Source organism: Kitasatospora sp. MAP12-44 (assembly GCF_029892095.1).
Lineage (GTDB): Bacteria > Actinomycetota > Actinomycetes > Streptomycetales > Streptomycetaceae > Kitasatospora.
This window is the reverse complement of the sequence record NZ_JARZAE010000004.1, coordinates 3,092,471-3,205,100: the sequence shown is the minus strand read 5'-3', so window position 1 is coordinate 3,205,100 and position 112,630 is coordinate 3,092,471. Positions and strand designations below refer to the sequence as shown.

Below are 112,630 nucleotides of genomic sequence, written 5' to 3'. Positions count from 1 at the left end.
GCTGCTGGGCCGCGTCCGCGGGGGCGGCGGCCGGGCCGCCGAGGCCCAGCGTGCGGGAGAGCAGCGAGCGGGCGCGGCCCGGGCTGCCGGCGGGGGGCGGCTCGGGGACGTCCGGTGGCGGGTCGGCGGGGTGCGAGGCGCGGGGCGGGGCGGCGACCTGGAGGTGGCCGAGGCCGTCCGGGGTGGTGCCGCGGGCGTCCTCGGGGCGGGGCGGGGCCAGCACCAGGGTGGACTCGCCCAGTCGGAGCAGGGCGCCCTCGGGCAGCGGCAGCTCGTCGCCGGTCAGCGGCCTGCCGTCGAGCGTCGTGCCGTTGGTGGAGCCGAGGTCGCGCACGGTGACCTCGCCGTCGGTGCCCAGGTGCAGGGCGAGGTGCAGGCGGGAGACGTCCGGGTCGTCGAGCGGGACGTCGGCCTCGCTGGAGCGGCCGACCCGGATCTGCCGGCCGTGCAGGTGGTGGACGCCGCCCGCGTCGGGGCCGCCGACCACCCGCAGCTCGGCGGCGGCGTCGGAGCGGCGCCCGCCGTGGTCGTCCCCGACGGCCTCCGGGTCGGGCTCGTTCAGGGCCAGCACCGCGCCGTCCAGCAGCGGGGGGTGGCCGAGCAGGGTGCGTTCGTCGATCCGCTGGGCACCGGCGTAGAGGTGCACATGGGTGGCGCTGCGCGGCCCGCGCACGCCGGCCGCGCCGGCCAGCGCCCCGGCGACCAGGCCGAGGGCGGTGCCCACCGGTGCGGTGACCAGCACGTCGGTGGCGGGCGCGGCGCCGACCGAGCCGCCGCGGGGCCGGAGGACCGTCAGCCGGATCTGCATCTCGCCCGGGGTTCCCCTCTGCTCGTGATGACGGCCTGATGGCTTCGGAACCCCGCTCCACGGAACAGGACAACCGCCGGACCACAGGAGTGCGTTCTCATCCTGCCACCAGCCGCTGACAGTCCGCGCACGGTACCGGATTTGACGATCTTGTGATCATCGCCATGGTGAAGCCGACGGGCACTCAGGTCAACCCGCAATTCCCCCGATCCCGCCAGGTCGGACCAACCGGACGGCCCTCTCCTGCGTCCGTCCCCATGAGGAGTGATACGGACACCGTTAGAGTTGCCGCACATACGGGCTGAGACGGTTGATCCCAAGCTCGCGGCGTCGGCAGGGCGAGGAGTGCACCAGGTGCGGCCGGTAGGCAGCAAGTATCTGCTCGAGGAGACCCTCGGGCGCGGTGCCACGGGCACCGTCTGGCGCGCCAGGGTGCGCGAGGACGTCGTACTGCCGGACCTGAGCCCAGGGCAGCAGGTCGCGATCAAGGTGCTCAAGGAGGAGCTGGCCGCCGATCCGGACATCGTGCTGCGCTTCCTGCGCGAGCGCTCGGTGCTGCTGCGGCTCAACCACCCCAACATCGTCCGGGTGCGTGACCTGGTCGTCGAGGGCGAGCTGCTCGCCCTGGTGATGGACCTGGTCGAGGGCCCCGACCTCTACCGCTACCTGCGCAGCAACGGCCCGCTCAGCCCGATCGCCGGGTCGCTGCTGATGGCCCAGGTCGCCGACGCGCTCGCGGTCAGCCACGCCGACGGCATCGTGCACCGCGACCTCAAGCCCGCCAACGTGCTGCTGGCGACCGTGTTCGTGGACGGCGTCCACGGGGGCACCTCCCGGCCGGAGGCTGGGGGCGAGCAGATGCACCCGATGCTCACCGACTTCGGCATCGCGCGGCTCGCGGACTCCCCGGGGATCACCAGGACCAGCGAGTTCGTCGGCACCCCGACCTATGTGGCGCCGGAGTCGGCGAGCGGGCAGCCGCAGACCTCCGCGGTGGACGTCTACGGCGCCGGCATCATGCTCTACGAGCTGGTCACCGGCCGACCGCCGTTCCAGGGCGACGGGCCGATCCAGGTGCTGCACGCGCACCTCGCCCAGGAGCCGCAGCGCCCGCCCGGGATGCCCGAGCCGCTGTGGACGGTGGTCGAGCGCTGCCTGCGCAAGGACCCGGCGCAGCGGCCGAGCGCCACCTCGCTGGCCCAGGCGCTGCGGGTGGTGGCGGCCGGGGTGGGCGTGCACGCCTCCCCGGCGGCGGTGGACGCGGCGATCGCGGTGGGCGAGCTGCTGCTGCCCGAGGAGCAGCCGGCCGAGGTGCCGGGCACCGGGCCCGGCTACACGCTGCCGGGGGAGCCGGCCGTGCCGCCGGCCGGACGCTTCGACCCGTCGGCCGCCACGCAGGTGATGGCCTCCGGTGCCGCGGTGTCCGCCGAGGAGCGGACCAGGCTGATGCCCGCGGGCATGCCGGCGCCGACCGGCCCGGGCGGGCCCGTGCAGGCCCCGCAGGCCGCTCAGGCCCCGCAGCCCGAGGGCCCGCACCCGTGGCAGACCCAGCTGCGGGCCGCTCGGGACCGGAACCAGCAGACCCAGGTCTTCGCCGCCGAGGAGTACGGCGAGCCCCAGGTGGCGCCGCGCCCGTACCAGGCCGGCCAGGGCGGCTACCCGCCCCCGGGCTACCCGCAGGACCCGGGCTACCGCGGCCAGGGCTACCCGCAGCCGCCGCAGCCGGGCTACGGCTACCAGCAGCAGCCCGGTCCCGGGCCCGACCCGCGTTACGCAGACCCGCGCTACGCAGACCCGCGCCAGGGCGGCGGCGACCAGGGCCGGCCCGGCTACGGCCGCCAGGAGCGCCCACCGGTCGCGCCGGCCCCCTACCAAGCAGGCCGGCCGGCCGGTCCCGGCGGTCCGGGGGGTCCGGGCCGTCCGGGTGCGCCGCAGGGCTACCGGGAGCAGCAGGCGCCGCCGTCCGGGCAGCCGTACCAGCAGGCGCCGGTGCCCGCCGGGATGTCCGCGCGCCGCCCGGAGCCGCCGCTGCCGCGCGAACGGGAGCGCGAGCGCGAGCGGGAGGCCGAGCCCGTCCGCGAGCCGGAGCCGCGGCAGCGTCGCGAGCCCCGCCAGCGCAGCCGCAACCGGATGTACATCCCGGGCCTCGGCTGCCTCAAGGGCTGCCTGATGGTGCTGCTGATCCTCGCGGTGGCCGCCGTCGCGCTGTGGAACTTCACACCGCTGCCGCACTACTGGGCCAACATCCAGCACTGGTACTCCGCGAGCAGCGGCTGGATCTCCAGCACCTGGCACTCCGTCACGGGGAACTGACGCCACGGGGAACTGACGCCGCACCCGACGGCCGGCTTTGCAGCTTTGTCGATATTTCACAAGATTTGTCGCCAAGTGCCGCCCGGCGAAGGCCCCGGGAGGTGCCTCGGAGGGCGCCGGGACGCGTAGGTTGGTCGGTGACGCACCGACCTACCGAGCGCTCCCGGAACCCCGACGGGGGATCGGGAACACTCCCGCCGCCCACGGAGCAGCATTGGCACGCAAGATCGGCAGCCGGTACACCGTGCACCAGGTGATCGGCAGGGGGTCCGCCGGCACCGTGTGGCTGGGCGAGGGCCCCGACGGGCCGGTGGCCGTGAAACTGCTGCGCGAGGACCTCGCCTCCGACCAGGTGCTGGTGGGCCGCTTCGTCCAGGAGCGGGCCGCGCTGACCGGTCTCGACCACCCCCGGGTGGTCGGCGTGCACGACATGGTGGTGGACGGCGACGACCTGGCGCTGGTGATGGAGTTGGTGCACGGCAGCGACCTGCGCTCCCGGCTGGAGCGCGAGGGCGTGCTGGCACCGCAGGCCGCCGTCTCGGTGATCGCGGACGTCGCCGACGGCCTGGCCGCCGCGCACGCCGCCGGGATCGTGCACCGCGACGTCAAGCCGGAGAACGTGATGCTCGACCTGGCCGAACCGCCGGGGCCGGGCGGGGCTCCGCGCGCCAAGCTCACCGACTTCGGCATCGCCCGCCTGGTGGACGCCCCGCGCCGGACCCGGGCCACCCGGATCATCGGCACTCCCGACTACCTGGCCCCCGAGATCATCGAGGGCCTGGAGCCGCGCGCCGCCGTCGACATCTACGCGCTGGCCACCGTGCTCTACGAGCTGCTGGCCGGCTTCACGCCGTTCGGCGGTGGGCACACCGGTGCGGTGCTGCGCCGGCACGTCACCGAGAGCGTGCCGCCCGTCCCCGGGCTGCCGGACGGCCTGTGGCGGATCATCGCCGAGTGCCTGGCCAAGGCGCCGGCCTCCCGGCTGCGCGCGGCCGAGCTCGCCGACCGGCTGCGCGAGCAGCTGCCGGCGCTGGCCGGTCTGCCGCCGCTGGTGCTGCCGGCCCAGGGCCGGCCGCCGGTCGAGGAGGCGCCGACCGCCCTGGAGGCGGTCTACGCCGAGGCGGACACCGGCACGGGGGCCCACCGCCGCCGGCGCGGTCCGGCCGTCCCGCTGGTCCCGGCGCCCGCGCCGGACTCCACCCGGGACACCCACACCAGCCTGCGCCGCCCCAGCGCTCAGGAGCTGGCGGCGTACGCCGCCGAGTCGCGCGCCCAGCGGGCGGCGCCCGCGGCGGCGCACCGCAGGGGGCGCCGGGCCCTGGTGCGCCGGCGGCGGCTGCTCGCCGTGCTGCTGGCCGTCGTGCTGCTGCTGGCCGGGGCCGCAGCGGCGTACACGGCCTTTGCGGCGGGCCCGTCGGAGGGCCCCGGCAGGGCGGCCCCGGCGGTCACCTCCTACCGGCCGGTCCCAACGCCCCCCGCGAGCCATTAGGCTGGAGGCGTGGCAGCCGTCGATCCTTCCGAAGCGCTCAAGTCCCTCGAAACGACCATGGGGTCCATCGAGGCCGTCCTCGACCTGGACAAGATCCGGGCCGACCTGGCACGTCTGGAGGAGGAGGCAGGGGCCCCCGACCTCTGGGACGACCTCGCGAATGCGCAGAAGGTCACCAGTCGGCTCTCCTTCCTCCAGGGCGAACTGCGCCGGGTCCAGACCCTGCGCAGCCGGATCGAGGACCTGGCCGTGATGTACGAGCTCGCCGAGGCCGAGAACGACGCGGACACCCGCACCGAGGCCGACGCCGAGCTGGTCTCGCTGCAGAAGGCGATCGAGGAGCTGGAGGTCCGCACGCTGCTCTCCGGTGAGTACGACGCCCGCGAGGCCCTGGTCAACATCCGGGCCGAGGCCGGTGGCGTGGACGCCGCCGACTTCGCCGAGCAGCTGATGCGGATGTACCTGCGCTGGGCCGAGCGGCACGGCTACCCGACCGAGGTCTACGACACCTCGTACGCGGAGGAGGCCGGCATCAAGTCCGCCACCTTCAGCGTCAAGGTCCCGTACGCCTACGGCACGCTCTCCGTCGAGCAGGGCACCCACCGCCTGGTGCGGATCTCGCCGTTCGACAACCAGGGCCGCCGGCAGACCTCGTTCGCGGGCGTCGAGGTGCTCCCGGTCGTCCAGCAGAGCGACCACGTGGACATCGACGAGACCGAGCTGCGGATCGACGTGTACCGCGCCTCCGGCCCCGGCGGCCAGGGCGTCAACACCACCGACTCGGCGGTCCGGATCACCCACCTGCCGACCGGCGTGGTGGTCTCCTGCCAGAACGAGCGCTCGCAGATCCAGAACAAGGCGTCCGCGATGAACGTCCTGCAGGCCAAGCTGCTGGAGCGGCGACGCCAGGAGGAGCGGGCCCTGATGGACTCGCTCAAGGGCGAGGGCAGCTCCTGGGGCAACCAGATGCGCTCCTACGTGCTGCACCCGTACCAGATGGTCAAGGACCTGCGGACCGAGCACGAGGTCAACAACCCGCAGGCCGTGCTCGACGGCGACATCGACGGCTTCATCGAGGCCGGCATCCGCTGGCGCAAGCAGAGCGAGGCCGCCGAGTAGAGCGGCATGGCGAGAGGGCCCCGGAAGCGTGCTTCCGGGGCCCTCTGGCTTGTCTACGGTGCTTCGGGGCCGCCTCAGGCCAGCGCCTGCCGGGCGATCATCGCCACGGCCAGCAGGGCTGCGATCAGCGCCAGCAGGGCAACCGGGGAGATCGAGGCGAACGGGTTGTGCTGCTCCTCGTGCCGGGCCCGGTAGGCACGGCAGACGTGGCAGCGGCCCTCGCTCACGCGGCCGGCGCAGTTGGCGCACACCAGATGGTCGCACGTCATGCGATCTCCTCCTTGCTGCTACTGCCCACGCAATACTGCCAACGCTTCGGGCGGGCTCTTGGTTCCGCTGCCCGCAGCTATCCCCTCTACTCTGCCAGGTTCCGGAGCATCCGGCTCCCGGGGTCGGGGAAGCAGAGTGGCGAATCCGGGGAGAAATGTGCACATAAGCCAACAAACCGCGCATTGACCTCGCAGGCTGTGAGGTGGCTCCTAATTTTCCGGTCATTCCTCCCCAAGAGCGGACAATTCATCAGCTTTTCGATGGGCGAGGTATGCGCGGGCCTCCGCGGGTCGCGTATGGTCCCAAGCCGGGGGAGGCGCGCAGAGGTGCTTCCGCCTCCGTCCCCGGTCGGATGTGGGGGGACGGGACCGACCGAGGAACGGCGCTGCCGGCACTGCCTCCGGGCCTGAAGTAACGATCAGGTCACGGTGGTTCGCCCGAGCTGTCAGCCATTCCACCTAGGATGGCCTCCGTGATGCAGCCGTGATCAGATTCGACAACGTTTCCAAGACCTATCCCAAGCAGAACCGGCCGGCCCTGTCGGACGTCTCGCTGGAGATCGAAAAGGGCGAGTTCGTCTTCCTGGTCGGTTCCTCCGGCTCGGGGAAGTCCACCTTCCTGCGCCTGACCCTGCGCGAGGAGCGCCCCAGCACGGGCGAGGTCCACGTGATGGGCAAGGACCTGGGCAAGCTCTCCAACTGGAAGGTCCCGCACATGCGGCGCCAGTTGGGCTGCGTCTTCCAGGACTTCCGCCTGCTGCCGAACAAGACCGTGGCGCAGAACGTGGCGTTCGCGCTGGAGGTCATCGGCAAGCCCAAGTCCGCCATCAACAAGGTGGTCCCCGAGGTGCTCGACCTCGTCGGCCTCGGCGGCAAGGAGGACCGGATGCCCGGCGAGCTCTCCGGTGGTGAGCAGCAGCGCGTCGCGATCGCCCGGGCCTTCGTGAACCGCCCGATGCTGCTGATCGCGGACGAGCCGACCGGCAACCTGGACCCGCAGAACTCGGTCGGCATCATGAAGCTGCTGGACCGCATCAACCGCACCGGGACCACCGTCCTGATGGCCACGCACGACCAGGCCATCGTCGACCAGATGCGCAAGCGCGTGATCGAGCTCGACAAGGGGCTGCTGGTCCGCGACCAGGCCCGCGGCGTCTACGGCTACCAGCACTAGCAGCCGTCCAGCCGTCGCCTCCGGACCGCCAGCACCGACCTTGGAGTAGGAAAACCAATGCGCGCCCAGTTCGTTCTGTCGGAGATCGGTGTGGGTCTCCGCCGCAACCTGACGATGACCATCGCGGTCGTGGTCAGTGTCGCGCTCTCGCTCGCACTCGCCGGCGCCAGCCTCCTGGTCCGCGACCAGGTCAACTCCATGAAGGGGTACTGGTACGACAAGGTCGAGGTGAGCATCTACTTCTGCACCAAGGCCGATGCCAAGACCGCGCCGCAGTGCGCCCCCGGGGCGGCCACCGACGACCAGATCGCGGCCGTCAAGGCCACGCTGGACAAGATGCCGCTGGTGAAGAGCGCCACCTTCGAGACCCAGGCGGAGGCGTACAAGAACTGGAAGAGCATGAACCCGGACCCCGCTCTGGTGTCCGTGCTCGGGGCCGACGCGATCCCGTCCTCCTGGCGGGTGAAGCTGAACGACCCGACGCGCTTCGACGTGATCCAGAGCGCCACCGCCGGTCTACCGGGCGTCCGCTCGGTGGAGGACCAGCGGCAGATCCTGGAGAACCTCTTCGGGCTGCTCAACGGTCTGCAGACGGCAGCCTTCGTGATCATGGTGCTGATGCTCTCGGTTGCGCTCCTGCTGATCGTCAACACCGTCCGGGTGTCGGCCTTCAGCAGACGACGGGAGACCGGCATCATGCGCCTGGTCGGCGCCTCCAACTTCTATGTGCAGATGCCGTTCATCGCCGAGGCGGCGTTCGCCGCCCTGCTGGGAGCGGTGATGGCCTCCGGTCTGCTGCTGATCGGCAACTACGGCGTGCAGCACTGGCTGGCCAACAAGGTGAAGTTCATCCACTTCATCGGGCTCTCCTCGGTGCTGGCGGTGATCCCGCTGCTGATCGTGGCGGGTATGGCGATGGCGGCTGTCGCGGCCTTCCTGACGCTGCGCAAGTACCTGAAGGTCTGACCGATCGATCCGCGGTGGCCCGGGTGAAACAGCTCTGCTGTTCCACCTTGGCCACTTTCGTCACTCCCGGTGATATTCGGCCGATTCCCGACCACGCAGTGCAGTTGGCGCCTACACTCCCGTCCCATGGCGGCAACAGTGCGGCGGGCGCGGCAGGGGGCCGTGCTCTCGCTGGTGTTCGGCGCGGTGCTGTTCAGCGGGGCGGCGGCGGGAGCCTGGGGTGGCGGGGCTCCGGTGGCGGTGCGGCGGGCCTCCTCGGCCTCCTCGGCCGCCACCAGCCGCTCGGCCTCCTCGGCGGACGGTGCGCCGGCCGACGGCGTTGCGACGCTCACGCCGCAGCAGGCCGAGCGGCTGGTGGCGGCCGGTGGTGACCGCTGGGCCGCGTACTACAGCCCGCAGGACTACGCCGAGTTCACCCAGGGCCTGGACGGCGAGTACCTGGGTGTCGGGCTCTCGGTGGACCGCGACGAGGACGGCGCCACGCTGGTCTCCCGGGTGCGGCCGGCCGGGCCGGCCGACGGTGCGGGCGTCGGGGTCGGCGACCGGCTGCTCACGGTGGACGGCGCGGCCGTCGACCGGCTGCCGGTCACCGAGGTGGTGGCGCGGCTGCGCGGCCGGGCCGACACGCCGTCAGCGGGGGGCCTGCCGGCGCTCCCGGGCTCGGCCGTCCGGCTGGGCCTGCGCTCGCCGGGCGGGCAGGCACGGACGGTGACGCTGTGTCGGACGCTGCTGGCCACCCAGGACGTCACCGTGGACCACCCCGCCGCCGGGGTGCTGCAGATCGCCGTGCGGGCGTTCACCAGCGGGGTCGGCGCGCAGGTCCGCGACGCCCTGCGGGACGCCGCGCCGGCGGCCCGGCGGACCGGTGTGGTGCTGGATCTGCGGGGCAACTCGGGCGGCCTGGTCGAGGAGGCGGTGGCCGTCGCGTCGGTCTTCCTGGACGGCGGCCCGGTCGCCTCCTACCAGTCCGGCGGTGAGCGCAGGGAGTTGACCGCCGAGCCGGGCGGGGACACCCTGACCCCGCTGGTGGTGCTGGTGGACGGCGGCACGATGAGCGCCGCCGAACTGCTCACCGGCGCCCTGCAGGACCGCTGCCGGGCGGTGGTGGTGGGCGCCAGGACCTTCGGCAAGGGCACCGTGCAGCAGCCCAGCCGGCTGGCCGACGGATCGGTGCTCGAACTGACCGTGGGCCGCTACTACACCCCCGCCGGCCGCTCCCCGGACGGCACCGGCCTGACCCCCGACGTACCCGCCGCGGATCCGGCCGAGGCCTGCCCGCTGGCGCTGCGGGTGCTGGCCGGCCTCGGCGGCACCCGAAAACCTGCTGCCGACCACCCGTCTGAGATGCGAGAATAAGCGGCGCTATGGCAAAGGAAACGGGACAGAAGCTGATCGCGCAGAACAAGAAGGCGCGCCACGAGTACACCATCCTGGACACCTACGAGTGCGGGATGGTCCTCACCGGTACCGAGGTGAAGTCGCTGCGCGAGGGCCGGGCCAACCTGGTCGACGGCTACGCCTACACCCAGGGCCACGAGGTGTGGATCGACAACGTCTTCATCCCCGAGTACACCCAGGGGACGTGGACCAACCACTCGGCGCGGCGCAAGCGCAAGCTGCTGCTGCACCGGTCGGAGATCAACAAGCTCGAGGTGAAGACCAAGGAGGGCGGCCACACGCTCATCCCGCTGTCGCTGTACTTCAAGGACGGCCGGGTCAAGCTGGAGCTGGCGCTCGCGATCGGCAAGAAGCTCTACGACAAGCGGCAGACGCTGCGCGAGAAGCAGGACACCCGGGAGACGGCGCGCGCCGTCGCGGCCGCCCGCAAGCGCCAGCGCTGATCACTTCTGATCGGACGAAAGCCGCACTTGTCTCAGGCTTCTCCCAGCATGACCACCAGATGATCGAAGAGCCGGTCGCCCGCGAGTGATCAGTACGCTCGGGGGATGAACATCTCGTTGCTGGACGGCTGGTTCCCGTGGGGAGTCCAGCTCGCGGCCGCAGCCGTCCTGCTGGTGGCCGTCGGTTGGCGCGACCGCCGCTGGCGGCTGCGCCGGCTGCCGGTCGCGCTGGCGGGCGCGGCGCTGCTCACGGTGCTCGCCGAGCTGGCCGTGGTGGAGCTGGCCGGGGTCACCGACCCGCTGCCGGTCGGCCTCTGGCTCTGGGTAGGTTCGGCGCTGGCCGGGCTCACCGTCCTGGTGGTCGGCTGGCGCGGGGCGCGCTGGTGGCGCCGCGCGCTGGCACCGCTCGCCGCGCTGCTGGCCCTGCTGGCCGGCGCCAACGCGCTGAACGCCTTCACCGGGTACTTCCCGACCATGGCCGACGCGGTCGGCGAGCTGACCGGTGCCCCGCTGCCGCAGCAGGTGTCGCTCGACCGGCTCGGCTCGCTCACCGGTCGGACCAGCACCGGGCGCATCGTCGAGGTGGACATTCCGGACACCGCCGGCGGCTTCGTCCACCGCGAGGAGCTGGTCTACCTGCCGCCGGTGTGGTTCCGCAGCACGGCGCGCCCCAGGCTGCCGGTGCTGGAGATGATCGGCGGGGCCTTCTCGGCCCCCGACAACTGGGTGCGGGCCGGCAGCGCCGTGCAGACCGTCGACGCCTATGCCGCCCAGCACGGCGGCTACGCCCCGGTGCTGGTCTTCGCGGATGCGACCGGCGGTTTCAAATCGGACACCGAATGCGTCGACGGCCCGGACGGAATGGCCGAGGACCATCTGGTCAGGGATATTCCGCCGTTTGTCGAGAAGACGTTCAACACGGCCACCGATCCCCGCAAGTGGGGAGTGGCCGGCTGGTCGATGGGCGGCACCTGCGCGGTCGACCTCTCGGTCGAGCACCCGAATGTCTTCACGCATTTCGAGGACATCTCCGGTGACCTCGGACCGAATCTCGGGGACAAGCAGCAGACCATCGACCAGCTCTACGGCGGCAACGCGGCGGCCTGGGCGGCGCATGACCCGATGACCGTACTGTCCCACCACGCGAAGTACCGCGACGTCTCCGGCTGGTTCGAGAGCGGCGACCAGGAGGCGGCCCAGATCGGCCAGGCCAGGGAGTTGGGGCAGGCCGCCGGCAAGGACGGCATCAGCAGCAGTGTCACGGTCGAACCGGGCAGGCACGACTGGCAGTTCGCCACCACCGCGTTCGCCCAGGCGCTGCCCTGGCTGGCCCAGCAGCTCGGCACCCCCGGGCCGCATCAGCCCCCGGCACCCGCCCGGGTCTAATGCGCTGGACCGCTCCGTCACGGAGCGCGTACCATGGGCACAGCACCACCGGCCGGGGAGTCCTCGGCCGGGTTGTTTGTCAAAAAAACATGGGGATGATCGGTTTCGACAGGGGAAGTCGAAACAGGAGAAGCGAGCCGAGGAACGCGGCAATGATCTCGTTAACCATATGCCGCAAAAAAATAATCGCCAATTCTAAGCGCGAGTCCTTCGCGCTCGCTGCCTAAGCAGCGAGTAGCAAGGTGTCAGACCGAGGAGTTCCCGACTCGGATCCTGGCATAATTTAGGGAACTCAACCGTCCACCCGGGCTGCGGGGGTGGGCGGGAAACCAAACAGCAGCTGGGCCCGTTGGCAGCTTGTCCGCGTGACTGCCAGGGCCGAGAAAAGCACAGCGGACTGCGCTCGGAGAAGTCCTGAATCCACTCCACTGGACCCGGGTTCGATTCCCGGCATCTCCACCATCCCATGTGCATGCAGGCCGCCCTCCGTTCGCGGAGAGGCGGCCTTCGTGTTGTCCGGGGCAGCGCAGCCGGGCGCGGCGCGCCCGATGTGACGTGTGCCTCCGAGGGGGACGGGCGTACGCCGGAGGACGTAGGATCTTCCGTCCGCCGCTTTCCGACGGCGGACCGCTTCCACCTCTCCACCGCGGGACGTACGACAGGGGGCTCCTTGGGCGCGCACGGCACAGCCCAGCAGCACGCAGCCGCAATCACCGGAGCCGGCACGCCGCCGGCAGCTACCAGCGACACCAACGCGGACACTCTGCGTGATCGGGAGATCGCCGGGGAGCAACGCCACCTCGACACCGTCTACCAACGGCTCGAGGAGAAGCTCGCCGAGGCCGAGTACGTCCTGGAGGACGCCGCCAAGCGTGTCCAGGTCGGCACGCCCGGCGCGCTCGCCGAGCGGGACGCGCAGGTCTACCGGGCCGGCGCGCACCTGCACCGGCTGAACAGCGAGTTCGAGGACTTCCTGTTCGGCCGGATCGACCTCCAGGCGCCCGACGCCCCGGAGGAGCACGGCATCCCCTCCTTCACCCCGCTGGATCCGGGCGACCCGACCGTCGCGCAGAGCCTGCACATCGGCCGGCTCGGCGTGCTCGACGCCGAGTACGGCCCGCTGGTGATCGACTGGCGGGCGCCCGCCGCGGCGCCGTTCTACCGCTCCACTCCGCTGGAGCCCGGCCGGGTGCTGCGCCGCCGGGTGATCCGCTCCAAGGGCCGCCAGGTGCTCGGCGTCGAGGACGACCTGCTGCGTCCCGACCTGACGCCGACGCTGAACGGCGAGGAGCTCGCGGTGGTCGGCGACGGCGCCCTGATGGCCTCGCTCGGCCGGGCCCGCAGCCACACCATGCGCGACATCGTCTCCTCCATCCAGAAGGAGCAGGACGAGGTCATCCGGGCGCCCGCCGCGGGCGCCACACTGGTCACCGGCGGCCCGGGCACCGGCAAGACCGCCGTCGCGCTGCACCGCGCCGCGTTCCTGCTCTACCAGGACCGCCGCCGCTACGCCGGCGGCATCCTGGTGGTCAGCCCGACCGCGCTGCTGGTCTCGTACACCGAAGGCGTGCTGCCCTCGCTCGGCGAGGAGGGCCAGGTCGCCATCCGCGCGGTCGGCAGCCTGGTGGACGGCATCGAGGCGGGCCGCTACGACACCCCCGAGACGGCGCGGATCAAGGGCTCGGACCGGATGCTCCAGCTGCTGCGCCGGGCCGTCCGGGAGGCGCTGGAGATCGGCGCGCCGACCGAGCTGAAGGTGGTCGCCCGCGGCGAGGTGCTGCGGCTGGACGCCGGCCGGCTGCGGGCGGTGCGCGGCAACGTGCTGGGCAGCGGCGGCACGCCGCTCAACCTGCTGCGCCCGCGGGCCCGCCGGCTGCTCCTTGACGCCCTGTGGGTGGAGGCCACCCGGCACCTGCCGCGGCCCACCGACCACTACGGCCGTGAGCAGCGCCAGGAGGAGAAGGAGTCCTTCGACGACTACGTCAGCGACGAGGCGCCGTTCCTGGACTTCCTGGACGCCTGGTGGCCCCCGCTCTCCCCGCGCCGGGTGCTCGCGACGCTGCGCCAGTCCCGGCACACCAACCGGATCGCCCGACGCTGCGTCAGCCCCGAGGAGGCCAAGCTGCTGGCGGCCTCCTGGCGACACCTCACCGACCGCGGCGAGGGCGCGCTCTCCGCGCACGACGTCGCGCTGATCGACGAGCTGCAGCTGCTGCTCGGGGAGCCGGCCAGGCCCAAGCACCGCGAGGTGGACGCCGTCGACCTGCTCACCGGGCTGGACGAGGTGACCACCGCGGCGGACCGCAACTCCCGCCAGCGCGAGCGCCTTCCGGTCGAGCGGACCGAGTACGCGCACATCATCGTGGACGAGGCCCAGGACCTCACCCCGATGCAGTGGCGGATGATCGGCCGGCGGGCCCGGATGGCCACCTGGACGATCGTCGGCGACCCGGCGCAGTCCTCCTGGCCGTTCCCGCAGGAGGCGCAGGCCGCGCTGGACGAGGTGCTGTCCGGCAAGCCGCGTCGGCGCTACACACTGACCGTCAACTACCGCAACCCGGCCGAGATCGCCGACGTCGCGGCCAGGGTGCTGGCGCTGGCGGCGCCGGGCACGCCCTCGCCGAGCGCGGTGCGCTCGACCGGGATCGAGCCGCGGTTCGCCGCGGTCCTCTCCCCGGAGCCGACGGCCTTCGCGGCCGCCGCCCGGGCCGAGGTGGCCCGACTGCTGGACGAGGTGGACGGCACGGTGGCGATCGTGGTGCCGATGGAGCGCCGGACCGAGGCCGCCGACTGGATCGCCGGGCTCGGCGAGCGCGCGGTGGCGCTGGGCAGCCTGGAGGCCAAGGGCCTTGAGTACGACGCGACGGTGGTCGCCGACCCGACCGGCATCGCCGGCGAGTCGGAGGCCGGCCTGCGGGTGCTGTACGTCGCGCTGACCCGCGCGACGCAGCGGCTGACCGTGCTCTGCGGCCCGGACGACCTGCCCGACGCGGACGGCGTCCCGGCGCTGCTGCGGTAGCGCGGGGGCCGCGCCGACGGCCCGTCAACGACCGAGGCCCCCACCAGTGGTGGGGGCCTCGGCCTTACGTTGGTGACACCGACCCGCCATGCTCGCCTCGCGGCAAGTGGTCGCTCGAAGCGACTAAGGTTGGGCCCGGGGGCTTGGATCGAGCCGGTGTCCCGTCCAATGTAACCCATCGGCCCCGCGAGGCAATCCCGTGCGGCAGATTCTTCGGGTGAACAACCAGCGCGCGGGAACCTGTGTTGTCGGTTCCCTGCAAACGCCGAAAGATATTTCTGGGTACTGGCTGGTAGGTGCGACGATCGAGGCCTACGATGCGCAAGGCGCAGCATCAACACTTTGTTGATTTCCGTGTTGAAGGCGGCCTGGCCTGCACACACCCCAGTGGACGGAAGAAGGACGTCGATGGCGACGGTGCCCAGTGTCTCCAACTCGATCACGGTGCGGCTGGAGGTCCCGGCCACCGGCAACGCGGTCAGCTCCATCACCACTGCCGTGGAGTCCTCCGGCGGCTCGGTGACCGGTCTGGACGTCACCGCCTCGGGCCTGGAGGCCCTGCGGATCGACGTGACCGTCGCGGCCGCCTCGGTCGCGCACGGGGAGGAGATCGTCGAGAAGCTGCGCGCGATCGACGGCGTGGTGATCGGCAAGGTCTCCGACCGGACCTTCCTGATGCACCTCGGCGGCAAGATCGAGATGTCCTCGAAGCTGCCGATCCGCAACCGTGACGACCTGTCAATGATCTACACCCCGGGTGTCGCGCGGGTCTGCATGGCGATCGCCGAGAACCCCGAGGACGCCCGCCGACTGACCATCAAGCGCAACAGTGTCGCGGTGGTCACCGACGGCTCGGCCGTCCTGGGCCTCGGCAACATCGGCCCGATGGCCGCACTGCCGGTGATGGAGGGCAAGGCCGCGCTGTTCAAGCGCTTCGCCAACATCGACGCCTGGCCGATCTGCCTGGACACCCAGGACAGCGACGAGATCGTCGCCATCGTCAAGGCGATCGCCCCCGGCTTCGCGGGCATCAACCTGGAGGACATCTCCGCGCCGCGCTGCTTCGAGATCGAGGCCCGGCTGCGCGAGGCGCTGGACATCCCGGTCTTCCACGACGACCAGCACGGCACCGCGATCGTCGTGCTGGCCGCGCTGACCAACGCGCTGCGGGTGGTCGGCAAGTCCATCGCCGACATCCGCGTGGTGATGTCCGGGGCCGGCGCGGCCGGCACCGCCATCCTGAAGCTGCTGCTGGACGCCGGCGTCGAGCACGCCACCGTCGCGGACGTGCACGGGGTGGTCCACAGCGGCCGTGAGGACCTCAACGACTCGCTGCGCTGGATCGCCGAGCACACCAACCGCTCGGGCCGCACCGGCAGCCTCAAGGAGGCCGTCTGCGACGCCGACGTCTTCATCGGCGTCTCGGCCCCGAACGTCCTGGACGGCGACGACATCGCGTCGATGGCCGACAACGCGATCGTCTTCGCGCTGGCCAACCCGGACCCCGAGGTCGACCCCGCGGTGGCCCGGCAGACCGCCGCGGTGGTGGCCACCGGCCGCAGCGACTTCCCGAACCAGATCAACAACGTGCTGGTCTTCCCCGGCGTCTTCCGCGGCCTGCTGGACGCGCAGAGCAAGACCGTCAACAGCGAGATGATGATCGCCGCCGCCCGCGCGCTGGCCGCCACTGTGCTGGACGACCAGCTGAACCCGAACTACATCATCCCCAGCGTCTTCCACCCGGACGTGGCCAAGACCGTGGCCGCCGCCGTCCGGGAGGCCGCGCTGGCGGCCGCGGGATCGGGCGAGAAGGCCCCGGATCGGCCGACCCCGGGCATCGTCGGCACGCTCGACACGGCGTCCTTTCCGGTCGTCAAGTTCTGACGCTGCGCGGGTTTCCGGGGCGGTATCAGGTCGATCACTTGGCCGAATACCGCCCCCACCCGTGCCGACCTGCTCCGAACCCTTGCGACACAAGGGGAAGGGGCGTGTTTGGGCTTGTCACCGTCAGGGCGTACGGTAGCCCTGCACGGGGCAGGCGTGTCCGACAAGTACGGAACGTCCCCCAACCACTCGGCGAGTCGTTCCCGGTCGCCGCCCGAGCCGGTCCGCCGGCGCCGACGGAGCGTCACGGCTGCGTCGGGAGGGCGCTGTTCGGGGCGAACGGCCGAGGCCCGATTGGCTTTCTCAGGGCCGATAAGGGCAGGATTCGTACCCAGGCGGGCATGTGGCAGGACTGACACAGTGCGAGGCTCGGGACACGAGCCCGGCTCCTACCGCCAGCCGCCTGAATGAGCACAGTGTGCGGACCAGCGGCCCAGCCGGGTGCCTCCGGTCGGGACGACCCGATGGGGCCCCGCACACCGCAACGAACAGACCACAGGAGTACACATGAACCGCAGTGAGCTGGTGGCCGCTCTGTCCGAGCGCGCCGAGGTGACCCGCAAGGACGCCGACGCCGTGCTGGCGGCCTTTGCCGAGGTCGTCGGCGAGGTCGTTGCGAAGGGCGACGAGAAGGTCACCATCCCCGGTTTCCTCACCTTCGAGCGCACCCACCGCGCGGCCCGCACCGCCCGCAACCCGCAGACCGGTGAGCCGATCCAGATCGCGGCCGGCTTCAGCGCCAAGGTGAGCGCCGGTTCGAAGCTCAAGGAAGCTGCCAAGGGCAACTGATACGAGTGAGCGGGGGCGGTCCTTTCGGGGACCGCCCCCGCTCTTTCGTTGTGCGGCCCGTGCGGCCCCCGGGAGAGTGACAGCGGTCACCTCGATCGGGTGGGGCCGCCCTGGCGGAGGCGGCCCCGTGACGTCTTCCGTCCCGCGTCAGACCGCGACGGCGGCGAGTTCCTCGGCCGGTAGGTCGACGTGGGCGCCCAGTGCGCGCAGCTTCTCCATGAAGTTCTCGTAGCCGCGGTTGATCAGCGAGATGCCGTGCACCGTGGAGGTGCCCTCGGCCGCCAGCGCCGCGATCAGGTACGAGAAGCCGCCGCGCAGGTCGGGGATGACCAGCTCGCCGCCGAGCAGCTTGGACGGGCCGGAGACCACCGCGGAGTGCAGGAAGTTGCGCTGCCCGAAGCGGCAGGGCGAGCCGCCCAGGCACTCGCGGAAGAGCTGGATGTGCGCGCCCATCTGGTTCAGCGCGGAGGTGAAGCCGAGCCGCGACTCGTACACCGTCTCGTGCACGATGGACAGGCCGGCGGCCTGGGTCAGCGCGACCACCAGCGGCTGCTGCCAGTCGGTCTGGAAGCCGGGGTGCACGTCGGTCTCCAGCGCGATGGCGCTCAACTCGCCGCCCGGGTGCCAGAAGCGGATGCCCTCGTCGTCCACGGCAAAGGCGCCGCCGACCTTCCGGAAGGTGTTGAGGAAGGTCATCATCTCCAGCTGGCGGGCGCCGCGGACGTAGATGTCGCCCTTGGTGGCCAGCGCGGCGCAGGCCCAGGAGGCGGCCTCGAGGCGGTCCGGCAGCGCGCGGTGGTTGTAGCCGCCGAGCTCGTCCACCCCGGTGATCAGGATGGTGCGGTCGGTGCCCATCGAGATGATCGCGCCCATCTTCTGCAGCACGCAGATCAGGTCGACGATCTCCGGCTCGATGGCGGCGTTGCGCAGCTCGGTGTCGCCCTCGGCCAGCACGGCGGTGAGCAGGACCTGCTCGGTGGCGCCGACCGACGGGTAGGGCAGCTCGATCCGGGTGCCGCGCAGGCGCTGAGCGGCCACCAGGTAGGTGCCCTGCGGGTGCTTCTCGATGGTGGCGCCGAACTGGCGCAGCACCTCGAAGTGGAAGTCGACCGGACGGCCGCCGATGTCGCAGCCGCCCAGGCCCGGGATGAACGCGTGGCCGAGGCGGTGCAGCAGCGGGCCGCAGAAGAGGATCGGGATCCGCGAGGAGCCGGCGTGCGCGTCGATGTCCGCGACGTTGGCGCTCTCCACGTGCGAGGGGTCGAGGATCAGCTCGCCCTCCTCCTCGCCGCTGCGCACGGTGACGCCGTGCAGCTGGAGCAGGCCGCGCACCACCTTGACGTCGCGGATGTCCGGGACGTTGCGCAGTCTGCTGGGGCCCGTCCCGAGCAGGGCGGCGACCATGGCCTTGGGGACCAGGTTCTTCGCACCTCGGACTCGGATCTCGCCTTCGAGCGGATTTCCGCCGTGGACCAGCAGGACGTCGTCGGTCATCGTTCTCGCAATCGGGGGATTCGCAGCCGAAGTGGCAGGGGGGGAGAGGCGCCTGGCGCGGGACGCACGGGCGCCACCTTCGGTAGATGGTAGTAGGAGGTTCTTTGGTTCCCGTGAGAACCAGTGGTGATCATGCTCTCTCCGGGTGGAAGGTCAGCCGACAGGCCGCCATTCGGGTGAGTTCCACGGTGTCCGAGGTTTGTCTGCGGAGCGTGCTCGATCTGCCTCGACCGGACCGGGTTTCGTGTTGGGTACCCGCCCGGGCCGCCGCTGCGGGATCATGTGAGACATGACCGCGGCCCCTTCCCACACCGGCCGACTGCTCGTCGCGACTCCGATGCTCACCGATCCCAACTTCGCCGGATCGGTGGTGCTGCTGCTGGACCACGACGTGCAGGGCGCGCTGGGCGTCGTCCTGAACCGTCCGACCCCGGTCGGCGTCGTGGACGTACTGGACGGCTGGGCCGATCTGGCGGGCGCGCCGCCGGTGGTCTTCCAGGGCGGCCCGGTCGGGCTGGACTCCGCGCTCGCCGTCGCCGTGGTGCCCGGTGAGCCCGGACCGGCCGACCCGCTGGGCTGGCGGCGGGTGCACGGGGCGATCGGGCTGGTCGACCTGGAGGCGCCGCCGCAGATCCTGGCCGGGGAGCTGGGCGGGCTGCGGGTCTTCGCCGGCTACTCGGGCTGGACGCCGGGCCAGCTGGAGCTGGAGATCGACGAGGGCGCCTGGTACCTGGTGGACTCCGAGCCGGGGGACATCTCCTGCCCCGACCCCGAGCGGCTGTGGCGCTCGGTGCTGCGCCGCCAGCGCAGCCCGCTGGCGATACTGGCGACCTACCCCGAGGACCCGACGCTCAACTGACCCGGGGCGCGGGCGCGGTCGGGCCGTTCGTTTCGCGATGGTCCGTTTCCCGCACGGCCCCCATAGACTTGACCCTCATGAGCACTCTTGAGCCCGAGCGCGGCCTCGGCACCGGCACCCTGGTCGAGCCCGTCCCCCAGGTGTCCCACGGGGACGGCGACCACGAGCGCTTCGCGCACTATGTCCAGAAGGACAAGATCATGGAGAGCGCGCTCTCCGGCTCCCCGGTGGTCGCACTCTGCGGCAAGGTCTGGGTGCCCGGGCGCGACCCGAAGAAGTACCCGGTCTGCCCGATGTGCAAGGAGATCTTCGAGGGCATCGAGCCGGGCGGCGGCGACAAGTCGGGCGACAAGAAGAAGTAGCCGCGGGCAGTCCGATCGGCATCGGCCACTGGCCCTTCAGTGGTCTATGCCAATCGGTGTCGGCGGGGCAGGATGAGCGGCATGGACCTCATCCCCGCTCCGCTGCGCTGCAGCTTCCCCGCCGCACGGGGGCTGCTGCTGGGACCGCGGACCACGCTGGGCGGCGCCCCCGGCACCGAGGCCGCCGAGCGGTGGCTGCGTACGGTGCTCGGCGCCGCCACCGGGCTGCCGCTGGCGCCCGCGCCGGCCCCGGACGTCGAACTGCGGCTGGACGCCGGGCTCGGCCCGGAGGAGTACCGGATCGCCGTCGACGAGCGGCGCGCGCTGCTCACCGCCGGGGGAGCGGGCGGCCTGCACTGGGCGGCCCAGACGCTGCGTCAGCTGCTCGGCCCCGACGCCTACCGGCGCGCGCCGCTGCGCCGCACCGGCTGGACGCTGCCGGCCTGCGAGCTCGCCGACGCCCCGCGGTTCGGCTGGCGCGGCGTGCTGCTGGACGTCTCGCGGCACTTCCTGCCGCGGGCCGACCTGCTGCGCTACGTCGACCTGCTGGCCGCGCACCGGCTCAATGTGCTGCACCTGCACCTGACCGACGACCAGGGCTGGCGGTTCGAGGTCAAGCGCTACCCCGGGCTCACCGAGCGGGGCTCCTGGCGGGAGCGCTCGATGGTCGGCTTCCGGGACGCCGGCCGGCGCGACGACCGCCCGCACGGCGGCTTCTACACCCAGGACGACCTGCGCGAGCTGGTCGCCTACGCGGCCGAGCGGGGCATCACGGTGGTTCCCGAGATCGACCTGCCGGGCCACACCCAGGCCGCCATCGCGGCCTACCCCGAGCTGGGCAACACCGACGTGGTGGACACGGCCGAGCTCGGGGTGTGGACCGACTGGGGTGTCACCCCCAACGTGCTGAACGTCTCGGATGCCACGCTCGCCTTCTTCGAGGGCGTCCTGGAGGAGCTGCTGGACGTCTTCCCGTCCGAGTTCATCCATCTCGGCGGGGACGAGTGCCCCAAGGAGCAGTGGCGGGCCAGCCCGGCCGCGCAGGAGCGGATCAAGCAGCAGGGGCTGGCGGACGAGGACGAGCTGCAGGCGTGGTTCATCCGGCACTTCGACGGCTGGCTGAGCGCGCGCGGCCGGCGGCTGATCGGCTGGGACGAAATCCTGGGGAGAGGACTCCCTGCGGGGGCCGCGGTGTCCTCCTGGCGCGGGTACGCGGGCGGGGTGGCGGCCGCGCGGGCCGGGCACGACGTGGTGATGTGCCCCGAGCAGCAGGTCTACCTGGACCACCGGCAGGCGGTCGGCCCCGACGAGCCGATCCCGGTCGGCTGGGTGCGCACGCTGGAGGACGTGTACCGCTTCGAGCCGGTACCGGCGTCACTCGACCCGGTGAGTGCCGCTCACGTGATCGGCGCTCAGGCGAACCTGTGGACCGAGTTCACGGACGACGCCCGGGATCTCGACTACCGGGCGTTTCCGCGCCTGGCGGCCTTCGCCGAGGTCGCCTGGTCGGCGCTGCCCACGGACCCGGCGGCCCGCGACTGGCCCGGCTTCGAGCGCCGGATGCGCACCCACTACGCCCGGCTGGACGCCCTGGGTGTGGAGTACCGCCCGCCCGGCGGCCCGCACCCCTGGCAGCGCCGCCCCGGTGTGCTGGGGCGGCCGCTGGAGGGCCCGCCACCTGCGGTCTGATCATCATTTCGGCGTTTGGGAACCTTCGAGGGTGGCTCCTGCGTCAAGAAAAGATGAACTTCCGGTCCGATTCGTTCCGGAACTACCCGAAAGATGACGGGAACGTCGGCTACCCCGGGGGTGATCATCGCGCGTGATGTGCCAGAGTTGCCCAACCCCGACCGGCTGCTTCTGTTCGGCAGCCGGGGCCCGTACTCTACGGGCGGTACCGCAGACCCGCGGTGCGGGACGAACCGGCCGGCCCTCGCGCCGGCCGCCGAGAGGCCGAGCTCCAGTCGAGTGAGCCCAGCCTGAGTGAGTGGAGCACGGTGGGATCCTGGTGAACCGGACGATCATGCTGCCGACCTCCCTCGACGAGGCCGTCGAGGCGCTGGCCGCCAGTCCCGCCGCGGTACCGGTGGCCGGTGGCACCGACCTGATGGAGGCGGTCAACGCCGGACGGTTGCGACCGGCCGCGCTGATCGGCCTGGGCCGGATCACCGAACTGCGCGGCTGGCGCTACGAGGACGGCGGAACCGCGGTGCTCGGCGCCGGGCTGACGCTGGCTCGGATGGACCGACCCGACTTCGCCGCCCTCATCCCCGCACTGGCCGATGCCGCGCGGACCGCGGGCCCGCCGCAGACCCGCAATGTCGGAACGCTCGGCGGCAACATCGTCACCGCGGCCCCCGCCGGCGACACCCTGCCGGTGCTGGCCGCGCTGGAGGCCAGCGTCACGCTGACCCGGCCCGGCGCCACCCGCGAGGTCCCGGTCAGCCACCTGCTCACCGGCCTGGACCCGATGCGCCCGGGTGAACTGCTCACCTGGGTCCGGGTCCCGCTGCTGCACGCCCCGCAGGTCTTCCTCAAGGCCACCGGACGCAGCGGACCCTCCCGGGCCACCGCCTCCGTCGCCCTGGTGCTCGACCCGGCCCGGCGAGCCGTGCGCTGCGCGGTCGGCGCCGTCGCGCCGGTGCCGCTGCGGCCGCTGGAGGCCGAGGCCTGGGTGGCCGGCTGCATCAACTGGGACGCGCGTGGCGAGGAGGGCGTGCCGGCCATCGACCCGGCCGCCTCGGCCGCGTTCGGCGAGTACGTGGCCACCGCCTGCGTGCCGGACGGCTACGGCGCCGACGCCGCATCGGCGCTCACGGGCGAGGGGCCGACGGCTGCGGCGGTGCAGCTGCGGCGTACCGTGGCGGTGCTGGCCCGCCGGGCACTGGGAAGGGCGCTGAAGTGACGGCTGACGTGACGGCTGATGTGACGAACCACCAGGTCCACCCGGTCGACGACCGCCCCTGCGCGTCCTACACGCTGCGGGTCAACGGCTTCGAGAGACCCGTCGCGGACGCCTGGATCGGCGAGAGCCTGCTCTATGTGCTGCGCGAGCGCCTGGGCCTGGCGGGTGCCAAGAACGGCTGCGAGCAGGGCGAGTGCGGCGCCTGCTCGGTGCAGGTGGACGGCCAGCTGGTGGCCGGCTGCCTGGTGCCGGCCGCGCTGGCCGCGGACAGCGAGATCAACACGGTGGAGGGCCTGTCGGCGGGCGGCGCGGCCAGCGACGTCCAGCAGGCGCTGGCCGACTCCGGCGCCGTGCAGTGCGGCTACTGCACGCCGGGCATGGCGATGGCGGTGCACGACCTGCTGCAGCGCAACCACCGGCCGAGTGAGGTCGAGGCGCGTCAGGCGCTCTGCGGCAACCTGTGCCGGTGCACGGGCTACCGCAGCGCGCTGGCGGCCGTCCAGACGGTGGCGGACGCGCGCGGCGCGGCGCTGCTGGAGGCGGAGGAGGCCGCCGCCGAGCCGGCGGCCGAGACCGCGGAGCCGGTCGCGGAGCAGTCGGCGCAGGCCGACTCCCCGGCGCCCGCAGAGCCGTCGCAGCTCCCGGCGCCTTCGGCGCCCGCAGTGCCTTCGGCGCCCGCAGTGCCTTCGGCGCCCGCAGTGCCTTCGGCGCCCGCCGAACCCGAGTTCGCCGACCTGCCGGTGTACCAGGACGCCTGGACCGAGACCGCGGCGGCCGGCGAGGTGCCGGTCTTCGGGAGCGACGACAGCGGCTGGATCACCGCCCAGCCCTTCGTGCCCGCCCCGGCGGCGGAGGCGGGCTATGAGCCGCATCCCACCGCGGCCGGCACCGGCGTCGGCGTCGGCGTGATCCCGCCGCAGGGCTACCCGGGCTACGAGGCGACGGCGTACGGACCCGGCACGGTGTACGCGGCCGGCGCGGGCTACGAGCCCACGCCCGCGCACGGCACCAGCGCGCCGGGTGCGCCGTTCGAGGGCACTCCGGCGCACGGGACGCCGTACGAGCCCACCCCGGCCCACGGCACGCCGTACGGGACGCCCCCGCAGGGCACGCCGCAGGACACCCCGTACCCGGCGGCCTACCAGGACCCGCAGTACGCCGGCGCCCCCTACCAGGGCGCCCCGTACGAGGGCGCGCCCTACCAGGGCACCCCGTACGACGGCACGCCCTACGACGGTGCCGGCTACGACGGGACCGTCTACGAACCCGCGCCCGGCGCCTCCTACGACGCCACCCCCGCGCATGGCCTCCGCCTCCCCGAGGACGACCACGCATGACCTCCCCGACCGACACCGTCCTCGCCCCGCCGGACGCCCCCGAGGACCCCGCCGGGACCGAGGACACGGCAGCGGCGGACCAGCCGTTCGGCCTCGGCAGCTCCCCGCTGCGTACCGACGCGCTCCCCAAGGCGCTCGGCATCTACCCCTTTGCCGCCGACCTCTGGGCCGAGGGCCTGCTCTGGGGCGCGGTGCTGCGCTCGCCGCACCCGCACGCCCGGATCGTCTCGATCGACACCGCGGCCGCCCTCGCCGTCCCCGGCGTGCACGCCGTGATCACCGCCGCAGACCTGCCGCCCGCCCGGGGCGGCGGCCTGGAGGGCGGCAGTGAGGACGGTCCCACCGGCTCCGACCGGCCGGTGCTGGCCACCGACGTGGTCCGCCACCACGGCGAGCCGATCGCCGCCGTCGCCGCCGACCACCCCGACACCGCGCGGCTGGCCGCCGCCTCGATCGTGGTCGAGTACGAGCTCCTCGACGCGCTCACCGACCCCGAGCAGGCCTTTCACGCGCCCCCGCTGCACCCGGACGGCAACCTCTTCCGGCACATCCCGCTGCGCAGCGGCGACCCGGAGGTGGTCGGCGAGGTGATCGTCGAGGGCCTCTACCAGGTCGGCCGCCAGGACCCGGCGCCGATCGGTGCCGAGGCCGGGCTCGCGGTGCCCCGCCCCGACGGCGGCGTCGAGCTGCACCTGTCCTCCACCGACCCGCACGGCGACCGCGAGCGCACCGCCGCCTGCCTGGGCCTGGAGCCGGACCGGGTGCGCCTGGTCGTCACCGGCGTGCCCGGCGCGACCGCAGACCGCGAGGACCTCTCCTTCCAGGTCACCCTCGCCCTGCTGGCGCTGCGCACCGGCCGTCCGGTGAAGATGACCCTGACCCGCGAGGAGTCCTTCCAGGCCCACGCCACCCGCCACCCCGCCCTGCTGCGCTACCGCCACCACGCGGACGCGCAGGGCACGTTGCTGAAGGTGGAGGCGCAGATCCTGCTGGACGGCGGCGCCTACGCAGACGTCTCCGCGGAGGCACTGGCCGCCGCGACGGCGTTCTCGGTCGGCCCGTACGTGTGCCCGAACGTCTTCGTCGACGCCTGGGCGGTGCGCACCAACAACCCGCCGGCCGGTCGGATGCGCGGCGAGGGCGCCCTGCAGACCTGCTTCGCCTACGAGTCGCAGCTCGACCAGCTGGCCGCCCGCCTCGGCATCGAGCCGCTGGAGATCCGCCGCCGCAACGTGCTCGCCACCGGCGGCGCGATGCCCACCGGACAGGCCGTCACCTGCCCGGCCCCGGTGGCCGCGCTGATCGACGCGGTCGCCGCTTCCCCGCTGCCCGCCCTCCCGGTCGACGAGCCCGACACCGACTGGCTGCTGCCCGGCGGCCCCGGCGGCGCGGGTGACCCGGCGGCGGTACGGCGCGGCATCGGTTACGCGGTGGGCATGGTGCACATGCTCGGCGCCGAGGGCGAGGACGAGGTCTCCACCGCGACCGTCCGGGTCAGCGGCGACCACGCCACCGTGATCTGCGCGGCCGTCGACTCCGGCCAGGGCTTCGCCACGCTGGCCCGGCAGATCGTCCAGTCGGTGCTCGGCGTCAGCGAGGTCTACGTTGCGCCGGTCGACAGCGACCAGTCGATCGCCGGCCCCTCGGCCCGCGGCCGGCACACCTGGGTCTCCGGCGGAGCCGTCGAGCGGGCCGCACTGATGGTCCGCCACCAGCTGCTGCAGCCGATCGCCGCCAACTTCGGGATGTCCGTCGAGCTGCTCTCGATCTCCGACGGCAAGATCACTTCCTACGACGGCGTGCTCGGCATGCCGGTCACCGAGGCGCTGGAGGGCAAGGAGCTCTGGGCCACCGCCCAGTGCCGCCCGCACCCGACCGAGCCGCTGGACGAGGCCGGGCAGGGCGACGCCTTCGTCTCGATCGCCTTCTGCGCGATGCGCGCGGTGGTCGACGTGGACATCGAGCTCGGCGCCGTCCGGGTGGTCGACGTGACGGTCGCCCAGGACGTCGGCCGGGCGCTGAACCCCGGCCAGATCGAGGACCGGATCGAGGCCGGCGTGGCCCAGGGCGTGGGCCTGGCCCTGTTGGAGGACCTGCGCACCTCCGGCGGCCTGCTCGCCAACCCCTCGCTCACCGGCTACCGCCTGCCCACCGCCCTGGACACCCCCGACGTCCGGATCGCGGCCCTGCTGGAGGAGCGCGACGTCGTCGCCACCTTCGGCGCCAAGGCCGTCAGCGCGGCCCCCGCCGTGGTGGCCCCCGCCGCCATCGCCGCCGCCGTCCGCGCCGCCACCGGCCTCCCGGTCGGCCGCCTCCCGATCCAACCCGAAGACGCCATCGTGGCCTGAGCGCTGGAGTTCAGGCCGCGTGTGGCCTGAACTCCAGGCGTGTCTCGTCTCCGTCAATCGTCGCGTCCAGCCGGGCATCCAGAGCGGCGGCGAGGCGGCGCAGCAACTGGAGCGTCGGGGCGCTGCCACCGCCTTCGATGCGCTCCACCTCGGCCGTGGACAGACCAGTCCGGGCGGCGACCTCCTGCTCACTCAGTCCGAGGGCCGTCCTGCGGTCGTAGACGGCCTGCCCCAGAGCCACCGCCGCCGCGGCCTCCACGTAGGCGGGGTCCGCCCGATGCTCGGCGGAGATCCGCCATTGGGTGTGGTAGCCGCGGCTCATGACTGCTCCTCGAAGGTCCGGTGGTAGTCGACATCAGCAGGGCCGTGCGCTTGTTCGCACTCCTTCTGGGCCCAACGAGCGCGCTGCACCTGTGCCTCCTCCCGCATCCGGGTTTTGCGGAAGACCGTGAGCAACACGATACGGCGGCCAGGGGCCAGCCAGTAGGTGACTCTCACGGCAGCACTTCCGAGGTGGAACCGTAGCTCGCGCAATGGGCCGCCCAGATGACGGGAGTAGGGCTCGCCGAGGATCTCCGGACGGTCGGCCAGCCGATCCACATGGAATTCGACGGTCCGGTAGTGCTCCCGGGGTAGGACGTCGAGCCAGCTCTCGACCTCGGGCTCCAGCTCGATGCTGTATCGCTCACACATGAGCGTGACGCTAGACGCGAGGTGATCATGCTGTTGATGGTTCGGGCTGTACCTCACCGGAACGAGTGAACACCTGAATGGAAATCCGGCCTGGAATTCTGGCAGGCAATTCTGTGCAGCGGCACGCGGAATGACCGAGCGGCTTATTGTCGCCGACCGGTCATTTCTTCTGCGTGGAGACATGGAGGCCATGGCGGGAATCGAACCCGCGTAAACCGATTTGCAGTCGGTCCCCTGGAGCCACTCGGGCACACGGCCGTGCGGAGCGCTCTGCTGAGCTCTCGGGTCAGGCGAGGCGACAGGCGGGACAACACGCCTGCGAGTGGCGACAGGAGTGAGCGGTCAGGCCGTGGGAATTGGTGTTCATGGCGTGGGCTCCTCTCCGTCCGGGGTTCTGCGCTGCTTTCTTGTTCTTTATCTTGACGGTCCGTCCGATGGCCCGTCAATAGCCGACTGTTAAGGGCGTATGAAGTCCACCGGGAAGTCCGCTGGGAAGTCCTAGGACCAGCGACTGAGTGATCATGGGTCGCGGGTCAGGAGTCAACCCGTGCGACGGCACTTACGATGTTCGGCATGACCGCTACCTCCACCACCTCCGTCGACCCCGCCCCCACGGCCCTGCCGGACCCGGACGACGGGCTCGGCGGAGTGCTCGGACCGCGGCACCGGGCGCTCACGCTCGGGATGGTCTCGGTCGTGCTGCTGCTCGCCTTCGAGGCCACCGCGGTGAACACCGCGATGCCGGTAGCGGCGCGGCAGTTGCACGGGTTGGCGCTCTACGCGTTCGCGTTCTCCGGGTACTTCACCAGCACGCTGTTCGCGATGGCGCTCTCGGGGGAGTGGTGCGACCGGCGCGGGCCGATGCTGCCGCTGTTCGCGGGGATCGGGATCTTCGGCGTCGGGCTGGTGGTGGCCGGGACGGCGGCGGACATGTGGATCTTCGTCGGGGGACGGGCGATCCAGGGGCTGGGCGGCGGACTGGTGATCGTCGCGCTGTACGTGGTGGTCGGCCGGGCGTTTCCGGAGCGGTTGCGCCCGGCGGTCTTCGCGGCCTTCTCGTCCGCGTGGGTGCTGCCGTCGATCGTCGGTCCTGTGGTGTCCGGGGCGGTCACCCAGCACCTGGGGTGGCGCTGGGTCTTCCTGTCGGTGCCGGTGCTGGTGGTGCTGCCGCTCGCGGTGATGGGCCCGGCGCTGCGGCGTTCGGAGCGCGAGCGGGCGGCGCGGGAGGGGCAGCGGCATGACCACGGGCGACTCGACCGGCGCCGGATCGCGCTCGCCGCGATGGCCGCGCTGGGCGCCGGCCTGCTGCAGTACGCCGGTGGGCGCCTCGACCTGCTCGCGCTGCTCCCGGCGGCCGCCGGGGCCGGGCTGCTGGTGCCCGCCGTCCTCCGGCTGCTCCCGCCCGGCACGCTGCGGGCCGCGCGCGGGCTGCCCACGCTGATCCTGCTGCGCGGGGTCGCGGCGGGGGCGTTCTTCGCGGCGGAGGCGTTCATCCCGCTGATGATGGTCATGCAGCGCCATCTCTCGCCGACCCTGGCCGGCCTGACCCTCACCAGCGGTGGCCTGACCTGGGCGTTCGGCTCCTGGCTGCAGGGCCGGCCGGGCGCCGACCGGCACCGCGAGGGGCTGATCCGACTGGGCTTCGCGCTCACCGCGCTGGCCATCGCCGGTGCCGGTCTGGTGCTGCTCCCGGCCGCTCCGACCTGGACGGCGGCGGCGGCCTGGGCGATCGGCGGCACCGGCATGGGCCTGTCGGTCACCAGCATCAGCGTCCTGATGATGAAGCTCTCGCCCCCGGAGGCCGCCGGCGCCAACTCGGCCTCCCTGCAGATGTCCGACGCGCTGGGCAACGTCCTGCTGGTCGGCCTGGCGGGCGTGCTCTTCTCGGCCCTCGGCGGCGGCGCGATCGCCGCCGCCACTGCCGGTTCGTCCGGCAGTGGCGCGCGTGGGGCGTTCGCGATGATCTTCCTGGTGATGGCGGCGGTGGCTCTGCTCGGGGCCGTCCTCGCGGCCCGCGTCCGCCCGCGCGCCTGACGGTCGCCGCCCTCCATTTGCCGGTCGGCCTCAGGAGGCCGAGCCGCGGCGGTGGCGCAGGTGCAGGACGGTGGCCGCGGCGGCGGTGGTGAGCAGCGTGGCGCCGGCCAGCGTCTCGGGGAGGTTGGGCCCGGTGCTGCCGCCGAGGCCGGCGTGCGTCGGTCCCTTCGGCTCACCGAACTCGCCCGACTGCGCGCCGCCGGAACTGCCGGAGCTGCCGGAGCCGCCGGGGAGTTCCGGCCTGCCATCGGACGTGCCGTCGGGCTTGCCGTCCGACTTGCTATCGGACTTGCCGTCGGGCTTGCCGCTCGGACTGACCGTGAAGGTGGCGGTCAGCTGGCTCTCGGTCACCGTCTTGCACTGGATGGAGACCTGGTACACCCCGGGCCTGGCCTGCTCGGGGACGGTGGCCACGGCGCCGACCAGCCCGCGCAGCGAGCCGAGCTGCACCGCCGGGATGTCCTCGCCCGCGTGCTCGCGCGAGCTGAAGCGGGCGGTGCCGCCGGAGCTGTCGCAGTTGCCCCCGTCGAAGACCGTGAACTGGCTGCCGGGGGTGACCGCGTTCGGCTGGATGACGACCGGGTTGCCGGCGGCGGAGGCGGCGGTGGCGGCGCCGAGGGCGGCAGCCACGGCCAGCACCCCTCCGCCGACGAAGTGACGAGCGCGCATGGTGGTTCTCCCGGGACGCGGTCACGGGGTCGTCCCCGAGTGGAAATAGGCGAAACCGCGTCCTGGAATCAAGAGGTAAGCGCCGACGAGGCGGGCCGCATGCGCAGCCGGCCGCCGGAACACCCCGGAAAGGGGCGGCTACCTGGGGTGATGGCTGGTGCCGCGGGGTAGCGCCAACCGGGTTACCGGCCGGAGCCCAGGAAGCTGGACCAGCCCTCGCTGGGCGCCTGGCCGACCGGCAGGCTCTGCAGCTTGCGCAGCACCGCCGGGTCCTGCACCTCCAGCCACTGGATCAGCTGGCGGAACGAGACCAGCCGTACCTCGGGCTTGTCCGCGATGGTCTTCAGCACCTCCTCCACGGCGTCCATGTAGATGCCGCCGTTCCACTCCTCGAAGTGGTTGCCGATGATCATCGGTGCCCGGTTGCCGTGGTAGGCGCGGTCGAAGCCGGCCAGGTAGGCGTCCCGGGCCTGGACCTGCCAGCCGGGGCGCTTCTTCGGGTCGCCCTTGGTGTTGTCGCCGCACTGGTTGAACATGATGTTGTAGTCCATCGAGAGGACCTGGAAGGTGTGCCCGGGGAACGGGATGGACTGCAGCGGCATGTCCCACAGCGCGCCGCCCTGGATCTTCTGCGGCCAGACCTGGAGTCCGCCAGCCCCGCTGCTGTCGTACTTCCACTCGCGCAGCGTGGCCGTCGGCAGCAGGCCGCGCTGGCCCTCCAGGCACGGGGTGCGGCTGCCGATCAGCTCCCGGTGGTAGTCGAAGGGCAGCGGCGGCAGGTCGGTGAAGCCGGTGTTGGTCTTCCAGTTGTTCACAAAGCTGATGGCCTGGTCGATCTCGCTGTTCCACTCCTCCGGCGACCACTTCCCGACGCCGTTGCTGCCGCAGAAGTGGCCGTTGAAGTGGGTGCCGATCTCGTGGCCGTCCAGCCAGGCGGCGCCGACCTGGACCAGCGTGTCGTGGATGTGCTGGTCGCTCAGATAGCCGATCTCGGAGGCGCCGACGTGGTGCTGCGGCGGGTGGTACAGCTCCTTCTTGGACTCCGGCAGCAGGTAGAGGCCGCTGAGGAAGAAGGTCATCCCGGCGTTGTGGTCCTTGGCCAGCTGGCGGAACCGGGAGAACAGCTGGTTGTCCAGCTCCCCGGCGCCGTCCCAGGAGAAGACCACGAACTGCGGTGGCCGCTCGCCGAGCTCGAGCGGGACGGCGTGCGGCTGGTTGGGCTGCGGGCCGGTGTCGGAGGTCGATCCGTCGCCGATCAGGCTGGCGGGGGGACGACCGGGAGCGCCGGACGGGCTCGGCGCGTCGGAGCCGGCGGGCTTGCTGGGATCGGCGGGCACCGGGACGGGCGCGTTGACGGCGTCGGACTTCGCGACCGTGCCGCGCGGTGCGACCCGGCTTCCGCACCCGGTCGCGGCCGCGGCGGCGGTCGCCGCACCGGCCGCCAGCAGAGTTCGGCGGGAGAGAGCGTCCATGGTCACTCCGTTTCGAGACGTCGGAGCCCTACGGCTGATCAACGGGTGTGGCCGGCCGGCGCGAGGAGGCGGGTGGGGGCGCCGGGCGGGCGGAACGCGGAAGCCGGCGCGGGCGAAGGGGGCCGATCGGGGATCGGCGCTGTCCTGAGTCAACGACAGGCGGCGGTGGCTTTTTGGCGTTATGTCCGTTGATGTACCGTTATAGGCTATTTGTTCCACAGCATGGCACGAGAACGGTGCCGGAACGGGCTGGGGGAGCGGAGGGCCTGACGCGATCCCTCGTCCGGCGCAGTGCGGTGGCGCGTCGAGTCGCGGCCGGGGGTGAGGCATCATCACATGAACCGAGGGCCGCGGTGGGGCCGCGCCGGGAGGAGAGTGCGGAGCCATGTGGGACGCGCTGCTGCACGCCTACCACTCGCGCATCGTCGTCTCGGGCCGGGAGCCGCTCTTCCTGCTCCTGGTGGGGCTGATCGCCTCCTTCCTCTTCATCCGGTTCAGCGTCCGGATGATCCGGCGCGGCACCAAGTGGTGGCCGGGCAACGTCACGCCGGGCGGCCTGCACATCCACCACGTGGTCTTCGGGCAGACGCTGATGCTGATCGCCGGTGTCGGCTCGTTCACCGTGCGGGGCAACGGCGGGGACCTGTGGAACATCCTGGGCCTGGCCTTCGGCATCGGCTGCGGGCTGGTGCTCGACGAGTTCGCGCTGGTGCTGCACCTGGAGGACGTCTACTGGAGCGACCAGGGGCGCAAGTCGGTCGACGCGGTGATCCTCGCCGTGGCGATCATCGGACTGCTGCTGCTCGGCAATCTGCCGTTCGGCGGCTTCAGCCGGCGGATCTCGCCCAGCCAGCTGATCGTGGCGGCCATCCTTCTGGCGCTGGTGACGGTCAGTCTGCTCAAGGGCAAGCTCTGGACCGGCCTGCTGGGCGTGATGATCCCGGTGCTCGCCGTGGTCGGCGCGATCCGGCTGGGCCGGCCGCAGAGCCCGTGGGCCCGCTGGCGCTACCGCAGCCGTCCCAAGCGGATGGCCCGGGCGGAGCGCCGGGATGCCCGGGTGCACCAGCGGATGCACCGGATGAAACTCTCGGTCTACAACCTGCTGGCAGGCACCCCGCTGGCCCTGCCGCCGCCGGCCGCGGAGGCCGGGGCGGCGCCCGCACCGCCGCCCGTCGCACCCGCTGCGGCGCCCCCGCTCGCGCCGGTCCCCCCGCCCCCGCCCCCGCCGCCGGGGCCCCGCCCGCCGCTGCCGCGCTGGCGGACCCGCTGTGCGACCTTCGCCGAGTGGTACATCCGGATCGCCGCCCTGCTCAACCTGTTGGCCGGCCTGATCACCCCGTTCCGCGAGCGGGTCCACCGCGCCAACAGCGGCGAGTTCTTCACGCCCGTCCTGGTGACCGCGGGCTTCACCGCCGCGCTCTTCGCCGCGCTGCTCGCGGTGATGCTGCGCCGCCGCAAGCGGGCCGCCTGGATCGTCGCCACCACCGTGGTCGCCGCCTACGCGACGGTCTTCCTGATCGCGCTGACCGTGCTGCCGGAGGACCGCGGACACCCGTTCAACTGGATCTCCGCCGTCCTCACCGCGCTGGTGCTGCTCGCCCTGGTGTTCAGCCGGCGGGCCTTCCACGCGCGCGGCGAGCGCGGCAACGCCGTCCTCGGCCTGTGGACCCTGGTGGTCGGCGGGATCATCGTGATCGGCCTGGGGACCCTGCTGGTGCACGCCGGCACGGCGCCGCAGGCCAGTTGGGGCGAGTGCCTGAAGTACACCGTGCTGCGGCTGTTCACCCTCTCCGGCCTCGGCGACGTGACGCCGACCGTGCGGGTCACCCGGCTGGCCGACCTGACGATCAACGTGCTGGGCGCGGCGCTCTTCCTGCTGGTGCTGCGGGTCTTCTTCCGCTCCCCGATCGGCCGCTTGCACATGCAGGAGGCCGATGAGCAGCGGCTGCGCGCGCTGCTGGAACGCCACGGCGGCCGCGACTCGCTCGGCTACTTCGCGCTGCGCCGCGACAAGTCGGTCTGCTGGTCGCCGTCCGGCAAGGCCGCGGTGCTCTACCGCGTGGTCAACGGGGTCGCGCTCGCCTCGGGCGATCCGATCGGCGACCCGGAGGCCTGGCCGCAGGCGATCGAGGTCTGGCGGGAGACCGCCCGGACCAACGCCTGGGTGCCGGCGGTCACCGGTGCCAGCGAGCAGGCCGGCACGGTGTACGAGCGGGCCGGGCTGAAGGCGCTGGAGTTCGGCGACGAGGCGATCGTCGAGGTGGACGGCTTCAGCCTGGAGGGCCGCTCGATGCGCACCCTGCGTCAGACGTACAACCGGGTGCGCAAGGCCGGCTACCACGCCGTACTGCGCCGCCACCGGGACATCCCGGAGGAGGAGCTGAACGCCCTGGTGCACCTCGCCGACGCCTGGCGGCACGGCCGTACCGAGCGCGGCTTCTCGATGGCGCTGGGCCGGCTCGGCGATCCGACGGACGGAGACTGCCTGATGATCGAGTGCCGGGACGACAACGACCGCACCTGCGCCCTGCTCAGCTTCGTCCCCTGGGGCTCGCACGGGCTCTCGCTGGACCTGATGCGCCGTGACCGGGAGTCGGACAACGGGCTGGTGGAGTTCATGATCACCGAGCTGCTGACCCGGGCGGCCAGGGGCGAGCAGCCCGTCACCCGGGTCTCGCTCAACTTCGCGATGTTCCGCTACGTCTTCGAGCAGGGCGGCAAACTCGGCGCCGGACCGGTGCTGCGGCTCTGGCGCGGGGTGCTGCGCTTCCTGTCGCGCTGGTGGCAGCTGGAGTCGCTGTACCGGGCCAACGCCAAGTACCAGCCCGCCTGGGAACCGCGCTTCCTGCTCTATGAGAAGTCCTCCGAGCTGCCCACCATCGCGGTCGCCAACGGCATGGCCGAGGGGTTCCTGGTCCGTCCGCGACTGCCCAGCGTGCGCTCGCTGCGCCGGTCCGGCGCTCACCCGGACGGCGGCGCTGCCGATGCGCAGCGGGTGCGGCCCGGCTTGGCTGGAGGCCCTGAGCAGCGAGCGTGAGCGCGCGGTGGCGGCGCCGAGGAGGGGAGTCCGGGTGGGCGGGCACAGGAGTCCCTGGTCGGGCGCGATAGCGCTGGGCGCGACGATGGTGGTCGGCGCCTGGCTGGTGCAGGACGGCAGCGGGCCGGGCCTGCCGCCGGCCCCCTCGGCGGCCGAGGCGCTGGCCGCCGGCCCGGCCCGCGCGGTGCTCAGCGGCACCCCGATGCCGGCCTCCGGGCCGACCAGGATCAGCATCCCGGCGATCGGCGTGGACGCCCCGGTGACCGCCCTCGGCCTGGACGCCGAGGGGCACCTCGCCACCCCGCCCGACCATGACCGCAATCTGGCCGGCTGGTACCGGGGCGGTGTGACGCCGGGGCAGAGCGGCACCGCGCTGATGGCCGGCCATGTCGACACCGCGAGCGGACCGGCCGTCTTCTACGGCCTGGGCGCGCTGCACCGCGGCGACCGGATCGATGTGTCGCGCCAGGACGGCAGCACCGCCTGGTTCGTGACCGACGCGGTCGAGGTGTACCCCAAGAGCGCCTTCCCCGACCGGCAGGTCTACGGCCGGGCCGCCGACCCGCAGCTGCGGCTGATCACCTGCGGCGGTCCGTTCACCAAGGGCGCCGGTTACCAGGGCAACCTGGTGGTCTTCGCCCACTTGGCCGGCAGTCGACGGTCCTGACCCCGCGCGACCCCGCGCGTCGCTCAGCCGAGCAGCTCGGCGAGTGCGCCGTCGGCGTCCAGGAAAGGGATGACACGCCTTCCGTGCGGCGAACGGGTGATCCGGCTCACAGTCCGACACCGGCCGCAGAGGGTCCGATGGGCTTCGTGTCGGGCGTCGATCAACAGCTGCGCCCGGTAGGCTAGGCGGGTTGTCCGATCGCCGTCCGACTGCGCGGCGGGCCCTACAAGCGGCCCTGACCTGCGACGATCCCCCTCGGAGACCGTGAGTACTGCGCCCGCATCTGCTGCCATGTCCCCCTTGTTCTCCGACGCCGCCGATCCGCATGCCCCGGTCCGTCCGGCCGCGGCGGGCGGCGGTTCGCACCACCTGTCGCCGGCCTTCCCGGGCCGTGCGCCGTGGGGTACCGCGGGCAAGCTGCGTGCCTGGCAGCAGGGGGCGCTGGACCGGTACATCGAGAAGCAGCCGCGGGACTTCCTGGCCGTCGCGACCCCGGGCGCAGGCAAGACCACGTTCGCGCTCACGCTGGCCTCGTACCTGCTGCACAACCACCTGGTCCAGCAGATCACCGTCGTCGCGCCGACCGAGCACCTGAAGAAGCAGTGGGCGGAGGCTGCGGCCCGGATAGGCATCAAGCTGGATCCGGCGTACTCCTCGGGTCCACTCTCCCGCGAGTACCACGGCATCGTGGTCACCTACGCGGGTGTCGGCGTCAACCCGATGCTGCACCGCAACCGGACCGAGGCGCGCAAGACGCTGGTCGTCATGGACGAGATCCACCACGCCGGTGACTCCAAGTCCTGGGGCGAGGCCTGCTTCGAGGCCTTCGAGCCGGCCGCCCGGCGTCTCGCGCTGACCGGTACCCCGTTCCGCTCGGACACCAACCCGATCCCGTTCGTCCAGTACGCCGAGGACACCGACGGGCTGCGCAAGTCGGTCGCCGACTACACCTACGGCTACGGCCACGCGCTCGCCGACCACGTCGTGCGTCCGGTGATCTTCCTCTCCTACAGCGGCAACATGCGCTGGCGCACCAAGTCGGGCGACGAGCTGGAGGCCCGGCTCGGCGAGCCGATGACCAAGGACCTGATCGCGCAGGCCTGGCGCACCGCGCTGGCGCCGCAGGGCGAGTGGATCCCCAACGTGCTGCGGGCCGCCGACAAGCGGCTCACCGAGGTCCGCAAGGCCATCCCGGACGCCGGCGGCCTGGTCATCGCCACCGACCAGAACGCGGCCCGGGCCTACGCCAAGATGATCCGCGAGATCACCGGCGAGGGCGCCACGATCGTGCTGTCGGACGAGACCGAGGCGTCCCAGCGGATCTCCGACTTCTCGGACGGCGACTCGCGCTGGATGGTCGCGGTCCGCATGGTGTCCGAGGGCGTCGACGTGCCGCGCCTGGCCGTCGGGGTGTACGCCACCTCGATCTCCACCCCGCTCTTCTTCGCGCAGGCCGTCGGCCGCTTCGTGCGCGCCCGCAAGCGCGGCGAGACGGCGTCCGTCTTCCTGCCCTCGGTACCCGCGCTGCTCGGCTTCGCCAACGAGATGGAGCTGCAGCGCGACCATGTGCTCGACCGGCCGAAGAAGGAGGGCGACGGTCTCTTCGACGAGGAGGACCGGCTGCTCGCCGAGGCCGAGCGGGCCGACGACGGTCCGGACGGCGCCGGCGGCGACGAGTTCTCCTACGAGGCGATCGGCTCCGACGCGGTCTTCGACCGGGTGCTCTACAACGCCATGGAATTCGGCATGCAGGCGCACCCGGGCAGCGACGAGGAGGAGGAGTACCTCGGCATCCCCGGCCTGCTCGAACCGGACCAGGTGCAGATGCTGCTGCAGAAGCGCCAGCACCGGCAGATCCAGCGCAGCAGGGCCAAGCCGGCCGAGGAGGCCGACCTGCTCGAACTCCCGGCCGACCAGCGCCCGGTGGTGACCCACCAGGAGCTGCGCGAGCTGCGCAAGGAGCTCAACGGCCTGGTCGCCTCCTGGCACCACCGGACCAACCAGCCGCACGGCACGATCCACAACGAGCTGCGCCGGGTCTGCGGCGGTCCGCTCACCGCGCAGGCGACGGTCAACCAGCTGAAGGCCCGGATCGCCAAGGTCAAGGAGTGGGCCCGCTAGTCAGGCCGCCGCTCTCAACTCGGGCCGGGCGGCAGCAGGATGTCGAGTTCGCGCTCCAGGGCGCCCGGCACGAACTCGGCGCCGAGCGGCACCAGCAGCAGCGTGCGCAGCAGCAGGGACTCCAGCGCGGCGGCCGGGGCGTACAGCCGGGCGGTGCCGGAGGGGGTGCGCAGCACGATCAGCAACTCCCCGTCGTCCGCCGGGCGGACGTGCACATCGCCGAGGCCGCTGGGCCGGCTGAGCCCCTCGAGCAGCAGATCGCGGGAGATCGCCCAGTTGATCGGGAGCTCGCCGGTGCCGTCGAAGATCAGCGAGACCACCAGCGCGTCGGTGTCGTCGTAGTGCACCCCGACGTCGAGCCGGTGGCACACCCCCGGGACGTCGGTGTCCAGGTCCATGGGAAGGCTGGTGCGCAGCTGCCCTCCCGCCCGGTCGTGATTCCCGGGAAGGTCGAAGTAGTGCACAAGGCCCCCGATGTGCTGATCGCTTTCAGACGTGCGTGACCAGGTTCTCGGCTTGATCAAACGGTTACATCCTACGAATGTGCAGGACTGATTTACGCCCATAAGGTAGGTGGAAATAGGTGATTCGGCGGTGGACAGCGCCGAACCCCAGTGCTAGGCGGTCACGTTGCGCGGTGCGAAGTCCTCGACGGCAGCCGTGGCTCTGCTGGGGGGTGCCGGGCTGTGGCAGTTGGCGTGCGGGCGCGCCGGGCTGCGGCGGGCCCGGCGGGAGGCGCGGGAGCGGCTGGTGACGCTCCGTCGGGAGACCGGCGAGCGGGCGGCGGCGGAGCGTGAGGCCGGCCGGCTGGAGGAGCGCGAGCGGATCGGCCGGGAGGTGCACGACGGCCTGGCGCAGAACCTGGCCGCCACCGCCATGCTGCTGCGCTCGGTGACCCGGGACCCGACCCGCGCCGGGGAGGCCGGCCCGGCGGAGCGCCTGGCGGTCGCGTACGACACCCTGCTGCTGGGCCTGGACCAGGCCCACGACCTGACCCGCGGGGTGGCCTTCGCCCAACTGTCCGGCGGTGGGCTGGTCGCGGCGGTCGGACAGTACGTGACCCTGGTCAACCGCGGCCTGGCCTGCCTGGCCGAGCTGGGTCCGGCCTGCGGCCCCGCGCAGCCCCCGCAGGTCCGGCTGCGTACCAGCGGCGCGCACTGGTCGCTGCCGCTGCCGACCGAGAGCGCGGTGCTGCGGGTGGTCGGCGAGGCGCTGGGCAACGCGGTGCGGCACGCGCGGGCGGGCGTGGTCACGGTGGACCTCGACTACCGGGGCGACCACCTGGCGGCCGCGGTCCGGGACGACGGCTGCGGGCTGCCCGCCGGGGCCGGGACCTGGCCGGCGGCCCGTCCGGCCGACTCGGGCGGGCTGGGGCTGGCCGGTGCCGCCCGGCTGGTCCGGTTGGCGGGCGGCAGCCTGCGGGTGGAGTCCGTCCCCGGCGCGGGCGTCGCCGTGCTGGCGGAGGTGCCGTACCCGCCGCTGAGCCCGACTGCGCCCGATTAAGACCGGTCGGTCCAAGCCGGACCTAGCCCGATGGGTGCCGATGGCATACTGAGCACCCCCGCGCCCGGACCGCTTCCGACGGTCCGCGAGCGGGTGCGGAGCTGACGGGGAGAGGCAATGACTGAGCCGGGCGGACCGACCCGGGTCATGGTGGTCGACGACCATCCGGCGATGCGGCTGGGCGTCCGGGCGATGCTGGACGGCTGCGCGGACCTGCGGGTGGTGGCCGAGGCGGCGCAGGACGGCGAGGCGCTGCGCCTGTTGCGCGAGCTGCCGGGAGCCGAGCGGCCCGCGGTGGTGCTGCTGGACCTCGACCTGGGCGGCGGGGTCTTCCAGGGCGTCGCCCTGCTGCGCGCGCTGCTCGCGGAGCCCGACCCGCCGGCCGTCCTGGTGCTCAGCGCGTACGGCTCGGAGCCGGACATCCTGGCCGTGATCGACGCCGGAGCGGCCGGCTACCTCGGCAAGGAGGCCGCCGCCGAGGAGCTGGTGGCGGCCGTCCGGACGGTCGCGCAGGGCGGGTCGGTGCTCAGCCCCTGGGCGGCCGGCCGCCTGATGCGCCGCATGCGCGGCGGTTCGCCGAGCCTCTCCAAACGGGAGATCGAGGTGCTGCAACTGCTCGCCGACGGTTTGTCGAATCGTCAGATATCGGCGCGGCTCTTCATCAGCGAGGCGACCGCCAAGAGCCATCTGACCAATATCTACGGAAAGCTGGGAGTGGAGAGTCGCGGCGCCGCGGTGGCCGTCGCTCTGCGTCAAGGACTGCTCCGGATGGGATGACTTCCGCGAGTGCGGGTATCAGGGCTTGTCCGGACTCCGGAGTCCGGAGGGTTCCGAGTCGGAAAATCACCGGGTAAATAGCGCTGATTGCCCGGAAAAGTCCGAATCAAAGATATCGATCATGCCCGAATTTTGGACAACCACTTCCGTAGCGGCGAAACACTTACTACTTTTCCCCCACGCTCTCTCGTAGGCACGACCTCCGATCCGAGTGCAGATGGGCCGGGTGTGCCGACGATGACGCGGCCGGTCCCCGCGTCCACCACCCCTGCGCGCGACACCTCCGTCCCGGTCCGGCGCTGTGCCGGTACCGGGACCGCCGCGGAAAGGAAAGCGTGTCGTGACCGCCGAGACCTCTCAGACCCTGGACCGTGGAGTACGCGTCCTCAAGCTGCTGGCCGACTCCGAACGCGGTCTGACCGTGACCGAGTTGGCCGCCCGCCTCGCCGTCAACCGCACCGTCGTCTACCGCCTGCTGGCGACCCTGGAGCAGCACGGGTTGGTCCGCCGCGACATCGGCGGCCGGGCCCGGGTGGGCCTGGGCGTGCTGCGCCTGGCGCACCGGGTGCACCCGCTGCTGCGCGAGGCCGCGCTGCCCGCACTGCGCAGCCTGGCCGAGGATCTCGGCGCGACCGCCCATCTGACCCTGGTGGACGGCACCGAGGCGCTGGCGGTGGCCGTCGTCGAGCCCAGCTGGACCGACTTCCACGTCGCCTACCGCACCGGGCTGCGCCACCCGCTGGACGAGAGCGCGGCCGGCCGGGCGATCCTGGAGGCCCGCAACTTCCCGCAGCAGCGCAGACCCGAGCAGGGTTTCGTGATCACTCGCGCGGAGGAGCAGTCCGGAGCCAGCGGCGCGGCGGCCGCGCTGCTCGGGCTGAGCGGTATCGAGGGCAGCGTCGGCGTGGTGATGCTCAACGGCCTGGTGCCCGAGCGGGTCGGCCCGCGGGTGGTCGAGGCGGCCACCGAAGTGGCGGACGCCTTGCGCTGACGGAGCCCTGCGCTGACGGAGCCCGGCTGCTGCGGGTGGCCCGGAGTGGGGAGGGCGGAGTGGGCGGCGCGGAGTGGGCGGGGCGGCCGGTGTGTTTGGATGCCCTTGTGTCTGTCGCTCCCAAGCCGCCCGCCGCCCCGCATCCGTCCGACGCGCCGCGGCGGTCCGCCGTGCTCACCCCCAGACGCCGAGCCCTCGCGCTGTGCTCCGGCGTGGTCGCCGCGCTGGTGGCGGTGGCGGTGTTCGTGCCGCTGCCGTTCACGCTGACCTTTCCCGGTGTCACGGCCGACGCGCTCTCCGACTACGACGGCCACCAAGTGGTCACCATCACCGGCGCGCCCGTCCGGCAGACCTCCGGCGCGCTGCGGGTCCTCACCATCACCGCCACAGACCCCAATGTGTCGATCAGCCTGAACCAGGCGATCAGGGGCTGGCTCAACCCCAGGGTGGCCGTGCTGCCACGGGACTCGGTCTACCCGCAGAGCAATGCGACCAAGGCGGAGCAGGTCACCACCCAGGAGATGACCCAGGCGCAGGACAGCGCGACCACGGTGGCGCTGAACTATCTGCACCTCTCACCCGACCAGGTGAAGGTCAAGGTCGACCTGGGTTCGATCGGCGGCCCCAGCGGCGGGCAGATGATCAGCCTGGCGATCATCGACAAGCTGGCCGGCGACGGCAAGGGCGGCGACCTCACCCACGGCCTCAACGTCGCGGGCACCGGGACCATCGACGACAGCGGCAACATCGGCGCGGTGGGCGGAGTTTCGCTGAAGACCCTGGCCGCGGCGCGGGACGGCGCGACCGTCTTCCTGGTGCCGCGCGGCGAGTGCTCGGACGCCCGGGTCAACACCCCCAGGGGCCTGCGGCTGATCCCGGTCACCACCCTGAGCGACTCGCTCAACGCGCTGGCCGCGCTGGGCAACGGCGCGCCCGTCCCGAGCTGCTAGGGCCACTCCGACTCTAGCGCTGCGCGGAACCCTCGGCGGCGGCCTGCTCGACCAGGGGCAGCACGCGGTAGGGCACCGGGTTCTCCAGGGCGATCGCGGTGGCCGCCCGGACGATCCCGTCGAAGCCGATCACCCGGTCGATCACCCGCTGCAGGTCGGCGTTGGAGCGGGCCACGATCCGGCAGAGCATGTCGCCCTGCCCGGTGATGGTGTGCAGCTCCAGCACCTCGGGGACGGACGCCAGGTGGGTCCGGACGTCGCTGCCCTGGCCCTGGGAGATCTCCAGTGTGGCGAAGGCGGTGACCGGGTACCCCAGGGCCGTCGGGTCCACCTCGGGGCCGAAGCCGCCGATCACCCCCCGGGCCTGCAGCCGGTCGAGACGGGCCTGCACGGTGCCCCTGGCCACCTGGAGGCGGCGCGAGCACTCCAGGACGCCGATCCGGGGCTCCTCGGTCAGCAGCGCGATCAGTCGGCCGTCCAGGGCGTCGATGGGCGAGCGCAGCGGGGAGCGCGTCGCCGGGTGTGTGGCGGAGTGCATGGCGGAGTCTTCTTCCACTGGACAAGCTGTACAGCCGACGTCGGTATTGTCCGGCCGGACGACACACCTTGACCAGGGCAATCCGGAACAGTTGCGCAGGGCTGTGATCGGCGCCACGCTCCCCCCACAACCCCGTGGGGAGGGCCCCACACCGAACCGCGGGGATTGCTCAGCCCCACAACCCTCGGGGCACGAGGTCCTACGCCCTACAGGGAGGCCGTCATGACCGACACCGCCGCACAGTCCGCTCCCGCGCACGCGGGTCACGCCGATCCCTTCCCCGTGCGCGGGATGGACGCCGTCGAGTTCGCGGTCGGCAACGCCAAGCAGGCCGCGCACTACTACTCCTCCGCCTTCGGCATGCGCTGCGTGGCCTACGCGGGCCCGGAGACCGGCTCGCGCGAGACCGCCTCGTACGTCATGGAGTCCGGCGGCGCGCGCTTCGTGCTGACCTCGGTCGTCAAGGCGACCACCGAGCGCGGGCGCTTCCTCGACCAGCACGTCGCCGAGCACGGCGACGGCGTGGTCGACCTGGCCATCGAGGTCCCGGACGTGTACGCCGCGCACTCCTACGCGGTGAGCCACGGCGCGACCTCGCTCGCCGAGCCGTACGAGGTCAAGGACGAGCACGGCACCGTGGTGCTGGCCGCCATCGCGACCTACGGCCAGACCCGGCACACCCTGGTGGACCGCTCCGGCTACGCCGGCCCGTACCTGCCCGGCTACGTCGCCCGCGAGCCGATCGTCGAGCCGGTCAAGAAGCGCAACTTCCAGGCGATCGACCACTGCGTCGGCAACGTCGAGCTCGGCAAGATGAACGAGTGGGTGGCCTTCTACAACCAGGTGATGGGCTTCACCAACATGAAGGAGTTCGTGGGCGACGACATCGCCACCGAGTACTCCGCGCTGATGTCCAAGGTGGTCGCGGACGGGACCCGCAAGGTCAAGTTCCCGCTCAACGAGCCGGCCATCGCCAAGAAGAAGTCCCAGATCGACGAGTACCTGGAGTTCTACGGCGGCCCCGGCGTCCAGCACATCGCGCTGGCCACCAACGACATCGTCCACACCGTGCGCCAGATGCGGGCGGCGGGCGTGGAGTTCCTGGACACCCCCGACAGCTACTACGACACGCTGGGCGAGTGGGTCGGCGACACCCGGGTGCCGATCGAGCAGCTGCGCGAGCTGAAGATCCTGGCCGACCGCGACGAGGACGGCTACCTGCTGCAGATCTTCACCAAGCCGGTGCAGGACCGCCCGACGGTCTTCTTCGAGATGATCGAGCGGCACGGCTCGATGGGCTTCGGAAAGGGCAACTTCAAGGCGCTCTTCGAGGCGATCGAGCGCGAGCAGGAGCGCCGCGGCAACCTCTGATCACCGCGCGGATAGCGCAGCCGAGCCCCGGGTCCCGTCCGACCCGGGGCTCGGCGTGCGTGGCCGTCTTCAACGCACGCTTCAACGCACGACGGTCTGGACGTCCGGCGGGTGGCCGTTCCAGGTCACGAAGACGGAGTTGGTGGAGCTGCCGAGGGTGAAGTCGATCCGCAGCCACTGGTCGCCGTGCCAGACCTGCATCTGCCAGCCGGTGTCCGGAGTGGCGGAGACCAGGTCGGCCGAGTCCGGGTGCATGTCCAGGGCGACCCGGCCGCCGGGCACCAGGTAGCTCTGTACCGTGCCGGGGGTGGCGGCGGCGCTGTCGGTCGAGGTCGCGGCCGGCGTCGGCGGCCGGTGCGAGGGTGCGGCGGAGGCGGTCGCCGACGGGTGCTGGGTGGCCGAGACGTCCGTAGCGCCGCTCTGCGCCGAGGGGGACGGCGAGGCGCTCGCGGCCACCGGTGCGGGCAGCGCGGGCGGAGCCGAGGCGGGGACCGGCAGTGGCAGCGGCGGCGCGAACGCGGAGTCGGACAGCACGCTGCTGACACCGAGCCAGGAGAGCAGCACCGCCACCCCGGTGGCCGCCGCCCAGGCGCCCGTCTGAACCAGTCCGCTTCGCATCGTCCGCCCATCCTGCCCCATCCGGGGGATCTGGGGAGAGCCGGCCGCCGATGGCGTACCGTCCTGGGCCATGGCAACAGTGCTCGTGGTCGAGGACGACCCCTTCGTACGCTCCGCCCTGATCCGGCACCTGTCCGAGTCCGGGCACGCGGTCCGCAGCGTCGGCACCGCGCTGGAGGCGCTGCGCGAGGTCGCGCAGGTCGGCTGCGACCTGGTCATCCTCGACCTCGGCCTGCCCGACCTGGACGGCAGCGAGGTGCTCAAGATGATCCGCGGCCTGACCAACGTCCCGGTGATCATCTCCACCGCCCGGGACGACGAGGCCGAGATCGTCCGGCTGCTCAACGACGGCGCCGACGACTACCTGGTCAAGCCCTTCTCCGGCGAGCACCTGACGGCCCGGATGACCGCCGTGCTGCGCCGGTTGGGCGGCGGCATGGCGCCGGTCGTCAAGATCCTGCGGGTCGGCGGCCTGGCGATCGACGCGCAGCGGCGCGAGGCGGTGCTGGACGGGCAGCCGCTGGACCTGACCCGGCGCGAGTTCGACCTGCTGGCCTTCCTGGCCGCCCGGCCCGGCGTGGTGGTGCCGCGCAAGGAGATCCTGGCCGAGGTCTGGCGGCAGACCTACGGCGGCGACCAGACCATCGACGTGCACCTGTCCTGGCTGCGCCGCAAGCTCGGCGAGACCGCCTCCAACCCGCGCTACCTGCACACCGTGCGCGGAGTCGGCGTCCGACTGGAGGCCCCGGCCGATCCGGACCGACAGACGTGAGTCGGGTCGGGGGCGGCCGCGCCGCCGCCGGCCAGTCGCTGCGGTGGGCGCTGGTCAAGGCGGCGGTGGCCGGCACCACGATGGTCGCGCTGGCCTTCCTGATCCCGCTCGGCCTGATGGTGCAGAAGACCGCGCGCGACCGCGCCTTCACCGCCGCCGACCGGCAGGCCGCCGCACTCGGCCCCGCGCTGGCCATCACCACCGACCAGGACGCGCTGGCCCGCGCGATGGCCAGTACGGACGCCGGCGCGCAGGGCCTGATCGCCGTCCACCTGCCGCCGCCGGTCGGCAGCACGGCAGCCCGGGGAGTGACCATCGGCGCGCCCCGGGCGGCCGACCCCGACGTCTCCACCGCGAGCGGCGAGGGCCGCTCGATGACCGTGCACGTCCCCGGCGGCTTCGCGCTGCTCCAGCCGGTGGCCGTGGGCACCTCGCGGGTCGCCGTCGTCGAGGTGTACGTCGCCGACGGCGACCTCACCCGGGGCGTGCGCACCGCCTGGCTGGTGCTGTCGCTGGTCGCCCTGTCGCTGGTGGCCATCGCGGTGCTGGTGGCCGATCGGATGGGCTCGCGGATCGTCGGCTCGGCCCGCCGACTGGCGGGCGCCGCGCGCTCGTTGGGCGCCGGGGACCTGGCCGTCCGGGTGCCCGTGGAGGGCCCGCAGGTCGACGGCAGTCCGGCCGAACTGCGGGAGGCCGCCGCCGCGTTCAACGCGATGGCCGACCGGGTCGTGCATCTGCTGGCCGCCGAACGGGAGTTGGCCGCCGACCTGTCGCACCGGCTGCGCACCCCGCTCACCGTGCTGCGGCTCAACGCCGCCTTGCTGGGCGACGGGGACGCGGCCGACGCGACCCGGCACGCGGTCAGCCAACTGGAGCGCGAGGTGGACCAGATCATCCGCTCCTCGCGCCGGCCGGCCGAGGACGCGCCGGCCGTCACGGTGGGCTGCGACGCCGCCGAGGTGCTGCGCGAGCGGGTCGGCTTCTGGTCGGCGCTCGCCGAGGACGAGGGCCGCCGCTGGCAACTGGCCGGCGCCGACGCCCCGGCGCCCGTCCCGGTGCAGCGCGGCGACCTGGCGGCCGCCGTAGACGCGCTGCTGGGCAACGTCTTCCGGCACACCGCGATGGGCACCGCGTTCTCGGTGGACGTGCTGGCCACCGGGAGCTCGGTGATCGTGCTGGTCGGCGACGCGGGTGCGGGGTTCGGCGACCCGACGGCCGCTCTGCGGCGCGGCGAGGGCGACGGCGGGGACGGCTCCACCGGGCTCGGCCTGGACATCGTGCGCAAGCTCGCCGAGGCCACCGGCGGCGACCTGGCGCTCGGGCGCTCGGCCGGCCTCGGCGGCGCGGAGATCCGGCTGCGGCTGGAGACCGGCGACGCACCGGCGCAGCGCACCGCCCGCCGGCGGCGCCGGGGGCGGCGGGTTCCTTAACGGGTCCCTAAGAGACCTCTACCCGTCTCTGAGCGGCGGTTTTCGGCCTCGCGGGGGCGCTAGCGTCGGCGGCGCCGGGGTGGGACACGCCTCCGGCTCACTCCCTTCCCCGCTCTCCCTCGCACTGCGCCCGCCCGCGGAGGTACCACCAGCATGACGAACCAGCCCACCCGCCGTATCCGCCACCGCCGCCGCAGCCGCAAGGGCGTCGTCCTCAGCGCGAGCGCGGTCGCCGCGGCCGTCCTCGCGGGCGGCGCGGTGGTCCTGGCCTCCTCGGCCAGCGCCGCCTCGGTCGGCGCCGTCTACACCAGGACCAGCAGCTGGGACAGCGGCTACACCGGCCAGTACCTGGTCAGCAACACCACTGGCAGCGCGATCGACGACTGGACGCTGGCCTTCGACCTGCCGGCCGGCGCGAAGATCGACTCGCTCTGGAACGCGGGCTTCACGCTCTCCGGGCAGCACGTCACGGTGAAGCCGCAGGCCTGGAGCAAGCACCTCGACCCGGGGCAGAGCGTGGACGTGGGCTTCGTGGTGGAGGGCTCGGGTGCGGCGCAGGACGAGCCGGGCAACTGCCTGATCAACGACGTCTCGTGCAAGGCGGGGGACGGGCCCACGCCGGTGCCGTCGGGGCGGCCTACCTCCACCTCCACCCCGACGCCTACGCCGACCCCGACCCCGACCCCTACGCCGACCCCGACCCCTACGCCGACCCCGACCCCGACGCCCACCCCGACGCCGGTGCCCGTGCCGGTGGCGGGCGGCGCCGGCTTCGCCCCGTACGTCGACACCTCGCTCTACCCGCCCTACGACCTGGTCGCGACGGCCAAGGCGACCGGGGTGAAGAACTTCAACCTCGCCTTCATTGTGTCGGGCGGCGGCTGCACCCCGAAGTGGGGCGGCGTCAGCGACCTCACCGCCGACCCCGTCGCCGCGCAGATCGGCGCGCTGCGGGCGATCGGCGGCGACGTCCGGGTCTCCTTCGGCGGCGCCAACGGCAGCGAGCTGGCCCAGGCCTGCGGCTCGGCGGCCGACCTGGCCGGCGCGTACCAGCAGGCCATCGACGCGTACGGCCTGACCCGGATCGACTTCGACGTCGAGGGCGGCGCGCTGGCCGACACCGCCGCCAACACCCGCCGGGACCAGGCCATCGCCCAGCTCCAGCAGACCGCCGCGAGCAAGGGCAGGAGCCTGGACGTCTCCTTCACCCTCCCCGCGCTGCCCACCGGCCTGACCCAGGACGGCATCAACCTGCTCACCGACGCGCAGAGCCACGGCGTGCGGATCGGCGCGGTCGACATCATGGCGATGGACTTCGGCGACGGCGTCGCGCCCAACCCCGGCGGCCAGATGGGCACGTACGCCATCGACGCGGCCACCGCCACCCAGGCCCAGGTCAAGAGCGTGCTCGGCCTGAGCGACGCGGCCGCCTGGGCGAAGGTCGCGGTGACCCCGATGATCGGCGTCAACGACGTCGCCTCCGAGGTCTTCACGGTGGCCGACGCCGACCAGCTCGCCGCCTTCGCCAAGACCAAGCACCTGGCCTGGCTGGCGATGTGGTCCGGCACCCGCGACAAGCCCTGCGACGGCGGCGCCAAGTCGTACGCGGACGCCAGCTGCAGCAGCATCGCGCAGCAGCCGCTCGACTTCACCCGGGCACTCGGTGCGTACACCGGCTGAATAAAATGATCAAGGGCTGAGTTCAAGGCTCTCCGGTATGGTCGTTTGTTGGTCGACCGACCGGCGGATGGAGCAGGTAGTGACAGCGGTGCAGCAGGACCAACGGACGGCAGGTGCCGGACCGAGGCCCGTCCCCGCTCCTTCCCGCACGTGGCGGCAGCGGGTGACCGAGCCGCTACGTGCGGTGCGGGAGGCCCCGCAGCGGCCGTTGCGCATGGCGCTGCTGGTGGCAGCGGTGTCGCTGCTCGGCTACGCCGTCGTCCGGCACTTCATCGGCACCTCGATGGTCGACATGATGGTGTACCGGGCCGAGGGCGCCGCCGTCGCCAACGGGCGCGACCTGTACGCGCTGCGGGTCACCCAGTGGAACCTCCCCGCCACCTACCCGCCCTTCGCCGCGATGCTCTTCGTGCCGACCACCTGGTTCGCCGTGAGCTTCCTGCGGGTGGCGATCACGATCGGCAATGTCGCGCTGCTGGGGCTGACCGCGCTGCTGGCGTTCCGGCTGGTCGGCTGGCCGCGCCGGGAGGTCCGTCCGGTCGGGGTGGTGCTGGTCGCCGGGCTCGGCGTCTGGCTGGAGCCGGTGTTCACGACGCTGCGGTACGGCCAGATCAACCTGATCCTGGTCTGCCTGGTGCTCTGGGACCTGACCCGCTCCGACGGCCACCGCTGGAAGGGCGTCGGGATCGGCATCGCGGCCGGGATGAAGCTCACGCCGGGCCTCTTCGCGGTCTACCTGCTGATCACCGGCCGGGTCCGGGCCGCCTTCGTGGCCGGCTTCACCTTCCTCGTCACCTTCGCCATCGGCGGCGCGGTGCTGCCCAGCGCCACGTACGGGTTCTGGACCAAGTACCTCTACGACTCCTCGCGGGTCGGCAAGACCTACATCGTCGACAACCAGTCGCTGCGCGGGGTCGCCGCCCGCTTCCTGCACCTAGCGGACCCGGGGACGGCCGCCACGCTGCTGGCCGCGCTCGTCGCGGTGGGCGGGCTGGCCACCGCCGCCTGGGCCTACCGCAGCGCGCGCTGGCTGCCGCGGGCGGAGGCGTGGGGCGTCTGCTGCGCGGCGATCACCGCGGTGCTGATCTCGCCGATCAGCTGGACCCACCACTGGGTGTGGTGCGTGCCGGTGCTCGTGCTGCTGGCGGCGGAGGCCGCGCACGAGCGCTCGCGGCCGGCCGCGGTGCGGCGGGCGCGCTGGCGGGTGATCTTCGGTGCGACGGCGCTGGCGTTCTGCTCCTTCTCGATGTGGCTGGTGCCGCACAAGGGCCTGACCAACCTGCAGATGGGGCTGCTCAAGCAGATCCCGGCGGGCATGTACCCGCTGGTCGGGATCTGCTTCATCGTGCTCACCGCGCTGCGGGTCCGGGCGCGGCGGCTGGCCGCGGGCGAGCCGCTGGGACGCCTGCCGCGCCAGAGCGAGCGGGTGGAGGCTCAGCGCACCCCCGCGGCGCGCTGACGCTCCCTGCCCGTACCGGACCGCTGCCGTCGCCGCTCGCGTCACGCCAGCAGCTCGGCGAGCGAGCTGTCGAGGTCCAGCACACCCAGCTCGCTGCCCGGGGGCACCAGCCGGTGCGCCCGCTCCAGCCATGCGGCGACCGCCGGCAGCGGCGCCTCCAGCAGTGCGTCACCGGCCGGCGAGGTCAGCGCGAGGCACAGCACGCTGCGCCGGCCGGCCCGGGTCGGCCAGACCCGCACGTCGCCCTGCCCGCACGGGCGGAACGTTCCCTCGACCAGCAGTTCCCGTGAGAACACCCAGGTCACCGGGGTCCCGGTGTCGAGGTGGAAGGTGATGTGGACGGCGTACGGGTCGTGACTCCCGTACGAGAGTCGGGCCGGGACGGGCACGCTGCGCTCGGGGGAGAGCACCAGGTTCAGTTCGAGCTCGTGCTCGACCACGCTCAGCCGGCGGTCCATGATCGGGTTCCTCTCTGTCCTGCTCGGGCCTTTCCGAAGGCCTTGTCACCATGGAGAGTGCGGGGAGGGGTGGTTCTTACACACCTTCTCGGGCCGGATTTCACGGCGCGGTTCCACAGCGCGGGACGCGGACAGCCGTCAGCAGACAGCCAAGCGTGCCGAGCGCTCGGGCGTCCCGTGAATCGACAACTTCCGTCCGGGCGAGCCCGGAGGCACTACCCTTTGTGACTGTCCGGCGACGTGGCGTGTGTCCCGTCGGCTGTGCACAGGAGAGTAGATCTGAATGTCGGACCAGACCTCGGTCGGCGGTGCGGACACGGCCGTCGTCCCCTCGCCCGGTTACTACCCGGACCCGTCGGTCCCGGGGTTCGTGCGCTACTGGAACGGCGGCGCCTGGGTGCCCGGTACCAGCAGGGCGGCGCCTGCGGCGGGTGAGGTGCTGGAGGTGCCGCGGTTCGCGGTGCGGCCGAACCCGCGGCCGAACGCGCGGTACATCCCGCCGCCGGTGGCGATGCCGGCCGCGCAGGGCCCGGTCGCGCAGGGTGCGGTCGCGCAGGTTGCGGAGACCGGGCCGGTGTTCCTGGACCAGACGTCGGCGGGGGCGTCGTTCGCCATAGCGCCGCAGCCGGTGGAGGCGTCGTCGTCCTCCGCCTGGCGGGCGGATCCGCAGGCGCAGCGCGGGCTGATGGAGACGGGGTCGGCGCCGCGGTGGGTGTCGTGGGGCATCCCGGAGGGGGGCGAGGCGGCTGCCCCCGCACCCGCTCCTGCTCCGGCTGCTGCTCCGGTGCCTGCTGTCGTCCCCGTGCCTGCGCCCGCGCCGGTGCCCGTGTCCGTGCCCGCGCCTGTCTCCGCGGCTCTTCCCGCGTTGCGGAAGTCGGCCGAGCCGACTTCCGGGTCTAGTGGTGGGTCCGGTGGCCGGTCCGGGGGCGGCGCGGCGGCCGCCGTGCATCGCAAGCGCTCGTCCGCCGTCGAACGGCGCACCCCCGCGCGGCCCGTCCCCGCGCGGGCGGCGGGGCTCGGACGGCGGGCGGCCGCGCAGCTGCTGGACAGCGTGGTGCTCGTCGCCGTCGGTGCGGCGACCGTGCTCCCGTTCCTCGCCGACACCGAGGGACGCATCCAGGCCAGGGTGGCCCAGGCGCGTGCCGCCAGCCTGCTGACCGGGCATGAGGTGCAGGTGTGGCTGCTCGACGGCGTGGTGGTCGGACGGCTCGTGCTGCTGCTGGGCGTCCTGCTGATCGCGGGCTTCCTCGGCGAGGTGCTCCCGACCGCCCGCACCGGCCGGACGCTGGGCAAGCGGCTGCTCGGCCTGCGAGTCGTCGCAGCGGACGCCCGCCGACCGCCGGCACTGGGGCGTTCGCTGCTCCGATGGCTGGTCAGGCAGCTGTCGATGCTGACGATCGTCGGCCTGTTCGCCCTACTGTTCAGCGCGTTGTCCGACCGTCAGGCGCGGCGAGGCTGGCACGACCGGGCCGCCGGTACCAAGGTGGTCGAGGGGCGCCTGGACAAAACGGGCTAAATATCAGCACATCATAGTATTTACGGTGATCTACTCTCAGCATGAGCACCTATGACCCCTCGGATCCCGAGCCGGAGGGGGGCGGCAAGCCCCCCTCCGACAAGCAGCCGCCGTTCGACACGCCGCCCCCGTCCGCTGAGCCGTTCGGCGGCGGCCCGCCCTACGGCGTGCGGCCCGGGGGCCCGTACGACGGCAGCCCCGGATACGGCCCGTCCGGCCGCGGCGCGCCGACCAACGGCGCCGTGCCTGGGATGCCGCCGCTCGGCAGGTGGTTCAACCGGATCGTGGCCCGGCTGATCGACTACGTGCTCATCCAGATCGTCGCCCTGCTGCTGATCCTGCCGTTCACCGGTTTCGGCAACCGGAACGGTTGGACCGGTAGCGTCTGGCTCTTCTACGCCCTCTATCTGGTCTACGAGGGCGTGATGCTCTCCCGGGACGGCCAGACCCTGGGCAAGAAGGTGATGAACGTCCGGGTCGCCATGCTGATCGACGGGAGCGAGCCGGTCGGCTCGGCCGGCTGGACGCGGGCCGTGGTGTACACGCTGCCCGCGGTGCTGTGCTGCGGCCTGTGGTGGGTGGCAGACGGCATGTTCGGAGTCTTCGACAAGCCGTACCAGCAGTGCGTCCACGACAAGGCGGCGAAGACCGTGGTGGTGTCCACGGTGTGACGCGCGTTGCTCAGAGACGGTGAGCGTAGTCCGCCGAGGGGGCGGCGGGTGCGGGCGCGGGAGTGGGTGCGGGTGCGGCGGGAGTGGGTGCGGCGGCGGGAGTGCTGCGCCGGGGGGAGGTGAGGGTGGCGGCCAGCGTGCCGACGGCCACCGAGAGCGCCACCAGCAGCGCGATCTCGGGGAACCCGGTGGCGCCGGACACCGCCAGCAGGAGCAGCGCGGTGGCGACGACGGTGCAGGTGCCGGTGCAGACCCTGGCGGCGAGTGAATGCGGCATGGCGGACCGTCCTTCGCGCATCGGTGGACCGGAGCTGAACTGCTTCTCAGGAGTCTTACCCCGTAGGTGAGTTCGGTAAGTTCAGCCTAACCGGGCATATGCGGGGGGCACAGGGGGCGCATGGACTCATGGCCCGCGCGGCTGTGTCGGCGGATACGGTGATCAGCGATGACGCACCGTTCATTCCTGGGGGACTCCATGGCCGACCATGACCGCCGTCCGTTGATCAGCCCGATCGAGCCGGCCGACTGGCCGCGCACCGAGGAGCAGGCCGTCGCCGAGCAACTGAGGCTGCGTGCGCTGGTCGAGCCGTACGGGTCGCTGTCGCTGGGCAATCCGGGTGAATCAGGTGAATCGGGTGAATCGGGGGCGACTGATCAGGCTCTGCTGGTGGCCGGCGTGGACGTGGCGTACGACGACGAGCGTGACGTCGTCGCGGCGGCGGCCGTACTGCTCGACCTGCGCACGCTGGAGGTGGTCGAGGAGGCCACCGCCGTCGGCCGGATCGCCTTCCCGTACGTCCCCGGCCTGCTGGCCTTCCGCGAACTCCCCGCCGTGATCGACGCGTTGGCCGCCCTGGAGCGTCTCCCCGACCTGGTGGTCTGCGACGGCTACGGCGTGGCGCACCCGAGGCGGCTCGGCCTGGCCAGCCACCTCGGCGTGCTGACCGGTCTGCGGACGCTGGGTGTGGCCAAGACCCCGTTCACCTTCAGCCACCAACTCCCGGGCGCGGCAAGGGGTGAGTGGTCACCGCTGGTGGACGAGGCGACCGGCGAGGAGGTGGGCCGGGCCCTGCGCACCCGCCCCGGGGTGAAGCCGGTGTTCGTCTCGGTCGGTCACCGGATCGGGCTCCCCGAGGCGGTCGAGTGCGTCCTGGCTCTCACCCCCGCCTACCGGCTGCCGGAGACCACGCGTCGCGCGGATTCGTTGTGCCGCCGGGCACTTGGGGCATCAGTGGGGCGTTCTGACGGGGCATGACATGTGCTAGACATGGGAACGGAACTACGGAACCGAGGTGGGTGCGTTACCGGCAGTAGGGGAGGCGCGGGTCCGTGGCGGGTTCGGGTTCGGGCGTTGGGTCGGGCGTTGGATTGGGCGTTGGGTCCGGGTATCGGGTCGAGGTCGACAGCCTGCGGGCGTTCGCCGGCCAGGTGCGCGGCCTGCTGCAGGAGTTCCAGTCCACCGCGGATGGCGCAACCACACACGCCCGCACCGGAATCGGCCGCGGCTCGTTCGGCACCTTCGCCGAGGCGACCGCCATCCACGACCAGTACGAACTGATGCGCGACGGCCTACGCGACGTCCTCAACGCCCTGCAGGAGGCGATCGACGAGGCCCAGCGCAAGGCCGACCTCACCGCCGCCAACTACGAGGATCAGGAGCATCGGACGGCCCGGAGCCTCAGCCTCGCCTCGGACGGCTGGTCGGTGGGCAGCGCACCGTCGTCGCCGCCGACGCCCACACCCCCGGGCCCGGCCTACGGTGTCGGCTCCGACACTGGCTCCGGTTCTGGCTCAGGAACCGGCAGGCCCGCCAGTCCGCCACCCGGCACCGGTGCGGACGGCAACGGCGGTGTGGTACAGCCGACATGGTGACCGGTCCGGGGGCGACCAAGGCGGGAGGCCTGCGAGCATGAGCTCCGACATCACCGACTTCAACAGCTACAGCCACAGCGCCCTGCGCACGATGGCCCAGGCCCTGAACCCCGGCGACGTGATGTCCGCCAGCGACCCCTGGCGCCGAGCAGCCGCCACCCTGAAGCAGATCCGCACCGCCCTCGACACCGCCTCCGGCGACGCGACGGACGCGTGGGAAGGCACCACCAGCAACGCCTTCTACGAGAAGATGACCAAGCTCGCCAACAGCGTCAACAACACCGCCGCCTACGCCAACGACGCCGCCAGCACCCTGGCCATGATGTCCGACGCCATCGCCCAGGCCAAGCGCGAGATGCCCGAGGAACCCGGCTTCCTCGCCCAAGTGGCCAACGCGATCTCGGACACCGCCCAGTCAGCGGTAGGCATCGACGACGACAGCACCGAGATCCCCCTCGCCGACCGAAGGAAGGCCGAGGCGGTGGCAGTGATGCAGACCCTGGCGAACAAGTACCGGGCCTCGACACAGGTCCTGAAGCCTCCACCGATGACATCCCCTGAGGAGGTCGATGCGGTTCCGCCGCCTGATACCACGAGCTCGGCCGCCGTCGGCGCGCTCGTCATGGGTGCGGGGCTCGGGGCCATCGGCGGCTACTCCTTTCCGGCGCAGGGCGGTTATGGCCCTGAGTCCCGGGCGCTGGGCTCGGATGCACAGCACTCACCGGCGGTGGTCACCCGCTCCGATGCCATCACCGATCCGGGGATCAGCGGTGGCATCGCCCAAGCGGCCCCTAGGCCGCCCAGACCTGTAGGTGTCGGTGTCAGGCCTGCCCCAGGGACGACGCTTGACGGGGCGATCGCTCCCGCGGCTGCACCGCGTCCGACCTGGGCTGCGACTTCAGTAGGAGCCGGAGCGGCAGCCACTGGGACGGGTGACGGTGTGCGGTTCCCGGCGGCCGTGGGACTGGGGCTGATCCCTGGTGAAGCGGCTGGAGTTCCTGCACGTGGCGTCGGATCGGCCGACTTCTTGGGCGAACCGCAGGGTAAGGGAGCAGGCGCTGTCGACGAACCCCGCGGCCGTCAGAAGGCGTTCACCGAAGGTGGTACTGGCTTGGGCGCCCGTGGACGCGCGCAGGACGCGCGGAGCGAAGGCGACCCGCAGCGCGTCGGGTACCTTCCTGGCAGCACGAAGGACGAACGAAAGAAGAACCGTCGCGCAGGAAAGCGGGCCGACTATCTCGTCGAGGACGAGCAGACCTGGAATCCCGATCAGCGAGTCAATCCGACCGTGGTGGAATGAGTGCGGGGCAATCGCTCCGAGGAGTGGAGCGACCGGGAATGACGACCAGCCGGCCGGTACGAGCCACGGCCGTCCTTGTGGCGAGCTTGCTGCTGTGGGGAGTTGGCACGGGTCCGGCTGCCGCTGACGATATCCGTACTCAGCAATGGGCGTTGCAGGCCTACAAGGCTGAGAGTGACGTCTGGCCGATCAGTCGGGGCGATGGGGTAACGGTTGCTGTGCTGGACAGTGGGGTCTTTGCCGCCCATCAGGACCTGACGGGTCAGGTCAGCGCGGGCGGAGACTTCTCAGGCAGCCACACGGATGGTCGAGTTGACACGGTCGGCCACGGAACCAGCATGGCCGGGCTGATCGCCGGGCATGGGCACGGTGACCAGGCCGGGGTCATGGGGCTCGCACCCGATGCGAAGATCCTGCCAGTACGCATCGCCCTGACCGCGGACGGGGATTTCGGATCCACCGCCGAGCAGTCGGGTTTTGCGGAGGCTCTGCGCTATGCCGTCGACCATGGTGCGAAGGTCGTCAATATGTCCTTCGGCGCCGGTGAGCTCCGCTCGGATGCTGCCGCGCGGGAAGCGGTCAGCTACGCAGTGAGCCGGGATGTTGTTCTGGTCGCGGCGACGGGAAACCTGGGGAATATCGCAGGTGCGCCGATCGAGTACCCCGCAGCGTTTCCTGGTGTGGTGGCGGTAGGCGCGATCGACCGTCAGGGAAATATCTGGGCAAGGTCGGTCTGTGGGCCAGAAATCACGCTGGTGGCGCCCGGAGTGGATATTCGCAGCACAGGAAGCAATGCTTCTGATGATTACCGCTATGCGGATGGCACCTCCGATGCCACCGCCTACGTTTCCGCCATTGCCGCGCTGGTTCGCTCCAAGTACCCTGCGCTCTCCGCTGGGCAGGTCATCAGGCGGATGATCACTACGGCTGCTGCGCCTCCGGATGGGAGCAGGGTGCCCAATGACCGCTATGGCTACGGCATTGCGTCGCCGTCCAAGGCGTTGGCGCCGAATCCCGGGGTTGATGGTGGGGCTCGGGAGAATCCGTTGCTGGGGAGGGTGGAGTCGCAGGGGGCGCCTTCGGGGCAGGGGCAGGGGCAGGGGCAGGTGCAGGTACAGGTGCCGGTTGCGGGGGTGGTGGTGAGGGGGGAGGGGGTTTCGGGGTGGTTGTACGGTGTTGGTGGGGTGGTGGTTGTGCTGGTCGGGCTGGGGGGCGTGCTCCTGGTTCGCCGTGTGCGCCACGGTAGCTCGTCCTACTGATGCCGTCTTACGGGGAGTCGATGTGTCCGACTGCTTCAGCTGTGCCAATACCGCGGTGCTGTCCGAGCTTCCGCCGCGTGAGTTGATCGGTGTGGATGAGCACTGGCGGGTGGCGTATGCGGTGAACTGCTCGCTGCCGGGGTGGTTGGTGCTGGTGCCGCGCCGGCATGTGACGCGGGTGGCCGAGCTGACGGATGCGGAGGCGGCGGGGCTGGGGCTGTGGCAGGTGCGGCTGTCGCGGGCGTTGGAGGCGGTCACGGGGTGCGAGAAGACGTACGTGGCGCAGTTCGGCGAGGCTCCCGGGTTCGGGCATGTGCACTTCCACCTCGTGCCGCGCTCGGCCGACCTCGCGGCGGAGCTGCGCGGGCCCGGGGTGTTCGCGCACTTGGCCGCCGCTGGGTCGGTGGACGAGGCGGCGATGGACGAGGCGGCGATGGACGAGCTCGCCGTCCGGTTGCGCGCCCGGCTTGAGGAGAGTGCTGGGCAGCGGGACTGACCATCCCGCAGGGGGCGGAGGCGCAGTGCCGGGAGTTCTGGGGCGACGTGCTGGGGATGGTGGAGGTGGTGAAGCCGCCCGTGCTGGCGGCGCGGGGCGGCTGCTGGTTCCGGGCGGACGGGTTGGAGGTGCACCTGGGGGTGGAGGCGGAGTTCGCCCCGGCGCGCAAGGCGCACCCGGGCATCCTGGTGAACGGGCTGCCCGCGCTGGCGCAGCGCTTGGAGTCGCACGGGCATCCGGTGCGGTGGGACGACGGGTTCCCTGGGCAGTTCCTGGAGCCGCGCCCGGCGAGCTAGAGCGCGGTCACTCCCAGGCGGGCAGTCCGTGCGGGTGGGCCTCGGCGAGGACGAGCGGTGCGCCGGCGCCCAGGCGGGCGACCAGCTGGAAGCGGTACTGCTGCTGGTCGCCCGCCCGGTGCGGCTCGAAGGCGAGGTGGGCGAACGGGGCCTGCGCGCTGCTCTCGGCGCTCTCGGCCCGCAGGCGGTCCAACTCCACCTCCACCAGCGCCCATTCCTCCGTGGGCACGTACTGCCGCATGATCGAGTGCCAGACCACGGTGAGGGCGCCGGGGACCACGTGCACCTCGCGCAGGAAGTCGGCTGCGCCGACTTCCGCGACCGTTGCGGGCAGCTTGGCGGCGACCTCCAGTGCGCCGTCCAGCCGGGCCGCGCGGGCGGCCTGGTCGGCCCAGATGTAGGCGCGCAGGGCCAGGGCGCCTTCGGGGGAGAGCGGGTCGATGGGGGTGAGGTCGCAGCCGTGCCGCTCGGTCACGGTGAGCCGGGGGTGCTCGGCGGCGGCGCTGGTCAGCCAGCCGGGGGCGCCGTCGCGCCAGGCGTCGGTGAGCCGGACGGGGGAGTCGGCGGGGCCGACGTCCAGGCCGGTGGCGGTGCAGCGGAAGGCGTCGGCGCGCAGGTTGAGGCCCGCGCTGGAGCCGAGCTCGAAGAGCCGGACGGGCAGCGGGTACTCGGCGGCGGCGCGCAGCAGCCCGGTGATCAGCAGGTTGGCCCGGCCGACCTCGTTGGTCTGCGGCGGGCGGGTCATCCAGTCCTGCACCCACGGCAGTTCGGCGGCGACGGTGGCCCGGAAGGCGGGCCAGGGCGCCTCGGGGTGCTGCGGGTCGAAGCTGCCGCCCACGCTCGGGTAGTAGGCGGCCAGCGCGTCCGCCCGGCCGGTGAGGACCAGCGCGTGCACCGCTCCCATCAGCCGCAGCGCGATCGCGTCCGGCCCCGGCGCGTCCTCGTGGCCGGCGATGGCCGCCGCGCACGGGCCGCCGTCCAGCACGTCCTGCGCGGCACGGCGCAGCAGGGCGGCGTACAGCGGCGAGTCGAGGGAAGCGCAGGCTTCGGCCTGGATGTTGATCATGGCTGCAGCGTGGGTGACGGACAACGGGGCCTCCGTGGTACAGGAGTGACGTGGTGCGACGAGGCGAGGTGAGGCGAGCGGGCGGCTGATCAGGAGGCGGCGGCGCCCGCCAGTTCGCGGGCCTCCAGGTAGGCATGGACCACCGCCATGCCGTACACCGGCTGGATCAGCTGCTGGCCCTTGAAGAACGGCCGGGCCGGCGCGAAGCCGGCCGCGATCACCAGGTCCCGGATCTCCGCTATCTCCGCCTCGCTGCGTGCGGTGAAGCGGACCTCCCACCCCTTCTTGTACGCAGTGCCCTGCTCACCCGTGCGACGGGCGGGGTCGGGGCGCCGTACGTAGCCCGGCAGCCGGCCCATGCGCAGCTGTGCGGCGCTCAGACCTGATGTCTCGTCATGTGGCATGAGCTGATCGTAGGCAATTGCTGTGGCGGCGGTGCCAGGAGGTGCTCAACCGGCAACGTGGCCCAGGTCACACTGCGTTCTGTGCGGCGAGCGCCCGCAGCGCGGTGCGCTGGGTGTACGCGAGCAGGGCGACCGTGATGGCTCCCATGGCGACCGCGAAGACCAGGTGGCCGGCCGTGGAGGTCGCCGCCATGCCGAGTGCGCCGAGCACGAAGTGGCTGCCCAGGCGCAGGGCGAGGAGGCCGAAGGCGACCTTGCGGGTCTCCTTGCCGCGCCACAGCGCCCTGGCGAGCCGCAGGCGCTTGCGCATCATGGTGAGCGAGAGCGTGATGTTGAGGATCACCAGCGCCACCAGGGCGGGCCAGACCTGCGGGTAGGCCTTCAGCAGGTCGTAGGCGGAGGCGAACAGGGCCTCGAAGCCGAAGAACCAGACCGGGAGCTTCAGCTCCTCGGGGTCGAGAGCGGCCTTGGTGTCGGTGCTGGTGTCGGTGCTGGTGTCGGTGCTGGTGTTGGTGTTGCTCATGGTGGATCCGTCCCCCGTGCAGGTCTCCCCGGCCTCGCGCCCCTCGCCCCGCCGGTGAGCTCCATTCTGCCGCCCGCGATTCCCCCGCCGACAGGGTGTTCGATCATTGCTCGCTGGTGACAGGTGTCATGCCGACGCGAGTGCTTTGCTGCCCATTACTCCGTCTGGGTGAGGGTATGAAGACTTTAGTGCGGGACCGTCCCGATTCGACGACGGTTCAGTAACGGTGCGTCAGGTTGCGAATGCGGCGACCGGGTGACTGGGGAGGGTTGTCGCATGAGCTACCAGATGCCCTCCCCGGCCCCCTCGCTCGAAGAGCTGGCCCGCCGCCAGCAGAACGTGATCACCGCAAGTCAGTTGCGAGCGCGCGGAGTTCCGGCTCGCCTGGTGAGCGGGCACTGCCGCCGCGGCGGCCCGTGGCAGCGGCTGCTGCCCCGGGTCTACCTGCTGCAGGAGAACGCTCCCACCCCGGAGCAGCGGATGTGGGCCGCGCTGCTCTACGCGGCCCAGAACGGGCGCGAGGAGGGCCGCCGGGAGAGCGCGGTGATCACCGGCGCGGCGGCCCTGGCGCTCTATGGCTTCACCGCGGTGCCCCGGCTGCCGGCCGTCACCGGCGTGCAGGTCCTGGTGCCCCGCCAGCGCCGGTTGCGCGATGTCGGCGAGGTCCGGATCCAGCGCACCGAACGGGAGTTGGAGGCCCGCGAGGTGCACGGCCTGGCCTGCGCGCCGGTGCCCAGGGCGGTCGCGGACGCGCTGCGCGACTGGACGGACAGCGGCGCGCTGGAGGCCGGCCTGATCGGTCCGGGCGTGCTGCGCTCGGTGCTGCGCGAGGCCGTCGCGGCTCCGATGACGGGGGAGCGGCCCGCCTGCGCGCTGTCCGAGCTGGTCGCCGAGCTGCGCGAGGCGGACCTGGTCGAGGTGCCCAGGATCCGCGCCGCGCTGGACGAACTGCTGGCGTTCGAGCGGGAGTTCCTGCTCGGTCAGCTGCTCGGGCTGACGGCCGACCTGCAGCTGCCCGACCCGCTCGTCGGCCCCGAGCTGCGGATGCGCGGCGGGACCTTCGTCGCCGTACCGGATCTCTACTGGCCGCAGGCGGCGGTGGCCATCGAGGTCGACTCGGGCCTGCGCTGCGTCAGCGAGGGCGAGGCGGCCTGGGTGCGGACCGGGCAGCACCGGATGGAGTACCTCGGCATCCGGGTGGTCTACCTCAGCGGCGACCGGCTGGCCGCCGCGCCCGAGGCGGTCGGCGCGGAGCTGCGGGAGGCGTTCCTGCTCGGCGGCGACGACGTGGTGGAGCTGCTCGTCACGCAGGACTGACCGCAGGAGTGACCGCAGGACCGAAGGCCTAGCCGAGCACCGGAGTGCCGGACAACTCGACTCCCGCAGCCCGCAGTTCCTCCAGCGCCGCCTCGGTGGTCCCGGCCGCCACCCCCGCAGTGAGGTCGAGCAGGACGCGGGTGGCGAAGCCCTCACGGGCGGCGTCCAGCGCGGTGGCCCGCACACAGTGGTCGGTGGCGATGCCGACCAGGTCCACCGCGGTGACCGAGCGGGCCCGCAGCCACTCGGCGAGCGTGCGGCCGTTCTCGTCGAACCCCTCGAACCCGCTGTACGCGGCGCTGTACGCGCCCTTGTCGAAGACCGCCTCGATCGCGCCGGAGGTGACCGACGGCGCGAAGTTGGGGTGGAAGCCGACCCCCTCCGTCCCCGCCACGCAGTGCACCGGCCAGCTGTCGACGAAGTCCGGTTCGGCGGAGAAGTGCGCCCCCGGGTCCAGGTGGTGGTCCCTGGTGGCCAGGATGTGCGTGTACGCGTCCCGGCTGGTGGCGATCAGCTCGGTGATCGCAGCCGCCACCTCGGCCCCGCCGGCGACGGGGAGGCTGCCGCCCTCGCAGAAGTCGTTCTGCACATCGATGACGATCAGGGCCCGGTGCATGGCTGGCTTCCTCGCTGGCAGTGGGGGACGGGGTGAGGTGAGGCCACTCTAAGGAGTGCCGGTGACAGGCGGAAGGGGCGGCTCCCGATGCTCGCGAAGCGACGCGACGCGGCGAAACGACGCGGCGAAGCAGCAGGCCGGCTCAGTGCGCCAGCAGCTCGGTGGCGAGCACCGGCTCGCCCTTGGAGAGCTGGGTGGCGGACAGCGGCAGGCCGGCGCGCGCGCGCAGGTGGCGCTCGCGCGCGGCGGCCAGCGGCTCGCGCCCGACCACCTCGCCGCCTTGCACCAGCGGGACGTGCAGGCTGTGCTCGGCCAGCTCGGCGGGCAGCGCGCCGACGCCGACCACCTCGCTCTCGGCCACCCCGTCGCGGTCCAGTCGCCGGGCGGCCCATTTGCGCCCGCCCACGCTGGTCTTGCCGCCCGCCGACCGCTTGGCCACCGGGACCAGCGGCGCCTTCGGGTCGGCCGAGGCGCCCCGGGCGACCAGCTTGTAGACCATCGCGCAGGTCGGGTGGCCGCTGCCGGTGACCAGGCTGGTGCCGACCCCGTAGCCGTCCACCGGCGCCGCGGCCAGGGCGGCGATCGCGTACTCGTCGAGGTCGGAGGTGACGATGATCCGGGTCTTGTGGGCGCCCAGGTCGTCCAGTTGGCGGCGGACCCGGTGGGCCAGCAGGGTGAGGTCGCCGGAGTCGATGCGGACGGCGCCGAGCTCGGGTCCGGCCACCTCGACGGCGGTCCGGACGGCCTCGGCGAGGTCGTAGGTGTCCACCAGCAGGGTGGTGCCCAGGCCCATCGAGGCGAGCTGGGCGGTGAAGGCGTCCCGCTCGCTGTCGTGCAGCAGGGTGAAGGCGTGCGCGGCCGTGCCGGTGGTCGGGATGCCGTACGTGAAGCCCGCCTCCAGGTCCGAGGTGGCGGCGAAACCGGCGATGTAGGCGGCCCGGGCGGCGGCCACCGCCGCGCCCTCGTGGGCCCGCCGGGCGCCCATCTCGATGCACGGGCGCTCGCCCGCGGCGGCGGTCATCCGGGAGGCCGCGGCGGCGATCGCCGAGTCGTGGTTGAGGATCGAGAGGATCACCGTCTCCAGGATCACCGCCTCGGCGAAGCTGCCCTCGACGGTCAGCAGCGGCGAGCCGGGGAAGTAGACCTCGCCCTCGGGGTAGCCGTGGATGTCGCCGCAGAAGCGGTAGTCGGCCAGCCAGCGCAGGGTCTCCTCGTCCACCACGTTCTGGTCGGACAGCCAGTCCAGTTGGAGGCTGCTGAAGCGGAAGTTCTCCACGGCGTCCAGCACCCGGCCGGTGCCGGCCAGCACGCCGTAGCGGCGGCCGTCGGGCAGGCGCCGGGTGAAGACCTCGAAGACCGAGCGGCGGTGCGCCGCCCCGCTGCGCAGTGCCGCCTGCAGCATGGTCAGCTCGTAGCGGTCGGTGAGCAGCGCGGTCGAACCGGCTGGCGGCTGGGTGGGCGCGGCCGACTGCGCCGCGAATGCCTTGGCGTCCATGGAGCTGATGCTACTACGACTTAGCGTCAGTCTGACGATTTCTCTGGGCGATGTCGTCCGGTGGGTCCCGTGGGGCGGAATCGCTCCGGGATCGCCCGGATGGCAGCATGGGAGGTCAGAGGAGCCAATCACCCATGCCCAGCGAGGAGAGAGCGCCGTGAGCGTCGCGCCGGCCGAGATCGAACTCCCCGAGGCGGACAGCCTCCCGGTGGCGGAGCCGGACACGCCGTGGGTGACCATCGTCCACAACGACCCCGTCAACCTGATGAGCTACGTCCAGTACGTCTTCCAGGCCTACTTCGGCTACCCGAAGGACAAGGCCCGCCAGCTGATGATGGACGTCCACAGTCGGGGCCGCGCGGTGGTCTCCAGTGGCACCCGTGAGGAGATGGAACGGGACGTCCAGGCCATGCACGGCTACGGCTTGTGGGCCACCCTCCAGCACGACTGACCTCCAGCACGACTGACCGCCGCAGCCGCGGCACCGATGATGACTGACGAACCGGAACGGGTTGCTTAACGATGGCTGGGTTGTTCGAGGGGACCGGCGACGGCGGGGCGGCGATCGCCCTGGAGGAGCTGGAGGTCGCCATCCTCCGCTCGCTGGAGGTCCAGATGCTGGAGCTGATCGGCCCCGGCCCGGGCGGTGAGACCCAGGATCCGCTGGCCGCGCTCTTCGCCGACGGGCCCACCGAGGCCCCCGCCGACCCGGCGCTGGCCCGGCTCTTCCCCGACGCGTACGGCGAGCCCGGCGAGCCGGTGGACGCGCAGACCAGGGCGGCGGCCGGCGAGTTCCGCCGCTACACCGAGCTCGACCTGCGGGCCCGCAAGCGCGAGGACGCGCTGCTGGTGGTCCGCTCGCTGGACACCCTGGGCGGCGCCGGCGGGGTGGTGCGGGTGGCCGCCGAGGAGTGCCCGCGCTGGCTGTGCGCCATCAACGACCTGCGGCTCACCCTCGGCGCCCGGCTGGAGATCACCGAGGAGGACGAGCAGGGTCTCTACGACCTGCCGGACAGCGATCAGCGCAAGCCGCTGGTGATGGCCTACCTGTGGTTGGGCGCGATGCAGGAGTCTCTGCTGGAGGCGATGACCGGCTGACCGGTCCGCCCCGGTTTGCTCAAATAACGCTCAGATGTGCATTCCTGACCGTTTTCGCTGTGGTACGACGGTGCCCATGGCCGAGCAGACGTATGACGAAGTGGTGGACACCCGACCCGACGAGGAGGGCTACGCCCGCGGGTTGGGCAGTCGCCAGATCCAGATGATCGCGATCGGCGGTGCGATCGGCACCGGGCTCTTCCTGGGCGCCGGCACCGCGATCTCCAAGGCCGGGCCCAGCCTGATCCTGGCCTACGCGATCGCGGGCGCGGTGATCTTCGTGATCATGCGGGCGCTCGGCGAACTGCTCACCTACCGGCCGGTGGCGGGCAGTTTCAGCGAGTACGCGCGGGAGTTCCTCGGCCCCTTCGCGGGGTACGTCACCGGCTGGACGTACTGGCTCTTCTGGGTGGTCACCGGCATGGCCGAGACCACCGCGGCCGCCGTCTACGTGAAGTACTGGGCGCCGGGCATCCCGCAGTGGCTCAGCGCGCTCTGCTTCCTGCTGGTGCTCTACGCCGCCAACCTGATCTCGGTGAAGCTCTTCGGGGAGATCGAGTTCTGGTTCTCGATGGTCAAGGTGACGGCGATCATCGGGATGATCCTGATCGGGATCGGCGTGCTGACGCTGGGCTTCAGCAAGGCCGGTGAGACCGCGTCGGTCACCCACCTCTGGCAGGACGGCGGCTTCTTCCCCAAGGGCGTCGGGTCCACCCTGATGACCCTGCAGATCGTGATGTTCGCCTACCTGGGCGTCGAGTTGGTCGGCGTCACGGCGGGTGAGAGCGAGAACCCGGAGAAGACCCTGCCGCGGGCCATCAACACCCTGCCGCTGCGCATCGTGCTGTTCTACATCGGCTCGCTGACGGTGATCCTGGCCCTCGTGCCGTGGACGGAGTTCCAGCCCGGCGTCAGCCCGTTCGTCGCCGCGTTCGGCAAGGTGGGCATCCCGGCGGCGGCCGGCATCATCAACTTCGTGGTGCTCACGGCCGCGCTCTCCTCCTGCAACTCCGGCATGTACTCCACCGGGCGGATGCTGCGCGACCTGGCGATGCGCGGTCAGGCGCCGGGCCGGCTCACCGCGCTGAACAGCCGTCAGACCCCGGCCGCCGCGATCACCGCCTCCGCCGTGCTGATGGGTGCGGGCGTGCTGCTCAACGCGGTGGCGCCGGGCAAGGCCTTCATGTACATCACCGCGGTCGCCACCGTCTGCGGGGTCTGGACCTGGGCGGTCATCCTGATCTGCCAGATCCGCTACCGCACCGCCTGGCAGCGCGGCCACCTGCCGCCGCCGAGCTTCCGGGCCCCGGCCGGGTTGTGGAGCAGCTGGGCGGCGCTGGGCTTCCTCGGCCTGGTGGTGGTGCTGATCGCCTTCGACGCGGAGAACCGGATCTCGCTCTATGTCTTCCCGGTCTGGGCGGTGGTGCTGGTGATCGGCTATCAGGTGCTCAAGCGGATCAATCCGGAGGCCGTGCGGGAGGCGGCGCCCGAGCACCCGCGGGCCGAAATCCACTCCTAGGGCTCTGGCTATCCTGGCGCCATGCTGACCATCACCCGAGAGCTGCACGACGCGATCGTCGCCCACGCCCGTGCCGACCACCCGGACGAGGCCTGCGGGGTCGTCGCGGGCCCGGCCGGCAGCGGACGCCCCGAGCGGTTCATCCCGATGCTCAACGCGGCCCGCTCGCCCACCTTCTACGAGTTCGACTCCGCGGACCTGCTCAAGCTGTACCGCGACATGGACGACCGGGACGAGGAGCCCGTGGTCGTCTACCACTCGCACACCGCCACCGAGGCCTACCCCTCGCGCACCGACATCAGCTACGCCTCCGAGCCGAACGCCCACTACGTGCTGGTCTCGACGGCCGAGGGGACGGGGGCGGACGACCCGTTCCAGTTCCGTTCGTTCCGCATTGTGGACGGTGTGATCACAGAGGAAGACGTGGAGATCGTTGAGGCACCCTCCGCCTGACCGGACCTGGCCCGTCACCCTCCCACCCCGGCCTGCCGCCGCTGCGCGGCAGGCCGGTTCATCTCACTCCTCGATACGGAAACATCCACGCTGCGAGACGGGCATGACGGAACAGGGCCTGGAATCTATACGATGAGCCCATGCGTTCCCTCGATGTGAGCACCCAGGCCCCGGGCATTCGCCTCGTGGCGCGCCTGCACATCGACCTGTGCCGGCACGCCGCGGCGATCTGTCCCGACGCCGCCGCTCTGCGCTGAGCCTCCGCCGGCCGGCGCGGCACGACACCCCTTCCGCATCGCCCCCCGCCGCGCCCCTGCGGCCCCCTACCAACCTCCACAGGAGCGCAGCCATGGCCATCGAGGTCCGCATCCCGACCATCCTCCGCACCTACACCGACGGCGCCAAGGCCGTCGAGGGCAGTGCCGCCACCATCGGGCAGCTCTTCGCCGACCTGGACGTCCGCCACCCGGGCATCGCCGCCCGCCTGCTGGACGCGGGCGAGCTGCGCCGCTTCGTCAACGTCTACCTGAACGACGAGGACGTCCGCTTCCTGGACGGCATCGGCACCGAGGTCAAGGACGGCGACAGCGTCACCATCCTCCCCGCGGTCGCCGGCGGATCGAAGTAATGCGCTACGACAGCCCGCTGGAAGCCGTCGGCAACACCCCGCTGGTCCGGTTGCCCCGGCTGTCCGCCGCCGTCCCCGGCAACGAGGACGGGCAGGTCACGCTCTGGGCCAAGCTGGAGGACCGCAACCCGACCGGCTCGATCAAGGACCGCCCGGCCCTGCACATGATCGAGCGGGCCGAGGCGGCCGGCCGGCTCACGCCCGGCTGCACCATCCTGGAGCCCACCAGCGGCAACACCGGCATCTCGCTCGCCATGGCGGCCAAGCTCAAGGGCTACCGGATGGTCTGCGTGATGCCGGAGAACACCAGCGAGGAGCGGCGCGAGCTGCTGCGGATGTGGGGCGCGGAGATCATCGCCTCGCCCGCCGCGGGCGGTTCCAACACCGCGGTGCGGATCGCCAAGGAGATCGCCGCCGAGCACCCCGACTGGGTGATGCTCTACCAGTACGGCAACCCCGACAACGCCGGTGCGCACTACGCGGGCACCGGTCCGGAGATCCTCGCCGACCTGCCGACGATCACCCACTTCGTGGCGGGCCTGGGTACCACCGGCACCCTGATGGGCGTCGGCCGCTACCTGCGCGAGAAGGTCCCCGGCGTGCAGATCGTCGCCGCCGAGCCGCGCTACGACGACCTGGTCTACGGGCTGCGCAACCTCGACGAGGGCTTCGTCCCCGAGCTGTACGACGCCGACGTGCTCACCACCCGGTTCAGCGTCGGCTCGGCCGACGCCGTCCGCCGCACCCGCGAACTGCTGGCGCAGGAGGGCATCTTCGCCGGGGTCTCGACCGGTGCGATCCTGCACGCCGCGATCGGCGCCGCCCGTAAGGCCGCCGCCGCGGGCGAGCGCGCGGACGTGGTCTTCGTGGTCGCCGACGGCGGCTGGAAGTACCTCTCCACCGGCATCTACACCGCCGAGAGCACCGAGGCCGCCGTCGAGGCGCTGCAGGGCCAGCTCTGGGCCTGACCCCCCGCTAGACCCTCTGCTAGGCCCACTGGGCCCGTGCTCAGCGCACCGCGCGCTGGGTGCGGGCCCAGGTCTGCGCGTCGACCGGTCCGACCCGGCGGCGGAAGTGCGCCAGCGGCACATCGCGCAGCTCGTCCGTCTCCAGCCAGCTGGTACGGCCCTCCCGGTCGCCCACCGAGCCGGGCGGCAGGGCCAGCACGCCCGGGCGTTCCGCGTGGTGCTTGCTGGTGATCTTGACGACGGTGGCCGTCCGGCCGTCCACCCGCAGGACCAGGCACGGCCGGTCCTTGGCGCCCGGCCCGTCCTCGAACGGCACCTCGGCCCACCAGATCTCGCGCGGCGCCGGCCCGCCCGCCGGCGGCCGACCGGTGCCCGTGCCGGGCCGGACGGTGGTCGGCCGCTCGGCCGGGGAGCGCAGCGAGCGGACGACGGCGACGATGACGGCGATGACGATCGCCAGCGCTGCCAGGACCTCGGTCACGTGATTCATGTGCTGACCGTACCGGCTGTGACAGTCGGGGATTTATCCGTTTGCTGCTGCCGCTCTGTCACGGAACGACTACGGACCCCGTCGTGCGCCGGGCCTCCTCGTTGTGCCGGAAAAGCTGATCCCGCACCGGGCGTCCGGCCGACGGACCCTCGCGCCAGCCCTGGTCCGGCCCCGCCCGCGTGCTCCGCAGGTCCGAGTCACAGCCTCGGAAACCCTCGCCCGGAGGTGGCACCGTATGAGCCCACGCAGCACGGAAGAGTGGTCCTACGCCGAGATCGCCCGCCATATCGGCGTGCAACCCGACACTGTTCGCAACTACCGCCGGCATGGCCTGCTGCCCGACCCGGACTTCGTCGACGCCGAGGGACACCCGCGCTGGCAGGCCGACACCATCCGCGACTGGGCCCGCCGCCGACCCGGCCACCGCTGAGCCCTGGAGCGCCCGCCGATTGCCCGTCAGCCTTGCTCCGACCCCCTCGCCCCGTTCTGGTGATTCCAGCCACAGCGCGGCACGGGGACGGGGGCAAAGTGCCCCTCCGCCCTTACTCTCGACACGCGAACGCAGCACTTACCCGCCGGTGTGACCCGGCGGTAACCGGCGTGCGCGGTCCAGGATCCGGCGGAGGGGCTCGGGATGAAACTGACTGTGGTGGGGTGCTCGGGGACCTTCCCGTCCCCCGCTTCGCCGTGCTCCAGCTACCTGGTGGAGGCCGACGGCTTCCGGCTCGTGATCGACCTCGGCAACGGCGCGCTGGGCGCGCTGCAGAGCCATGTCGGCCTCTACGACGTGGACGCCGTCCTGCTCAGCCACCTGCACGCGGACCACTGCATCGACCTCTGTGCCTACTGGGTGGCCCGCTACTACCGCCAGGAGGGCTGCCCCGACCTGCTGCCGGTGTACGGCCCCGCGGACACCCCCGGCCGGCTCGCCCGGGCCTACGACATGCCCGAAGAGCCCGGCATGACCGAGGTCTTCGACTTCCACACGCTGACCCCCGGCACCTTCCGGCTCGGCCCGCTGACCGTCACCGCCGTCCAGGTCAACCACCCGGTGGAGGCGTACGCCTTCCGGATCGACCACGACGGCCGCTCGCTGGTCTACTCCGGCGACACGGGCGAGTGCCCCGCCCTGGTGGAGCTCGCCCGCGACACCGACCTCTTCTTGTGCGAGGCGGCTTTCACGGACGGCAAGGAGACCTTCCAGTCCATCCACCTCAACGGCCGCGAGGCGGGCGAGCACGCCGCGGCCGCCGGGGCCGCTCGGCTGGTGCTCACCCACATCCCGCCGTGGACCGACCCCGACCGCAACCTGCGCGACGCCGAGGCCGCCTACGCCGGCCCGGTCGAGGTCGCCAAGGCCGGTGCGGTGTACGAGATCTGACGATCAGCCGAGACGACAACGAGGACGAGGCACCGACCCCGCCGGGTCGGTGCCTCGTCCTCGTTCCCGCGGCCTGCTCAGGCCTTGGTGAGGTCCTCGAGCTCCGCGAGTTCCTCGTCGCTCTCGCGCCCGGGGGTCTTGAGGTTGAACTTGGTGATCGCGAACCGGAAGACGAAGTAGTAGATCGCCGCGAAGACCAGGCCGATCGGGATGACCAGCCACTGCCGGCTGCCATGGCTCCAGCCGAGCGCGAGGTCGATCAGGCCGGCCGAGAAGGTGAAGCCGAGGTGCACACCCAGCCCCCAGGTGACCGCCAGCGAGACGGCGGTCAGCACCGCGTGGATCGCGTAGAGCACCGGGGCGATGAAGACGAACGCGAACTCGATCGGCTCGGTCACGCCGGTCACGAACGAGGTCAGCGCCAGCGACATCATCATGCCGGTGACGGCCTTGCGGCGCTCGGGGCGGGCGCAGTGCGCGATGGCCAGGGCGGCGGCGGGGAGCGCGAACATCATGATCGGGAAGAAGCCCGCCATGAACTGGCCCGCGTGCGGGTCGCCGGCCAGGTAGCGGGTCATGTCGCCGTGCACGATCGTGCCGTCCGGCTTGGTGTAGTCACCGGCCTGGAGCCAGGCGTAGGAGTTCACGAACTGGTGCATGCCGATCGGCAGCAGACCGCGGTTGACCAGGCCGAACGCCCCGGCGCCCAGGGCACCGGCGCCGATCAGGGTGTTGTTCAGGTGACCGATGGCGTTGCCGACCGGACCCCAGAACTGCACGGCCAGCACGCCGACCCCGGTGCCCACGAACGCCATGATGATCGGCACGAGCCGGCGGCCGTTGAAGAAGCCGAGCCAGTCGACCAGCCGGGTGCGGTGGAAGCGCTGCCACAGCACGGCGCTGAGCAGGCCGATCACGATGCCGCCGAGCACGCCGGGGTTCTGGTAGGTGGCCTCGACCACCTTGCCGTCGGCCAGGTGCGCCTGGGTGATCGGGAAGGCCTGCAGGACCTTGTAGTAGACCAGGAAGCCGACCACGGCGGCCAGCGCGGTCGAGCCGTCCGCCTTCTTGGCGAAGCCGATCGCGATGCCGACGGCGAACAGCAGCGGCAGGCCGAGGCCGGTGTCCAGCAGCGCGCCGCCGGCCGCCGCGAACACCGAGGCGACCTTGTCCCAGCCGAGGCCGTCCTTGCCGAACACGTCGTCCTGACCCAGCCGGAGTAGCAGTCCGGCGGCCGGCAGGACGGCGATCGGCAGCTGGAGGCTGCGGCCCATCTTCTGCATGCCCTGCAGCGTGCTCTGACCGAGTTTTCTCGCTGCCGAGGGTTCCGGCGACGAGGCGGGCGCCGGTGCCTGCGCAGTCGTACTCATGGGGGGGTGGTTCCTAACGGCAGGGCGGGTCGGTCGGGAATCGGGCCTGGTCCGACGCGCGAACTGGTCTACACCACTAGTGGTGTAGACCAGTTTTGTAGCACGGTCCCAGGAGGCCGGGGAACCCCCGGCGGCCCCGCAGGTGGGAAGCGCTATGAAATCGAAACCTTGTTGAGGATTAACGATCTTTGCGATCCATTGGTCTACACCACCAAAGTGCCATTCCTGTGTAACACGTACGCTGCCGGGGTCAAAAATCTCCGGCCGCCATCCCGGTGATCGGGATCGAGGTCACGTTTTTGGCGTAGGGCCGCGACTGGTGTAGACCAGTTGTGACAGGTCCCGCGTGCCGCCGGATCCACGTCGGATCCACGTCGGAACTGGTCCGAACGTGGATAGACGTGGCGGAACGGAACGAACCGGGCGATGCTGGTCGCGCCGGAACCCACCCGGCCGCTGAGCCCGCGTCACCGCAGCGCCACCACAAGGCACCTCACACCTTACGGAGAAAGCATGGCCAGCAAGGCTGAGAAGATCGTCGCCGGTCTCGGCGGTATCGAGAACATCGAGGAGGTCGAGGGCTGCATCACGCGCCTGCGCACCGAGGTGAACGACGCCTCCCTCGTCGATGAGGCCGCCCTCAAGGCCGCCGGCGCCCACGGGGTCGTCAAGATGGGCACCGCGATCCAGGTCGTCATCGGCACCGACGCCGACCCGATCGCCTCCGAGATCGAGGACATGATGTGACCTCCGCCTGAGCGCAGCCGTCGCTGCGTCCGCACGGCCCGTCACCGCACCGCGGCGACGGGCCGTGCCGCTGTCCGGGCACCGCCGCCCGCGCCGGAGCGACTACGCTCAGACGCTATGTCACGTATCGACGGCCGCACCGCCGAACAGCTCCGCCCGATCACCATCGAGCGCGGCTGGAGCAAGCACGCCGAGGGCTCCGTCCTCGTCAGTTACGGGGACACCAAAGTCCTCTGCACCGCAAGCGTCACCGAAGGCGTCCCGCGCTGGCGCAAGGGCAGCGGGGAGGGCTGGGTCACCGCCGAGTACGCCATGCTGCCCCGCGCCACCAACACCCGCGGCGACCGCGAGTCCGTCCGCGGCAAGATCGGCGGGCGCACCCACGAGATCAGCCGCCTGATCGGCCGCTCGCTGCGCGCCGTGATCGACCACCGGGCGCTGGCCGAGAACACCATCGTGCTCGACTGCGATGTCCTGCAGGCCGACGGCGGCACCCGCACCGCCGCCATCACCGGCGCCTACGTCGCGCTGGTCGACGCCGTCTCCTGGGCCCGCGAGAAGAAGCTGCTGCGCGCCAAGGGCCAGCCGATCACCGGCGGCGTCAGCGCGGTCAGCGTCGGGATCATCGACGGCGTGCCGATGCTCGACCTGCGCTACGAGGAGGACGTCCGGGCCGAGACCGACATGAACATCGTCTGCACCTCGGACGGTCGCTTCGTCGAGGTCCAGGGCACCGCCGAGGGCGCCCCCTTCGACCGGGACCTGCTCAACCAGCTGCTCGACCTGGGCACTCTCGGCTGCGCCGAGCTCGACGAGATCCAGCGCAAGGTGCTGGAGGGCTGACGGCGTCACCGGTTCGGCGGGCTGTACAGGCCGCCCGCCGAAGCCGTACGGTTCCCCGCAGAAGCTCCGCAGCTGCGTGCGGGGAACCGCGGGCCGTGCCGGAGCCGTCGTTCTCTGTGCAAGCTCACCGCTGAACCGCCTGCACCGGAGGACCACGATGCCCTACAGCATCACCCGCCCCGCCACCCTCGCCGCGGCCGCGCTGATCCTCCTCCTCCCGCTCAGCGCCGTGAGTTGCTCCGCCGCGCAGAAGGCGATGGACTGCGGCAACACCGCGGTCAAGGTCGGCACCGACCTCGGTCAGCTGAACAGCGCCTACAACAACTCCGCCAACAACCCGACGGCGGCCGGCAAGGCGCTGGCGAACCTGCGCGCCGACCTCGACAAGCTCGGCAAGAACGCGGGCAACACGGACGTCGCCAAGGCCGTCACCGACCTGCAGGCGCAGGCGGACCAGACGCAGAAGGCGATAGACGCCAAGCAGGTCCCCGACCTCGGGCCGCTGGGCGACGCCGCGGGCAACCTGACCAAGGTCTGCGCGAGCTGACACTGACTACGCTGGGGCCATGAGCACTCCCCGACGCCTCGTCCTCGCCACCCGCAACCAGCACAAGGTCACCGAGCTGCGCGCCATCCTCGGCGACGCCGGCCTCGATGTCGAACTCGTCGGCGCCGACGCCTATCCCGAGATCCCGGACGTCGCCGAGACCGGCGTCACCTTCGCCGAGAACGCGCTGCTGAAGGCGCACGCGCTGGCCCGGGCCACCGGCCTGCCGGCGGTCGCCGACGACTCCGGCCTCTGCGTGGACGTGCTGGGCGGGGCGCCGGGCATCTTCTCCGCGCGCTGGGCCGGCAAGCACGGCGACGACCGCGCCAACCTGGACCTGCTGCTCGCCCAGCTCGGCGACATCGCCGCCCCGCACCGCGCCGCCCACTTCGCCTGCGCGGCCGCGCTCGCGCTGCCCGACGGCACCGAACGCGTGGTGGAGGGCCGACTGCTGGGCGAGCTGCGCACCACCCCGGCGGGCGAGGGCGGCTTCGGCTACGACCCGATCCTGCAGCCGCTGGGCGACACCCGCACCTGCGCCGAGCTGACGCCGGACGAGAAGAACGCCATCAGCCACCGCGGCCAGGCCTTCCGCGCCCTCGCCCCGCTGGTGCGCGAGCTCCTGGGGTGATGGAGGGTCAGCTGACGCAGAGAAGGCCCGCCGGGAGAATTCTCCTGGCGGGCCTTCTTTTCTAAGGCTAGTGCGGCCTGAGGGATTCGAACCCTCACGAGGTTTCCCTCACTGGCACCTAAAGCCAGGGTGTCTACCGTTCCACCAAGGCCGCAGAGCGTGCTGACGCCTTATGCTACTGGGCTCGCGGGAGGCGGCGCATCCTTCAATTCGGCACCCAGGGCCGCCCGGGCTCCTGACATGCCCCCACCAGGCAACGTTTCCGTTTCGACCTGTGCGGATGTGTGCGAAAGCTCTTGACGTGGGGTGGCGAAAAGGGGTGTCATATCCCCCATCGCGTTGGAACCTGTTTGGTTCTGATTGATTGTGAGTCGAAGGAGCCTCCCCTACATGATCACCGCGCGCACTCGCCGCAGCACTGCCGCCGCCGTCGGCCTGCTCGTCACCCTCGGTCTGACCGCCTGCTCGACGGGGCAGCAGAGCACCTCGTCCAGCGGCGACACCGCCAAGGTGACCGGGAAGATATCTATCACCTACCTGCAGAAGCAGGGCGACCAGGAGTACTTCGTCGGCGAGGCCGCCGGGGCCAAGGCCAAGGCGGCGCAGCTGGGGGTGGACCTGAAGGTGGTCAACCTCGGTACCGACGCGAACCAGGCGGTCAGCCAGGAGCAGTCGGCGATCGCACAGAAGAGCAGCGGCCTGATCGTGGTGCCGCCGGACCCGTCGGTGGGTCCGCAGCTGGTGCAGATCGCCAAGGACGCCAATGTGCCGCTGCTGAGCTCGGACGACCAGGTCTGCGCGACCGGTCCGGACCCGTCCAAGTGCGACGCCTCCGCGCTGCTGCCGCGGATCGGCTTCAGTGGCCAGCAGATGGGTCAGCAGGTCGGTCAGAGTGCGGCGCAGCTGTACCAGAAGGCCGGCTGGAGCGCGGCGGACACCCGGACCATCTCGGCCTGGCAGCAGGACGTGACGGTCTGCGGGGACCGGGTGAAGGCCGCAAAGGCGGCGTTCGCCGCGGGCGCGGGCGCCACCGTCCAGAACATCGACGTGGCCACCGACAACACCCCCACCGGCGCGCAGGACAAGATCGCCGCGACCCTGACCGCGAACCCGGGTGTCAAGCACTGGGTGATCTGGGGCTGCAACGACGAGAACGTCCAGGGCGGCGTCACCGCGATGGACAACGCGGGCGTCTCGCCCGACAACGTGATCGGCGTGGGCCTGGGCGCCTACCTGGCGTGCAAGGACTGGGGCAGCGCCAAGCCCTCGGGCATGAAGTCCGCGCTGTTCATCAACGGCAGCGACGTGGGTGCCCTCGCGGTGCAGACCATGTACGACAAGCTGAAGAACGGCAAGGCGTTCCCGCAGGAGGCGTTCGCGCCCACCACCATGGTCGACCCGACCAACTGGCAGGCCTCCGGCCTCAAGTGCAGCTGAGGAAGAGGCTGTGACGACCACGAGTACCAACCCGGGCGCGGCGGTCCGCGGGCTCGGTAAGAGCTTCGGCGCCGTCCGCGCGCTCAACGGGGTGACCCTGGACTTCCCGCCCGGGCAGGTGACGGCGCTGATGGGGGAGAACGGGGCGGGCAAGTCCACCCTGCTGAAGATCCTCACCGGCGACCACCGGCCCACCGAGGGCCAGGTCCTGCTGGACGGCGCCGAGTTGGCCCTGCACTCGCCGGCGGACGCGCGGGCCGCCGGGATCCGGATCATCCCGCAGGAGCCGGAGATCATCCCGCATGTCTCGGTCGCGGAGAACGTCTACGCCGGTGCGCTGCCGCGTCGTTCGGGGCGCCGGCTGGACCGGGCGGAGCTGCGCCGCCGGATCCAGGCGGACCTGGAGCGGCTCGGCTTCGCCCGGGTCCTCGACCCGGACCTGCTGGGCTCCCAGCTCACCCCCGCCCAGCGCCAACTGGTGGAGATCCTGCGGGCGTTGACCGGGGACGCGAAGGTGATCGCCTTCGACGAGCCGACCAGCTCGCTCTCCGAGCAGGAGGTGGAGGCGCTCTTCGCGCTGATCCGCCGCCTGCGCGACCGGGGCGTGGCCGTCATCTATGTGTCGCACCGGATGAAGGAGATCTTCCAGCTCGCCGACCGGGTCGCCGTCCTGCGCGACGGCGCGGTGGCCGGCGTGCTGGACACCAAGCAGGCGGGCGAGTCGGACCTGGTACGCCTGATGGTGGGGCGCGACCTGTCGACGATGTTCGTCCGCCAGCAGGTGGCCACCGACCGGGTGGTGCTCGACGTCCAGGACGTCACCACCGAGGACGTCAGTGGGATCAGTCTGCGGATCAGGGCCGGCGAAGTGGTGGGCCTGGCCGGCCTGATCGGCGCCGGACGCTCCGAACTCGCCCTCGCCCTGGCCGGCGAGCGCCCCATCCTCAGCGGCCGCGTCCTGCTGGAGGGCAAGGAACTCAGGTCGGGCCGGCCCGGAGAGGTGATCCGCGCCGGCCTGGGCCTGGCACCCGAGGAGCGCAAGGCCCAGGCCCTGTTCCTGCACCGCTCGATCCGCGACAACACCTCCCTGGTGGTCCTGGAGCGGCTGCGCCGCTGGCGCTTCGTGCGCCGCGCGGCCGAGCGCGAACTGGCCCAGGAGTACGTGGACCGGCTGCGGGTGCGCACCCCCTCGATCGAGCACGAGGTGCGCAAGCTGTCCGGCGGCAACCAGCAGAAGGTCGTGCTGGCCCGCTGGTTGGCCCGCAAGCCCAAGGTGCTGATCCTGGACGAGCCGACCCGCGGGATCGACGTGGGCGCGAAGGCGGAGATCTACCAGATCATCGCCGACCTGGCCAAGGAGGGCATCGCCCTGCTGGTGATCTCCTCCGAGCTGCCCGAGGTCCTGGGGCTGGCCGACCGGGTCGTGGTGATGCAGAACGGCCGGATCACCGGTGAGTTGAGCCGGGCCGAAGCCAGCGAGGAGAGCATCCTGACCCTCGCGATGGCCGACGACCTGGTGTCCAGTGACGAAGGAAGGACCGCATGAGCACCACGACCCTGTCCGAGACCGCACCGACCGAGGAGAAGAGCCGCTCCCGCGCAGCCCAGCTCCTCGCCTCGGTCGGCGGACAGAACCTCAGCCTGATCGTCGCCCTGGTGGTGGTGCTGGCGCTGTTCGGCTCACTCAACGCCAACTACCTGTCCTGGGACAACATCCAGGTCATCGCCGAGGCAGCCACCATCAGCGGCCTGCTGGCCGTCGTGCAGACCGTTGTGATCATCTGCGGCGGCCTGGACATCTCGGTCGGCTCCCAGGCCGGCCTGGCCTCCGTCACCAGCGCGATGGTCTTCACCTCCACCGGCTCCAACGCCCTGCTCGGGATGGCCGCCTCGATCGCCATCGGCGTCCTGATCGGCATCCTCAACGGCGTGATCATCGTCTACGGCCGGGTCAACGCCACCATCGCCACCCTGGCAGGCCTGGCCGCCTACAAGGGCGTCGCCCAGCTGATCTCCAACGGCGCCGCCCAGGGCTACGTGCTCAACAACAGCATCTTCATCTTCCTCAGCCGCGGCAAGGTCGCCGGACTGCCGGTGATGGTCTGGATCCTGATCGTCGTCGCCCTGGCTGTGCACATCCTGCTCAAGTACACCGACATCGGCCGCAATATCTACGCCATCGGCGGCAACGACACCGCCGCCCGGCTGGCCGGCATCAACATCAACAAGTACCTGATCTCCGGCTACGCGATGGCCGGCGTCGTCGCCGCGGTCGCCGGCATCCTGCTCACTGCGCGGACCGGCTCGGGCCAGCCGGTCTCCGGCAGTGAGGGCCTGGAGCTCCAGTCCATCACCGCCGCCGCGCTCGGCGGCTGCGCCCTCAAGGGCGGCAAGGGCGGCATCGGCGGCACGCTGCTCGCCGTCGCGCTGCTCGGTGCGCTGGAGAACGGCCTGACGGTGCAGGGCATCAACTCGTTCTGGCAGAACGTTGCCCAGGGCGCGCTGCTGGTGGTCGCCGTGGTGATCCAGCAGCGGCGCAGCGGCGAGCGGGCGGTGGGCCTGCCCGGCTGACGCTGTGTGTGTGCGGGGCGCGGTGGCGCCGGCTCCTGTGGGGGAGCCGGCGCCACCGCTGCCGTTCGTCGTCAGCCGTCAGCTGTCGTCAGCCGGCGTCGACCTTGAGGTCGCGCAGCAGCTTGGCGACGTGGCCGGTGGCCTTGACGTTGTAGAGGGCGCGCTCGACCTTGCCGGTCTCGTCGACCACCACGGTGGAGCGGATCACGCCGACCACGGTCTTGCCGTAGAGGCTCTTCTCGCCGTAGGCGCCGTACGCCGTGAGGACCGACTTGTCCTGGTCGGAGAGCAGGGTGACCTTGAGGTCCTCGGCCTCGCGGAACTTGCCGAGCTTCTCGGGCTTGTCCGGGGAGATCCCGATGACGTCGTAGCCGGCGCCGGCGAAGACCGCCAGGTTGTCGGTGAAGTCGCAGGCCTGGGTGGTGCAGCCCGGGGTCAGCGCGGCGGGGTAGAAGTAGACGATCACCTTGCGGCCGAGGTGGTCGGCCAGTGACACCGGGGTGCCGTCGGCGTCGGGCAGGGTGAAGGCGGGGGCGGTGTCCCCGGCCTGGAGGCGTTCACTCACGCTGGATCTCTCCTCGTGCTGGACTGACGGGTCGTGCCGTCGCAAACCTACCTCTGATGGTGGGTGGGACTGCGCGCTGCGGCGGTGGAGCTGACAAACTGGGCCGGAGCAGACTGCTACGCGAGCTGAGTGAGGTGGCCCTGGTGGGCGAGGGGAAGACGAAGGACAAGGCGGTGCGAACCACCGCCCAGATCGAGGCGGACATCGCCCGGACCCGGACCCAGCTGGCGGTGACCCTGGACGAGCTCGCGGTGCGGGTGCATCCGAGCACGATCACCGCGCAGGTGCGCGCCAGGGCGCTGGCCTCGGTGGAGCAGAAGGTCGGCCGGGTGTACGTCCGGGCCAGCCAGAGCGCTGAGCAGCTGAAGGCCCAGTTCGTGGACGAGAAGGGCCGGCCGCGCAAGGAGCGGATCGTGCCGGCCGCGCTGGTCGGCGCGGGCGTGGTGCTGCTGGTCGCCTCGGCCCGCAAGCGCCGTCGCGGCTGAGGGGCGGATGACGGAAGGGCCGGGTGCGCGAGGCGCACCCGGCCCTTCCGGATGGTGGGCCGTCGCTCCGCCGCCCGCCCTGGCCAGGTACGGTCAGGGGCGTGAGCGCGAACGACGAGCAGAGCAAGCAGCAGCGGCAGCACGACCAGCTCAGCCATGACCGGATGGGCGAGAAGCTGCCGATCCGGATGCTGCACGACCGGGTCCTGGTCCGCACCGAGGGCGGCGAGGGCGAGCGCCGCTCGACCGGCGGCATCCTGATCCCGGCCACCGCCGAGCTGAGTAAAAGGTGCGTGTGGGCGGAAGCTGCTGCGGTCGGCCAGAGCGTGCGGTCGGTGGAGCCCGGTGACCGGGTGCTCTACGACCCGGAGGACAAGCTGGAGGTCGAGGTGCGCGGCGCGACGTACATCCTGCTGCGCGAGCGCGACCTGCACGCGGTGGCGGCCGAGCGCCTGAAGGAGTCGGACGGCTCGACCGGGCTCTATCTCTGAGAGTCGCCTCGAACCGTGCTGGACGGTTGACGACGCTGCGAGCTCCGTGGCTACCATCGCACCATGTCTGACTTCGTACAGGTCTACACGGCGACGGAGCACCGCGAGGCGGCAGAGAGCCTCGCCCGGTCGGTGGTGAGCGGGCGCCTGGCAGCAGGCGCCCAGATCGTCGGCCCGGTGATCTCGACCTTCTGGCACCTGGGCGAGTTCGGCACGGGCGAGGAATGGCAACTGATCTTCAAGACCAGTCTCGACAGGTACCCAGAGCTCGAAGCACACCTGTTGGAGCACCATCCGTGGGACAACCCGGAGATCGTGGCGGTACCGATCGTGGCCGGCTCCCCGGCCTGTCTGAGGTGGCTACGGCAGGCCCTCGCCCCGGAGACCTCGGAGTAGCTCAGCTGCGCGCCTTGTCCAGGACCGCCGCCACAGCCGGTACCCGGTGGTGTGGTTCGAGTTGTCGAATCACTGACGCGATGCGCTCGCGGGGGCGGACGGAAGCAACTCCGCTCGACAGGTCCAGGGCCCGGCTGGTGACTTCGGCAGCCTGTTCGATCTCGCTCGCGGCGAGGTAGGAGTCTGCGAGCCACGACAAGTAGAGGGCCTTGTCCCGAGCGCGGGTGTCATCGAATCCGGCGAGGACGTGTTCCAGAACGGGGACCGCGCGCAACGGTCTGCGGAGCTCGGTCCAGCAACGGCCTGTCATGATCTGAATCTCGTCTCGGTCAACCCAACCGACCCAGTCGGGTTGCGGCGAATCGTCGGTGTCGGCAAGTGCGGCCTCCGCGATGCCAAGGGCTCGCTCGGTCTCGCTGGCGTCGCCGGCGACTGCGTGTGCCCAAGCCAGCCGCTCGTAAAGGAGTGCTCGCACGCCGGTGGGTGCCTCGTCGCCTGCGGTACGGCATGACTCGGCCGCTATCCGCACGGCTGCTGCCTTGTCGCCGTTGATCCGCTGGTAGGCCAGGAATGCGAGCGCGTTCCCCGCGAGCGCAGCGTCCCCAGCTTCCGCCGCCGCCCGGTGGCTGGCTTCGTAGAGCCGCTTGGCCTCCTGCTGGTCGCCTGCGTCGAAGGCGGCCCAACCGACCTGCTGGGCTTGTTCGGACAGCACTGACAGCAGTGCGCGGCCTGTCGGCTCGGAGTAGCTGGCGTCTCGGAGCAGGCTCTCTGTCGACTGGTACTCACCGAGGTAGACACGGTAGGTGTCGCCGCCGCCGAGGACGTCATCGAGGCGGCGAAGCCGAGCGGTCCGTTCACGCAGCTGACGCGGCACTTCAGAGCCGACCCGGCGCCCTCTGGGGAGTGCGGCGATGCCTGCAAGGCCGACAACAAGTCCGCTACCCACAAGGGAAGTTCGGACGAAGTCTCTGCGCAGCACTGATCCGTCTCCATTCGGATCGGGGGCGGTGCGGGTGAGATCCAGAGAGTAGCCGACGGGGAGTGCTTGTGCAGTCAGGGCTGTCCGGGGTTGCGGGGAAGCGGGCTCCCATGGGCGGGGAGCGAGTCCGATGAGATGCCCGGGGATGCGGAGGGCATCGGCGATCCGTGTGATCTTGTCGTAGGTGGTGATGCTGCCCTCGCCCCTCGCGAGCGTCCCGACTCGCTCGGGCTTGATCTCGCAGGCTTCGGCGATCTTCGAGTAGCTGATCCCAGCCCACTTGCGGGCCAGGGCGAAGACGCTACCGAAGTCGTGCCTTTCCAGGGCTGAGCGCATGTCGGCGCGCTCAAGTACGTGCGCTGGCAATGCTGCCAGTGGCGTGTGGGTAGTCATCAGCATCCCCGTGAGCGCCTGAAGTTACGTTGCGTCGCATGCTCCTGACCGTGAGTGTACCCGTCGTGGGTACCCCTCTGCTGGGGAAGAAGTTCCGGCTCTCCAGGAGGAGCGTTCTCGGTGAGGGCATGGGACAAGCCGATGCCTGAGGACATTTGTTGGAGGGATCGGGTGTGGTCGTCTCCGGAATCGCACTGAAAGAGAGAGCACCCGCTTCGGCGGGCGAGGATGAGTGTTGGTTGCCGCGCAGTACCAAGTCACCATGTTTTGCAAGGCGCTTGCTGGACGGCTTGCTTGCCCGGGTCGAAGGTGGCGGGCGGTTCGCCGACTCGGGGCGACTGGTGGTGACAGAGTTGGTTGCAAACGCAGTACGGCACGGGACCCGTCGCGGTCAGCTGGTCTGGATCCACCTGGACGTGGATGCGGTCCGGTTGCGGATCGAGGTGCACGACGCCAGTACGGTCCGTCCCGTGCTGCGGGAGGTGGACCTGGACGAGGAGAGTGGGCGCGGCTTGCTCCTGGTCAAGTCGCTCTCAGAGAACTGGGGTTGTGATCCTCGTTCGGTCGGTATCGGCAAGGTGGTCTGGGCTGTTGTGCCGGCGGCTCGGGGTGGTTGGTGATGGGGCGAGTGGGCCGCCCGATGGCGGGTGGAGGCTGTTGTGCGGTTGATGCGGTGACGGTGGAGATCAGCGGGATCATGGAGCCAGCGGCGTTCGAGCAGTTGTTGGATGCGCTGGCTGCTGCGTGGGGGGCCCTGCTGCTGCTCCCATTGAAAGGGTACGAGCACAATTGGTTGGAATGCATGCTGACGGCCCCGGAGGCGGAACTTCGCGCCTTGGAGAGCATCGAGCGGTACGGGGTCTGGGAGATGCCATTGAGCGTCGGCGGGTCGCTCCATGAGCTGTGCATGCGTCGGACGTTCCAGGGCATCAGCTCGGTGCAATGCGAGGAAGAGCAGTTGTTGCCGGGCAATCGGGCCACCTCGCCAGATCCGCGATGAGCTGGGCTGATCAATTGGGAAGTCGGCGAGGGCGACTTTTCGGGGTGGGGGCTACACGTTCGGCGTAGGAGCGGTGGCTGCCGGGCTGCGCCTGCTCCAACGTGTGGAGCAGGCGCACTGCGTCTCCCCCCACCGAACAGGAGAACCACCCTCATGCGTGCCATATGGACGGCTGCCGCTCTTACCGCGGCTCTGAGTCTGACGTCGGTCACCGCGGCGACTGCCGCCGTCCCCCACACGGGCGCACAGTCCCCGCGAGTCGGCCAGAGCCTCTCCGTGCCGGTCGTCCCGATGCGGCTGCCGGCGGCGGGGCTGCCGACCGTACCGGGCCTGCCGTCGCTGCCGAGCCTGCCGAGTCTTCCGAGTCTGCCGTCGTTGCCGTCGCTGCCGACCGTCGACACCAGTGGGCTGCTGGGGCTGGTGAACAGCTTGCTGAACACCCTCCAGGGCCTGCTCGCCGGGCTGGGGCTGCCGATCTCGCTGCCCTCGCTGCCCTCGTTGCCCGCGCTGCCGTCCACTCCGTCCCTCCCCTCGACGTCGTCGACGCCGTCTACACCCGAGACGTCTCTGACTCCTGGTCAGCTCGACCAGCTGCAGCAGAGCGCCAAGGCGTTGCGCGACGCGGCCGCGGCGGCGGTCGCCGCGCAGGCCCACCACTAGGCGCGGCCTGGTCCCAGGACCCCTGGCCCCTGAACCGGATCCGTCCGGTTCAGGGGCCAACTGCGTTTGGCCGAGGGATGATTCGCACGCAATTGCGAGGATAAATACCCGGCGAAACCACCCCGCGCACCGCTACGGTGATCCAACACAACCTCATATCGAGAGCTCCGCCCGACGCCCGGACACCCCCGGGGGCTGCCGGTCGGGGCCTTTCGGCGCTTCCCGCGCATTTTCAAAAGTCGATAAGGAGACAGTTGATGACATCGTCGGCCAGGCTCTACCTGGCCATCGCCCGAGGCTCCTTCCGCCGCTATTCGACCTACCGGGCCGCGACGCTGGCCGGGGTCTTCACCAACACCGTGTTCGGCGCGATCCTCGCCTACACCTTCCTGGCCCTGTGGCGGGCCAGGCCCGGTCTCGGCGGGTACGACACCGCCCAGGCCGTCACCTACATCTGGGTCAGCCAGTCGCTGCTGATCACCGTCGCGGTCTGGGGCGGCGGCTTCCAGGACGACGTGCAGGAGCGCTTCCGCACCGGCGACATCGCCGTCGACCTCTACCGCCCGGTCGACTTCCTGGGCTGGTGGCTGGCGGCCGACCTCGGCCGGGCGGCCTTCCACCTGCTGGCCCGCGGACTGGTCCCGATCACCTTCGGGGTGCTGCTCTTCCATGCCAGACTGCCGCACTCGGTACTCACCTGGCCGGTCTTCCTGCTGTCCGTGCTGCTCGCCGTGCTGGTCAGCTTCGCGCTGCGCTACCTGGTCTCGCTCACCGGGTTCTGGCTGCACGACTCCGACGGGGTGCGGGCGGTGATGCTGGTGGTGTCGATGTTCCTGTCCGGGATGCTGCTGCCGCTCGGCCTCTTCCCGGACGGGCTGCGCGAGGCGGCCCAGGCGCTGCCCTGGGCGGCGCTGATCCAGGTGCCCACGGACATCTTCCTGGAGCGCGACAGCGCGTCGGCGGCGCTCGGCGCCCTGGGCTTCCAACTGCTCTGGGCCGTCCTGCTGCTGGCGGCCGGCCGGGCCGCCCAGCTGCTGGCGACCCGCAAGGTGGTGGTCCAGGGTGGTTGAGACCCGAGCGGTTGAGACCCCAGCGGTTGAGGCCCCAGCGGCGGAGATCCGGGCGGTTGAGATTCGCGCGGTTGAGAGCCGAATGGAGCGGCTGCGCTGGGCGGTGCGCTCCTGGCAGTTGACGGCCGGGATGTGGACGCGGTCCGCGATGGCCTACCGCGCCTCCTTCGCGCTGATGCTCGGTGCCAACATCCTGATCACCTCGCTGGACTTCGTGGTGGTGGTCCTGATGTTCCAGCACACCGACCGGCTCGGCGGCTGGTCGCTGCCCGAACTCGGCCTGCTCTACGGCACATCGGCGTTCGCGCTGGGCACCGCCGACCTGTTCGTCGGCAGCGTGGACGGGCTCGGCGAGCGGATCCGGGCCGGCACCCTGGACGTGATGCTGATCCGCCCGGCCCCGGCGCTCTCGCAGGCCTGCGCCGAGCGGTTCTCGCTGCGCCGACTGGGCCGTCCGACGCAGGCGCTGGTCGTGCTGATCTGGGCGGCGAGCGCGGTGCGGGTGGACTGGAGCTGGGACAAGCTGCTCCTGCTGGCGGCCCTGCTGGTCAGCGGCACGGTGATCTTCTGCGCGCTCTTCATCGGCGGCGCCACCCTGCAGTTCTGGTGGGGCGAGGCCAAGGAGCTGCAGAACTCCTTCACCTACGGCGGCGCCACGCTGCTGCACTACCCGCCGACGATCTTCGCCAAGGACCTGGTCGCGGGGGTCACCTTCGGCCTGCCGCTGGCCTTCGTCAACTGGCTGCCGCTGCTGCACATCCTGGGCAAGCCCGACCCGCTCGGCCTGCCCGCCGCCCTCCAGTTCGCCTCGCCGCTGGCGGCCGCCGCCAGCGTGCTCGTCGCCGGCCTGCTGTGGCGGGCCGGGCTGCGGGCCTACCGCGGCGCCGGCAACTGACCATCCCTCGACCTCGGAGAAACTCATGGCACTGATCGAACTCGAAGACGTGGCACGGACCTTCACCATCCGCGCGAAGACCGGCCGACTGCGCCGCGAGCGCCGCGAGGTGCGCGCCGTGGACGGGCTGAGCTTCACCGTCCAGGCCGGGGAGTGCGTCGGCTACATCGGGCCGAACGGCGCGGGCAAGTCCACCACCATCAAGATGCTCACCGGCATCCTGGTGCCCAGCTCCGGGCGACTGCGGGTGGCCGGCGTCGATCCGGCCCGAGAACGGACCCGGCTGGCCCGTCGGATCGGGGTGGTCTTCGGCCAACGCACCACGCTCTGGTGGGATCTGCCGCTGCGCGAGTCCTATGAGTTGGCGCGGCGGATCTACCGGATCCCCGACCAGCGCTACCGGGCCAACCTCGACCGCTGCGTCGAACTGCTGCAACTGGGAGCCCTGTTGGACACCCCGGTGCGCCAACTCTCGCTCGGCCAGCGGATGCGCGGCGACCTGGCCGCCGCGCTGCTGCACGACCCGCAGGTGCTCTACCTGGACGAGCCGACGATCGGCCTGGACGTGGTGAGCAAGGTCCGGGTGCGGGAGTTCCTGCGCGAGATCAACACCGAGCTCGGCACCACCGTCCTGCTGACCACCCATGACCTCACCGACATCGAGCAGCTCTGCGGCCGGGTGATGGTGATCGACCACGGGCGGATGGTCTACGACGGCGGCCTGGACGGCCTGCACACCGCCGGGCAGAGCGAGCGCACCCTGGTGGTCGACCTGGCCGGGCCGGCCGAGCCGATCGAGGTGCCGGGGGCCCGGGTGGTCAAGGTGGAGGGCGCCCGGCAGTGGCTGGCCTTCCCGGCCGAGCAGAGCGCGGCGCCGATCGTGGCCTCGGTCGCGGCCGGCTACGCGTTGCTCGACCTCTCGGTGCGCGAGCCGGCCATCGAGGACGTGATCGCCCGGATGTACGCGAAGGTCCCGATCGGCTGATCGGAGCAGCTCGTACGGGCGTCAGACTCGTACGGGCCGCCCGGTTCGTACGCCGTCCGGCCCGTACGGGTGTCCGACTCGCCTCACCCGCAAGGGTGGGGCGAGTGACCCGACCGGGTTCGTAGCCGTTGCTGCTCCCGTGAGCGACCTCGACGTGACCGTGGTGCTGCCCGTCCACAACGCGATGCCCTATCTGACGGCCTGCCTGGACTCGCTGGCCGGTCAGTCGATCCGGCGGCGGGCCGGCGGCGGCCTGGAGGTGGTCGCGGTCGACTCCGGGTCCACCGACGGCGGCGGAGCCGAGCTGTGCGCCTTCGCCGCCCGCCACCCGGGGCTCCTGCGGGTCGTCCACCAGGCCGACTCCGGCGGCCCGGCGGCGCCCGGCAACCGCGCGATGGAGCTGGCCCGCGGCCGGTACCTCTTCTTCCTCGGCGCCGACGACCGGCTCGGCGAGGAGGCACTGGAGCGCCTGGTGGCGCTGGCCGACCGGGCCGGCTCCGACGTGGTGCTCGGCCGGATGGTGGGCGTCGGCGGCCGCCAGGTCCCGCAGGGGATCTTCGACGCGAGCCGGGACCGGGTCGGCTTCACCGACTCCGCGCTCGCCTGGGCGCTGTCGGACGCCAAGCTCTTCCGGCGCGAGCTGGTGGAGCGCTACGGCCTGCGCAAGCGCGAGGACCTGCCGGCCTACTCCGACCAGCCGTTCACCCTGGAGGCCTGCCTGCGCTCGCGGCGGATCTCGGTGCTGGCCGACTACGACTGCTACTACGCGGTGCTGCGCGAGGACCGGGCGAACCTGACCGTACGACGGGCCCGGCACGAGGACCGGCTGCGCGGGGTGGCCGCGATGCTCGACGTGGCGCAGCGGCTGGCCGAGCCCGGCGCCGAGCGCGCCGCGCTGCGTTCGCGGGCGTTCCGCTGGGAGGTCCCGCAGCTGCTCGCCCCCGACTTCCTGGCGCTGCCCGAGCCGACCCAGCGCCGGCTCTGCGCGGGCGTCGGGCGGCTGGTGGAACTGCACTGCGGGGAAGCCGGGTTGGCCGAACTTCCGGTGCGCGACCGGCTGCGTCTCGACCTCGCCCGGCGTGGCCGGGTGGCGGCGCTGCGCCGGCTGATCCGCTACCAGGCGGCGTACGGGGAGTCCTCGCAGCCGCCGGCGCCGCAGCAGGCGACGCCCGAGCAGGCGGCTCCGCAGCCGGTGGCCGAGCTGCCGGTGGCCGAGCTGCCGGTGCCCGTCCCCGTGCAGGTGTGGCGCCGGCTGGTCCCCGCCCAGGTCCGCCGCCGGCTGCACCGGCGCTCGGCGTGGCGGGACTTCACCGCGCGGACCTACCAGCGCTGGCTGTCCGCAGCCGAAGCGCCGATTTCGAAGGCCGGTACGTAAGACTGGGTGGGTGGAGACCGAGAGCGAGAACAACGCGGTGGCGGTCGGCCCCGGTGTCCGGTTCACCGCCGCCGACGAGGAGAAGCGGCGGGGCGTCCGCCGGATGAAGACGATCGCGACCGGCTTCCTGGCCGCCGCCACGGTGGTCTACGCCCTGGCCACCTGGGCCGGCGCGGCCGGCTGGGGGAGCTGGACGGGCTATGTCGCGGCGGCGGCCGAGGCCGGCATGGTCGGCGCGCTGGCCGACTGGTTCGCCGTCACCGCGCTGTTCCGGCGTCCGTTCGGCCTGCCGATCCCGCACACCGCGATCATCCCGACCAAGAAGGACGCCTTCGGCAAGACGCTCGGCGACTTCGTCGGCGACAACTTCCTCTCCGCCCAGGTGGTGCGCGGCAGGCTGGCCGCGCTCGGCATCGCCCGGCGGTTCGGCGAGTGGCTGGCCGCGCCCGGCAGCGCCGAGCGGGTCACCCGGGAGGCCGCCGCCGCGCTGCGCGGGGTGCTCGCGGTGCTGCGCGACGAGGACGTCCAGGCGGTGGTCAGCGAGGCGGTCACCCGGCGGGCGGCCGCCACCCAGGTCGCCGAGCCGATAGGACGGATGCTCGGCAAGGTGGTCGCCGACGGCGGGCACCGCGGTGTGGTCGACCTGGTCGCGGTGCGGGTGCACGACTGGCTGGCCGAGCACCACGCGGACGTGGTGGACAAGGTCGCGCTCAAGTCGCCCGGCTGGACGCCCAAGTTCGTCGACCACCAGGTCGGCGAGCGGGTCTACAAGGAGCTGATGCGCTTCGTCACCGCGATCCGCGACGACCCGGCGCACCCCGCCCGCGGCGCCATCGACAATTTCCTGGCCGACTTCGCGGTCGAGCTGCAGACCGACGAGGCGACCAAGGAGCGGGTCGAGCGGGCCAAGGCCGAGCTGCTGGCCCGCACCGAGGTGCAGGACCTGATCGCCTCCTCCTGGGCCGCGATCCGCGCGCTGGTGCTGGACGCGGCCGACGACGAGGACAGCGAGCTGCGCCGCCGGCTGCGCGACGCGCTGCGCACCTTCGGGCGCCGGCTCTCCCGCGACAAGCGCCTGCAGGCGAAGACGGACGGCTGGCTGCAGGACGCCGCGCAGTACGTGGTGGACACCTACCGGGCCGAGATCACCTCGCTGATCTCGGACACCGTGGCGGGCTGGGACGCGGACGAGGCGTCCCGCAAGATCGAGGCCAATGTCGGCCGTGACCTGCAGTTCATCCGGATCAACGGCACGGTGGTCGGCGCGCTGGCCGGGCTGCTCATCCACACCCTCTCGACGGTCCTGGGCGGCTGAGTCCCGGCTGGGCCCGTGAAAGGATGCGAGGTCCAGTCGAATTGTGAGGGAGACGAAGATGTCCCAAGGGATCGAGGCGTTCATCGCCGGCCTGCCCAAGGCCGAGTTGCACGTGCACCACGTCGGCTCCGCCTCGCCCCGCGTGGTGGCCGCGCTGGCCGCCCGCTACGAGGGCAGGACGTCGGTGCCGGCCGACCCGCAGGCGCTTGCCGAGTACTTCACGTTCACCGACTTCGCGCACTTCATCCAGGTCTACCTCTCGGTGGTCGACCTGGTCCGGGACGCCGAGGACGTCCGGTCGCTGACCTACGGCGTGGCCCAGGACATGGCCCGCCAGCAGATCCGCTACGCCGAGCTGACCGTCACGCCGTACAGCTCGGTGCGCCGGGGCATCCCGGACGTCGCGTTCATGGAGGCGATCGAGGACGCCCGCAAGTGCGCCGAGCGGGACTTCGGCGTCGTGCTGCGCTGGTGCTTCGACATCCCCGGTGAGGCCGGTCTCGAGTCGGCGGAGGAGACCGCCCGGCTCGCGCTGGAGGTCGGCGCCGAGGGACTGGTCAGCTTCGGCCTGGGCGGCCCCGAGATCGGCGTGCCGCGCCCGCAGTTCAAGCCGTACTTCGACCGGGCCCGGGCGGCCGGCCTGCACAGCGTCCCGCACGCCGGCGAGTCGACCGGCCCGGAGACCGTCTGGGACGCCCTGCGGGTGCTGGGCGCCGAGCGGATCGGCCATGGCACGCAGTCGGTCAAGGACCCGAAGCTGATGGACTACCTCGGCGAGCACCGGATCCCGCTGGAGGTCTGCCCGACCTCCAACCTGGCCACCCGGGTGGTCGAGCGGATCGAGGAGCACCCGATCCGGCAGATGGTCGACGCCGGACTGCTGGTCACCGTCAACAGCGACGACCCGCCGATGTTCGGCACCGACCTCAACACCGAGTACGCGGTGGCCGCCAAGCTGCTCGACCTGGACCCGGCGGGCGTGGCCGGCCTGGCCAGGAACGCGGTCGAAGCCTCGTTCCTCGACCAGGGCGGCAAGGCCAAGCTGGCCGCCGAGATCGACACCTACCTGGCCGCCTGGCAGCGCGCCTGACGCCGGACCGGTGCCGGCGCCTCTGCCGGCACCGGCCTCTGCCGAGCGTCGATGTAGCGCGCTGATACCCACTGGGCTACCCTGGGGGTATGAAGACGATTACTCAGCGCGAGTTCCGCAACAACTCCGCTGCGGTGATGGACGCGGTGGAGGCGGGGGAGACCTTCCACATCACGCGCAACGGGACCGACGTGGCCGAACTGCGCCCACTGTCCCGGCGACGCAGACTCACGGCGGAGGAGCTGGTCGCCCGGCATGCCAGGCTGCCGCGGGTCGACTACGCACAGATGCGCAGGGAGGCCGACGAATTCTTCGGCTCCGAGGACCGAGTGGGCGCCGACGATGATCCATTCGAGCGTCCCCGTGGCTGAGCGCAGGCATTCGGGTGTGCTCGACACTTGCGCCTACATCGACCTGGATCTGTTGGACCCGGATGCCCTGCCGGTGATCCCGGAGCTGACAGCGATCACCCTGGCCGAGTTGCAGCAGGGAGTCGCGATGGCCAAGGACCCGGTTGCCCGGGCCGGGCGGATCGAGAAGCTCGGTGCCGCCGTCGCGGACTTCGACCCGCTGCCGTTCGACGGGGCTGCGGCCGCCCGGTACGGGTCGTTGGTCACGCTGACGGTTGCGACAGGTCGCGACCCGAGGCCTCGCAGGCTGGACCTGATGATCGCTGCGGTGGCCTCGGTCAACGGGATGGCGCTCTACACCCGCAACGCTGCCGACTTCCGGGGGCTGGAGGCGCTGGTTGAGGTGGTCGCGGTCTGAATCGTTCGAGCGCCGTCAGGCGACCGGGATCACGTGGCCGGTGGAGGCGGAGTTGCGGGCGGCTTCCAGGATGGTGAGGGTGGCGGCTGCGTCGCGGGGGTCGACGGGGGGTGGGGTGCCGGTGGCCAGGGCGGTGGTCAGGCCGATGTAGAAGGCGGGGTAGTCGCCGGCGCAGCTGGGCAGGTGGACCGAGGCCTCGTCGGTGCCGAGTACGCCGTGGTGGGCCAGGTCCTCCAGGCCCCAGGGGTGGGTGTCCGGGCGGCGGCCGGCGCGCAGGTCGGCCTCCTGCGGGTCCATGCCGTACTTGACGTAGCCCGCGCGGTCGCCGAGCACCCGCAGCCGCGGGCCGGCCAGCGGGGTGATCGCGCTGGTCCACAGGTGCGAGCGGGTGCCGCTGGTGTGGGTGAGGGCGAGGAAGGCGTCGTCGTCGACCGCCGCGCCGTCGCGCCGCACGTCGATCTCGGCGTACACGCTGCTCACCGGCCCGAACAGGGTGAGCGCCTGGTCCACCAGGTGGCTGCCGAGGTCGTAGAGCGTGCCGCCGACCTCGGCGGGGTCGGCGAGCTCGCGCCAGCCGGCCTTCGGCTTGGGGCGGAAGCGTTCGAAGCGGGACTCGAAGCGGTGCACCCGGCCCAGCGCGCCCTCGTCCAGCAGTCGGCGGACCGTCAGGAAGTCGTTGTCCCAGCGCCGGTTCTGGAACACCGTGAGCAGCGTCCCGCGGGCCTCGGCCAGGCCGCACAGGGCGTGCGCCTCGGCGGCGGTGGCGGCCAGCGGCTTGTCCACCACGGTGGCCAGACCGGCCGTCAACGCGGCCCTGGCGAGCGGCACATGGGTGCGGTTGGGGGAGGCGATGACGACCACGTCGTAGTCGCCGGCGTCGGCGAGGAGCTGCTCGGGGGTGTCCAGCGCCCGGGCGTCCGGGTGCTCGCGGGCGAGCTGGGCGCGGCGGTCGGGGTCGCTGGTGACCACCGCCCGCAGCTGGAGCCCGGGCGTGGCGGCGATCAACGGCGCGTGGAAGGCGGAACCGGCCAGGCCGTAGCCGATCAGGCCGACCCGGTACGGGGAGTGAGGCGCGGAGGTCATGGTGGTACTTCATCACAGCCGCCTGCCCACCCGACGGAACGAGCGGTGGCACGGTCACTGCGGGTCGGGTGCCGCGCTCAGCACTGAGCGGGTGAGGCTCGCACGGTTGGAGACGCCGAGTTTGCGATAGATCCGGCCCAGGTGGCTGTCGACCGTGCGCACACTGAGAGACAGCGTGTCGGCGATCACACCGCTGGTCATGCCGGTGCTCGTGAGGTAGGCGATCTGCCGTTCCCGTGCGGTGAGCATGGCCAGCGAAGCAGGGGTGCTGGTCGGCCCGGACTCGGCGGCGAGCCGACGGCGTAGCCGGGCGACTTCATCCGCCAGCCGTGCCGAATCGCACTGGCGGGCGAGCGCGGCCGCCCGATCCAGCCAGCCGTCCGCCTGCTCGCGCCGACCCGCCTCCAGGGACAGCTCGGCCGCCGCAAGCAGGGTGCGGCAGGTCTCGATGCGCTCACCGCCGGAGGAGAAGTCCGCGATCGCGCCCTGCGCGCTGTGCAAGGCACGCTCGGTCTCTCCGCGCATCGCGTGGGCCCGCATGCGCGCGCGCCGGGCGAAGCCGCGGCGGCCCACTGAGGGAAGCTCGTCGACGCACGTCTCGGCGAGTCGCGTCCACTGCTCGACCGACGCCTGGTCGCCTGCGGCCAGTGCCGCCTGTACCAGGGCTTCGCAGCATCGCGGTTTGCGCCAGGTGGCGAGCCGGGGCAGGCCGACTCCGCCGGCCGCCTCCAGCAGAAGCCGACCTGCGCGTGCCTGGTCGCCGGTCAGCAGCACCAGTTCGGCGTGGAAGCAGCGGACCGTGACGGCCCAGGCGGTGGGCTGCCCGTCGGCGATCGCCATGGCGCGATCGGCCAGCGTGACCACCTCGCGCAGATCACCTGAGCTGTTCAGCCACAACAGGACCTCGGAGCGCAGCATCGCCCTGACCGACTCGATCGCGGGCATGCTGGCTTGTGCGGCGTGACGGGTTGACTCGTCGAGGGTCGCCAGCGCATCGCGCAGGTTTCCGGAACGCAGCTGGGTGTTGGCCAGCGCCATGAGGATCGCGGGCTGGATGTACACCTGCCCGGTGTGCCGGGACAGGGCCGCGCCGCGCGTGAGATGACGTTCGGCGTCGGCCAGTCGTCCCAGGATCCCTTCGGTCATGCCCAGTTGGGAGATCGCCTCCAGGTTGGTCAGGAGCGTGGCGTCGCAGGTCGCGTCGATGAGTTCGGCCGCCTTGGCGGCCGTCGACAGAGCGGTGGCCTGGTCGGAGGTGAACAGCTGGCCCAGGGAGGCCTGGGCCAGGGCTTTCGCCTCGCCGACACTGTCATGGTGTCCGCGCGCGATCGCCGCGGCCGTTTCGGCGTGCTGCCGGGAGGTCTGGTAGTCCTGCAAGTCGTAGGTGTAGTCGGCCAGTTCGGCGTGGAGGGCGGCGGCCGTCGCGCTGTCGTGGTCGGCAAGTGCCGCGAGGCCGGCGCGGGCGATGGCTCCGGCTTCGGTGTAGCGGCCGAGCCGTCGTTCGGCCCGGCTGGCGTCGGCCAGCGTGGTCAGGTCCGGGGACGGTTGTCGCGGCGAGGCCACCCGTAGGGCGTCGAGCAGCGCCCGGCTCTCGGAGGCGTCTCCGGTCAGCAGCCGCGTGCGGGCCAGCAGAACCTGCGCTTCGTGCCAGTGCGCCTCGCCCTCCTGGAGCAGCGACAGCGCGGTCTGCAGGAAGTCGGCCGCGACGCCGGGGGAGGCGTGCAGCGAGTTGCGTGCGGCGGCGATCAAGGCGGTGACGTGCTCCGGCCGGCCGGGATCGGCGGCCCGTGCGATGTGGTGGGCGCGCCGGGTGATCGGGGCCGCGCGCTCGGCCAGTGCCGCCTCGGCACGCTGGTGCATGGTGATGCGCCGACTGGGTTCGAGCCGCTGGTAGACGACCTCGCCCACTGCTCGATGACGCAGCGTCAGCTGTGGGGCGGGTTCGGCGGGGCGAACCAGATCGAGGTGGGTGAGCGCGTCCAATGCGGCCATGGTCTCGGTCATCTCCAGGCCCGCGACGGCGGCGAGCAGGTCCGGGTGGAACTGTTCGCCGAGGATCGCCGCAGCCTGAAGCACCGTCAGCGCGGTGCCGTGAAGACAGGCCAGCTCGCCGAGGATCGCCGTGCCGGCCTCGGTGCCGGCGGCACTGCCGGCACTGCCGGCAGCGATGATCTCGAGGTACTGCGGAATGCCCAGGCTCGCACGGTAGACCTCGTCGGCGTCGGGACGGTCGCCGAGCAGTTCGCGAGCCTGGTCCCGCGAGAGCGGCCCGAGGTTCCACACCTCCAGTCGTCCTGCCGACGCCGCTCGGGAGAGCACCGCGGCGAGCGTGGGCGACAACTGGCGCTGCCGGTAGGCCAGGAGACACAGCACCGCATCGGCGGCGGCGGTGTGGATCAGCCGCTCCAGGCCCGGGATCCGGTCGGCCGTGAGATGGTGCAGGTCGTCCACGGCGACGAGCGCCGCACGGGGCTGTTTCCCGTGCGCCGCGAGGCGGTGCAGGTCGCGGTTGCCCGCCGGCGGCCGTACACCGGGCAGCCAGGGCCCGATCGCCTCCTGGCCGTGTGCCGCATGCACCTGTACTCCGATGGTCCGGGCGTGTGCGGCCGCCGTGGACATCAGCGCGCTCTTCCCGATGCCCGGTTCCCCGATCAGCGCGATCGCCCGCCCACCGCTGGACGCCAGGCCGTCCAGGGCCGCCCGCAGGGCCGCTACTTCGGCATCGCGGCCGAACAGCTGCCGAATTCGGGCACCTGCCAGGGGTAGCGGCGCCCGACCACCGTCCCGCACGTCGTCAGACATACACGGCACAGTAACTGCCCCCGCTGACGAACGAACCTCAACTGCCGATTGACAGTCAGATCATGCTGTCCGCAACGAAGTTGATGTCTGGGTGCATTGGATCGATGACGTGTTCAGCGGGCGTACACGATGCGGACCGGGCCGGGCGCGAAGGAGCGGACCGCGGATTCGAGCCGGTCGCGCTTGAGTCGCCAGCCGTTGATCAGCCGGAACGCCTGCATGCTTCCGACCGGATTCTCCGGGGGCAGGGACTTGTTGATCCTCTTGAGCTGCGATCCGCTCAGGACTTCCGGTGCACGCGAATATCCCGGTCGCAGTTCGATGCCCACGAAAGACGTCTTGCCCCGGAAGCGATCCCGTTCCGTCCACACGATGATGGAAACCACCTCGGCCCACGGAACAACCTGATCTCCTGTTGACACGACCCACTTGAGCCGGGGACCGCCCAGTGTCAGGCCTTCCGCGTCCACCCGAAAAGCGAGTGGGCGCGACGAAGCCAGCACGACGACGATCAGGAGGAACAGGGCGCTCCCGCAGCCGAACAGTGCCGTGAGCCCTGGTGAGTTCGAGCTCACCAGGAACGCGAACCCGGCAAGGACAAGGGAGATCCAGGCGCTTCGCAGTACGTGGCCATGCCAGCCGTAGCGCACCTCATAGGTCCCGACGGGGGAGTTCATTCGGCGATCCTCCTGGACGCGGCATCCGAGCGGTAGTGGTTGGCGTGGCGATTTCCGGTCAAATCCTCGTCCCCCGGCGGCGCTTCGCGCTGCGCTGCCAGGGGATCGGTGACCTCGGGCCCGGGGTCAGCTGTTGCAGACGATCTCCACCTCGGCGTACCACATCCCCGCGCGGGGCATGTACCGACGGGCGTTCGGGGGGATGCCGTTACTCACCTGCGGGGTGCCGACCAGCTGACACTGGCTCTGGCTGAATCCCTGGAGGGAGGCGTCGTAGTAGGCGTCGGAGGTCGCGGCGGCGACCGCGGCGTTGATGAGGCGGCCGGCACCATCGCCGATGTAGTCACCCGTCGCAGGGGTGGTGGCCGTCGCAGGGGTGGCGGCCGCAGCGGACACGGTGCCGGTCAGCAGCAGGGTCGCGGCGACGACGGCGGTGCCGAGTATCCGGTGGAGTGGGCTCATGGTGGTGTCCTCATTCTTGAAGAGTGATCAGGCCTCGTTCAGGAGTGGGTCACAGCTATTGAGGCAGACACCGAGGCCGCTGGCATCGGTAGAAGTACGCGGTTCCGGCTACGCAATCCACCCCGGAGCCCAGACCCGTTCCCGGTGGGCTCAGGCGCGGTGCTCGCCCGGTGAGACGAGTCCTGTCTCGTAGGCGATGACGACGGCTTGGGCGCGGTCGCGGAGGGTGAGTTTGGCGAAGATGCGGGCGACGTGGGTCTTCACGGTGGCTTCGCTGAGGGTCAGCGCCTGGGCCAGGTCGGCATTGGAGAGCCCGCGCCCGAGGAGGGTCAGGACCTCACGTTCGCGAGGGGTCAGCGGGGTGAGGTCGCGGTGGATCCCCGCGGGCCGGGGAGGTCCGCCGGGCTTCTGGTCGGCGTGAGCGAAGCGCTCGACCAGCCGGCGGGTGATCGCGGGCGCCAGCAGGGCGTCACCCGTGTCGACCAGGCGTACGGCGGCGGCGAGGTGCGCGGCGGTGACGTCCTTGAGCAGGAAGCCGCTCGCTCCGAGCGCCAGGGCGGCGTAGACGTAGCGGTCGAGGTCGAAGGTGGTGAGCATCAGGACCCGGCAGTCGGCGTCGTGCTCCAGGATGCGGCGGGCCGCCTCCAGGCCGTCCATGGTCGGCATCCGGATGTCCATGAGCACAACGTCCGGCCGCAGCCGGCGCGCCGCCGCCACCGCTTCTGCGCCGTCGGCGGCCTCGCCGACCACGTCGATGCCGCGTGCGGTCAGGATCATGCGGAAGCCGGTGCGGATCAGCTCCTGGTCGTCGGCGATGAGGACGCGGGGCGACGGCTCCGCCGGCCCGGTGGCGGGAGCGGGCGTGGTCATGGCCGGTCCAGCGGGATCCGGGCGCGGACGCGGAACCCGCCGCCCAGGCGGCGCCGCGCGTCCAACTCGCCGCCGTAGACCGCGACTCGCTCGCGGAGTCCGAGCAGTCCGCGGCCGGCACCGACGCTTGGTCCGTTGCTTGGCCCGGCGGCGGTTCGGGTCAGTGCGGAGGGGCTGCCGGACAGTACGCTCGGCCCGCTGTTCAGCACCTCCACGCGCAGATAGTGGTCCGCGTAGCGCACAGTCACCTCGGCCTTCCCCCCGTCGCCGTGTTTGACCGCGTTGGTCAGCGCCTCCTGGACGATCCGGTACGCCGTCAGGTCGATCCCGGCCGGAAGCGGGCGTGGCTCCCCGGAGATCTGCACCTCCACCGGCAGCCCGGCGAAGGCGAACCGGTCGATCAGCGGGCTGAGCCGGCTCAGGCTCGGCTGCGGCGACAACTGGGTGCCGTCCGCGCTGTCCGTACCGTCCTGCGACGGGGCCAGGAGGCCCAGCAGATGCCGCAGTTCGGTCATCGCGTCCCGTCCCGCGCCCTCGACCGCCAGCATCGCCGCCGCCGCCTCGTCGGGCATCGTGGCCAGGACCTCGCGGGCCGCCGCGGCCTGCACCACCATCAGGCTCACGTTGTGGCTGACGATGTCGTGCAACTCCCCCGCGATCCGGGCCCGTTCGGCCTCCACGGCGTCCCGGGCGGCGCCCTCGCGCTCCCTCTCCAGCAGCCATCGCCGGTCGCCCAGCGCCTTGCGGTGCAGCCGCCGCGCTCGGACGAGCAGCACCGCCAGCCACCCGGCGGCCGCACCTGCCGCAGCCAGCGCGGCCACCAGCCAGTCCATCCCCGATTCCCCCACGGGCTGATCTTCGCAGCCCCCGGCGCGATCCGCATCAGCCCCCGGATCCAGCGCCCTACATCCCCAGGATGACCTGGCCGCGATGTTGCATCCGGGGAGGGATGCCCCGTCGGTCCCGTTGCCGCCAAGCTTCGTGCCATGACTACGGAAGACAGCTCAGGACGGGTCGTCGTGCGACTGGACGGCGTGCGCAAGGAGTTCGGCGATGCGGTGGCCCTGGACGGCGTGTCCTTGGAGATACGCGCCGGGGAGGCCGTCGCGGTGATGGGCCCGTCGGGCTGCGGCAAGTCCACCCTGCTCAACATGGTGGCCGGCCTGGACCGCCCGACCGCAGGCCAGGTGGTCGTCGACGGCGAGGAGCTCGGGAAGCTGAACGAGACCGGCCTGGCGCTGTTCCGGCGCCGCCGGATCGGTATGGTCTTCCAGTTCTTCAACCTCATCGACGACCTGTCGGCGCTCGACAACGTCGCGCTCGCCGCGCAGTTGACCGGCAGCTCTGCGTCGCAGGCCCGCAGGCGCGCACTCGAACTGCTCGACGAACTCGGCGTCGCCGACCGCAGGAACGCCTATCCGGCGGTCCTCAGCGGCGGTGAGCGTCAGCGCGTCTCGGTCGCTCGCGCCCTGATGAACCGTCCCGCCCTGCTGCTGGCCGATGAGCCGACCGGCGCCCTGGACAGCCGCTCCGGCGAGCAGGTGATGGACCTGCTCATCGACCTCAACCAGATCGGCCAGACCCTGCTCATCGTGACCCATGACCAGCGGCTGGCCACCCGCTGCGCCAGCCGCCTGATCGAGGTCGCCGACGGCCGGATCGCCCGTGAGAGCACCCTGGAGCGCACCGCATGAGCGCCGTCTGGTCGGCCGCGCGGGCGGCCGTGAAGCGGCGCAGGATCCAGACCCTGGTGATCGCGCTGGTGGTCCTGACCTCCACTGTCACCCTGGTCGTCGCGCTCGGCCTGCTCGACGCCGCCTCGGCGCCGTTCGAGAGCACCTTCGCCCAGCAGCGCGGTGCCCAGCTCACCGTCACCTACGACGCGGCGAAGGTGTCCGACGCCCAACTCGCCGACTCCGCACGTAAGTCGGGGGTCACGGACGCGGCCGGGCCGTTCGCCGAGGTGGTGCTCACCGCGCCGCCCGCCAATGAGCTGACGCCGACCCCCGGGGTGGACGACCCGCAGCCCGGGCCGGTCGTCTTCGTCGGTCGAGCCGATCCGGGCGGCCCGGTGGACCGGGTGGACGTCTGGAAGGGGCGCTGGGCCCAGCGGCCCGGCGAGGTGGTGCTGATGCGCCCGCCCGGCCAGCGCTACCAGAAGTACGAGGACGTCGGCAGCCGGTTCGTGGTGCCCGGCGCACCGCCGCTGACCATCGTGGGGTTCGCCTCCAGCCTGAGCCAGACCGCCGGTGCCTGGGTGGTGCCCGACCAGCTGGCCGCCATGCACCCGACGTCCACCGAGATGCTCTACCGCTTCGCGCAGGCCGGCTCGGCCGGCCAGCTGGGGGCCGACCTGGCGACCGTCAGCTCCGGGCTGCCGCAGGGCTCGGTGCTCGGTTCGCTGTCGTACCTGACCATCAGGAACGACCTGACCAGCTCGGCCAGGGCCTACGTCCCGTTCCTGCTGGCCTTCGGCATCCTCGGCCTGGTGGTGGCGGTGCTGATCACCGCCAACGTGGTCAGCGGCGCAGTGGTCTCCGGCTTCCGGCACATCGGGGTGCTCAAGGCGCTGGGGTTCACGCCGAACCAGGCGGTGGCGGTGTATTTGGTGATGGTGCTGGTCCCGGGAGTCGTGGGCGGCGTGCTCGGCACCGTGCTCGGCGGCTTCGCGGCGCAGCCGCTGCTGAGGATGTCGTTCCAGGGGTTCAACTCCGGCTACTTCACGCCGACCCTCAACCCCTGGATCCAGGTCGAGACGCTGGTCGGTATGCCGCTGCTCGTGCTGCTCGCGGCGCTGCTCCCCGCACTGCGCGCGCACGGACTCTCGGCCGCCCGGGCGATCAGCGCGGGCAGCGCGCCGAGCGCCGGGCGCGGGCTCTGGATCCAGCGCCGGCTCAGCGGGAGCCGGCTGCCGCGCTCGGTCAGCCTCGGCCTCGGCCTGCCGTTCGCCCGGCCCGGGCGCACCGCGCTGACGATGATGTCGCTGGTGCTGGGGGTGCTCGCGGTGACGCTGGCGACCGGGCTGGGCGGCACCATCACCGCGTTCGTGGGGTCGGGCCAGGGGCACATGCCCTCGTCGACCTTCTACGACGGCGTCCCGAGCGTGGCGGGGCAGATCGCACCGAAGCTGACGGACCAGCAGATCGAGGCGAAACTGCGCTCCCTGCCCGGCGCGAGCAAGGTGACCGCCGAGGCGCCGGTCCTGCTCCACCTGGCGGGGGACAACCAGGCCGTCCACTGCTGGTTCGCGCGCGGGGACAGTGAGGCCATCGGTGATCCGCTGCTCGAGGGGCACTGGCCCACCGGGCCCGACGAGATCATGGCGGGGACGTCGTTCGCGCAGAAGCGCGGCCTGGTACTCGGCAGCCACCTCACCATGGAGCTGAACGGGCGGCAGCAGAGCGTGACCCTGGTCGGCCTGTCCCTGAACAACAACCCCGACGAGATGTCCGCCGACTGGCCGGCGCTGACCTCGTTGGCACCAGGGCCGACGGCCTCGACCTACGTCAACCAGTACTGGGTGCGGCTCGCCCACGGCACTGACGTCGATGCCTACGACGCCGCGGCCAAGGCGGCCGAGCCGGGCCTGGAGCCGTCGCCCGCCGGGGGCACCAACAGCATCACCGTCACCATCGTCGGGACCTCCTCGGTGCTCAGCATCCTGCTGGGGACGGTCGCCGGGCTCGGCGTCTTCAACACCGTGGTGCTGAACGCCCGCGAGCGCCGCCGCGACCTGGGCATGCTCAAGTCGATCGGCATGACGCCCCGCCAGGTGACGGCGATGATGGTCACCTCGATGGCGGCCCTGGGCGTGGTCGGCAGCCTGATCGGCGTCCCGCTCGGGATCCTGGCGCACCGCGTGGTCATCCCCGCGATGACGAAGCCGGTGGGCCTGGACCTCCCCGCGAGCATGCTGGACGTCTGGCACCCCATGCCGCTCACCCTCGTGGCGCTGGCGGGCGTGGCCATCGCGGTCCTGGGCGCGCTGCTCCCGGCCCGCTCGGCGGCGCGCCTGCCGATCGCGCAGGTCCTGCGCAGCGAGTGACCTGGGCGGCAGGACGAGTGGAACGGGCGCGGCGCAGGGGGGCACGGGGGACCCTCCTGCGCCGCGCTCTGATGAGGGGGCGGCTCCCCATCTGGCGCGCACGGCGGTCCCGGCAAGGCTGACGTCGTGCACGGGGAGCCTCGTGCGAGGGTCGTGACGTGCGGTTGGGCCGTCGGTGGTGAGTCCACCGATCTCCGGATCGGACGACTCCTGGCGAGCTCTCATCCGATGCCAAGTGGAATCCAATGGAGCTTTCCAGAAAAGCCCCCTGGGGTTCCTTCCCCGCCCCCTCCCCTGTAACTGACGTTAATCTCCGCCCGATCGCCTTTGCGGAGCAGGAGTGCGGTGCTTCCCGAATCCATGGGATCGATAGTAGTTTTCACTTCCACTTCATTTGCCTTAAGGCTCGGAAAGAATTGAATTCCCGACCCCGGGCTATTGCTATTGAATCCACTCGAAACAAGCATTCCGTAGCCCTCGGCCGTGTAGTACCTCCTTGCGATGCCATTGCTGAAGTCGTGAATCAGCGTCGGGCTTTCAAGGGGTCCCTTGAGGGTGATTTCCCCGTTGACGGTGAGGTTGCCGATGTCGAGGTCGGGTTTGATGACGCTGACTTGGGCGGAGAGGATCCGGACGGCGGGGTTGGTGGGGTCGCCGGTGGTGGCGCGGATGTAGAAGGTGGTGTCGGACTTGATGCCTTCGATGTCCAGGCTGGTCCGCTTGGTGACGTCAAGGTCGACACCCGGGTACAGGAGTTCGTAGGTGGCGTTGGCGGAGCGTTCCCAAGTGAGCTTGACGTCGCCTCCGTTGGGGATGATGGACGGTTCGCAGAGGAAGTTGCGCAGGTAGAAGTCGGCCGGGAACTTGCCGATGTTGAAGACGATGGGACGGTTCTGGAACGCGGAGTTTCCGGTGCGGGAGCGTTCGGTGACGGTGATCGGGGCAGTGCCGACCTTGCGGCTCATGGGGATGTCGGAGAGCTGGATGGTGAAACCGGTGTCCGGGCCGATCGTCGCGTGGCTCCCGGTGGGCTCGAAGACGAACTCCTTGGCGACGGCGTCCAGACGCGCGCTCCAGCCGTCGAGGCTGATCCGGGGGCTGATCTTCGCCAGGTCGGTGGCGAGGTCGGGTGCCATCGTTCCGGCCGGGACCTTCACCTTGATCCACTCAATGTCGGCTGGCTGGTTGGTGGCGGCCTGCCGGGTCGCGGAGAAGATCAGCTCCCCGGGCTCCTCGGGGACCTGAGGGTTCTCCGGCGACGCCTTCAGCGGGCTCGGGATGGTGGTGACGGCGTACGACAGCAACGGATCGTCGGCCGCGGCGGCGGTGTCCGCGCCCTGGATCTGTACGACCAAGCTCACTCGGTACTCCTTCGGCTGGGAGGGGCGGCGCGTGGCGACGGGTGTTCTCAGTGGTTGGTGCGGTTGGGCGTGGCAGTGGGCCTGTTGAACGTGTCGTGTCGAGCTGGCCACTTGCCTGGGGAGGTGACCGCCGTGATTCAAGCCGGCCGGTCGACAGGGTCCTTGTCGGTACTCGCGTTCAACGGATCCGTCGGGCTCGTTGTAAGCGAGTGACTGCGCAACGCGTCGGCAGAGGTGGCGTAGACAGTCCTACTGTCGTCCCTTTCCAGGGGTCAGGTGCGGCAAGAAGCGATCGTCGGGGTCACCAGGGGACGATTCCCAAAAACTCCAACTCGCCATCGCCGAAAGAACACCAGTGCACAGTGGCGTCGATGTCGCTGTAAGACCGCTGGAGGTAGTGCAGGCACTCTCCTCGCTGCAAAGGCACTGAGAGACTCTTCTGCTCATCTTCGGCACCCGCATCGGCACTGAATACAGCGATGAGGTCGTGATAGGAGCTGCCCTCGGCTCGGATCCTCAGGTCGATGTTCCTCGCGTTAGGACCGATTGACTTGAAGGCCACCGTCACAATGCCATCGGTAGTCGCCCGCCAGTCGCTACTGTCCCGCATGGCGACGGGGGGATAGCGGTGCAAGATCCGGGTGGACCCGTTGACGGTGAGGTTGCCGATGTCGAGGTCGGGTTTGGTGACGCTGACCTGGGCGGAGAGGATGCGGACGACGGGGTTGGTGGGGTCGCCGGTGGTGGCGCGGAGGTAGAAGGTGGTGTCGGACTTGATGCCTTCGATGTCGAGGCTGGTCCGGTTGGTGACGTCGAGGTTGACGTCACCGTAGAGGAGTTCGTAGGTGGCGTTGGCGGAGCGTTCCCAGGTGAGCTTGACGTCGCCGGGGTTGGGGACGATGGAGGGGGTGCAGAGGAAGTTGCGCAGGTAGAAGTCGGCGGGGAACTTGCCGATGTTGAAGATGGTGGGCCGGTTCTGGAAGGCGGAGTTTCCGGTGCGGGAGCGTTCGGTGATGGTGATCGGGGCGGTGCCGACCTTGCGGCTCATGGGGATGTCGGACAGTTGGATGGTGAAGCCGGTGTCCGGGCCGATCGGGGCGTGGCTGCCGGTGGGTTCGAAGACGAACTCCTTGGCGGTCGCGTCCAGCCGGGCGGTCCAGCCGGTGAGGCTGATCCGCGGGCTGATCTTGTTCAGGTCGGTGGCGAGGTCGGGTGCCATCGCGCCGGCCGGGACCTTGACCTTGATCCACTCGACGTCGGCGGGGGTGCTGCTCTGCCGGGCTACGGAGAAGATCAGTTCCCCGATCTCCTCTGGAACCTGCGGGTTCTCCGGTGACGCTTTCAGCGGGCTCGGCGTGGTGGTGACGGTGCACGACAGCAACGGGTCATCGGCCGCGGCAGTGGTGCTGGAGTTCTGGGTCTGCACGACAAGGCTCATGTGCTGTTCCTTCGGCTTGTGGGCCGCGCCGCCCCGGGGTTGGGGCGGTGCGCGGTGGGGGCGTGTGCCGTGGCCGGCGCGGCTGTGCGCGACCGGGCCAGCGCCGTAACGTTGCGGGGCTCCCCCGTTCAGCTCTTGCGGCCGATCGGCGTGAATCGCAGGTGAACCTCGGAGCCGGGATTTCCGCTGGAGCCTCCGCGTCCGATGTAAATGCTTTCTCCTTTTCTGGCCGTCCTGAAGAGAGAAGCGTATTGCGCACCTCGGGAGTTGCTGTATGCAGTCGCATCCGAGACCTTGGTGTAATCACTGGAATTCCATACGCGCAGAAATACGTGCTCTGCCTCTGGGCTGGACTGAATTTTTACCCACCCCTCAAAGAATCCGTCTTCTGGGACGATGTAGTGACGGACACCGTTGCCAGTGGGCTCTGTGGGCAGGTCGGTAGATTCGTCGAACCAGCCGCCGGCGACGTTGAGTGTGCCGCCGACGTCGAGGTTGCCGACTTCCAGGTCGGGTTTGATGACGGTGACCTGGGCGGAGAGGATCCGGACGGCGGGGTTGGTGGGGTCGCCGGTGGTGGCGCGGATGTAGAAGGTGGTGTCGGACTTGATGCCTTCGATGTCCAGGCTGGTCCGCTTGGTGACGTCAAGGTCGACACCCGGGTACAGGAGTTCGTAGGTGGCGTTGGCGGAGCGTTCCCAAGTGAGCTTGACGTCGCCTCCGTTGGGGATGATGGACGGTTCGCAGAGGAAGTTGCGCAGGTAGAAGTCGGCCGGGAACTTGCCGATGTTGAAGACGATGGGACGGTTCTGGAACGCGGAGTTGCCAGTGCGGGAGCGTTCGGTGACGGTGATCGGGGCAGTGCCGACCTTGCGGCTCATGGGGATGTCGGAGAGCTGGATGGTGAAACCGGTGTCCGGGCCGATCGTCGCGTGGCTCCCGGTGGGCTCGAAGACGAACTCCTTGGCGACGGCGTCCAGACGCGCGCTCCAGCCGTCGAGGCTGATCCGGGGGCTGATCTTCGCCAGGTCGGTGGCGAGGTCGGGTGCCATCGTTCCGGCCGGGACCTTCACCTTGATCCACTCAATGTCGGCTGGCTGGTTGGTGGCGGCCTGTCGGGTCGCGGAGAAGATCAGCTCCCCGGGCTCCTCAGGGACCTCCGGGTTCTCCGGGGACGCTTTCAACGGGCTCGGGATGGTGGCGACGGTGTACGACAGCAACGGATCGTCGGCCGCGGCGGCGGTGCCGGCGTCTTGGGTCTGCACGACCAGGCTCATGTGCTGCTCCTTCGCATCGTGGGCCGCGCCGCCCCGGCTCCGGTGCGGCGCGGCGGCGGGGTGTGTTAGTGGTCGCTGCGGCTGTGCGCGGCGGCGTCGTCGAGGGAGAGGAAGCCGGAGCGGATCTCGGGTTCGGCGAGCGGGAGGTCGTACTGGTCCTCGCTGAGGATCGGCAGCTTCTGCCAGCTGCCGCCGCGGTTCTCGGACCAGGTCCAGGTGCCGAGGACGCCGTCCGGGGTCGGCATGAGTACGGTCTCCACGCTCTCGCCCTGCGGGCCGCGCAGGGCGGTGGTGGCGGCCAGGAGCGGGCCGGTGCGGAAGTTGACGGTCATCCGGGCGATCGCCGGATCGGTGAACTCCTGCGGCACGAAGACCGTCTTGGTGGCGAGGATGTCGGTGGTGGCGTGGACTGCGGCCCGCGGGTCCAGCAGCACGGTGGCGACGGCGCTGCTGTGGTCGCCGAAGTCCAGTTCCAGGCTGGGCTTGTCGCCGATCGGCCGCAGGTAACCCCCCGCTCCGGCGGCCGGAGTGACGACCGTCTCGAAGTGCTCGTAGTCGTCGTCGAGGACGTACCCGACGAGCCCGTCGTCGCTCTGCTGCGCCTCGCCGAGCCGGATGGCCCAGGGGTAGGTGGGCAGTTCGGGGGTGGGCCGGTCGAAGAGGGTCTGCCAGCTGACGTCGGTGCGCAGCGGGCCGCGCAGGTTCATGGTGAGGCAGGTGCGGACCAGGGCGAGGGGTCGGCCGAGGAGGAAGCCGAGGCCGGGGTCGGCGGGGCCGGCGGGGTCGATGGTCTGCAGGGCGCTGTCGAGGGTGGCGCGGAAAGCGTCGAAGGTCTGCGGGCCACGGGTCTTGACGGCGTTCAGCAGCCGGTAGGTGTGTCGGCTGCGTGCTTCCAGCTGCTCGAAGCGGGTCACGTCGGAGCCGGGCAGCCCGCTCCAGCTGACTTCCCGCTGGCCGCCGGAGTTCAGGGTGACGCGCAGTTCGCCGAGCGCGGTCCCGTCGGGGCTGTAGACGACGAGGGACTTGTCGAGGCGGTTGTGCAGGAGCCAGGCGCAGACGGGGTTGGTGCCGGGGGTGAGGCCGGTGTCCTCGTCGGTGCCGGCGGCGAGGAAGTCGAAGCGCAGCCGGGCGGGTTGGAGGAGGCGAGGGCCGAGTTCGACCAGGCGGTCGCTGTCGTACTCACTGACGGGGTGGAGCGGGCGCATGGTGGCGGGCATCTCGGGCTGGGTGTGGATGATGTTGACGGAGCGTCCGAAGCGGTCGACGACGGCCAGGTTGAGGAAGGCGAGCTGGCCGGCGCGCAGTTCCTGGAAGGTGGAGGCGGGCCAGTCGGGGTCCCAGTCGCTGGCGGGCAGGGCGCCGGGGTCCGGCGGCGGGTAGTCGCCGTTGCCGACGAGGTCGGCGATGGCGCCGGTGGGCTGGAGGCCGGCGAGGGGCCGGCGTTGGGCGATGGCGGCGCCGAAGCCGTCGAGGGTCTGGGAGAGGTAGTCGCTCTTGCGGGCCTGGGCTCGGACCTGGCGTACGGCTTCGGCGGACAGCTGGTCGCGCACGCGGGCGTAGCTCTGCAGGGTGCCGTCGACGATGTGGCCGGCGGAGGGGGCGAGCATCTGGCGGCCGGAGATGATCAGCGAGGCGCCGGGCTCGCCGGTGCCCTTCCACTGGTAGCGGGAGCCGTCGATGAAGTCCCAGTGCGGGGTGTCGCCGTCGCGGAACGGCAGCGGGAAGTACTCGGCCTTCCAGAGCAGGTACAGCGGCTGCCAGGGCATGGCCCACGCTGCGGTGCCGTATTCGGGCAGGGTGCCGGTGACGTCCCGGATCGCGCCGCTCTGCAGGGCGCGGTCGAGGATGAGGAACTCGCTGAGCAGCGCGGGGAAGCAGGGCGGCTGCTGGCCGGTGAGGTTGATCTGGGCGGCGGTGGCGGCGACGTCGGTGGTGGTGATGCCGGAGGCGCGGGTGACCACCCGTTCGGGCGTGCGGCAGGGCAGGGCGGTGTCGCGGGTGAGGGGGGCGTGGAGGTTGGCGCCCTGAAGGGTGAGGACCGGGTCGGCGCTGTACTCGAAGTCCTCGGCGGGCACCCGGATGAGGCGGCGGGCGGCGCGGGCTCCGTAGGCCGGGTACAGGGTGTCGATGCGCGCCGCCAGCTCCGTTTCGCTCTTGCCCCAGGGCAGCTCAAGGCGTTCTTCGGCCAGGCGGCGGGCGAGGGTGACGACTTGGCCGGCTGCGCCGGCGGTGTTGGCGGGGTTGAGCTCGTCGTCGATGTTGCTGTTGAAGTCGTCGGAGCGGCGCTCCAGGCGGCTGAGCCACCACAGGTGGTAGAGGTGTTCGCGGGCGGCGTCGAGGTCGGCTTCGGTGGCGTCGTGGGCGGCCTGGCGGCGGTTGAGGTCGGCGACGGTGTCGGCTTCGGCCGCGCGGGCGGAGCGGGACAGTGCCCGGCCGGTCTCCTCGCCGCGTTCGCCGATGAACCAGCGGTAGCCGCCGGGCACAGGACCGAACGCGGTGTCGTGGGCGCGGCGATCGGTGAGGAGGTCGGCCTCGGGGCGGTCGCGTTCCTCCAGGGCGTCGATGCCGCCGAGGAGGAAGGCCCGGAACAGGTCGGCCTCCTCGGCGGAGAGCGCGCCCTGGCCGTCGGCCTGGGCACCGAGCTCGGCGACGGCCTCGGCGATGCTGTTGGACACGATCGGGGTGACGGCGGCGGGTGTCGGACACGGGGAGGTGGGGACGGGGCCGGTCAGGTCCCAGTCCAGGCCGAGGACCGTCCCGGAGTAGACGGAGCTGCGGATGCCGCTGCCGGAGCCGACCGGCGGGGTCCATTCCAGGCGCTCCAGCAGCGCTGCGAGGTCGTCGGTGCCGGCGAGGATGTCCTTGTCCGGCTGGGCGTACCAGCCGGCGACGAAGTAGCTCAGCCGTTCCTTCTCGGGCAGTTCGCTGCCTGGTGCGTCGAGGAGGGTGTCGTGCAGGGAGAAGACGTTGCTGTTGTAGGGCTGGAAGACGGAGAAGGTCAGCAGGCCGGGGCCGATCGCGGTGAGGAACGGTGCGTGGCGGTTGGCGGGTTCGCGCCAGGGGCCGGTGAGTTCGTGGCACTTGCCGATCTTCGTCGCCGACGGTGCGTCGCTGTCGGGGTCCTGGAAGGAGACGCTGCCGTCCATCGGGTGGAGGTAGTCGCTCTCGACGATCCAGGCCTTGAGCTTGCGGGTGCCGGCGGTGTGGCGTACGACGAGCCAGCGGTTGGGCACCAGGGGGAACTCGCCGACGCCCTCCTCCTCGTCGTGGCGGCCGCGGGTGAGGGCGGCGGGCAGTTCCCACTGGAGGTAGACGCCGAGACGGTCCTCCCGGCCGGTCCACTCCTCGGGACTGGAGAACGGCGCGGGCTCCGGCGGGACGCCCTCGCCGATGTTCTTGAAGTTCGCGATCCAGCGGTGGAAGACGTGCGGGGTGCCGGTGTCGCGAGTGGCCCGGTTGACGGCGAGGGCCGCCACCTCGACCGGCACGATAAGGGTGTTGTCCACGGACATGGCCCGGGTCCTTTCGAAATCTGCGCGGGAGGAGGCGAGTTCAGGGCCGGGAGAAGGTCTGGGCCTGCGGGGCGTCGATCATCTGCAGGGCGAACTGGGCGGAGGAGATCCGCTGGCCTCCGGTGAGCCCGTGGGCGCTGGAGAGGGCGGGCACCAGCGCGTCGCCGGTGCCGTCGACGTTGAGGACGTCGCGTCCGCCGGGGCGCAGGAAGCGGGCGAAGCCGGCGGGCTGCGGGAACTCGCCCTTGGGGTAGCCGATCCGGTCTCCGGTGATCTCGCGCAGTTCGATGGTGCCGACGTCGCCGATGCCGAAGCACAGGCCGCGCGGCGGCTCGGCCAGCTCGAAGCGCTCGATCACCTCCGGGTAGAGCAGCAGGCGGATCTGCGTGCCGAACACCGCGTCGCGCACCGGCTCGACGACGTTGGTGCCCTTGTAGGCGGTGACGATGGTGTTGGGCCAGTTCGGGACCAGGCTGGAGTTGACCAGCACCGCGCACTTCGGCACGGGCCCGCCGCCGGTCGCGAGCGCGTTGAGGTCGGCGTCCAGGGCGTGGCCGACGCCGACGCTGAGCGCGCCGTCCACGGCCGCCCGTACCCAGTCGGTGTCGAGGTAGGCGAAGCGGATGCTCTCGTCCGGCAGCGCGCGGGCGTCGGGGACCAGCTGGGACAGGCCCAGCAGCTCCAGCCGGCGCAGCGCGTCCAGCCAGGCGGTGACCTTCGCGAAGTTGTCGGGTGCCGCCTGGGTGAGGAGGCTCGCGACGCCGGGCTGCGTGAGGACGGCGCGCACGTCGCCGACGGTGCGCCGGGCGCGGGCGGCGGAGCGGCGCAGGCCGGCGCGCAGCTGGGGGCCGGCCTGGTCGAGGGCTTGGGTGAGGCGGGCGCCGCCGCCGCGGCCGTCGCCGCCCGTCAGGAGGCGGTCGAAGGCCTCGAAGGCGAGGGGTGCGGTGAGCTCGCGGCCGGTCAGGGAAGAAGCAGCACGGGCGGCGAGTTCGGGGTGGGAGGCCAGGCGGCGGGCCGCGGTGCGGGCGGCGGAGCGGAACTCCAGCAGCGCGGTGCGGAATTCGGCGTCGGCGAGGGCGAGAGTACGGCCGGTGGTGAAGGCGGCGGCGTAGGCGGTGTCGAAGACGCCGTACTGCTGCAGGTAGATCAGCGCCTCACCCGGGGAGTCCAGCCGGGTGGCCGCCGCCGGGGGCAGGCGGCGGGCGGGTTGGGCGGTGAGGGGGCCGCGGTAGAAGGCGAGGGTGCGCTCGCCGGTCTCCAGGCGCTGCGGCAGGGCGACGGCGCCGCCCGCCATCCGGTCCAGGGCCTCCTTCTGCGGTCCGGCCGGGTTGGCCGGGCCGGCGGTCGGCACGCGAAGGCGCAGCTGATCGGCGGGTCGCGGGGTGGTGCCGTCGGTGGTGGCCAGGTGCTGGGCCAGGTCGCCGAAGCCGACGCCGGAGTCGGGCTCGGTGAAGAAGGACCAGCTGGCGAGCGAGACCAGCCGCACGCCCTCGGTGGGCGCGGGGGCGGTCAGCTGGCGGTCGAAGCCCTCGAGGGAGACCAGGTGGGCGACGTGGCGGCCGCCGGCTGCGGCGGGGAAGCGGTTGGCGACCAGGATGGCGTTGAGCTCGCCCTCGTCCGGCTCGGGGTCGGTGCCGGCCCGGGTGGCGTCGGGGCGCCCGCCCTCGCGCAGGTGCGCGAGGTAGCCCATCTCGACGGGCAGCGGCTTGACCGCGTCGAACACGGCGGCGGGGACCAGGACGGTGGCGCACTGCTCGTCGTACTCGTCCGGGCGCAGGCTCTCGGGCGGCAGCGCGGGCGGCTGTCCGGGGCCGAGGCCGGGGCGGGGGCCGAGGAGCTGGCGCACTGTGCCGGTCTTGACGAGGCCCACCGCGTCCGGGTCCTCGGGCAGCTCGTCCTCGCGGAAGAGCAGCAGGGCCATCCATGGGACGGCGGCCGGCTGGCCGGGTCCGAGCAGGCGGTTCCAGGGCAGGCCCGGGGCGTCGAGGTTGATGTGGGCCAGGGTCTGGCTGTAGGTGCCGACGGCGTCCGGCACGGGGAACCGCGCGTTGATGCCGGTCGGGTCGAAGCTGAAGCGCGGCTGGACGACGTCGAAGGGCTGCGGCGTGGCGTCGATGACGCGATCCGCGCCGTCGACGTCCTTGAGGGTCTGCCGGTTGCCGATGACGTAGCGGCCGGCGTGCAGCGAGGGGATGCGGTGGTCGAAGAAACGGGTGCGGTGCTCGGCGCCCGGCGCGCTGATGCGCGGTCGGGGGCCGGGTTCGGACGTGGTGGTCACGGGCGTGCCTTTCGACAGGACGCGGCGGTGGGCGAGGAGTTGGGCAAGGCGCTCGTGGGCGTGCGGCGGTACGGGCCGCCCGCACGGTGGCAGTGCGGGCGGCCCGGTTCGGCGCGTCCGGTCAGCTGGCGACGAGCATCGGCTCGGCGGTGAAGGCGGTGCCCGCAGCGTTCGCATAGGCGCTGAGGTTGGTGTCGAGCGCGCCGAGGTTCGCGCCGAGGCCGGTGAGGGCCTGGGCCAGGGCGGTGCGGTTGCCACGGGTGGTGGCGGTGTCGATGCCGCTCTGGATGGCGGCGATGACATCGCCGGGCCGAGGCCGCGTCGGCAGCGGTCCCGTGACCGGTTCGCTGCTGGACAGCGGCTGGTTGCCGTCGGGGTTGATCGGGTCGAAGGAGATGCCGTGTTCGTCGATGAACCCGGTGGAGGTGCCGTGGTCGACCGGCGGCGACGTCAGCCGCACCCCGAGGATCCGGTCGGGGATGATCCCGTCGTTCGGCGCGTCGGCCCGCTGGCCCCACAGGCCGTTGGGGACGTTCCCGCGCAGGATCGCGCGGCCCCACGGCATCAGCGTGTAGGGGGCGTTTCCGTTGAGGGTGAGCCAGACCCGCAGTTCGCTGCCCTTGCCGCGTAGGTGCATGGGCAGGATGTCCAACAGCGTGCTGTCGGTGGCGACCGGGGTGGTGCTGCCCTGGTCGAGGAAGACCTTGCTGACGGGGGCCCTGGGTGTCGGCGGTGAACGTGAAGCCGCCGTTGCTCACCAGCCACGGCTTGATCGCGCCGCGGGTGGCCGGGGCGCCCTCGCCCTCATAGCCGGCGATCGCCGTGGTGCTGACCATGTTCTCGGGCGGCGGCAGCATGCCCTGGAACCCGCCCCAGTCCAGCGCGGGCGCCTGGCTGCGGCGCTTGGCGCCGAAGCCGATGGTGAAGGAGATGAACCACAGGTGGACGGTGGCCTCGCCGCCCACCGCTGGCCCCCAGACCCGGACGCTGACGCCGACCTCGATCGAGATCCTGATCTTGACGAACCAGATCTTGATGGTCGCGGAGACCCCGACCCGCACCCCCATCCCGATGTCGAAGTAGAAGGGGTTCCACTCGACCAGCGCGTCGATGCGGGCGTCGAGCCAGGCGCGCAGCATCCCGGACTGGAAGACGACTTCGAGGGAGCCGCCGGCCATCAGCGACTTCGGGGTGAACGCGGCATAGGCGTTGCCGCTGATGTTGACGGTCGAGCCGACACCCCAAGTGAGGCCGGCCGGCTGCTGCTTGGGATAGCGGGTGGGCAGCTCGCGTCCCGCCGGGATCGCGCCGAGCAGCAGCGCGAAGTCGCCGGCGTGCGGGTGCCTGCCGAACCAGAACTTCATGCCGACGCCGCCGCGCAGCTTGCAGTTCGGGTCGATGAGGAAGGTCTTCTCGGTGAAGGCCGCGCCGATGCTCAGCTCCCCGGCGACGGGCCGCAGGGTGGCCTCGATGCCGATCTCCACCCGGGCGATCTTCTTGTCGCTCTTGGTGGGCAACTGGGCGCCGCCGACGCCGAGCAGGCTGATCGTCAGGTCGGACCCGGTCTGCACCAGCGCCATGGCGTGGCCGCGGAAGGTCTCGAAGCAGTCGAAGGCCAGGCCGGCGGCGAACCACAGGTCCCCCTGCTGCGGGTTCACCCAGGTGCCGAGCAGCTCGCTGAGCACGTTGAGCGGGTCGACCTCGTCCTCGTCGGCGCCGATCTCACCCGGGTTGTCGAGCGCGATCAGGAACGGGAAGTCGCTCAGCCCGTCAGCGGACGGGACGGTCACCCGGCTGTTCCAGCCGAACCCGGCCGAGATGCCGCGTACTTGGAACATCGGCGGGCCGAAGCCGGTGGCGCTGCCCAGCGAGCCGTAGGCGAACAGCGACGGATCGGCGCCGCTGCCGTCGGGGACGACATAGGCGCCCATCGCCGAGCCGTTGAACGCCCCGGTGTCGACCACCAGCACCCCGCCGAGCACGGCCTTGTAGGGCGGGGCGGCGGGGAGGGCGGTCAGCGCGCCGGCGATGTGCAGCGGCGGGTTGTAGTAGTTGACGCTCAGCCCGTTCTCGCCGCTCGGCGTGCCGATCGGCGACCAGCCGCGCACCGCGGGGGAGTCGAGGACCCGCATCCCCTTGCGGCGACGGGGTCCCGGGCGAGGGGTGAGGATGCCGTTCTCCGTCACCAGCGCCTGCGGCGTGTGGTCACGGACCCAATCGCGCTGCCGTATGGCGGGCAGGGCCCTGCCCAGTCCGTCCAGGCGCCCGGGGTCGGTCGGCGGCGCGGGCGCGCGCCGGGCCAGCCGCAGGGCGCGGCCGTCCGTCAGCGCCCAGGCACCGGCGGGCAGCGCAGCGTCGGCGGGGGCGCCGTCGACGAGGACCAGAGCATCGTTCTCGCCGAGATCGGCTACGGCCAGCGCCCCGGTCACCCAGTCGCCGTCGGCGGTGAACGAGACGCGCACCGGCACTGGCGAGGAGGACGCCGTGGTGGTCGCGTGCCCGCCGACCGACAGGGCCTGCGGATCGCAGACCGCTCCGTCGATGCGCAACGTCCCTGCGGTGAACACCAGTTCCGCGGTGTCGGGGTCGGCGAGGAAGGACGCGGGGATCTCGACCGCACCCCCTGAAGCGGCCTGGTCGAGTAGTTTCCAAACGTCTACAGCACGTGTTGTCACAGCGATTCCAGCCCTCTACTCGTGGCAAAAGGGGAAGGCGGAGGCATGCGCCGGTCCGGGCGACGTGCCTGACGTGTCCGCTGCGAGGAGACTAGCCACGCGAACACCTTGAGCATGTGGATAACTACAGTGCGTTGCAAACATGGCCAAAAGGTGGTGTACAAACCTCGCGAATAGGGGGAACTCCCCACAGGCCGCACCACCCGCACCGCAGAAGCGTTCCGGTCCGCCGCGAACGGCATCCGCGCTGGCTGTCGACGACCCGCCGCACGCGGTTGGCGTTGCGCAGACCCGAGGTGCGAGACCGGAAACCAGCCAGCCGAAGGGGCTGATGCTGCACTGTCAGCGGCACTGACGTTACGCGTGAGGCCGAAGAGGGACGATGTCAGGCATCGATCGCTGCCGGGATCTCGGCGGCCACTCCGATCGCGCAGCCGCAGCCAAGTTCCTCGGGGATTCCGGGGCCTGTCCGGGCGGCGGACGCGCGAACGCTTGGCCCGGTCGACGGCTTCAAGCTGCGCGGCCCACCAGGTGCTTCCCGGCATGCGCCGGGCCTGGCGCGGGCCG

104 protein-coding genes, 2 tRNA genes, 1 other RNA gene and 2 pseudogenes (1 of these 109 only partly in view) are annotated in these 112,630 nt (G+C 71.6%); 73 read left to right on the top strand and 36 right to left on the bottom strand.

The features are described from left to right. Nucleotides 1-808, bottom strand: partial view of an FtsK/SpoIIIE domain-containing protein gene (locus P3T34_RS14950; protein WP_280666529.1) — the 5' end (the start) only. Its footprint begins 1,961 nt before the window's first position; only the first 808 of its 2,769 coding nucleotides appear in the window; its start codon is at nt 806-808; the stop codon falls past the left edge of the window. 354 nt (nt 809-1,162) lie between these two features. On the opposite strand from P3T34_RS14950, the gene P3T34_RS14945 reads away from it, so the two are divergent. From P3T34_RS14945 to prfB, 3 genes are all read left to right on the top strand, one after another. Then, on the top strand, nt 1,163-3,121 hold the full coding sequence (locus P3T34_RS14945; RefSeq protein ID WP_280666528.1) for a serine/threonine-protein kinase: 1,959 nt from the start codon (nt 1,163-1,165) through the stop codon (nt 3,119-3,121). A 214-nt stretch (nt 3,122-3,335) separates the two neighbouring features. Then, nucleotides 3,336-4,610 (top strand): serine/threonine-protein kinase, encoded by a 1,275-nt coding sequence (locus tag P3T34_RS14940; protein WP_280666527.1) that lies wholly within the window; start codon nt 3,336-3,338, stop codon nt 4,608-4,610. Between the two features lie 9 nt (nt 4,611-4,619). After that, nucleotides 4,620-5,729 (top strand): peptide chain release factor 2, encoded by a 1,110-nt coding sequence (gene prfB, locus P3T34_RS14935; protein WP_280666526.1) that lies wholly within the window; start codon nt 4,620-4,622, stop codon nt 5,727-5,729. Nucleotides 5,730-5,803: 74 nt separating this feature from the next. On the opposite strand, the gene P3T34_RS14930 is transcribed toward prfB, so the two are convergent. Beyond that, the gene (locus tag P3T34_RS14930; protein ID WP_280666525.1) at nt 5,804-5,998 is read right to left on the bottom strand and encodes a hypothetical protein; all 195 of its coding nucleotides are present in this window, start codon (nt 5,996-5,998) and stop codon (nt 5,804-5,806) included. Nucleotides 5,999-6,482: 484 nt separating this feature from the next. On the opposite strand from P3T34_RS14930, the gene ftsE reads away from it, so the two are divergent. The 9 genes from ftsE (at nt 6,483) to P3T34_RS14885 (ending at nt 17,057) form a co-directional block, all read left to right on the top strand. Continuing rightward, the gene (ftsE, locus tag P3T34_RS14925; RefSeq protein WP_035793420.1) at nt 6,483-7,172 is read left to right on the top strand and encodes a cell division ATP-binding protein FtsE; all 690 of its coding nucleotides are present in this window, start codon (nt 6,483-6,485) and stop codon (nt 7,170-7,172) included. A gap of 57 nt (nt 7,173-7,229) precedes the next feature. Then, nucleotides 7,230-8,138, top strand: a complete 909-nt coding sequence (ftsX, locus tag P3T34_RS14920) for a permease-like cell division protein FtsX (protein ID WP_280666524.1) — start codon at nt 7,230-7,232, stop codon at nt 8,136-8,138. Between the two features lie 126 nt (nt 8,139-8,264). Beyond that, nucleotides 8,265-9,494: a S41 family peptidase gene (locus tag P3T34_RS14915; protein ID WP_280666523.1), complete on the top strand. Its 1,230-nt coding sequence runs from the start codon at nt 8,265-8,267 to the stop codon at nt 9,492-9,494. Between the two features lie 8 nt (nt 9,495-9,502). Further along, nucleotides 9,503-9,979, top strand: a complete 477-nt coding sequence (smpB, locus tag P3T34_RS14910) for an SsrA-binding protein SmpB (RefSeq protein ID WP_280666522.1) — start codon at nt 9,503-9,505, stop codon at nt 9,977-9,979. Nucleotides 9,980-10,084: 105 nt separating this feature from the next. Continuing rightward, a complete protein-coding gene (locus P3T34_RS14905) occupies nt 10,085-11,365 on the top strand; it encodes an alpha/beta hydrolase-fold protein (protein ID WP_280666521.1) in 1,281 nt (426 codons plus the stop codon). A gap of 91 nt (nt 11,366-11,456) precedes the next feature. Further along, nucleotides 11,457-11,827: a transfer-messenger RNA gene (ssrA, locus tag P3T34_RS14900) on the top strand. A gap of 247 nt (nt 11,828-12,074) precedes the next feature. Then, the gene (locus P3T34_RS14895; RefSeq protein ID WP_280672104.1) at nt 12,075-14,384 is read left to right on the top strand and encodes a UvrD-helicase domain-containing protein; all 2,310 of its coding nucleotides are present in this window, start codon (nt 12,075-12,077) and stop codon (nt 14,382-14,384) included. Between the two features lie 408 nt (nt 14,385-14,792). After that, complete coding sequence (locus P3T34_RS14890; RefSeq protein ID WP_280666520.1) at nt 14,793-16,268, top strand: NAD-dependent malic enzyme; 1,476 nt, start codon at nt 14,793-14,795, stop codon at nt 16,266-16,268. Between the two features lie 507 nt (nt 16,269-16,775). After that, nucleotides 16,776-17,057, top strand: coding sequence for an HU family DNA-binding protein (locus P3T34_RS14885; protein ID WP_035793433.1), 282 nt, complete (start codon nt 16,776-16,778; stop codon nt 17,055-17,057). Between the two features lie 147 nt (nt 17,058-17,204). On the opposite strand, the gene murA is transcribed toward P3T34_RS14885, so the two are convergent. Then, nucleotides 17,205-18,551 (bottom strand): UDP-N-acetylglucosamine 1-carboxyvinyltransferase, encoded by a 1,347-nt coding sequence (gene murA, locus P3T34_RS14880; protein WP_280666519.1) that lies wholly within the window; start codon nt 18,549-18,551, stop codon nt 17,205-17,207. A 289-nt stretch (nt 18,552-18,840) separates the two neighbouring features. Between murA and P3T34_RS14875 the strand changes: the two genes are divergently transcribed. The 6 genes and pseudogenes from P3T34_RS14875 to P3T34_RS14850 all read left to right on the top strand — a co-directional run bounded on the left by P3T34_RS14875 (nt 18,841) and on the right by P3T34_RS14850 (nt 26,362). After that, entirely contained in the window at nt 18,841-19,410 is a 570-nt protein-coding gene (locus tag P3T34_RS14875; RefSeq protein WP_280666518.1) for a YqgE/AlgH family protein, read from the top strand. 77 nt (nt 19,411-19,487) lie between these two features. After that, nucleotides 19,488-19,772: a DUF3039 domain-containing protein gene (locus tag P3T34_RS14870; protein ID WP_280666517.1), complete on the top strand. Its 285-nt coding sequence runs from the start codon at nt 19,488-19,490 to the stop codon at nt 19,770-19,772. An 81-nt stretch (nt 19,773-19,853) separates the two neighbouring features. Then, on the top strand, nt 19,854-21,461 hold the full coding sequence (locus tag P3T34_RS14865) for a beta-N-acetylhexosaminidase (RefSeq protein ID WP_280666516.1): 1,608 nt from the start codon (nt 19,854-19,856) through the stop codon (nt 21,459-21,461). 334 nt (nt 21,462-21,795) lie between these two features. Continuing rightward, nucleotides 21,796-22,677 carry an FAD binding domain-containing protein gene (locus P3T34_RS14860; protein ID WP_280672102.1) on the top strand — a complete coding sequence of 294 codons (882 nt, stop codon included), beginning with the start codon at nt 21,796-21,798 and terminating at the stop codon, nt 22,675-22,677. A 47-nt stretch (nt 22,678-22,724) separates the two neighbouring features. Further along, nucleotides 22,725-23,186 (top strand): annotated as a pseudogene (locus P3T34_RS14855) ((2Fe-2S)-binding protein); the annotation flags it as partial. Between the two features lie 824 nt (nt 23,187-24,010). After that, nucleotides 24,011-26,362 carry a xanthine dehydrogenase family protein molybdopterin-binding subunit gene (locus tag P3T34_RS14850; RefSeq protein WP_280666515.1) on the top strand — a complete coding sequence of 784 codons (2,352 nt, stop codon included), beginning with the start codon at nt 24,011-24,013 and terminating at the stop codon, nt 26,360-26,362. A 10-nt stretch (nt 26,363-26,372) separates the two neighbouring features. Here P3T34_RS14850 and P3T34_RS14845 read toward each other — a convergent pair whose 3' ends face one another. From P3T34_RS14845 to P3T34_RS14835, 3 genes are all read right to left on the bottom strand, one after another. Beyond that, nucleotides 26,373-26,684, bottom strand: a complete 312-nt coding sequence (locus tag P3T34_RS14845; protein WP_280666514.1) for a helix-turn-helix domain-containing protein — start codon at nt 26,682-26,684, stop codon at nt 26,373-26,375. Next, nucleotides 26,681-27,055 carry a type II toxin-antitoxin system RelE/ParE family toxin gene (locus tag P3T34_RS14840; RefSeq protein ID WP_280666513.1) on the bottom strand — a complete coding sequence of 125 codons (375 nt, stop codon included), beginning with the start codon at nt 27,053-27,055 and terminating at the stop codon, nt 26,681-26,683. Before P3T34_RS14840 ends, P3T34_RS14845 begins: the two co-directional genes overlap by 4 nt. 182 nt (nt 27,056-27,237) lie before the next feature. Further along, nucleotides 27,238-27,313 (bottom strand) — tRNA-Cys (locus P3T34_RS14835). Between the two features lie 315 nt (nt 27,314-27,628). On the opposite strand from P3T34_RS14835, the gene P3T34_RS14830 reads away from it, so the two are divergent. Then, complete coding sequence (locus P3T34_RS14830; RefSeq protein WP_280666512.1) at nt 27,629-29,089, top strand: MFS transporter; 1,461 nt, start codon at nt 27,629-27,631, stop codon at nt 29,087-29,089. 30 nt (nt 29,090-29,119) lie between these two features. Here P3T34_RS14830 and P3T34_RS14825 read toward each other — a convergent pair whose 3' ends face one another. Next, entirely contained in the window at nt 29,120-29,758 is a 639-nt protein-coding gene (locus P3T34_RS14825) for a hypothetical protein (protein ID WP_280666511.1), read from the bottom strand. A gap of 182 nt (nt 29,759-29,940) precedes the next feature. Next, complete coding sequence (locus P3T34_RS14820) at nt 29,941-31,230, bottom strand: hypothetical protein (protein ID WP_280666510.1); 1,290 nt, start codon at nt 31,228-31,230, stop codon at nt 29,941-29,943. 385 nt (nt 31,231-31,615) lie between these two features. Between P3T34_RS14820 and P3T34_RS14815 the strand changes: the two genes are divergently transcribed. From P3T34_RS14815 to P3T34_RS14805, 3 genes are all read left to right on the top strand, one after another. Then, on the top strand, nt 31,616-34,267 hold the full coding sequence (locus tag P3T34_RS14815) for a phosphatidylglycerol lysyltransferase domain-containing protein (protein ID WP_280666509.1): 2,652 nt from the start codon (nt 31,616-31,618) through the stop codon (nt 34,265-34,267). 85 nt (nt 34,268-34,352) lie between these two features. Continuing rightward, nucleotides 34,353-34,934, top strand: a complete 582-nt coding sequence (locus P3T34_RS14810; protein ID WP_280672100.1) for a class F sortase — start codon at nt 34,353-34,355, stop codon at nt 34,932-34,934. A gap of 291 nt (nt 34,935-35,225) precedes the next feature. Next, nucleotides 35,226-37,055 (top strand): DEAD/DEAH box helicase, encoded by a 1,830-nt coding sequence (locus tag P3T34_RS14805; RefSeq protein WP_280666508.1) that lies wholly within the window; start codon nt 35,226-35,228, stop codon nt 37,053-37,055. A gap of 14 nt (nt 37,056-37,069) precedes the next feature. Here P3T34_RS14805 and P3T34_RS14800 read toward each other — a convergent pair whose 3' ends face one another. Continuing rightward, a complete protein-coding gene (locus P3T34_RS14800) occupies nt 37,070-37,453 on the bottom strand; it encodes an SsgA family sporulation/cell division regulator (protein WP_280666507.1) in 384 nt (127 codons plus the stop codon). A gap of 262 nt (nt 37,454-37,715) precedes the next feature. Here P3T34_RS14800 and P3T34_RS14795 point away from each other — a divergent pair, with 262 nt between their 5' ends. The 4 genes from P3T34_RS14795 to P3T34_RS14780 all read left to right on the top strand — a co-directional run bounded on the left by P3T34_RS14795 (nt 37,716) and on the right by P3T34_RS14780 (nt 41,276). Next, entirely contained in the window at nt 37,716-38,558 is an 843-nt protein-coding gene (locus tag P3T34_RS14795; RefSeq protein WP_280666506.1) for an ATP-binding protein, read from the top strand. A 117-nt stretch (nt 38,559-38,675) separates the two neighbouring features. Beyond that, nucleotides 38,676-39,335 (top strand): response regulator transcription factor, encoded by a 660-nt coding sequence (locus P3T34_RS14790; protein WP_280666505.1) that lies wholly within the window; start codon nt 38,676-38,678, stop codon nt 39,333-39,335. A gap of 340 nt (nt 39,336-39,675) precedes the next feature. Then, the gene (locus P3T34_RS14785) at nt 39,676-40,326 is read left to right on the top strand and encodes a helix-turn-helix domain-containing protein (RefSeq protein WP_035793479.1); all 651 of its coding nucleotides are present in this window, start codon (nt 39,676-39,678) and stop codon (nt 40,324-40,326) included. A 107-nt stretch (nt 40,327-40,433) separates the two neighbouring features. Continuing rightward, nucleotides 40,434-41,276, top strand: coding sequence for a S16 family serine protease (locus P3T34_RS14780; RefSeq protein WP_348534660.1), 843 nt, complete (start codon nt 40,434-40,436; stop codon nt 41,274-41,276). Between the two features lie 13 nt (nt 41,277-41,289). Here P3T34_RS14780 and P3T34_RS14775 read toward each other — a convergent pair whose 3' ends face one another. Further along, on the bottom strand, nt 41,290-41,814 hold the full coding sequence (locus P3T34_RS14775) for an Lrp/AsnC family transcriptional regulator (protein WP_280666504.1): 525 nt from the start codon (nt 41,812-41,814) through the stop codon (nt 41,290-41,292). A 222-nt stretch (nt 41,815-42,036) separates the two neighbouring features. On the opposite strand from P3T34_RS14775, the gene hppD reads away from it, so the two are divergent. Further along, entirely contained in the window at nt 42,037-43,185 is a 1,149-nt protein-coding gene (gene hppD, locus P3T34_RS14770) for a 4-hydroxyphenylpyruvate dioxygenase (protein ID WP_280666503.1), read from the top strand. A gap of 81 nt (nt 43,186-43,266) precedes the next feature. Here the strand turns inward: hppD and P3T34_RS14765 are convergent, their stop codons facing one another. Then, nucleotides 43,267-43,803, bottom strand: coding sequence for a hypothetical protein (locus tag P3T34_RS14765; RefSeq protein WP_280666502.1), 537 nt, complete (start codon nt 43,801-43,803; stop codon nt 43,267-43,269). 70 nt (nt 43,804-43,873) lie between these two features. Between P3T34_RS14765 and P3T34_RS14760 the strand changes: the two genes are divergently transcribed. From P3T34_RS14760 to P3T34_RS14745, 4 genes are all read left to right on the top strand, one after another. Then, nucleotides 43,874-44,575 carry a response regulator transcription factor gene (locus tag P3T34_RS14760; RefSeq protein ID WP_280666501.1) on the top strand — a complete coding sequence of 234 codons (702 nt, stop codon included), beginning with the start codon at nt 43,874-43,876 and terminating at the stop codon, nt 44,573-44,575. Between the two features lie 38 nt (nt 44,576-44,613). After that, nucleotides 44,614-46,005, top strand: coding sequence for a HAMP domain-containing sensor histidine kinase (locus P3T34_RS14755; RefSeq protein ID WP_280672096.1), 1,392 nt, complete (start codon nt 44,614-44,616; stop codon nt 46,003-46,005). Nucleotides 46,006-46,158: 153 nt separating this feature from the next. Next, nucleotides 46,159-47,685: a cellulose binding domain-containing protein gene (locus P3T34_RS14750; RefSeq protein WP_280666500.1), complete on the top strand. Its 1,527-nt coding sequence runs from the start codon at nt 46,159-46,161 to the stop codon at nt 47,683-47,685. Nucleotides 47,686-47,848: 163 nt separating this feature from the next. After that, nucleotides 47,849-49,144 carry a glycosyltransferase 87 family protein gene (locus P3T34_RS14745; protein WP_280666499.1) on the top strand — a complete coding sequence of 432 codons (1,296 nt, stop codon included), beginning with the start codon at nt 47,849-47,851 and terminating at the stop codon, nt 49,142-49,144. 41 nt (nt 49,145-49,185) lie between these two features. Here P3T34_RS14745 and P3T34_RS14740 read toward each other — a convergent pair whose 3' ends face one another. Continuing rightward, a complete protein-coding gene (locus tag P3T34_RS14740) occupies nt 49,186-49,602 on the bottom strand; it encodes an SsgA family sporulation/cell division regulator (protein ID WP_280666498.1) in 417 nt (138 codons plus the stop codon). A 283-nt stretch (nt 49,603-49,885) separates the two neighbouring features. On the opposite strand from P3T34_RS14740, the pseudogene P3T34_RS14735 reads away from it, so the two are divergent. Continuing rightward, nucleotides 49,886-49,987, top strand: a pseudogene (locus tag P3T34_RS14735) (DUF2510 domain-containing protein); the annotation flags it as partial. Here the strand turns inward: P3T34_RS14735 and P3T34_RS14730 are convergent. Continuing rightward, nucleotides 49,978-50,328 (bottom strand): hypothetical protein, encoded by a 351-nt coding sequence (locus P3T34_RS14730; protein ID WP_280672675.1) that lies wholly within the window; start codon nt 50,326-50,328, stop codon nt 49,978-49,980. The pseudogene P3T34_RS14735 and the gene P3T34_RS14730 overlap by 10 nt on opposite strands. 217 nt (nt 50,329-50,545) lie before the next feature. Between P3T34_RS14730 and P3T34_RS14725 the strand changes: the two genes are divergently transcribed. Further along, nucleotides 50,546-51,118: an RDD family protein gene (locus tag P3T34_RS14725; protein ID WP_280672094.1), complete on the top strand. Its 573-nt coding sequence runs from the start codon at nt 50,546-50,548 to the stop codon at nt 51,116-51,118. Between the two features lie 41 nt (nt 51,119-51,159). Further along, entirely contained in the window at nt 51,160-51,789 is a 630-nt protein-coding gene (locus P3T34_RS14720; protein ID WP_280666497.1) for an RDD family protein, read from the top strand. Nucleotides 51,790-51,799: 10 nt separating this feature from the next. Here P3T34_RS14720 and P3T34_RS14715 read toward each other — a convergent pair whose 3' ends face one another. Further along, nucleotides 51,800-52,066 carry a hypothetical protein gene (locus tag P3T34_RS14715; protein WP_280666496.1) on the bottom strand — a complete coding sequence of 89 codons (267 nt, stop codon included), beginning with the start codon at nt 52,064-52,066 and terminating at the stop codon, nt 51,800-51,802. A gap of 198 nt (nt 52,067-52,264) precedes the next feature. Between P3T34_RS14715 and P3T34_RS14710 the strand changes: the two genes are divergently transcribed. The 6 genes from P3T34_RS14710 (at nt 52,265) to P3T34_RS14685 (ending at nt 57,012) form a co-directional block, all read left to right on the top strand. Further along, complete coding sequence (locus P3T34_RS14710; RefSeq protein ID WP_280672092.1) at nt 52,265-53,044, top strand: endonuclease V; 780 nt, start codon at nt 52,265-52,267, stop codon at nt 53,042-53,044. A gap of 113 nt (nt 53,045-53,157) precedes the next feature. Then, nucleotides 53,158-53,661, top strand: a complete 504-nt coding sequence (locus P3T34_RS14705) for a hypothetical protein (RefSeq protein ID WP_280666495.1) — start codon at nt 53,158-53,160, stop codon at nt 53,659-53,661. Between the two features lie 37 nt (nt 53,662-53,698). Next, the gene (locus tag P3T34_RS14700; protein ID WP_280666494.1) at nt 53,699-54,961 is read left to right on the top strand and encodes a WXG100 family type VII secretion target; all 1,263 of its coding nucleotides are present in this window, start codon (nt 53,699-53,701) and stop codon (nt 54,959-54,961) included. 38 nt (nt 54,962-54,999) lie between these two features. Beyond that, on the top strand, nt 55,000-56,220 hold the full coding sequence (gene mycP / locus P3T34_RS14695; RefSeq protein ID WP_280666493.1) for a type VII secretion-associated serine protease mycosin: 1,221 nt from the start codon (nt 55,000-55,002) through the stop codon (nt 56,218-56,220). A gap of 55 nt (nt 56,221-56,275) precedes the next feature. After that, a complete protein-coding gene (locus tag P3T34_RS14690) occupies nt 56,276-56,716 on the top strand; it encodes an HIT family protein (RefSeq protein WP_280666492.1) in 441 nt (146 codons plus the stop codon). A 65-nt stretch (nt 56,717-56,781) separates the two neighbouring features. Beyond that, a complete protein-coding gene (locus P3T34_RS14685) occupies nt 56,782-57,012 on the top strand; it encodes a hypothetical protein (protein WP_280666491.1) in 231 nt (76 codons plus the stop codon). A 7-nt stretch (nt 57,013-57,019) separates the two neighbouring features. Here the strand turns inward: P3T34_RS14685 and P3T34_RS14680 are convergent, their stop codons facing one another. The 3 genes from P3T34_RS14680 to P3T34_RS14670 form a co-directional block, all read right to left on the bottom strand. Then, a complete protein-coding gene (locus P3T34_RS14680) occupies nt 57,020-58,078 on the bottom strand; it encodes a DUF2332 domain-containing protein (RefSeq protein ID WP_280666490.1) in 1,059 nt (352 codons plus the stop codon). A gap of 89 nt (nt 58,079-58,167) precedes the next feature. Further along, nucleotides 58,168-58,482: a hypothetical protein gene (locus P3T34_RS14675; RefSeq protein ID WP_280666489.1), complete on the bottom strand. Its 315-nt coding sequence runs from the start codon at nt 58,480-58,482 to the stop codon at nt 58,168-58,170. Between the two features lie 67 nt (nt 58,483-58,549). Beyond that, nucleotides 58,550-59,005, bottom strand: a complete 456-nt coding sequence (locus P3T34_RS14670) for a hypothetical protein (protein ID WP_280666488.1) — start codon at nt 59,003-59,005, stop codon at nt 58,550-58,552. Nucleotides 59,006-59,281: 276 nt separating this feature from the next. Here P3T34_RS14670 and P3T34_RS14665 point away from each other — a divergent pair, with 276 nt between their 5' ends. Then, nucleotides 59,282-60,322, top strand: a complete 1,041-nt coding sequence (locus tag P3T34_RS14665; protein ID WP_280666487.1) for a hypothetical protein — start codon at nt 59,282-59,284, stop codon at nt 60,320-60,322. A 28-nt stretch (nt 60,323-60,350) separates the two neighbouring features. Here the strand turns inward: P3T34_RS14665 and P3T34_RS14660 are convergent, their stop codons facing one another. After that, on the bottom strand, nt 60,351-60,938 hold the full coding sequence (locus tag P3T34_RS14660; RefSeq protein WP_280666486.1) for an isochorismatase family protein: 588 nt from the start codon (nt 60,936-60,938) through the stop codon (nt 60,351-60,353). 142 nt (nt 60,939-61,080) lie between these two features. Further along, entirely contained in the window at nt 61,081-62,433 is a 1,353-nt protein-coding gene (locus tag P3T34_RS14655) for a nicotinate phosphoribosyltransferase (protein WP_280666485.1), read from the bottom strand. A gap of 157 nt (nt 62,434-62,590) precedes the next feature. On the opposite strand from P3T34_RS14655, the gene clpS reads away from it, so the two are divergent. From clpS to P3T34_RS14625, 7 genes are all read left to right on the top strand, one after another. Next, on the top strand, nt 62,591-62,884 hold the full coding sequence (clpS, locus tag P3T34_RS14650) for an ATP-dependent Clp protease adapter ClpS (protein ID WP_280666484.1): 294 nt from the start codon (nt 62,591-62,593) through the stop codon (nt 62,882-62,884). 71 nt (nt 62,885-62,955) lie between these two features. Further along, complete coding sequence (locus tag P3T34_RS14645) at nt 62,956-63,531, top strand: DUF2017 domain-containing protein (protein ID WP_280666483.1); 576 nt, start codon at nt 62,956-62,958, stop codon at nt 63,529-63,531. Between the two features lie 76 nt (nt 63,532-63,607). Further along, nucleotides 63,608-65,050 carry an amino acid permease gene (locus P3T34_RS14640; RefSeq protein WP_280666482.1) on the top strand — a complete coding sequence of 481 codons (1,443 nt, stop codon included), beginning with the start codon at nt 63,608-63,610 and terminating at the stop codon, nt 65,048-65,050. A 21-nt stretch (nt 65,051-65,071) separates the two neighbouring features. Continuing rightward, nucleotides 65,072-65,503, top strand: coding sequence for a M67 family metallopeptidase (locus tag P3T34_RS14635; RefSeq protein WP_280666481.1), 432 nt, complete (start codon nt 65,072-65,074; stop codon nt 65,501-65,503). Nucleotides 65,504-65,643: 140 nt separating this feature from the next. Next, the gene (locus tag P3T34_RS39920; protein WP_348533274.1) at nt 65,644-65,760 is read left to right on the top strand and encodes a putative leader peptide; all 117 of its coding nucleotides are present in this window, start codon (nt 65,644-65,646) and stop codon (nt 65,758-65,760) included. Nucleotides 65,761-65,852: 92 nt separating this feature from the next. Next, the gene (locus P3T34_RS14630) at nt 65,853-66,131 is read left to right on the top strand and encodes a MoaD/ThiS family protein (protein WP_280666480.1); all 279 of its coding nucleotides are present in this window, start codon (nt 65,853-65,855) and stop codon (nt 66,129-66,131) included. Then, entirely contained in the window at nt 66,131-67,099 is a 969-nt protein-coding gene (locus P3T34_RS14625) for a cysteine synthase (protein WP_280666479.1), read from the top strand. The genes P3T34_RS14630 and P3T34_RS14625 overlap by 1 nt, the downstream gene beginning before the upstream one ends. 40 nt (nt 67,100-67,139) lie before the next feature. Here P3T34_RS14625 and P3T34_RS14620 read toward each other — a convergent pair whose 3' ends face one another. After that, complete coding sequence (locus P3T34_RS14620; RefSeq protein ID WP_280666478.1) at nt 67,140-67,589, bottom strand: type II toxin-antitoxin system PemK/MazF family toxin; 450 nt, start codon at nt 67,587-67,589, stop codon at nt 67,140-67,142. 235 nt (nt 67,590-67,824) lie between these two features. Here P3T34_RS14620 and P3T34_RS14615 point away from each other — a divergent pair, with 235 nt between their 5' ends. After that, the gene (locus P3T34_RS14615) at nt 67,825-68,019 is read left to right on the top strand and encodes a MerR family transcriptional regulator (protein ID WP_280666477.1); all 195 of its coding nucleotides are present in this window, start codon (nt 67,825-67,827) and stop codon (nt 68,017-68,019) included. A gap of 204 nt (nt 68,020-68,223) precedes the next feature. Continuing rightward, nucleotides 68,224-68,970, top strand: coding sequence for an MBL fold metallo-hydrolase (locus P3T34_RS14610; RefSeq protein ID WP_280666476.1), 747 nt, complete (start codon nt 68,224-68,226; stop codon nt 68,968-68,970). Between the two features lie 77 nt (nt 68,971-69,047). Here the strand turns inward: P3T34_RS14610 and P3T34_RS14605 are convergent, their stop codons facing one another. Further along, nucleotides 69,048-70,340 carry a PTS transporter subunit EIIC gene (locus P3T34_RS14605; RefSeq protein ID WP_280666475.1) on the bottom strand — a complete coding sequence of 431 codons (1,293 nt, stop codon included), beginning with the start codon at nt 70,338-70,340 and terminating at the stop codon, nt 69,048-69,050. A gap of 513 nt (nt 70,341-70,853) precedes the next feature. Here P3T34_RS14605 and P3T34_RS14600 point away from each other — a divergent pair. The 4 genes from P3T34_RS14600 (at nt 70,854) to rdgB (ending at nt 73,108) form a co-directional block, all read left to right on the top strand. After that, entirely contained in the window at nt 70,854-71,087 is a 234-nt protein-coding gene (locus P3T34_RS14600) for a PTS glucose/sucrose transporter subunit IIB (protein WP_280666474.1), read from the top strand. Nucleotides 71,088-71,204: 117 nt separating this feature from the next. Next, nucleotides 71,205-71,930, top strand: a complete 726-nt coding sequence (gene rph / locus P3T34_RS14595; RefSeq protein WP_280666473.1) for a ribonuclease PH — start codon at nt 71,205-71,207, stop codon at nt 71,928-71,930. Between the two features lie 157 nt (nt 71,931-72,087). Further along, nucleotides 72,088-72,477, top strand: coding sequence for a hypothetical protein (locus P3T34_RS14590; protein WP_280666472.1), 390 nt, complete (start codon nt 72,088-72,090; stop codon nt 72,475-72,477). Between the two features lie 19 nt (nt 72,478-72,496). After that, a complete protein-coding gene (gene rdgB, locus P3T34_RS14585; RefSeq protein ID WP_280666471.1) occupies nt 72,497-73,108 on the top strand; it encodes an RdgB/HAM1 family non-canonical purine NTP pyrophosphatase in 612 nt (203 codons plus the stop codon). Nucleotides 73,109-73,179: 71 nt separating this feature from the next. Here the strand turns inward: rdgB and P3T34_RS14580 are convergent. After that, nucleotides 73,180-73,262 (bottom strand) — tRNA-Leu (locus P3T34_RS14580). A 236-nt stretch (nt 73,263-73,498) separates the two neighbouring features. Here P3T34_RS14580 and P3T34_RS14575 point away from each other — a divergent pair. From P3T34_RS14575 to P3T34_RS14565, 3 genes are read left to right on the top strand one after another with little or no spacing between them, the layout of a single operon-like run. Next, a complete protein-coding gene (locus P3T34_RS14575) occupies nt 73,499-74,545 on the top strand; it encodes a substrate-binding domain-containing protein (RefSeq protein WP_280666470.1) in 1,047 nt (348 codons plus the stop codon). A gap of 10 nt (nt 74,546-74,555) precedes the next feature. Next, nucleotides 74,556-76,091 (top strand): sugar ABC transporter ATP-binding protein, encoded by a 1,536-nt coding sequence (locus tag P3T34_RS14570; RefSeq protein WP_280666469.1) that lies wholly within the window; start codon nt 74,556-74,558, stop codon nt 76,089-76,091. After that, nucleotides 76,088-77,116 carry an ABC transporter permease gene (locus P3T34_RS14565; protein ID WP_280666468.1) on the top strand — a complete coding sequence of 343 codons (1,029 nt, stop codon included), beginning with the start codon at nt 76,088-76,090 and terminating at the stop codon, nt 77,114-77,116. The genes P3T34_RS14570 and P3T34_RS14565 overlap by 4 nt, the downstream gene beginning before the upstream one ends. An 88-nt stretch (nt 77,117-77,204) precedes the next feature. Here the strand turns inward: P3T34_RS14565 and bcp are convergent, their stop codons facing one another. After that, nucleotides 77,205-77,681, bottom strand: coding sequence for a thioredoxin-dependent thiol peroxidase (bcp, locus tag P3T34_RS14560; protein WP_280666467.1), 477 nt, complete (start codon nt 77,679-77,681; stop codon nt 77,205-77,207). Nucleotides 77,682-77,854: 173 nt separating this feature from the next. On the opposite strand from bcp, the gene P3T34_RS14555 reads away from it, so the two are divergent. The 3 genes from P3T34_RS14555 to cutA all read left to right on the top strand — a co-directional run bounded on the left by P3T34_RS14555 (nt 77,855) and on the right by cutA (nt 79,053). Further along, complete coding sequence (locus P3T34_RS14555) at nt 77,855-78,166, top strand: DUF3618 domain-containing protein (protein WP_280666466.1); 312 nt, start codon at nt 77,855-77,857, stop codon at nt 78,164-78,166. A gap of 164 nt (nt 78,167-78,330) precedes the next feature. Further along, entirely contained in the window at nt 78,331-78,657 is a 327-nt protein-coding gene (locus P3T34_RS14550) for a co-chaperone GroES (RefSeq protein ID WP_280672090.1), read from the top strand. 63 nt (nt 78,658-78,720) lie between these two features. Further along, nucleotides 78,721-79,053: a divalent-cation tolerance protein CutA gene (gene cutA, locus P3T34_RS14545; RefSeq protein ID WP_280666465.1), complete on the top strand. Its 333-nt coding sequence runs from the start codon at nt 78,721-78,723 to the stop codon at nt 79,051-79,053. A 1-nt stretch (nt 79,054) separates the two neighbouring features. Here the strand turns inward: cutA and P3T34_RS14540 are convergent, their stop codons facing one another. Continuing rightward, nucleotides 79,055-80,425 (bottom strand): XRE family transcriptional regulator, encoded by a 1,371-nt coding sequence (locus P3T34_RS14540; protein ID WP_280666464.1) that lies wholly within the window; start codon nt 80,423-80,425, stop codon nt 79,055-79,057. A 278-nt stretch (nt 80,426-80,703) separates the two neighbouring features. On the opposite strand from P3T34_RS14540, the gene P3T34_RS14535 reads away from it, so the two are divergent. From P3T34_RS14535 to P3T34_RS14485, 11 genes are all read left to right on the top strand, one after another. Then, nucleotides 80,704-81,045: an ATP-binding protein gene (locus P3T34_RS14535; RefSeq protein ID WP_280666463.1), complete on the top strand. Its 342-nt coding sequence runs from the start codon at nt 80,704-80,706 to the stop codon at nt 81,043-81,045. Nucleotides 81,046-81,098: 53 nt separating this feature from the next. After that, complete coding sequence (locus P3T34_RS14530; RefSeq protein WP_280666462.1) at nt 81,099-81,425, top strand: hypothetical protein; 327 nt, start codon at nt 81,099-81,101, stop codon at nt 81,423-81,425. A gap of 153 nt (nt 81,426-81,578) precedes the next feature. Continuing rightward, complete coding sequence (locus P3T34_RS14525; RefSeq protein WP_280666461.1) at nt 81,579-82,085, top strand: hypothetical protein; 507 nt, start codon at nt 81,579-81,581, stop codon at nt 82,083-82,085. Between the two features lie 257 nt (nt 82,086-82,342). Next, complete coding sequence (locus P3T34_RS14520; protein ID WP_280666460.1) at nt 82,343-83,155, top strand: ABC-2 family transporter protein; 813 nt, start codon at nt 82,343-82,345, stop codon at nt 83,153-83,155. An 82-nt stretch (nt 83,156-83,237) separates the two neighbouring features. Then, nucleotides 83,238-84,050: an ABC-2 family transporter protein gene (locus P3T34_RS14515; RefSeq protein ID WP_280666459.1), complete on the top strand. Its 813-nt coding sequence runs from the start codon at nt 83,238-83,240 to the stop codon at nt 84,048-84,050. Between the two features lie 25 nt (nt 84,051-84,075). After that, on the top strand, nt 84,076-85,035 hold the full coding sequence (locus P3T34_RS14510; protein WP_280666458.1) for an ATP-binding cassette domain-containing protein: 960 nt from the start codon (nt 84,076-84,078) through the stop codon (nt 85,033-85,035). 139 nt (nt 85,036-85,174) lie between these two features. Then, complete coding sequence (locus tag P3T34_RS14505; RefSeq protein WP_280666457.1) at nt 85,175-86,410, top strand: glycosyltransferase family A protein; 1,236 nt, start codon at nt 85,175-85,177, stop codon at nt 86,408-86,410. A 10-nt stretch (nt 86,411-86,420) separates the two neighbouring features. Further along, a complete protein-coding gene (locus P3T34_RS14500; RefSeq protein ID WP_280666456.1) occupies nt 86,421-87,725 on the top strand; it encodes a DUF445 family protein in 1,305 nt (434 codons plus the stop codon). 58 nt (nt 87,726-87,783) lie between these two features. Then, nucleotides 87,784-88,815, top strand: coding sequence for an adenosine deaminase (locus P3T34_RS14495; protein WP_280666455.1), 1,032 nt, complete (start codon nt 87,784-87,786; stop codon nt 88,813-88,815). 89 nt (nt 88,816-88,904) lie between these two features. After that, nucleotides 88,905-89,186: a type II toxin-antitoxin system prevent-host-death family antitoxin gene (locus tag P3T34_RS14490; RefSeq protein WP_280666454.1), complete on the top strand. Its 282-nt coding sequence runs from the start codon at nt 88,905-88,907 to the stop codon at nt 89,184-89,186. A 16-nt stretch (nt 89,187-89,202) separates the two neighbouring features. Continuing rightward, entirely contained in the window at nt 89,203-89,583 is a 381-nt protein-coding gene (locus tag P3T34_RS14485; protein ID WP_280666453.1) for a type II toxin-antitoxin system VapC family toxin, read from the top strand. 15 nt (nt 89,584-89,598) lie between these two features. On the opposite strand, the gene P3T34_RS14480 is transcribed toward P3T34_RS14485, so the two are convergent. The 6 genes from P3T34_RS14480 to P3T34_RS14455 all read right to left on the bottom strand — a co-directional run bounded on the left by P3T34_RS14480 (nt 89,599) and on the right by P3T34_RS14455 (nt 96,310). Continuing rightward, nucleotides 89,599-90,666: a Gfo/Idh/MocA family oxidoreductase gene (locus P3T34_RS14480; RefSeq protein WP_280666452.1), complete on the bottom strand. Its 1,068-nt coding sequence runs from the start codon at nt 90,664-90,666 to the stop codon at nt 89,599-89,601. A 54-nt stretch (nt 90,667-90,720) separates the two neighbouring features. Then, nucleotides 90,721-93,468: a LuxR family transcriptional regulator gene (locus P3T34_RS14475; protein ID WP_280666451.1), complete on the bottom strand. Its 2,748-nt coding sequence runs from the start codon at nt 93,466-93,468 to the stop codon at nt 90,721-90,723. Nucleotides 93,469-93,581: 113 nt separating this feature from the next. Then, nucleotides 93,582-94,145 carry a hypothetical protein gene (locus P3T34_RS14470; protein ID WP_280666450.1) on the bottom strand — a complete coding sequence of 188 codons (564 nt, stop codon included), beginning with the start codon at nt 94,143-94,145 and terminating at the stop codon, nt 93,582-93,584. 126 nt (nt 94,146-94,271) lie between these two features. Continuing rightward, entirely contained in the window at nt 94,272-94,607 is a 336-nt protein-coding gene (locus tag P3T34_RS14465; protein WP_280666449.1) for a hypothetical protein, read from the bottom strand. A 150-nt stretch (nt 94,608-94,757) separates the two neighbouring features. Next, entirely contained in the window at nt 94,758-95,477 is a 720-nt protein-coding gene (locus tag P3T34_RS14460; protein WP_280666448.1) for a response regulator transcription factor, read from the bottom strand. Further along, nucleotides 95,474-96,310 (bottom strand): histidine kinase, encoded by an 837-nt coding sequence (locus tag P3T34_RS14455; protein ID WP_280666447.1) that lies wholly within the window; start codon nt 96,308-96,310, stop codon nt 95,474-95,476. The genes P3T34_RS14460 and P3T34_RS14455 overlap by 4 nt, the downstream gene beginning before the upstream one ends. Nucleotides 96,311-96,463: 153 nt before the next feature. On the opposite strand from P3T34_RS14455, the gene P3T34_RS14450 reads away from it, so the two are divergent. Together P3T34_RS14450 and P3T34_RS14445 are read left to right on the top strand one after the other, a co-directional pair. Beyond that, complete coding sequence (locus P3T34_RS14450; RefSeq protein WP_280666446.1) at nt 96,464-97,171, top strand: ABC transporter ATP-binding protein; 708 nt, start codon at nt 96,464-96,466, stop codon at nt 97,169-97,171. After that, on the top strand, nt 97,168-99,522 hold the full coding sequence (locus P3T34_RS14445; protein WP_280666445.1) for an ABC transporter permease: 2,355 nt from the start codon (nt 97,168-97,170) through the stop codon (nt 99,520-99,522). The genes P3T34_RS14450 and P3T34_RS14445 overlap by 4 nt, the downstream gene beginning before the upstream one ends. Before the next feature lie 221 nt (nt 99,523-99,743). On the opposite strand, the gene P3T34_RS14440 is transcribed toward P3T34_RS14445, so the two are convergent. The 6 genes from P3T34_RS14440 to P3T34_RS14415 form a co-directional block, all read right to left on the bottom strand. Further along, nucleotides 99,744-100,883: a hypothetical protein gene (locus P3T34_RS14440; protein WP_280666444.1), complete on the bottom strand. Its 1,140-nt coding sequence runs from the start codon at nt 100,881-100,883 to the stop codon at nt 99,744-99,746. A gap of 301 nt (nt 100,884-101,184) precedes the next feature. Next, nucleotides 101,185-102,321 carry a hypothetical protein gene (locus tag P3T34_RS14435; protein WP_280666443.1) on the bottom strand — a complete coding sequence of 379 codons (1,137 nt, stop codon included), beginning with the start codon at nt 102,319-102,321 and terminating at the stop codon, nt 101,185-101,187. Between the two features lie 128 nt (nt 102,322-102,449). Then, a complete protein-coding gene (locus tag P3T34_RS14430; RefSeq protein WP_280666442.1) occupies nt 102,450-103,598 on the bottom strand; it encodes a hypothetical protein in 1,149 nt (382 codons plus the stop codon). 65 nt (nt 103,599-103,663) lie between these two features. Further along, complete coding sequence (locus tag P3T34_RS14425; RefSeq protein WP_280666441.1) at nt 103,664-107,110, bottom strand: hypothetical protein; 3,447 nt, start codon at nt 107,108-107,110, stop codon at nt 103,664-103,666. A gap of 40 nt (nt 107,111-107,150) precedes the next feature. After that, a complete protein-coding gene (locus tag P3T34_RS14420) occupies nt 107,151-109,388 on the bottom strand; it encodes a hypothetical protein (RefSeq protein WP_280666440.1) in 2,238 nt (745 codons plus the stop codon). Beyond that, the gene (locus tag P3T34_RS14415; RefSeq protein ID WP_280666439.1) at nt 109,385-112,063 is read right to left on the bottom strand and encodes a DUF6603 domain-containing protein; all 2,679 of its coding nucleotides are present in this window, start codon (nt 112,061-112,063) and stop codon (nt 109,385-109,387) included. Before P3T34_RS14415 ends, P3T34_RS14420 begins: the two co-directional genes overlap by 4 nt. Nucleotides 112,064-112,630 lie beyond the last annotated feature (567 nt).

Excerpts from the sequence above, each read along its gene's own strand:
- P3T34_RS14435 (WP_280666443.1), bottom strand. The coding sequence starts at position 102,321 with ATGAGCCTTGTCGTGCAGACCCAGAACTCCAGCACCACTGCCGCGGCC.
- P3T34_RS14645 (WP_280666483.1), top strand. The coding sequence starts at position 62,956 with ATGGCTGGGTTGTTCGAGGGGACCGGCGACGGCGGGGCGGCGATCGCC.
- P3T34_RS14430 (WP_280666442.1), bottom strand. The coding sequence starts at position 103,598 with ATGAGCCTGGTCGTGCAGACCCAAGACGCCGGCACCGCCGCCGCGGCC.
- P3T34_RS14815 (WP_280666509.1), top strand. The coding sequence starts at position 31,616 with ATGTGGGACGCGCTGCTGCACGCCTACCACTCGCGCATCGTCGTCTCG.
- P3T34_RS14590 (WP_280666472.1), top strand. The coding sequence starts at position 72,088 with ATGCCCTACAGCATCACCCGCCCCGCCACCCTCGCCGCGGCCGCGCTG.
- P3T34_RS14550 (WP_280672090.1), top strand. The coding sequence starts at position 78,331 with ATGGGCGAGAAGCTGCCGATCCGGATGCTGCACGACCGGGTCCTGGTC.
- P3T34_RS14740 (WP_280666498.1), bottom strand. The coding sequence starts at position 49,602 with ATGGACCGCCGGCTGAGCGTGGTCGAGCACGAGCTCGAACTGAACCTG.
- P3T34_RS14670 (WP_280666488.1), bottom strand. The coding sequence starts at position 59,005 with ATGAGCAACACCAACACCAGCACCGACACCAGCACCGACACCAGCACC.
- P3T34_RS14840 (WP_280666513.1), bottom strand. The coding sequence starts at position 27,055 with ATGTGTGAGCGATACAGCATCGAGCTGGAGCCCGAGGTCGAGAGCTGG.
- P3T34_RS14715 (WP_280666496.1), bottom strand. The coding sequence starts at position 52,066 with ATGCCGCATTCACTCGCCGCCAGGGTCTGCACCGGCACCTGCACCGTC.
- P3T34_RS14845 (WP_280666514.1), bottom strand. The coding sequence starts at position 26,684 with ATGAGCCGCGGCTACCACACCCAATGGCGGATCTCCGCCGAGCATCGG.
- P3T34_RS14605 (WP_280666475.1), bottom strand. The coding sequence starts at position 70,340 with ATGAGTACGACTGCGCAGGCACCGGCGCCCGCCTCGTCGCCGGAACCC.
- P3T34_RS14525 (WP_280666461.1), top strand. The coding sequence starts at position 81,579 with ATGCGTGCCATATGGACGGCTGCCGCTCTTACCGCGGCTCTGAGTCTG.
- P3T34_RS14820 (WP_280666510.1), bottom strand. The coding sequence starts at position 31,230 with ATGGACGCTCTCTCCCGCCGAACTCTGCTGGCGGCCGGTGCGGCGACC.
- P3T34_RS14445 (WP_280666445.1), top strand. The coding sequence starts at position 97,168 with ATGAGCGCCGTCTGGTCGGCCGCGCGGGCGGCCGTGAAGCGGCGCAGG.
- P3T34_RS14465 (WP_280666449.1), bottom strand. The coding sequence starts at position 94,607 with ATGAGCCCACTCCACCGGATACTCGGCACCGCCGTCGTCGCCGCGACC.
- P3T34_RS14800 (WP_280666507.1), bottom strand. The coding sequence starts at position 37,453 with ATGGACCTGGACACCGACGTCCCGGGGGTGTGCCACCGGCTCGACGTC.
- rph (WP_280666473.1), top strand. The coding sequence starts at position 71,205 with ATGTCACGTATCGACGGCCGCACCGCCGAACAGCTCCGCCCGATCACC.
- P3T34_RS14805 (WP_280666508.1), top strand. The coding sequence starts at position 35,226 with ATGTCCCCCTTGTTCTCCGACGCCGCCGATCCGCATGCCCCGGTCCGT.
- P3T34_RS14660 (WP_280666486.1), bottom strand. The coding sequence starts at position 60,938 with ATGCACCGGGCCCTGATCGTCATCGATGTGCAGAACGACTTCTGCGAG.
- P3T34_RS14520 (WP_280666460.1), top strand. The coding sequence starts at position 82,343 with ATGACATCGTCGGCCAGGCTCTACCTGGCCATCGCCCGAGGCTCCTTC.
- P3T34_RS14490 (WP_280666454.1), top strand. The coding sequence starts at position 88,905 with ATGAAGACGATTACTCAGCGCGAGTTCCGCAACAACTCCGCTGCGGTG.
- P3T34_RS14460 (WP_280666448.1), bottom strand. The coding sequence starts at position 95,477 with ATGACCACGCCCGCTCCCGCCACCGGGCCGGCGGAGCCGTCGCCCCGC.
- P3T34_RS14775 (WP_280666504.1), bottom strand. The coding sequence starts at position 41,814 with ATGCACTCCGCCACACACCCGGCGACGCGCTCCCCGCTGCGCTCGCCC.
- murA (WP_280666519.1), bottom strand. The coding sequence starts at position 18,551 with ATGACCGACGACGTCCTGCTGGTCCACGGCGGAAATCCGCTCGAAGGC.
- hppD (WP_280666503.1), top strand. The coding sequence starts at position 42,037 with ATGACCGACACCGCCGCACAGTCCGCTCCCGCGCACGCGGGTCACGCC.
- P3T34_RS14930 (WP_280666525.1), bottom strand. The coding sequence starts at position 5,998 with ATGACGTGCGACCATCTGGTGTGCGCCAACTGCGCCGGCCGCGTGAGC.
- rdgB (WP_280666471.1), top strand. The coding sequence starts at position 72,497 with ATGAGCACTCCCCGACGCCTCGTCCTCGCCACCCGCAACCAGCACAAG.
- P3T34_RS14885 (WP_035793433.1), top strand. The coding sequence starts at position 16,776 with ATGAACCGCAGTGAGCTGGTGGCCGCTCTGTCCGAGCGCGCCGAGGTG.
- P3T34_RS14610 (WP_280666476.1), top strand. The coding sequence starts at position 68,224 with ATGAAACTGACTGTGGTGGGGTGCTCGGGGACCTTCCCGTCCCCCGCT.
- mycP (WP_280666493.1), top strand. The coding sequence starts at position 55,000 with ATGACGACCAGCCGGCCGGTACGAGCCACGGCCGTCCTTGTGGCGAGC.
- P3T34_RS14625 (WP_280666479.1), top strand. The coding sequence starts at position 66,131 with ATGCGCTACGACAGCCCGCTGGAAGCCGTCGGCAACACCCCGCTGGTC.
- smpB (WP_280666522.1), top strand. The coding sequence starts at position 9,503 with ATGGCAAAGGAAACGGGACAGAAGCTGATCGCGCAGAACAAGAAGGCG.
- P3T34_RS14635 (WP_280666481.1), top strand. The coding sequence starts at position 65,072 with ATGCTGACCATCACCCGAGAGCTGCACGACGCGATCGTCGCCCACGCC.
- P3T34_RS14665 (WP_280666487.1), top strand. The coding sequence starts at position 59,282 with ATGAGCTACCAGATGCCCTCCCCGGCCCCCTCGCTCGAAGAGCTGGCC.
- P3T34_RS14760 (WP_280666501.1), top strand. The coding sequence starts at position 43,874 with ATGGCAACAGTGCTCGTGGTCGAGGACGACCCCTTCGTACGCTCCGCC.
- P3T34_RS14510 (WP_280666458.1), top strand. The coding sequence starts at position 84,076 with ATGGCACTGATCGAACTCGAAGACGTGGCACGGACCTTCACCATCCGC.
- P3T34_RS14575 (WP_280666470.1), top strand. The coding sequence starts at position 73,499 with ATGATCACCGCGCGCACTCGCCGCAGCACTGCCGCCGCCGTCGGCCTG.
- ftsX (WP_280666524.1), top strand. The coding sequence starts at position 7,230 with ATGCGCGCCCAGTTCGTTCTGTCGGAGATCGGTGTGGGTCTCCGCCGC.
- P3T34_RS14720 (WP_280666497.1), top strand. The coding sequence starts at position 51,160 with ATGAGCACCTATGACCCCTCGGATCCCGAGCCGGAGGGGGGCGGCAAG.
- P3T34_RS14860 (WP_280672102.1), top strand. The coding sequence starts at position 21,796 with ATGCTGCCGACCTCCCTCGACGAGGCCGTCGAGGCGCTGGCCGCCAGT.
- P3T34_RS14475 (WP_280666451.1), bottom strand. The coding sequence starts at position 93,468 with ATGTCTGACGACGTGCGGGACGGTGGTCGGGCGCCGCTACCCCTGGCA.
- P3T34_RS14425 (WP_280666441.1), bottom strand. The coding sequence starts at position 107,110 with ATGTCCGTGGACAACACCCTTATCGTGCCGGTCGAGGTGGCGGCCCTC.
- P3T34_RS14455 (WP_280666447.1), bottom strand. The coding sequence starts at position 96,310 with ATGGACTGGCTGGTGGCCGCGCTGGCTGCGGCAGGTGCGGCCGCCGGG.
- P3T34_RS14810 (WP_280672100.1), top strand. The coding sequence starts at position 34,353 with ATGGTGGTCGGCGCCTGGCTGGTGCAGGACGGCAGCGGGCCGGGCCTG.
- P3T34_RS14730 (WP_280672675.1), bottom strand. The coding sequence starts at position 50,328 with ATGCCCCACGACACCCACCGCGGCGCCGACCCCGTCTCCATCAGCCCG.
- P3T34_RS14790 (WP_280666505.1), top strand. The coding sequence starts at position 38,676 with ATGACTGAGCCGGGCGGACCGACCCGGGTCATGGTGGTCGACGACCAT.
- P3T34_RS14875 (WP_280666518.1), top strand. The coding sequence starts at position 18,841 with ATGACCGCGGCCCCTTCCCACACCGGCCGACTGCTCGTCGCGACTCCG.
- P3T34_RS14470 (WP_280666450.1), bottom strand. The coding sequence starts at position 94,145 with ATGAACTCCCCCGTCGGGACCTATGAGGTGCGCTACGGCTGGCATGGC.
- P3T34_RS14565 (WP_280666468.1), top strand. The coding sequence starts at position 76,088 with ATGAGCACCACGACCCTGTCCGAGACCGCACCGACCGAGGAGAAGAGC.
- P3T34_RS14915 (WP_280666523.1), top strand. The coding sequence starts at position 8,265 with ATGGCGGCAACAGTGCGGCGGGCGCGGCAGGGGGCCGTGCTCTCGCTG.
- P3T34_RS14765 (WP_280666502.1), bottom strand. The coding sequence starts at position 43,803 with ATGCGAAGCGGACTGGTTCAGACGGGCGCCTGGGCGGCGGCCACCGGG.
- P3T34_RS14830 (WP_280666512.1), top strand. The coding sequence starts at position 27,629 with ATGACCGCTACCTCCACCACCTCCGTCGACCCCGCCCCCACGGCCCTG.
- P3T34_RS14680 (WP_280666490.1), bottom strand. The coding sequence starts at position 58,078 with ATGATCAACATCCAGGCCGAAGCCTGCGCTTCCCTCGACTCGCCGCTG.
- P3T34_RS14655 (WP_280666485.1), bottom strand. The coding sequence starts at position 62,433 with ATGGACGCCAAGGCATTCGCGGCGCAGTCGGCCGCGCCCACCCAGCCG.
- P3T34_RS14615 (WP_280666477.1), top strand. The coding sequence starts at position 67,825 with ATGAGCCCACGCAGCACGGAAGAGTGGTCCTACGCCGAGATCGCCCGC.
- P3T34_RS14450 (WP_280666446.1), top strand. The coding sequence starts at position 96,464 with ATGACTACGGAAGACAGCTCAGGACGGGTCGTCGTGCGACTGGACGGC.
- P3T34_RS14890 (WP_280666520.1), top strand. The coding sequence starts at position 14,793 with ATGGCGACGGTGCCCAGTGTCTCCAACTCGATCACGGTGCGGCTGGAG.
- P3T34_RS14640 (WP_280666482.1), top strand. The coding sequence starts at position 63,608 with ATGGCCGAGCAGACGTATGACGAAGTGGTGGACACCCGACCCGACGAG.
- P3T34_RS14865 (WP_280666516.1), top strand. The coding sequence starts at position 19,854 with ATGGACCTCATCCCCGCTCCGCTGCGCTGCAGCTTCCCCGCCGCACGG.
- P3T34_RS14495 (WP_280666455.1), top strand. The coding sequence starts at position 87,784 with ATGTCCCAAGGGATCGAGGCGTTCATCGCCGGCCTGCCCAAGGCCGAG.
- P3T34_RS14540 (WP_280666464.1), bottom strand. The coding sequence starts at position 80,425 with ATGACTACCCACACGCCACTGGCAGCATTGCCAGCGCACGTACTTGAG.
- P3T34_RS14620 (WP_280666478.1), bottom strand. The coding sequence starts at position 67,589 with ATGAATCACGTGACCGAGGTCCTGGCAGCGCTGGCGATCGTCATCGCC.
- P3T34_RS14600 (WP_280666474.1), top strand. The coding sequence starts at position 70,854 with ATGGCCAGCAAGGCTGAGAAGATCGTCGCCGGTCTCGGCGGTATCGAG.
- P3T34_RS14870 (WP_280666517.1), top strand. The coding sequence starts at position 19,488 with ATGAGCACTCTTGAGCCCGAGCGCGGCCTCGGCACCGGCACCCTGGTC.
- P3T34_RS14710 (WP_280672092.1), top strand. The coding sequence starts at position 52,265 with ATGGCCGACCATGACCGCCGTCCGTTGATCAGCCCGATCGAGCCGGCC.
- P3T34_RS39920 (WP_348533274.1), top strand. The coding sequence starts at position 65,644 with ATGCGTTCCCTCGATGTGAGCACCCAGGCCCCGGGCATTCGCCTCGTG.
- P3T34_RS14905 (WP_280666521.1), top strand. The coding sequence starts at position 10,085 with ATGAACATCTCGTTGCTGGACGGCTGGTTCCCGTGGGGAGTCCAGCTC.
- P3T34_RS14700 (WP_280666494.1), top strand. The coding sequence starts at position 53,699 with ATGAGCTCCGACATCACCGACTTCAACAGCTACAGCCACAGCGCCCTG.
- P3T34_RS14750 (WP_280666500.1), top strand. The coding sequence starts at position 46,159 with ATGACGAACCAGCCCACCCGCCGTATCCGCCACCGCCGCCGCAGCCGC.
- P3T34_RS14675 (WP_280666489.1), bottom strand. The coding sequence starts at position 58,482 with ATGCCACATGACGAGACATCAGGTCTGAGCGCCGCACAGCTGCGCATG.
- P3T34_RS14480 (WP_280666452.1), bottom strand. The coding sequence starts at position 90,666 with ATGACCTCCGCGCCTCACTCCCCGTACCGGGTCGGCCTGATCGGCTAC.
- cutA (WP_280666465.1), top strand. The coding sequence starts at position 78,721 with ATGTCTGACTTCGTACAGGTCTACACGGCGACGGAGCACCGCGAGGCG.
- P3T34_RS14850 (WP_280666515.1), top strand. The coding sequence starts at position 24,011 with ATGACCTCCCCGACCGACACCGTCCTCGCCCCGCCGGACGCCCCCGAG.
- P3T34_RS14825 (WP_280666511.1), bottom strand. The coding sequence starts at position 29,758 with ATGCGCGCTCGTCACTTCGTCGGCGGAGGGGTGCTGGCCGTGGCTGCC.
- P3T34_RS14515 (WP_280666459.1), top strand. The coding sequence starts at position 83,238 with ATGGAGCGGCTGCGCTGGGCGGTGCGCTCCTGGCAGTTGACGGCCGGG.
- P3T34_RS14630 (WP_280666480.1), top strand. The coding sequence starts at position 65,853 with ATGGCCATCGAGGTCCGCATCCCGACCATCCTCCGCACCTACACCGAC.